This window comes from Natrinema sp. SYSU A 869 (assembly GCF_019879105.1).
Lineage (GTDB): Archaea > Halobacteriota > Halobacteria > Halobacteriales > Natrialbaceae > Natrinema.
The window spans coordinates 746,465-861,807 of sequence record NZ_CP082248.1; the positions used below are offsets into that span (position 1 = coordinate 746,465).

88 protein-coding genes and 20 pseudogenes (2 of these 108 running past the window's edge) are annotated in these 115,343 nt (G+C 55.6%); 55 read left to right on the forward strand and 53 right to left on the reverse strand.

Annotated elements, in window-relative coordinates:
- Both K6I40_RS28970 and K6I40_RS07470 read left to right on the forward strand, forming a co-directional pair.
- Positions 1-519: the 3' portion of a D-2-hydroxyacid dehydrogenase gene (locus K6I40_RS28970; RefSeq protein ID WP_345779383.1), read on the forward strand. Its footprint begins 66 nt before the window's first position; the window shows 519 of its 585 coding nt (coding positions 67-585); the start codon falls outside the window, past its left edge; it ends in the stop codon at positions 517-519.
- Positions 520-712: 193 nt separating this feature from the next.
- Complete coding sequence (locus tag K6I40_RS07470; protein ID WP_222914098.1) at positions 713-1,906, forward strand: CoA transferase; 1,194 nt, start codon at positions 713-715, stop codon at positions 1,904-1,906.
- Positions 1,907-1,924: 18 nt separating this feature from the next.
- Here the strand turns inward: K6I40_RS07470 and K6I40_RS07475 are convergent, their stop codons facing one another.
- Positions 1,925-2,608, reverse strand: coding sequence for an enoyl-CoA hydratase/isomerase family protein (locus tag K6I40_RS07475; protein WP_222914100.1), 684 nt, complete (start codon positions 2,606-2,608; stop codon positions 1,925-1,927).
- 93 nt (positions 2,609-2,701) lie between these two features.
- On the opposite strand from K6I40_RS07475, the gene K6I40_RS07480 reads away from it, so the two are divergent.
- Positions 2,702-3,994, forward strand: a complete 1,293-nt coding sequence (locus K6I40_RS07480; RefSeq protein ID WP_222914102.1) for an acyl-CoA dehydrogenase family protein — start codon at positions 2,702-2,704, stop codon at positions 3,992-3,994.
- 116 nt (positions 3,995-4,110) lie between these two features.
- Here the strand turns inward: K6I40_RS07480 and K6I40_RS07485 are convergent, their stop codons facing one another.
- Positions 4,111-5,304 (reverse strand): mandelate racemase/muconate lactonizing enzyme family protein, encoded by a 1,194-nt coding sequence (locus K6I40_RS07485; protein ID WP_222914104.1) that lies wholly within the window; start codon positions 5,302-5,304, stop codon positions 4,111-4,113.
- Positions 5,305-5,512: 208 nt separating this feature from the next.
- Between K6I40_RS07485 and K6I40_RS07490 the strand changes: the two genes are divergently transcribed.
- The 3 genes and pseudogenes from K6I40_RS07490 to K6I40_RS07500 form a co-directional block, all read left to right on the forward strand.
- Positions 5,513-5,761 carry a hypothetical protein gene (locus K6I40_RS07490; protein WP_222914106.1) on the forward strand — a complete coding sequence of 83 codons (249 nt, stop codon included), beginning with the start codon at positions 5,513-5,515 and terminating at the stop codon, positions 5,759-5,761.
- Between the two features lie 267 nt (positions 5,762-6,028).
- Complete coding sequence (locus K6I40_RS07495) at positions 6,029-8,119, forward strand: TRAP transporter fused permease subunit (RefSeq protein ID WP_222914107.1); 2,091 nt, start codon at positions 6,029-6,031, stop codon at positions 8,117-8,119.
- A 381-nt stretch (positions 8,120-8,500) separates the two neighbouring features.
- Positions 8,501-9,568: pseudogene (locus K6I40_RS07500) on the forward strand (IS4 family transposase); the annotation flags it as partial.
- Between the two features lie 316 nt (positions 9,569-9,884).
- Here the strand turns inward: K6I40_RS07500 and K6I40_RS07505 are convergent.
- The 4 genes from K6I40_RS07505 to K6I40_RS07515 form a co-directional block, all read right to left on the reverse strand.
- A complete protein-coding gene (locus K6I40_RS07505; protein WP_222914111.1) occupies positions 9,885-10,478 on the reverse strand; it encodes a MaoC/PaaZ C-terminal domain-containing protein in 594 nt (197 codons plus the stop codon).
- A 318-nt stretch (positions 10,479-10,796) separates the two neighbouring features.
- Positions 10,797-11,432, reverse strand: a complete 636-nt coding sequence (locus K6I40_RS07510; RefSeq protein ID WP_255681540.1) for a 3-hydroxyacyl-CoA dehydrogenase family protein — start codon at positions 11,430-11,432, stop codon at positions 10,797-10,799.
- Complete coding sequence (locus K6I40_RS28240) at positions 11,432-11,872, reverse strand: 3-hydroxyacyl-CoA dehydrogenase NAD-binding domain-containing protein (protein WP_255681542.1); 441 nt, start codon at positions 11,870-11,872, stop codon at positions 11,432-11,434. Before K6I40_RS28240 ends, K6I40_RS07510 begins: the two co-directional genes overlap by 1 nt.
- 233 nt (positions 11,873-12,105) lie before the next feature.
- On the reverse strand, positions 12,106-12,951 hold the full coding sequence (locus K6I40_RS07515) for a VOC family protein (RefSeq protein ID WP_222914115.1): 846 nt from the start codon (positions 12,949-12,951) through the stop codon (positions 12,106-12,108).
- Between the two features lie 172 nt (positions 12,952-13,123).
- Between K6I40_RS07515 and K6I40_RS07520 the strand changes: the two genes are divergently transcribed.
- The gene (locus K6I40_RS07520) at positions 13,124-13,840 is read left to right on the forward strand and encodes an enoyl-CoA hydratase/isomerase family protein (protein ID WP_222914117.1); all 717 of its coding nucleotides are present in this window, start codon (positions 13,124-13,126) and stop codon (positions 13,838-13,840) included.
- On the opposite strand, the gene K6I40_RS07525 is transcribed toward K6I40_RS07520, so the two are convergent.
- From K6I40_RS07525 to K6I40_RS07535, 3 genes and pseudogenes are all read right to left on the reverse strand, one after another.
- The gene (locus K6I40_RS07525) at positions 13,837-14,802 is read right to left on the reverse strand and encodes a D-2-hydroxyacid dehydrogenase (protein ID WP_222914120.1); all 966 of its coding nucleotides are present in this window, start codon (positions 14,800-14,802) and stop codon (positions 13,837-13,839) included. The genes K6I40_RS07520 and K6I40_RS07525 overlap by 4 nt on opposite strands.
- A gap of 146 nt (positions 14,803-14,948) precedes the next feature.
- A pseudogene (locus K6I40_RS07530) lies at positions 14,949-15,122 on the reverse strand (integrase core domain-containing protein); the annotation flags it as partial.
- A gap of 419 nt (positions 15,123-15,541) precedes the next feature.
- A pseudogene (locus tag K6I40_RS07535) lies at positions 15,542-16,049 on the reverse strand (IS6 family transposase); the annotation flags it as partial.
- A 398-nt stretch (positions 16,050-16,447) separates the two neighbouring features.
- Here K6I40_RS07535 and K6I40_RS07540 point away from each other — a divergent pair.
- A pseudogene (locus K6I40_RS07540) lies at positions 16,448-17,277 on the forward strand (IS5 family transposase).
- A 587-nt stretch (positions 17,278-17,864) separates the two neighbouring features.
- Here the strand turns inward: K6I40_RS07540 and aceB are convergent.
- On the reverse strand, positions 17,865-19,169 hold the full coding sequence (gene aceB / locus K6I40_RS07545; protein ID WP_222914122.1) for a malate synthase AceB: 1,305 nt from the start codon (positions 19,167-19,169) through the stop codon (positions 17,865-17,867).
- Positions 19,170-19,338: 169 nt separating this feature from the next.
- Positions 19,339-20,106: an IclR family transcriptional regulator gene (locus K6I40_RS07550; protein ID WP_222914125.1), complete on the reverse strand. Its 768-nt coding sequence runs from the start codon at positions 20,104-20,106 to the stop codon at positions 19,339-19,341.
- A gap of 142 nt (positions 20,107-20,248) precedes the next feature.
- Between K6I40_RS07550 and K6I40_RS07555 the strand changes: the two are divergent.
- Positions 20,249-20,984, forward strand: a pseudogene (locus K6I40_RS07555) (winged helix-turn-helix domain-containing protein).
- 370 nt (positions 20,985-21,354) lie between these two features.
- On the opposite strand, the gene K6I40_RS07560 reads toward K6I40_RS07555, so the two are convergent.
- The 3 genes and pseudogenes from K6I40_RS07560 to K6I40_RS07570 form a co-directional block, all read right to left on the reverse strand.
- Positions 21,355-21,723: a VOC family protein gene (locus tag K6I40_RS07560; protein WP_222914127.1), complete on the reverse strand. Its 369-nt coding sequence runs from the start codon at positions 21,721-21,723 to the stop codon at positions 21,355-21,357.
- Positions 21,724-21,836: 113 nt separating this feature from the next.
- A pseudogene (locus K6I40_RS07565) lies at positions 21,837-22,262 on the reverse strand (PPC domain-containing DNA-binding protein).
- Between the two features lie 67 nt (positions 22,263-22,329).
- Positions 22,330-23,458, reverse strand: a pseudogene (locus K6I40_RS07570) (phosphate acyltransferase).
- A gap of 185 nt (positions 23,459-23,643) precedes the next feature.
- Here K6I40_RS07570 and K6I40_RS07575 point away from each other — a divergent pair.
- Positions 23,644-26,634 (forward strand): FAD-binding and (Fe-S)-binding domain-containing protein, encoded by a 2,991-nt coding sequence (locus K6I40_RS07575; RefSeq protein WP_222914128.1) that lies wholly within the window; start codon positions 23,644-23,646, stop codon positions 26,632-26,634.
- A 105-nt stretch (positions 26,635-26,739) separates the two neighbouring features.
- Here K6I40_RS07575 and K6I40_RS07580 read toward each other — a convergent pair whose 3' ends face one another.
- Positions 26,740-29,481: an LUD domain-containing protein gene (locus K6I40_RS07580; protein ID WP_345779384.1), complete on the reverse strand. Its 2,742-nt coding sequence runs from the start codon at positions 29,479-29,481 to the stop codon at positions 26,740-26,742.
- Between the two features lie 587 nt (positions 29,482-30,068).
- On the opposite strand from K6I40_RS07580, the gene K6I40_RS07590 reads away from it, so the two are divergent.
- Positions 30,069-31,805 (forward strand): L-lactate permease, encoded by a 1,737-nt coding sequence (locus K6I40_RS07590; protein WP_222914133.1) that lies wholly within the window; start codon positions 30,069-30,071, stop codon positions 31,803-31,805.
- Between the two features lie 136 nt (positions 31,806-31,941).
- Here the strand turns inward: K6I40_RS07590 and K6I40_RS07595 are convergent, their stop codons facing one another.
- Complete coding sequence (locus tag K6I40_RS07595; RefSeq protein WP_222914135.1) at positions 31,942-32,535, reverse strand: helix-turn-helix domain-containing protein; 594 nt, start codon at positions 32,533-32,535, stop codon at positions 31,942-31,944.
- A 254-nt stretch (positions 32,536-32,789) separates the two neighbouring features.
- Between K6I40_RS07595 and K6I40_RS07600 the strand changes: the two are divergent.
- The 3 genes and pseudogenes from K6I40_RS07600 to K6I40_RS07610 all read left to right on the forward strand — a co-directional run bounded on the left by K6I40_RS07600 (position 32,790) and on the right by K6I40_RS07610 (position 37,063).
- Positions 32,790-34,467 (forward strand): annotated as a pseudogene (locus tag K6I40_RS07600) (L-lactate permease).
- 60 nt (positions 34,468-34,527) lie between these two features.
- Positions 34,528-36,030 carry an FAD-binding oxidoreductase gene (locus tag K6I40_RS07605; protein WP_255681549.1) on the forward strand — a complete coding sequence of 501 codons (1,503 nt, stop codon included), beginning with the start codon at positions 34,528-34,530 and terminating at the stop codon, positions 36,028-36,030.
- A gap of 32 nt (positions 36,031-36,062) precedes the next feature.
- Positions 36,063-37,063, forward strand: a protein-coding gene (locus K6I40_RS07610; RefSeq protein ID WP_222914137.1) for an IS630 family transposase whose coding sequence is annotated in 2 segments (ribosomal slippage) — positions 36,063-36,555 and positions 36,555-37,063 — 1,002 coding nt in all. Because the reading frame shifts where the segments join, the coding sequence is not laid out codon by codon here.
- 23 nt (positions 37,064-37,086) lie between these two features.
- Here K6I40_RS07610 and K6I40_RS28245 read toward each other — a convergent pair.
- The 5 genes from K6I40_RS28245 to K6I40_RS07630 are packed head-to-tail and all read right to left on the reverse strand — an operon-like array spanning position 37,087 to position 40,732.
- Positions 37,087-37,311, reverse strand: coding sequence for a helix-turn-helix domain-containing protein (locus K6I40_RS28245; protein WP_255681551.1), 225 nt, complete (start codon positions 37,309-37,311; stop codon positions 37,087-37,089).
- The gene (locus tag K6I40_RS07615; protein WP_255681554.1) at positions 37,263-37,784 is read right to left on the reverse strand and encodes a helix-turn-helix domain-containing protein; all 522 of its coding nucleotides are present in this window, start codon (positions 37,782-37,784) and stop codon (positions 37,263-37,265) included. Before K6I40_RS07615 ends, K6I40_RS28245 begins: the two co-directional genes overlap by 49 nt.
- Positions 37,785-37,843: 59 nt before the next feature.
- The gene (locus tag K6I40_RS07620; RefSeq protein WP_222914139.1) at positions 37,844-39,139 is read right to left on the reverse strand and encodes an MmgE/PrpD family protein; all 1,296 of its coding nucleotides are present in this window, start codon (positions 39,137-39,139) and stop codon (positions 37,844-37,846) included.
- Entirely contained in the window at positions 39,139-39,606 is a 468-nt protein-coding gene (locus K6I40_RS07625) for a Rieske (2Fe-2S) protein (RefSeq protein WP_222914141.1), read from the reverse strand. The genes K6I40_RS07620 and K6I40_RS07625 overlap by 1 nt, the downstream gene beginning before the upstream one ends.
- 4 nt (positions 39,607-39,610) lie before the next feature.
- Entirely contained in the window at positions 39,611-40,732 is a 1,122-nt protein-coding gene (locus tag K6I40_RS07630) for an amidohydrolase family protein (protein WP_222914143.1), read from the reverse strand.
- A gap of 415 nt (positions 40,733-41,147) precedes the next feature.
- Here K6I40_RS07630 and K6I40_RS07635 point away from each other — a divergent pair, with 415 nt between their 5' ends.
- From K6I40_RS07635 to K6I40_RS07660, 6 genes and pseudogenes are all read left to right on the forward strand, one after another.
- On the forward strand, positions 41,148-41,930 hold the full coding sequence (locus K6I40_RS07635) for a carbon-nitrogen hydrolase family protein (RefSeq protein WP_222914145.1): 783 nt from the start codon (positions 41,148-41,150) through the stop codon (positions 41,928-41,930).
- Between the two features lie 444 nt (positions 41,931-42,374).
- Positions 42,375-43,289 (forward strand): glycine betaine ABC transporter substrate-binding protein, encoded by a 915-nt coding sequence (locus tag K6I40_RS07640; RefSeq protein WP_255681558.1) that lies wholly within the window; start codon positions 42,375-42,377, stop codon positions 43,287-43,289.
- Positions 43,289-44,008: an ABC transporter permease gene (locus K6I40_RS07645; protein ID WP_222914147.1), complete on the forward strand. Its 720-nt coding sequence runs from the start codon at positions 43,289-43,291 to the stop codon at positions 44,006-44,008. Before K6I40_RS07640 ends, K6I40_RS07645 begins: the two co-directional genes overlap by 1 nt.
- Positions 44,001-45,059, forward strand: a complete 1,059-nt coding sequence (locus K6I40_RS07650; protein WP_255681561.1) for an ATP-binding cassette domain-containing protein — start codon at positions 44,001-44,003, stop codon at positions 45,057-45,059. The genes K6I40_RS07645 and K6I40_RS07650 overlap by 8 nt, the downstream gene beginning before the upstream one ends.
- Before the next feature lie 5 nt (positions 45,060-45,064).
- The gene (locus K6I40_RS07655) at positions 45,065-45,739 is read left to right on the forward strand and encodes an ABC transporter permease (RefSeq protein WP_222914994.1); all 675 of its coding nucleotides are present in this window, start codon (positions 45,065-45,067) and stop codon (positions 45,737-45,739) included.
- A gap of 131 nt (positions 45,740-45,870) precedes the next feature.
- Positions 45,871-46,077, forward strand: a pseudogene (locus K6I40_RS07660) (four-helix bundle copper-binding protein); the annotation flags it as partial.
- 48 nt (positions 46,078-46,125) lie between these two features.
- Here K6I40_RS07660 and K6I40_RS07665 read toward each other — a convergent pair.
- From K6I40_RS07665 to K6I40_RS07675, 3 genes are all read right to left on the reverse strand, one after another.
- Positions 46,126-47,382 (reverse strand): RNA-guided endonuclease TnpB family protein, encoded by a 1,257-nt coding sequence (locus K6I40_RS07665; protein ID WP_222914149.1) that lies wholly within the window; start codon positions 47,380-47,382, stop codon positions 46,126-46,128.
- A 249-nt stretch (positions 47,383-47,631) separates the two neighbouring features.
- The gene (locus K6I40_RS07670) at positions 47,632-48,747 is read right to left on the reverse strand and encodes a tyrosine-type recombinase/integrase (protein ID WP_222914151.1); all 1,116 of its coding nucleotides are present in this window, start codon (positions 48,745-48,747) and stop codon (positions 47,632-47,634) included.
- A 280-nt stretch (positions 48,748-49,027) separates the two neighbouring features.
- Complete coding sequence (locus tag K6I40_RS07675) at positions 49,028-49,564, reverse strand: hypothetical protein (RefSeq protein WP_222914152.1); 537 nt, start codon at positions 49,562-49,564, stop codon at positions 49,028-49,030.
- A gap of 1,249 nt (positions 49,565-50,813) precedes the next feature.
- On the opposite strand from K6I40_RS07675, the pseudogene K6I40_RS07680 reads away from it, so the two are divergent.
- From K6I40_RS07680 to K6I40_RS07700, 5 genes and pseudogenes are all read left to right on the forward strand, one after another.
- A pseudogene (locus K6I40_RS07680) lies at positions 50,814-51,191 on the forward strand (DDE-type integrase/transposase/recombinase); the annotation flags it as partial.
- Positions 51,192-51,324: 133 nt separating this feature from the next.
- The gene (locus K6I40_RS07685) at positions 51,325-52,152 is read left to right on the forward strand and encodes a hypothetical protein (protein WP_222914154.1); all 828 of its coding nucleotides are present in this window, start codon (positions 51,325-51,327) and stop codon (positions 52,150-52,152) included.
- 220 nt (positions 52,153-52,372) lie between these two features.
- Positions 52,373-52,738, forward strand: a complete 366-nt coding sequence (locus K6I40_RS07690) for a hypothetical protein (protein WP_222914156.1) — start codon at positions 52,373-52,375, stop codon at positions 52,736-52,738.
- Between the two features lie 422 nt (positions 52,739-53,160).
- The gene (locus K6I40_RS07695; protein WP_222914158.1) at positions 53,161-53,763 is read left to right on the forward strand and encodes a hypothetical protein; all 603 of its coding nucleotides are present in this window, start codon (positions 53,161-53,163) and stop codon (positions 53,761-53,763) included.
- A gap of 1 nt (position 53,764) precedes the next feature.
- Positions 53,765-54,454: a hypothetical protein gene (locus K6I40_RS07700; protein WP_222914161.1), complete on the forward strand. Its 690-nt coding sequence runs from the start codon at positions 53,765-53,767 to the stop codon at positions 54,452-54,454.
- A gap of 714 nt (positions 54,455-55,168) precedes the next feature.
- Here K6I40_RS07700 and K6I40_RS07705 read toward each other — a convergent pair.
- Positions 55,169-56,337: pseudogene (locus K6I40_RS07705) on the reverse strand (ISH3 family transposase).
- Positions 56,338-56,610: 273 nt separating this feature from the next.
- On the opposite strand from K6I40_RS07705, the gene K6I40_RS07710 reads away from it, so the two are divergent.
- The 9 genes and pseudogenes from K6I40_RS07710 to K6I40_RS07750 all read left to right on the forward strand — a co-directional run.
- On the forward strand, positions 56,611-57,171 hold the full coding sequence (locus tag K6I40_RS07710; RefSeq protein ID WP_222914162.1) for a hypothetical protein: 561 nt from the start codon (positions 56,611-56,613) through the stop codon (positions 57,169-57,171).
- A gap of 567 nt (positions 57,172-57,738) precedes the next feature.
- Positions 57,739-59,385, forward strand: coding sequence for an alkaline phosphatase PhoX (locus K6I40_RS07715; RefSeq protein ID WP_255681569.1), 1,647 nt, complete (start codon positions 57,739-57,741; stop codon positions 59,383-59,385).
- A 521-nt stretch (positions 59,386-59,906) separates the two neighbouring features.
- A complete protein-coding gene (locus tag K6I40_RS07720; protein ID WP_222914165.1) occupies positions 59,907-60,830 on the forward strand; it encodes a substrate-binding domain-containing protein in 924 nt (307 codons plus the stop codon).
- 39 nt (positions 60,831-60,869) lie between these two features.
- Positions 60,870-61,541, forward strand: coding sequence for an ABC transporter permease (locus tag K6I40_RS07725; RefSeq protein ID WP_222914167.1), 672 nt, complete (start codon positions 60,870-60,872; stop codon positions 61,539-61,541).
- Positions 61,542-61,575: 34 nt separating this feature from the next.
- Positions 61,576-62,379: a phosphate ABC transporter ATP-binding protein gene (locus K6I40_RS07730; RefSeq protein ID WP_222914169.1), complete on the forward strand. Its 804-nt coding sequence runs from the start codon at positions 61,576-61,578 to the stop codon at positions 62,377-62,379.
- Positions 62,380-62,448: 69 nt separating this feature from the next.
- Positions 62,449-63,195 (forward strand): TOBE domain-containing protein, encoded by a 747-nt coding sequence (locus K6I40_RS07735; RefSeq protein WP_222914996.1) that lies wholly within the window; start codon positions 62,449-62,451, stop codon positions 63,193-63,195.
- A gap of 409 nt (positions 63,196-63,604) precedes the next feature.
- Positions 63,605-63,880, forward strand: a complete 276-nt coding sequence (locus K6I40_RS07740; protein WP_222914171.1) for a PadR family transcriptional regulator — start codon at positions 63,605-63,607, stop codon at positions 63,878-63,880.
- Between the two features lie 93 nt (positions 63,881-63,973).
- Positions 63,974-64,279 carry a hypothetical protein gene (locus K6I40_RS07745; protein WP_222914172.1) on the forward strand — a complete coding sequence of 102 codons (306 nt, stop codon included), beginning with the start codon at positions 63,974-63,976 and terminating at the stop codon, positions 64,277-64,279.
- Between the two features lie 125 nt (positions 64,280-64,404).
- Positions 64,405-64,689 (forward strand): annotated as a pseudogene (locus K6I40_RS07750) (IS1595 family transposase); the annotation flags it as partial.
- 132 nt (positions 64,690-64,821) lie between these two features.
- Here the strand turns inward: K6I40_RS07750 and K6I40_RS07755 are convergent.
- From K6I40_RS07755 to K6I40_RS28250, 3 genes and pseudogenes are all read right to left on the reverse strand, one after another.
- Entirely contained in the window at positions 64,822-65,406 is a 585-nt protein-coding gene (locus K6I40_RS07755) for an HTH domain-containing protein (RefSeq protein WP_255681572.1), read from the reverse strand.
- Positions 65,407-65,569: 163 nt separating this feature from the next.
- Positions 65,570-66,218 (reverse strand): annotated as a pseudogene (locus K6I40_RS07760) (dihydrofolate reductase family protein).
- 209 nt (positions 66,219-66,427) lie between these two features.
- Positions 66,428-66,613, reverse strand: a pseudogene (locus tag K6I40_RS28250) (DUF955 domain-containing protein); the annotation flags it as partial.
- Positions 66,614-67,712: 1,099 nt separating this feature from the next.
- Here K6I40_RS28250 and K6I40_RS07770 point away from each other — a divergent pair.
- The gene (locus K6I40_RS07770; protein ID WP_222914176.1) at positions 67,713-67,865 is read left to right on the forward strand and encodes a hypothetical protein; all 153 of its coding nucleotides are present in this window, start codon (positions 67,713-67,715) and stop codon (positions 67,863-67,865) included.
- Between the two features lie 245 nt (positions 67,866-68,110).
- Here K6I40_RS07770 and K6I40_RS07775 read toward each other — a convergent pair.
- The 3 genes and pseudogenes from K6I40_RS07775 to K6I40_RS07785 all read right to left on the reverse strand — a co-directional run bounded on the left by K6I40_RS07775 (position 68,111) and on the right by K6I40_RS07785 (position 71,342).
- A pseudogene (locus tag K6I40_RS07775) lies at positions 68,111-69,468 on the reverse strand (DUF790 family protein).
- On the reverse strand, positions 69,455-70,867 hold the full coding sequence (locus tag K6I40_RS07780) for a DEAD/DEAH box helicase family protein (protein WP_222914178.1): 1,413 nt from the start codon (positions 70,865-70,867) through the stop codon (positions 69,455-69,457). The pseudogene K6I40_RS07775 and the gene K6I40_RS07780 overlap by 14 nt, the downstream one beginning before the upstream one ends.
- Before the next feature lie 119 nt (positions 70,868-70,986).
- Positions 70,987-71,342: pseudogene (locus K6I40_RS07785) on the reverse strand (calcium-binding protein).
- Between the two features lie 291 nt (positions 71,343-71,633).
- On the opposite strand from K6I40_RS07785, the pseudogene K6I40_RS07790 reads away from it, so the two are divergent.
- Positions 71,634-72,603: pseudogene (locus K6I40_RS07790) on the forward strand (hypothetical protein).
- A 65-nt stretch (positions 72,604-72,668) separates the two neighbouring features.
- Here K6I40_RS07790 and K6I40_RS28255 read toward each other — a convergent pair.
- Positions 72,669-73,286: an SWIM zinc finger family protein gene (locus K6I40_RS28255; RefSeq protein ID WP_255681574.1), complete on the reverse strand. Its 618-nt coding sequence runs from the start codon at positions 73,284-73,286 to the stop codon at positions 72,669-72,671.
- Between the two features lie 1,062 nt (positions 73,287-74,348).
- Positions 74,349-75,005 carry a TRIC cation channel family protein gene (locus K6I40_RS07800; protein ID WP_222914182.1) on the reverse strand — a complete coding sequence of 219 codons (657 nt, stop codon included), beginning with the start codon at positions 75,003-75,005 and terminating at the stop codon, positions 74,349-74,351.
- 158 nt (positions 75,006-75,163) lie between these two features.
- On the opposite strand from K6I40_RS07800, the gene K6I40_RS28260 reads away from it, so the two are divergent.
- Positions 75,164-75,298: a hypothetical protein gene (locus tag K6I40_RS28260; RefSeq protein WP_305082489.1), complete on the forward strand. Its 135-nt coding sequence runs from the start codon at positions 75,164-75,166 to the stop codon at positions 75,296-75,298.
- 28 nt (positions 75,299-75,326) lie between these two features.
- On the opposite strand, the gene K6I40_RS28265 is transcribed toward K6I40_RS28260, so the two are convergent.
- The 4 genes from K6I40_RS28265 to K6I40_RS07815 form a co-directional block, all read right to left on the reverse strand.
- On the reverse strand, positions 75,327-76,691 hold the full coding sequence (locus K6I40_RS28265) for an HTH domain-containing protein (protein WP_255681576.1): 1,365 nt from the start codon (positions 76,689-76,691) through the stop codon (positions 75,327-75,329).
- 392 nt (positions 76,692-77,083) lie between these two features.
- Positions 77,084-77,863 carry a hypothetical protein gene (locus tag K6I40_RS28270; protein WP_255681578.1) on the reverse strand — a complete coding sequence of 260 codons (780 nt, stop codon included), beginning with the start codon at positions 77,861-77,863 and terminating at the stop codon, positions 77,084-77,086.
- Between the two features lie 145 nt (positions 77,864-78,008).
- Entirely contained in the window at positions 78,009-78,377 is a 369-nt protein-coding gene (locus K6I40_RS07810; protein WP_222914184.1) for a hypothetical protein, read from the reverse strand.
- Positions 78,374-78,676, reverse strand: a complete 303-nt coding sequence (locus K6I40_RS07815; RefSeq protein WP_222914186.1) for a hypothetical protein — start codon at positions 78,674-78,676, stop codon at positions 78,374-78,376. The genes K6I40_RS07810 and K6I40_RS07815 overlap by 4 nt, the downstream gene beginning before the upstream one ends.
- Before the next feature lie 178 nt (positions 78,677-78,854).
- Here K6I40_RS07815 and K6I40_RS07820 point away from each other — a divergent pair, with 178 nt between their 5' ends.
- Both K6I40_RS07820 and K6I40_RS07825 read left to right on the forward strand, forming a co-directional pair.
- Complete coding sequence (locus K6I40_RS07820; protein ID WP_222914188.1) at positions 78,855-79,094, forward strand: MarR family transcriptional regulator; 240 nt, start codon at positions 78,855-78,857, stop codon at positions 79,092-79,094.
- A gap of 279 nt (positions 79,095-79,373) precedes the next feature.
- Positions 79,374-79,535: pseudogene (locus K6I40_RS07825) on the forward strand (IS4 family transposase); the annotation flags it as partial.
- Here the strand turns inward: K6I40_RS07825 and K6I40_RS07830 are convergent.
- The 4 genes from K6I40_RS07830 to K6I40_RS28280 all read right to left on the reverse strand — a co-directional run bounded on the left by K6I40_RS07830 (position 79,510) and on the right by K6I40_RS28280 (position 82,138).
- The gene (locus K6I40_RS07830; RefSeq protein WP_222914190.1) at positions 79,510-80,571 is read right to left on the reverse strand and encodes a hypothetical protein; all 1,062 of its coding nucleotides are present in this window, start codon (positions 80,569-80,571) and stop codon (positions 79,510-79,512) included. The pseudogene K6I40_RS07825 and the gene K6I40_RS07830 sit on opposite strands and share 26 nt — an antisense overlap.
- Positions 80,572-80,672: 101 nt before the next feature.
- Positions 80,673-81,308 carry a helix-turn-helix domain-containing protein gene (locus tag K6I40_RS07835; protein WP_222914193.1) on the reverse strand — a complete coding sequence of 212 codons (636 nt, stop codon included), beginning with the start codon at positions 81,306-81,308 and terminating at the stop codon, positions 80,673-80,675.
- 60 nt (positions 81,309-81,368) lie between these two features.
- Positions 81,369-81,776, reverse strand: a complete 408-nt coding sequence (locus K6I40_RS28275) for a hypothetical protein (protein WP_255681582.1) — start codon at positions 81,774-81,776, stop codon at positions 81,369-81,371.
- The gene (locus K6I40_RS28280) at positions 81,728-82,138 is read right to left on the reverse strand and encodes a hypothetical protein (protein WP_255681584.1); all 411 of its coding nucleotides are present in this window, start codon (positions 82,136-82,138) and stop codon (positions 81,728-81,730) included. Before K6I40_RS28280 ends, K6I40_RS28275 begins: the two co-directional genes overlap by 49 nt.
- Positions 82,139-82,494: 356 nt before the next feature.
- On the opposite strand from K6I40_RS28280, the gene K6I40_RS07845 reads away from it, so the two are divergent.
- From K6I40_RS07845 to K6I40_RS07875, 7 genes are all read left to right on the forward strand, one after another.
- Positions 82,495-82,719: a hypothetical protein gene (locus K6I40_RS07845; RefSeq protein ID WP_222914195.1), complete on the forward strand. Its 225-nt coding sequence runs from the start codon at positions 82,495-82,497 to the stop codon at positions 82,717-82,719.
- Positions 82,720-83,026: 307 nt separating this feature from the next.
- Entirely contained in the window at positions 83,027-84,241 is a 1,215-nt protein-coding gene (locus K6I40_RS07850; protein WP_222914197.1) for a PQQ-binding-like beta-propeller repeat protein, read from the forward strand.
- Positions 84,238-85,767 carry a PKD domain-containing protein gene (locus K6I40_RS07855; RefSeq protein WP_222914200.1) on the forward strand — a complete coding sequence of 510 codons (1,530 nt, stop codon included), beginning with the start codon at positions 84,238-84,240 and terminating at the stop codon, positions 85,765-85,767. Before K6I40_RS07850 ends, K6I40_RS07855 begins: the two co-directional genes overlap by 4 nt.
- Before the next feature lie 616 nt (positions 85,768-86,383).
- Positions 86,384-87,994, forward strand: a complete 1,611-nt coding sequence (locus K6I40_RS07860; protein WP_222914202.1) for a CARDB domain-containing protein — start codon at positions 86,384-86,386, stop codon at positions 87,992-87,994.
- 58 nt (positions 87,995-88,052) lie between these two features.
- The gene (locus K6I40_RS07865) at positions 88,053-89,024 is read left to right on the forward strand and encodes an amidohydrolase family protein (protein WP_222914205.1); all 972 of its coding nucleotides are present in this window, start codon (positions 88,053-88,055) and stop codon (positions 89,022-89,024) included.
- A gap of 72 nt (positions 89,025-89,096) precedes the next feature.
- Positions 89,097-89,774, forward strand: coding sequence for an IS6 family transposase (locus tag K6I40_RS07870; RefSeq protein ID WP_222914207.1), 678 nt, complete (start codon positions 89,097-89,099; stop codon positions 89,772-89,774).
- A gap of 226 nt (positions 89,775-90,000) precedes the next feature.
- Positions 90,001-92,031: a hypothetical protein gene (locus K6I40_RS07875; RefSeq protein WP_222914209.1), complete on the forward strand. Its 2,031-nt coding sequence runs from the start codon at positions 90,001-90,003 to the stop codon at positions 92,029-92,031.
- Positions 92,032-92,235: 204 nt separating this feature from the next.
- On the opposite strand, the pseudogene K6I40_RS07880 reads toward K6I40_RS07875, so the two are convergent.
- Positions 92,236-93,235 (reverse strand): annotated as a pseudogene (locus K6I40_RS07880) (IS630 family transposase).
- Between the two features lie 195 nt (positions 93,236-93,430).
- On the opposite strand from K6I40_RS07880, the gene K6I40_RS07885 reads away from it, so the two are divergent.
- The gene (locus K6I40_RS07885) at positions 93,431-93,769 is read left to right on the forward strand and encodes a hypothetical protein (protein ID WP_222914211.1); all 339 of its coding nucleotides are present in this window, start codon (positions 93,431-93,433) and stop codon (positions 93,767-93,769) included.
- Positions 93,770-93,927: 158 nt separating this feature from the next.
- Here the strand turns inward: K6I40_RS07885 and K6I40_RS07890 are convergent, their stop codons facing one another.
- Positions 93,928-95,100 (reverse strand): ISH3 family transposase, encoded by a 1,173-nt coding sequence (locus K6I40_RS07890; RefSeq protein WP_222913236.1) that lies wholly within the window; start codon positions 95,098-95,100, stop codon positions 93,928-93,930.
- A gap of 1,628 nt (positions 95,101-96,728) precedes the next feature.
- On the opposite strand from K6I40_RS07890, the gene K6I40_RS07895 reads away from it, so the two are divergent.
- Together K6I40_RS07895 and K6I40_RS07900 are read left to right on the forward strand one after the other, a co-directional pair.
- A complete protein-coding gene (locus tag K6I40_RS07895; RefSeq protein ID WP_222914213.1) occupies positions 96,729-97,115 on the forward strand; it encodes a hypothetical protein in 387 nt (128 codons plus the stop codon).
- Between the two features lie 205 nt (positions 97,116-97,320).
- A complete protein-coding gene (locus K6I40_RS07900; RefSeq protein ID WP_222914215.1) occupies positions 97,321-97,497 on the forward strand; it encodes a hypothetical protein in 177 nt (58 codons plus the stop codon).
- 988 nt (positions 97,498-98,485) lie between these two features.
- Here the strand turns inward: K6I40_RS07900 and K6I40_RS07905 are convergent.
- The 3 genes from K6I40_RS07905 to K6I40_RS07915 all read right to left on the reverse strand — a co-directional run bounded on the left by K6I40_RS07905 (position 98,486) and on the right by K6I40_RS07915 (position 101,342).
- Positions 98,486-98,890: a hypothetical protein gene (locus K6I40_RS07905; RefSeq protein ID WP_222914218.1), complete on the reverse strand. Its 405-nt coding sequence runs from the start codon at positions 98,888-98,890 to the stop codon at positions 98,486-98,488.
- Positions 98,887-99,558 (reverse strand): hypothetical protein, encoded by a 672-nt coding sequence (locus K6I40_RS07910; protein ID WP_222914220.1) that lies wholly within the window; start codon positions 99,556-99,558, stop codon positions 98,887-98,889. The genes K6I40_RS07905 and K6I40_RS07910 overlap by 4 nt, the downstream gene beginning before the upstream one ends.
- A 767-nt stretch (positions 99,559-100,325) precedes the next feature.
- Positions 100,326-101,342 carry a hypothetical protein gene (locus K6I40_RS07915; RefSeq protein ID WP_222914222.1) on the reverse strand — a complete coding sequence of 339 codons (1,017 nt, stop codon included), beginning with the start codon at positions 101,340-101,342 and terminating at the stop codon, positions 100,326-100,328.
- Between the two features lie 970 nt (positions 101,343-102,312).
- Between K6I40_RS07915 and K6I40_RS07920 the strand changes: the two genes are divergently transcribed.
- Positions 102,313-102,873 (forward strand): hypothetical protein, encoded by a 561-nt coding sequence (locus K6I40_RS07920; protein ID WP_222914224.1) that lies wholly within the window; start codon positions 102,313-102,315, stop codon positions 102,871-102,873.
- Between the two features lie 19 nt (positions 102,874-102,892).
- Here K6I40_RS07920 and K6I40_RS07925 read toward each other — a convergent pair whose 3' ends face one another.
- Positions 102,893-103,726 (reverse strand): hypothetical protein, encoded by an 834-nt coding sequence (locus K6I40_RS07925; RefSeq protein ID WP_222914226.1) that lies wholly within the window; start codon positions 103,724-103,726, stop codon positions 102,893-102,895.
- A 184-nt stretch (positions 103,727-103,910) separates the two neighbouring features.
- A protein-coding gene (locus K6I40_RS07930) for an IS630 family transposase (protein WP_222914228.1) occupies positions 103,911-104,911 on the reverse strand; the annotation gives its coding sequence in 2 pieces (ribosomal slippage) (positions 103,911-104,419 and positions 104,419-104,911; 1,002 coding nt in all).
- Positions 104,912-105,928: 1,017 nt separating this feature from the next.
- Between K6I40_RS07930 and K6I40_RS07940 the strand changes: the two genes are divergently transcribed.
- Positions 105,929-106,942, forward strand: a complete 1,014-nt coding sequence (locus tag K6I40_RS07940) for a hypothetical protein (RefSeq protein ID WP_222914232.1) — start codon at positions 105,929-105,931, stop codon at positions 106,940-106,942.
- A 605-nt stretch (positions 106,943-107,547) separates the two neighbouring features.
- Here the strand turns inward: K6I40_RS07940 and K6I40_RS07945 are convergent.
- Positions 107,548-107,994: a hypothetical protein gene (locus K6I40_RS07945; RefSeq protein ID WP_222914234.1), complete on the reverse strand. Its 447-nt coding sequence runs from the start codon at positions 107,992-107,994 to the stop codon at positions 107,548-107,550.
- A gap of 1,333 nt (positions 107,995-109,327) precedes the next feature.
- Here K6I40_RS07945 and K6I40_RS07950 point away from each other — a divergent pair.
- The 4 genes from K6I40_RS07950 (at position 109,328) to K6I40_RS07965 (ending at position 111,342) form a co-directional block, all read left to right on the forward strand.
- Positions 109,328-110,251, forward strand: a complete 924-nt coding sequence (locus tag K6I40_RS07950; protein WP_222914236.1) for a transcription initiation factor IIB family protein — start codon at positions 109,328-109,330, stop codon at positions 110,249-110,251.
- 123 nt (positions 110,252-110,374) lie between these two features.
- Positions 110,375-110,512, forward strand: coding sequence for a hypothetical protein (locus K6I40_RS07955; protein ID WP_222914238.1), 138 nt, complete (start codon positions 110,375-110,377; stop codon positions 110,510-110,512).
- A 112-nt stretch (positions 110,513-110,624) separates the two neighbouring features.
- The gene (locus K6I40_RS07960) at positions 110,625-110,813 is read left to right on the forward strand and encodes a hypothetical protein (RefSeq protein ID WP_222914240.1); all 189 of its coding nucleotides are present in this window, start codon (positions 110,625-110,627) and stop codon (positions 110,811-110,813) included.
- A gap of 238 nt (positions 110,814-111,051) precedes the next feature.
- Positions 111,052-111,342 carry a hypothetical protein gene (locus tag K6I40_RS07965; protein WP_222914242.1) on the forward strand — a complete coding sequence of 97 codons (291 nt, stop codon included), beginning with the start codon at positions 111,052-111,054 and terminating at the stop codon, positions 111,340-111,342.
- 149 nt (positions 111,343-111,491) lie between these two features.
- Here K6I40_RS07965 and K6I40_RS07970 read toward each other — a convergent pair whose 3' ends face one another.
- The 4 genes and pseudogenes from K6I40_RS07970 to K6I40_RS07985 form a co-directional block, all read right to left on the reverse strand.
- Positions 111,492-111,701, reverse strand: a complete 210-nt coding sequence (locus K6I40_RS07970) for a hypothetical protein (protein WP_222914244.1) — start codon at positions 111,699-111,701, stop codon at positions 111,492-111,494.
- Between the two features lie 243 nt (positions 111,702-111,944).
- A pseudogene (locus tag K6I40_RS07975) lies at positions 111,945-112,511 on the reverse strand (IS6 family transposase); the annotation flags it as partial.
- Positions 112,512-112,520: 9 nt separating this feature from the next.
- The gene (locus K6I40_RS07980) at positions 112,521-113,156 is read right to left on the reverse strand and encodes an IS6 family transposase (RefSeq protein ID WP_222914248.1); all 636 of its coding nucleotides are present in this window, start codon (positions 113,154-113,156) and stop codon (positions 112,521-112,523) included.
- 243 nt (positions 113,157-113,399) lie between these two features.
- Positions 113,400-115,343 carry the 3' portion of a VWA domain-containing protein gene (locus K6I40_RS07985; RefSeq protein WP_222914251.1) on the reverse strand. Its footprint extends 1,521 nt past the window's final position, so 1,944 of the gene's 3,465 nt are visible here — the last part of the coding sequence; the start codon falls outside the window, past its right edge; its stop codon occupies positions 113,400-113,402.

Below are 115,343 nucleotides of genomic sequence, written 5' to 3' on the forward strand. Positions count from 1 at the left end.
GTTATCGGGTACATGCTCATGTTCGCACGACTCCTGCATCGGTACCGCTGGAGTCAACGCGACCGTGTCTGGGATCGGCCGAACTGGAACGAACCGCACACGCTTGAGGGATCGTCGCTCTGCGTCGTTGGGCTCGGCACGCTCGGCGTCGCCGTAGCTGAACGTGCATCAGCCCTCGGAATGGACGTTTCGGGCGTAAAGCGAACGGTCGAACCCGTCAGATGCGTCGATCGAGTGTATCCGCCCGATGAACTCGAAACCGCGATCGCCGATAGCCATTTCGTGGCCCTCGCTGTTCCACTCATCGACGAGACGAGGCGGTTAATCGGGAAACGCGAACTGGAGACGATGCGTCAGGGCGCCTATCTCATCAACGTCTCTCGGGGTCGCGTCGTCGATCAGGATGCGCTTGTCGAGGCACTTCGAGAGGAGGACATCGCTGGCGCTGCGCTCGACGTCTTCGAGACCGAACCTCTCCCGTCCGAGTCGCCGCTCTGGGAGATGGAAACGTCATCGTAACCCCTCACACGGCAGCTCATACGCGCGATTACTACGTTCGAGTTGGGGAAGTACTCCGGGATAATCTCTCGCGCCTGCCGACAGAGCGGTCGTTGCGGAACAGAGTGGTCTAATATCGCCACCGGTAGCTGCCCCAACATACTTTTCCTGACAAATCCGAATTGTTTTGTACCATCGTGTGTGAGTGTTTCACATGCTAGATGGTGTAAAAGTACTCAGTACCAGTGTCTACCTTGCCGGCCCATTCGCAACTCGCATGCTCGCCGACCTCGGTGCAGACGTTATCAAGGTCGAACATGTCGATAAGGGTGACCAATATCGCTATCTGGGGCATTCCTACGACGAGGGGACACCCGACGATCTCACATACAGATTCATGCAGTACAATCGCGGGAAAGAGAGCATCGGACTGGACCTGAAATCGGAGCGGGGCAAGGAAATATTCAAGTCGCTCTCTGAGGAGAGCGACATCCTTCTCGAGAACCTCCGGCCGAAACAGATGCAGAAGTTCGGACTCGGCTACGAGACGATCAGCGCACTGAACGAGGACATCGTGTACTGTTCGCTGTCCGGGTACGGTGAGACGGGACCGTACAGCGATCGGGGCGGAGTCGACACGCTCATCCAAGCGATGAGCGGTGTCGTCCATCAGAACAGTGCCGACGCCGACCAACCCAGCCTGACCGGCATCTACATCGCCGACATTACGGGAAGTATGTACGCGACGATCTCGGTCCTGGCCGGATTGGTATCGAGATACAACGGGCACGGCGGCACGCACATCGATCTCTCGCTGATGGACGGGCTCGTCTCGCTTCTCAACCACGAGGCCGCCCAGTACTCTTCCGAGGGGAGTGCACCGCCGGAGATCAAGTCGAGCCTCGTCCCACAGGGAGTCTACGAGACCGAGGACGGTGCCGTCGCGTTGAACGTCCTCGACCAGCACTGGACCGCGTTCTGTGACATCCTCGGATTCGACGACTGGATCGAGTCCGGCGAACTCGACGATCCGTGGGCTCGCCAGGAGTCGAAGGAGCGGGTCGATAGCCGAGTCCAGTCTGTGATGAAGACTCGCCCGACGGACGCGTGGCTCGATGAGTTGCTAGAAGCAGACATTCTCGCTGCCCCGGTCAAAACGGTCGACGAGGCCTTTGCGAACGAGTCGATCCAACACCGCGATATCGTCCGAGAGGTTTCCGATGAGGCGATTGGGTCCTACACAGAACTCGACTTCCCGGCCCTCTTCTCGAACTACACGACCACTAGCGATGACGTCCCGCGGTTCGGAGAACATACGCCGTCGATTCTCGCCGAGTTGGGATACTCCGAAGACGAGATCGCAGAGCTGTACGTCGACGGCGTCGTCAGCGACTACACAGAAACCTGAGACCGTCGAACGCGATCGCTACGGGTAGTTCTCGAATTCGTCGCGCTCGATCCCGGATCGAAGCACTTCTTTCGTCTTCGCGTACGCCGACGGGTCGTAGTCGACCAGCTGGTCGAGCAGCTTCCTCGCCCGATCTTCGACGTTCGCTTCCGGGACGACGTCCGAGACGATACCCCACTCGAGGGCCCGTTCGGGCTGGATGGCGTCGCCTTTGAGCGCGATCTCTCGAGCGATGTTTCCGCCGACCGCTGTCTCTAACATCGCTGTCGAATAGCCGGACGTCACTCCGTACTTGATTTCCGGTTTGAGAAGTTTCGTCTCCTCGCCGGCGACGGTGAAATCGCACACCATCGCCAGTTGAAATCCCGCGCCGACTGCGCCGCCTTTGGCGGCCATGACCGTCGGTCTGGGGTAAGCCTCCAGCTGCTCGTATACTTCGTTTATACCCTCTATCAGCTCCCGTTTCCGTCTCTCGTCGTCTCCGCCGACAATCGCTGTATCCGCTCCGGCAGTCGTTACGGATCCGTTGCCCGTCAGCAGAATTCCGTGCTGCGGATCGTCGTTCAGTTCGGACAGGAGGTCACGCAGCGAAGTGATCAGTTCGACGTTCAGCGCATTTCGTTTGTCCGGTCTATCGAGTTCGATGACGAGGACGTCCTCGTCTTCCGTTACGGTCACTGATTCGACATCAGTCTCAACCATACCAGTACGGTATCACACCGGGAGTAATAAGATTCATGTAGAAATACTGGTATCTCGGAGGTTTTAATTCCTCGGGCATAGTTACCTTTTACCATGATAGGGAAAGATACGACTCTCTCGGACGGTGAACAACAGTACCTCTCGGACGCTATCGATACGCTCGAGAACGAGATCCTCGTCGGTCGGCTCGGCTCCGATCACTTCGAGGATCTCGACAATAACGAGGAGTCCCGTGGAGACTGGGCCGAGTACATGCGCCGGATGGGGGAGCACGATTTCCTCGGTATCGCAATCCCCGAATCCGAGGACGGCCCCGGCGGGACGTTCGTCGAAACGGTGCTGGCCGAACAGTCGATCGGATACGCCGGGACGATCGTCCACGCCTGTCAAGCGTCGCTGACCCAACACATCGGCCACACGCTGTACAACCACGGGAACGAACATCTCAGGGAGGCGTACCTCGAACCGATGCTCGACGGCGAACTGATCGTTTCGCAGGCGTACACGGAACCGTCGAGCGGAACTGATCTCGCACGCGTGGATACGACGGCTGAGAAGGTGGGCGACGAGTGGATCCTCGATGGTCAGAAGCGATTTATCGATTTCGCGAAGTACGGTGACCTCTACTTCCTGCCCGCTCGGACGAGTGGCGAAGACGGCGACCGCGAAGGGATTTCACTGTTCGTCATCGACGGCGACGCCGATGGCATCCAGCTTGTCGACGATCAGTCCGACTGGCACGGCTTCCGGGGGACGGGCGCAGCGTGGATGACGTTCGATAACGTCCACGTCCCCGAGGAGAACATAGTGGGAGAGGAAGGGAGTGCTTGGCCGTACATGACCAACGAACTCAACCTCGAACACCTTACCGTCGCCCGTTACTGTCTCGGTGCGAGTCAGAAGGCCCTCGAAGTCGCTGCGGACTACACCAGCAACCGCGAAGTCAACGAACGCCCCATTTCGGAGTACCAGGGAGTCAACCACAAGGTCGCTGAGATGGCAACGAAGCTCGATGCCGCGTACCTACTCAATACCCGGGCAGCGCGCATGCTCGATGAAGATGGTATTTCGGCCGGACGGATGGAGGGGGCGATGGCTAAGTGGTATGGAAACGACTTGGCCCACGAAATCGCTGACACCTGCATTCAGATCATGGGCGGGATCGCGACGACGGACAAGTATCCGATCGAACGGACCCAGCGCGACGTCCGGGCCGGCCGATTCCTCGGCGGTGCGAGTGAGGTGATGAAAAGTGTCGTCCAGCATTATGCGTACAAAGTGCTCGCGAGCGATGATTTCAACTCGGACTACGTCGGCAACGAACTCGACGAGGTACCGTGGAGCGACGAGGATCCGCCATCGAAACTCGCGCCGACTGATAACTGACGCGCTCATCGAGCGGGCGTTCCTCGTATCCGCGGACAGGAGCAACGAACGACAAGGTCCGAAGTATTTCCACTGCTATCGAACCAAGAGGTAGAGGCGGAGAGCCCCGTCGGTGATCAGTCGGTACCTTCGCGGTGAACGTACTGATCGGGCTCCGGGCGGTACGTATTGGCGTAGGACTCGAAGGCCGACTCGTCGAGTTCGACTCCGAGTCCCGGCTTCTCCGGTGGGATCAGATCACCATCTTCCCACTCGATACCGTCTTTCAGGATCCGGTTATGGAATCCGCCCCACGACTCGAGGCTCTCCTGCATGAGATAGTTCGGCGTACACGCACACAACTGGATGCTTGCCGCACCCGCGATCGGGCCGGCAAACATCCATGGAGCCATCTGCGCGTAGTTGGCTTGCGCGATCGCGGCCATTTTCCGAGCTTCGAGTATCCCCGTGAGCCCCACGTTCGGTTGCACGATTCGAACGCCGTTCTCGACAGCCTGGGACATCTGGTGGACGGTCAACAGTCGCTCGCCCGTCGCGACAGGAATGGTCGTCGACGATGCGACCTTCTGCAGTTCGCCGAAGTTTTCCGGCGGAACCGGTTCCTCGAACCACAGTGGATCGTACGGTTCGAGACGAGCAGCGAGCCGGCGGGCGATATTCGTGGGCAACTGTCCGTGTGTCCCAATCAGAATGTCCGCTTCGTCACCGATCTCTTCACGGACGGCTTCGACCGCCGACTCTGCGTACTCGAGTTCGTCGTACCGAACGTCTCTGGGGCCGTCGATCGGCCGGACGGGATCGAGCTTGATGGCAGTGAAACCCTGGTCGACGTAGTGCCGGGCTGCCTCGGCTGCCTCCTCTGGCGGCGCAGGTGGTTGCCATTTGTAGTGGATGTACGTGTATGACCGGATCCGATCGTTGACCTTCCCGCCCAGAAGATTGTATACCGGTTGTCCCGCCACTTTGCCCATGATATCCCAACAGGCCATCTCTATCGCACCAATGACCATCGCTTGAACAGGACCGGGAACGTGGAGGAAGTGGTAATCGTTGTACATACGCTGGCGTAACTTCTCTACGTGGAAGGGATTCATTCCGATGGCAAATCGCTCCAGGTCCTCTAGCGCCTGTACTGTGGTTCTGGCCCGGAATAGTGTCCAGTTGCATTCGCCCAGTCCGACGATCCCTTCGTCCGTCTCGACCTCGATAAATATCCAGTTCGTCTTGTTCCAGAAGTGTCCGTCCTCGACTACACCCTCACCGTCCGGTGGAATCGACACTATACGCGGCTCGATGCTAGTTATCTCCATGCGATGATGTGACATACTACCATGATATATATTAAACCTTTCCCGAGATGGGGTTTCGATCCACCGAAAATTACGGTGGCGTCTCGGGGCTCCCTGCGTTTGAGTCCGTAGATGTCTTCGGCGAACCCACAGCGGAATCAGCCTGAGCTAGCTCGGTGAGACTCGAATGGGGACCACCTTTTATTAGCTTTCATCTCGTTCTTGACGTATGGACTCTGATGGACACTCAGGTTCCTCTCCTGACGGTACGGACAGCGTTGAAGCGGATCCAGCACCTATTGATAGCATTGAGGATCGCGCGTTAGATATTCCCGTCTATAACCGCGTACACGAATTCCTCAAATCGGTCAAAGAATCGAAATATCAACCGATGAAGCTGGCGTTGATTCTCGTCTGGACAGTGGGGTTCGCGTACTGGCTACTCGTCTATCTCGGCGTCCTCTCGGTATCCTTTTAGACGCCGCCGCCCCTCCTCACTGGCGCTCAAGCGCGGCTCTTCTGCACGAGAATGAGGGGCCGGTTCCACACTGAACTGCCGGTGCGATCAGACAGGTGCCAGAGTCCATGACGGGTAAGAGAAACGATCCCGGTGAGAGGTCGGGATGGAATTCGCCATTTGTTCGGCTGGCCGAAAGCGATAGATTCCCTTACCCCTTCAGAGAGGGAGATTCCCGGCCAGAATCGGGATTTCAACGCGACCGTTATACTCGCGCGAACACTTAATATGATCGTCATCACCAACACAAATGACAGAAACCTTTATATAGTGACACAGGGATTTTCAGAGCATGCGAGCCACGGTATAACATCCCATAGAAAAATGACTACGAATTCAGCACACGAATCTCCGATGGACTGGGACAAAATTTTACAATCGATTCTCATAGCGGTCGCGATAATATACTGGGCTATCGTCATCCGCTATGCCTGGCAACAGACGATGCCGCGAGCGAAGTATTCGATCCTCTTCGTCGGCGGTTCGATTGTCATCTACGTGCTTGATGAAGCGTTGGCTGCCTACGAGGAAGAGAATACGTTAGATTACGTCGTACTCGGGTTAATAGCGCTCATCTCCGTGGTTTTCACGTACTACCTCTACACAAACTTCGAACTCCTCTACTACGAGCGAGTCGGCTACTCGCTTCCCCACGAGTACCTGCTGGGGGTGATCATGATATCTATATTCGCGTATCTTACGTATCGATCCTACGGGCTCGCCTTCTTGGGGGTGTTGCTAGGGGCGCTTTTCTACGGGTACTACGGCCAGTACTTCCCGGGATTGCTCAACCACAGCGGGTACAGTTGGACCCGGGTCGTGAGCATTCTCATCTGGGAATGGGAGGGGTTCTACGGAAGTATTACACGAATCGTTGCCGCATGGGTGGCGTTATTCATCCTCTATGCTGGACTTCTGACCGAGTACGGAGCTTTCGATCTCATCCTCCGAATCAGCTTTAAAACTGCCTCGTACATCCGTTCAGGTATCGCTCAGTCGGCCGTGATTGCGAGTATGATCATCGGATCGATTAACGGTGCACAGACGGCAAACGCCGCGCTGACCGGATCGGTCACGATTCCGATGATGAAAGAGAGCGGCATCAAACCGAAGACGGCCGCCGGAATCGAGGCCGTCGCATCGTCTGGCGGGCAGATTATGCCCCCAATCATGGGGGCAGCCGCGTTCCTGATGGCCTCGTTCTTAGGAATATCGTATTTCGACGTGATCGTCGCAGGACTTCTCCCTGCGACCATCTTTTTCATCTCCGTTGCTATCGGCGTGCATTTCACTGCGATTAATCAGATCGGGGGGAAGAGCATGGAGATTGAGGATTACGTCGACGAGACGCGGTCGTTTCGAGCTCTCGTTTTCGACGGACTCAAATTCGGGATCCCCTTCGTCGTCTTGATCTACCTGCTCGGCGTCGCACAGTGGACGATCATGACATCCGCGTTAGTGACGGTCGTGTCGATGGTCGCGACGGGGGTCTTCTTCCCGCTCCTGGAGAATGTCGTCGTCGACGACCGGGAACGGTTTAGTGCAGTGTTCCTCGATTCGCTCCGCAACACCGCCCAGGGAGCGAAATCGGGAGCGAATATCATGGCTCCGATCGCATTGATTATCGCGGCGATCAACGGAATCGTGGATATCCTCGTGTCGACTGGGATGCCGGGCATCTTTTCGCTAGCCCTCATGAACGTCTCCGGCGGTTCTCTGCTCATGGCGGCTATCTTGGCGATGTTCGTTTGCATCTTGCTCGGGATGGGAATGCCGACGGTCGCGGCCTATACGATCGTGGCGATTCTCATCGCCCCAACGCTCATCGAACAGTTCGCTCTCGCCGAGATCGCTGTCCATTACTTCGTGTTCTACTCGGCGATTCTCTCCGGATTGACACCGCCAATCGCGATCGCCGTCGTGATCACGACCGGAATCGCGGGATCCAACTTCTGGAGAACGTGCATCGAAGCGCTGAAACTGTCGTTCCCTCTGTTTATCCTGCCGTTCGTGTTCCTCTACCATCCGGAAATGGTCAGTGACGGGCTCACGCTCGTGTCGCTCGCATCCGCTGGTATCACCCTCTTCGGCGCGATGTCGATCAGCTTCGGACTGAACATCGTCAATCCCCCGTACTTCACGGCGGTCTCAGAGCCGTTCTCTCGCAGGGCCTTTCAGCTGATATTCGTTTCGTTAGGAGTCCTCGCAATGGCCCATCCCAGCAATTTCCTTCGTCTCGCGACGTTAGCCATTAATTTCTCACTCCTGGCCGCGTACTACGGACGGATGCCATCGATCTTTGACCGGCCGGTGTCGTAGTCAGTCTGCTTCTGCTACTCTCTGACTCGATTCGGCCCTCAGTTGGCTGTCGGAAGCCTGCTCGTTCGGTTCGGCGCTGATCAGTATCGCACTCAATGAGCGATCGAACGCGAAACTCAGCGTGCATCGTCGGCTAGGGCTGAGCGCCTATCCTCGAGACGAGTGACGGCCCGCCCTTTTGTTAATGGATTCGCCTGCGGCGTCTCGAACCGTCCGCAAAACACTGTTACCGTCATCCGTCTTTAGCTAAGCGAAGAACCGCAGTACAGCAGTAGCTTATCGAGGCTTCTTTTCGAGAGGAATGAGGAGGCAATAGCTGTGTCCAACAGCCCCTCCTCATCCAAGATTATGCGTCGGCTCACTACACTGTTTCCCTCCGAGTTCTATCACCGGTTGACGCCGTCTCTTGCAGAGTACTTCCGCGACCTCGTCGAGCACGGCCTCGACGAGGTCGCTGTCCCTGACACTGGTAACGCCGATATCGACCGATTCAGGGACGTGATGATCGCTGATGGAACCGTCCTGCGGTTGCACGAATTTCTCTCCGAGGAATACGAAGCCCGGAAAGAGGAGCAGGCTGGAGCAAGGCTCCACCTGCTCCACAATGCCACCGAGCAGACGATAGAACGGCTCGACGTTGCTAACGAGAAAACGCACGACAGCACGTTGTTTAACACAGGATCGTGGCTCGAAGACCGGCTTGTTCTTTTCGATCGTGCCTACTTCAAGTACCGCCACTTTGCGTTGATCGATGAGAACGACGGCTACTTTGTGAGTCGGCTGAAAGAGAGTGCAAACCCGGTCGTAACGGGGGAATTACGGGAATGGCGCGGCCGCGCCATTCCCTTAGAAGGTGAGCAGATCCACGATGTTGTGGATGATCTGCACCGCGAGTACATCGACGTGGAAGTTGAAGTAGCATTTGACCGAAGACCATACGGAGGAACGCAATCACGCGATACGAAGCGGTTCCGCGTCGTCGGCGCCCTCCTTGCGGACGCCGACGACTACCACCTATATATCACAAATCTCCCGAGAGACGAGTTCCTACCGTCAGATCTAGCCACGATCTATCGCTGTCGGTGGGAGGTAGAGTTGTTGTTCCGTGAGTTGAAGACGCAGTACGAACTGGACGAGTTCGACACGACGAAGAAGCATGTCGTCGAAATTCTGCTGTACGCGGCGTTGCTGTCACTGCTGGTAAGTCGGGATTTGCTCGATCTGGTCACCGAACAGGCGGACGATGAGATCGTGTTTCCGCCAGAACGCTGGGCGGCGACCTTCCGGTCGCACGCCCAGCTCATCCTTCACGAACTCGGCGAGTGTCTTGGCTACTCACCGCCACCGCTGCTCGATCGACTGATCGAAGACGCACAGAAGATCCACCAGCACCGACCAGTGTTACAAGAGACGCTCGCTACCGCCACACAACCGAGGTGTAAGTCTTAGCTAAAGACGAATGCTGTTACCGTTTTCCCGGCCTTCACGGGGCGCTCTGGGTCTCGTAGATCTGTGGAGTCTATTCTTTCCGACGCAGAAACCCGGCTGCCCCTACTCACCGACCGAGGGCGGAGACCGAAGTACAGTAGAGAGCGGGGTAGTTCACTTCGTTCGACTCCGTGTGAACCCGGTCACACGTCGGTGAACTACTCTCCACGGTGGTTGCTTTCGTTGTTCACGGCAGATCTTCTTCCGGCTCGCGGAACGTCGATCGACTCGTCACCGCTACACTCGCAATAACGGCTTTCCGTTCGAGGGATGCGTGTCACGATTCCGACTGGGATTCCACGAGAAGGAGATACTCGCCCTTCACAGCAAGGTCGTCGTTCTGTTTGAACAAGCGCTGTTCCATGGTAATAACGCCGCCGCTGTCGCGTCGTTCTTTGTCCACGATCTCCATCTCGAGATTGACCGTATCGTCGATGAAGACGGGGTTGATGAACCGCAAATTGTCTCGTCCGTATGCTGCAATTATCGCCGGTTCCCACTTGACCCGTTTGAACAGCCCTTCCATGATAACGATCAGTAGCGTGTTTTGAACTAACGGCTGACCGAACTCCGTCTTTTTCATGTACTCTTTGTTCGTATGGAGTTCTCCGTAGCTTCCCGACAAGCCGGCTACTTCGTAAACGTCCGATTCGCTGATCGTTCGGGCAACTTTGGACTCCGTACTGTCACCTACTTCGAACTCTTCGAAATAGCTTTCCGGCATCATCAGTCCGTTCACCGTCTTATTACTTAAATCTACGAGGTGGTAATACCAGGATTCATATGCGAGTTCAAGTAGCACGGGGGTTCCATGGTTCGCGATCATCAGCCCCGAAGCCAATCCCCGCGCAGTGGGTTCCTCGCTTAGCATCCGCTCGCAGAACTCTCCGGCCGCGCTCTGAAGTGTCGGTTAGCGTAATTCATGGCGATCGGCTTCTTTCCCGACGTGTGGCAGTTGACGAGTGACCGCATAGACAGTTCAGTGAGTTCTGTCTACGCCGATCGCTTCCCCCAGAGCCGGTGTTCTGGACCCTGTCTCTCCGAGGACGGTATGACGGTAGTTCCCTCTCAGAACGGTCTTGTGCCGTTCAGTAGAACGTCTCGCCGTTCTTCGCCTTTTCGACGAACAGATCGCAGGGGAGCGTCTTGGCGAGCTTGTCGGTGTCCTCGTGGCAGCTCGCCACCTCGATCAGTTTTTCGAGGGCGATGTCGGCACCGACCTCGTCGGCCTTCTCGAGGGGCCCATCGGCCAGTTACCGCCCAGCCGGGCACCGGTGTCGATATCCTCGACGCTGGCGACGTCGTTCTCGACCATCTTGGCGGCCTCGTTGACGATCGGGGCCCAGACCAACAGCGTGTCGAACTCCTGCCCGGCGTCGACTGAGATTTGCGGTTCGTCGCGCTCGTCGTATTCGTAGAACCCCGCGTCGGCTTTCCGACCGTACCGCTCCTTCTCGTAGAGCTGGTGGAGGAGCGGGCAGACCTCCGTGTCGTAGGACATCGGGCAGTCGTCCTCGAGGTGATCCTGCTCCCCCTCGACGCGGATCTGGATGCCGCCCGTGAAGTCGGCGAGTTCGAACGGTCCCATCGGGAATCCTTTCTTGTATTTCATCGCGGAGTCGATCTCTTCGAAGGAGTGTTCGCCTCGATAGGCCATCCAAGCGGGCCCCTCGCCGTAGGGCCGCATGAGCCAGTTGACGATGAACGAGGAGATGTCCATCTTACAGCGGATCGGTGTCTTCCCGAACGACTCGATGAGCGACTCCGCGGTGTCGGCCACGCTCTCTGGCGTGTGTTCGGTCATGATGACCTCGACGAGCTCCATCAGCATCGGGGGATTGAACCAGTGCGTCCCGACGACCCGTTGGGGTCGTCGGTCGACTTGGCAAGTTCGGTGATGTTGAGCCCAGTGGTGTTCGTCGCGAGGATGGCGTCTTCGGGCGCCGTCTCGTCGAGATCCGCGAAGATGTCCTGCGTGACCGACTGCTGTTCGACTGCCGCTTCGGTGACGAAGTCCGCGTCGACGACGGCGTCGTCGAACTCGGTGGTGAAGATGAGCCGGTCGAGCGCCGCCTCCGTCTCCGCCTCGGTGGCGTCGTCCTTCCCGTAGGACCACTCGATCTCCTCCGCCGCTTCCTCGAGTTGCGACTCGTCGATGTCGGTGATCGCCGTCTCGTAGCCGGCCAGCGCTGCGACGGCGCTGATTCCACGTCCCATCTGTCCTGCACCGATCACTGCCACGGTTTCGATGTCGTCGATACCCACGACAATACCTACGAATATTTCGATTACCTATAAATAGGTATGGCAATGCTACCGCTCTTTGTGACCACTCCAACGGCTCGTCTCGTTCCACTGGAGGATCGCCCCGTCAGTGATAGGTCGATGATTCCGACAGCGACCACCGGCGGCTGTCGGCAGAATACCCGCGATTGCAGGCGCTGTTCGCGTGTCTTCGGACGAATCGGATCGACCGTCCAGATCTCTCTATCGACGACTCAACCGTCGACGATCCCCACTCGTCCCTCTGGGAGATCGATCGGGAGCCATCCGACTCGGCGGTCGAACCACGTAGTCGTTGTCATCGGATCGAACCAGTCGAACGCCCGCTGGTCGGCGGCGAGGAGGACACAACATGGTAAGTCTCCGTACCGGGAGACCCGGTCGTCTAGCCATCCGCTGTCCAGTGGCGCCGCCAGGATCACCGCGCTACCCGGGAAGTAGGCGAGTTCAGCCCCGAGTCCCTCGTCTCGGTCTCGCTTCGGCTCGGAAAGTCCGAACGCGCGTCGATAGCGGTTAGAAGCCTCTCCGAGACTCTCGACTCCGATGACGGCCGCATCGATTCCGGTGACACCGATCTGGTCCGCGCTTTGACCTGGGGTGATTCGTCGATTTCGAGGGGTGAGGTTCTCGATGACGAACGGGAGCGACGTTCCGGGCTCGCCATCGCCGAGATACGCGAGCAGCCAGGCCGCTTGGTTCCCGTTCGGTGTTTCGCGCTCGTGACGATCGGTGACCGCTACCGGAACCTCGCGCGCTCGCATCTGCTCGGCTAGAGATTCTATGCCGGTCGTTTCCAGTGCCCATCCGCACGGCCCTACATCATTGCGGATGAAGTCGGTACGCCTGTCGGGGCAACCGGTCTCAGTCGCTGCGATCAGTTCGATGTAGGACCCGTCCTCGAACCCGATCAGAGAGTTGTGCGTCGCGTCGTGTTCGTGTTCGCCACCGTATTCGGGTACGAGGCCGACATCGGCAAACGCCGTCTCCAGCTCGTCCAGAACCGATCCACCGATCACTACATGATCGACGTAGTGATCACCTAAGCATGCTCGCTCGACCATAGCAAACCATCGACCTCAGTTATCATAAATACTGACCCGGGAACGAGCCGCTTCGTCGCAATTCCGAGCCGAAGCGACGGCTGCGGACTGAGGTTCCACGGCCCGACGGAGGAAACGCGCCGACCTAGATATGGCCCATAAAAATTAACTATCTCCTCGTCGGGAATCGCTTATGACCGTTCTCGAGCGCGAACCGGATGGCGAGATCCTCCGACTGACCCTGTCCCGACCTGAGAAGCTCAACGCGTTGAACGAGAGGTTGCTCTCCGAACTCGTCGAAGCACTCCGCGAGGCGAGTGGGGAGTACACAGTTGTCGTCATCGAGGGAGCCGGTGACGCCTTCACCGCTGGCGCTGACCTCGATGAAGACTCGGTCGGAACGGAACGCATCGGACTGTTCCAAAAAGTCACGCGCGCCGCTCGAGCGTTCGACGGCATCGTCATCGGGAAACTCCACGGATACGCTATCGGCGGCGGGTTCGAACTCACGTTCTCGTTTGACCTGCGGTACGCCCAGGAGAGGACGACATTCCGACTCACCGAGTCAGAGATCGGCGTGACCGTCTCGAATGCGACGTCTCGCCTACTGCCGCTACTGGTCGGCGACGGTCGGGCTCGAGAAATCGTCTTTACGGGCCGTCCGATCGAGGCCGCTGAAGCCGCAGACATCGGACTCGTTTCGGGAGTGTACTCCGAGGGACGACTCGAGGAGGCGGTCCACGATGTCGCCCACGATATCGTCGAGAACAAATCCAGAAAAGCATTGCGCTACAATAAGGATCTCTTCAATAGCGCCGTCACGGTGGACCGCGCTCTGGACTACGAAGAACTGCGAAATGCCAAGCTACGCGAGGAATCCGACGAGTTCTCACAGAGTTCGCCGGACTAGATGACGCGGTTTCGCATCTCGTCGAGGCGGCCCGCTGAGTAGTGGTCGTAGTTCTTTGCAAACAGAACACCACACCCCTGGAGGAACCGGTCGGTCGTTCCACCGGCGTGAGGGGTGACGATTATGTCTTTCGTGTTCCATATCGGCGAGTCGGGCGGGAGTGGCTCTTCCTCGAACACGTCGAGCGCCGCACCAGCGATATAGCCGCGCTGGACCGCGACCGAGACGTGTTGCTCCTCCACGATCTCCCCCCGTGCGACGTTGATCAGGACGGCCGACCGTTTCATCGACTCCGACAGTTCCTTGATCGATATCATCCCCTTCGTCTCGTCAGTCAGCGGACAGGCGATAACGACGTAGTCCGATTTGCCGAGCACAGTATGCAATTCGTCGGGCAGATAAATCTCGTCGACGGAATCGGGGACGTCGCTCAAATCGCGCTTTAGACCGACCACATCCATCCCGAACGCAGTACAGAGCTCTGCGACTCGCCGTCCGATCTGGCCCAGTCCAAGTATCCCGACGGTTTGTCCGTTAAGTTCGCCGCTGAACTGGAGCTGCCATTCCGTCCGCTCTTGGTTGCGAATCGCATGATTGAGATTGCGCTCGAACGCGAGCATGAGACTGAGGGTGTGTTCAGCGACTGCATTACTGTTGGCGCTCGACGCAGTCGTCACGACGACGTCCTCGCGCTGAAGACGATCGAGTGGAAAATGATCGACCCCGGCCGAGAGCGTGTGCATCCATTCCAAGCGCTCAGCGTTGTCGAGGTGGTCTGACGTTGGATGAAGAGCGATGACCGCGTTTGCCGTCCTGATCTTGTCGACACCGTCTGAATAGTTGCCCGCAACTGTCACATCGATATCCGGGTGCCGGTCGACGATCGGCTCGACTAGATCCGCTGTCGTCTCTGGTGTCTCCGAGGGCATACCTGACAGGATTAGCACGTCTATTGGTGACATCCTACATTCCTTTCCACTTAGAGAGTTAAAACTCTCATGTTGCGGAAAGATAGTCGCCTCGTTTGTAATCAGTTTCCGAGGGACGGAACAGCGTCTACTCCTGGAACGCGGTTTGTCCGTCCGCGGTGAGAGACAAGAGGCACTGTCTAGTTCTGAACCTCCTCAACTGGTGTTTTTCCATCGAGAGCTTGATGCGGTCTTTGCTGGTTGTAGTAATGTACGAACTGTTCAAGCCACTCGCGGACGCTAGCCCGACTTCCCACCCACGAGCTATGGAAGCAGTCGACACGCATTTTGAGGGTGTGAAACCACTTTTCGATCTGTCCCGTTTCGAGTATTTAAACTCTACCGATGTACTCTATGTTTAATCTATCAAATAGGGGGTGTATAGAGTCGTTCAGCGACTGCAAGCTCCGTAGAATCTGTTAGAGGGGTTCTTTCCGGCGACGGATAATCAGTTCACGGACCCGTGCTTCGTGGTCTGTACCGCCACGAAAGTAGGCGGTCAGGATCGCTTCAAGATTTCTGACCGGCTAGCTTGCAGATCAACACACTGTTCGGTCAACTCATCCAGTTCGTCTACGAGTTCCTCTGTGACCGCCACCCAAACTCTGTGTTGGGCATTACCTGATGCCTCCTAAGAACGCCTTGCAGCCGCTGCAAAATAATCCCAGCGCCTCAACCGGTTGACAGACTTGCTGTACGACACTACCATATATATACTCGAAACGGGACAGTTTTCGACGTGGTTTCGGTCGGTATAGTTGATCCAACCGCTCAGCCCTAACCGAGAGAGCAGTCCGATAGACGAATTGATCGACGAGAAACTCAGCCTTGGAGAGATCGTGTTTCTCGGTCAATTTATGCAGGAATGCAGCGGCTGGATCGGTTCCCCGCCGTCCAAACACTGCAACATCAAGAATAAGCCGTGAGTCTAGGTCGATTGCAGCGTACACCCAATACCAGTCGCCGTTACTCTTGACAGCGGTTTCATCAATAGCGACCCGCGACGGCGAAGCCAACGGCGGGTCTGGGACGCTGTCAGCCAGCCGATGCACCCAGTACCAGATTGCTTGATGAGTGCGTTCTACGCCAATCAAGCGAAGAATTGCTTGTGTCTCTCGAAGCGAACAACCGGTCGCGTGGAGTCGGACGGCGAACACCCTGACGGGCGTCGCCGTCCGCTCACGCTCTCAAGATCCATCAAATTCCGCTGCGTAGCACTCGCTGAGCAGGTCTGCGAGCATCATTCCAAACTAACTCCACGACCTGCTCGTTCCTCAAACTGGCCTAACTAGACACTGCCGTTATACGCTATATTTTGTTCTGAATAAAGATTTTTGCGCCACATAATACACAAAACAATTAAATCGAGAGTGTTCCAAGCACGTTCTTCAGAAATAGTACAAAAAATGCAATGTCAACAATACCTCATTTTCCGCCAGTGATAGAATATTATTAAACTATAGTTGTCGTCGAACGAACTTGAGCTCAGAAACCAACGGCATGGAAGTCGAGACACCATCGAACACATCTGGAAGAAAATAAGAAGCGAAATAGCTTCATTCGGCTGTGTTGAATCACTAGACAGCGGCGGAATGGTTCGCTAAATCGAAGGTCTTGAAGCGGGAGACTTCAGTTGTTCATGACCCAAATCTCCCGCTTCATTGGGGCAGTTGTGCCGATTGCTCAAACGTTACTGGCGATGGAGACGAATCCGCCGCCCCGAAAGGTGGCGGCGGATTCACCGACTATGCCCTCGTTTCCCTGCATTGTCTGCGGATTTACCTCGATACGTCCTATCGAATGACGATCGATCTGCTGAAGGAAATGCCGCAAATAACAGGGGAGATCGGCCTTGATACGGCCGATCTCCCCGCACCATCTACGCTGTGTAAGGCGTTTGATCGGATCGAGATGAGCGTTTGTCGAGTGTTGCTGTGCCAGTCGGCGCAGCTACACGACCTCTCTGAGCACGCTGCGATCGACGCTACGTTCTATGAGCGAGATCGTGCAAGCCGTCACTACTGTCAACGAACGAATTATCGCGTTCAGACGCTCAAAGTAACCAAACTCGTCGATACAGCAACGCAAGCTGTGCTTGATCTTCACTGCTCGACGACGTTAGAAGGCAGCGACGCAGATCTCTGTGAGCAGATCGCCCGCCGGAACGCGGGCGATCTGCGGTCTCTAGCCGCTGATAAGGGCTATGACAAGCAACAACTCCGCGAACGACTCCGTGAACTCGACATTCGCCCGCTGATCAAACACCGGATCTTCGCTCCGTACGATCACGCACACAACGCCCGTATTGATGAAGATCGGTACGCTCAGCGGTCAATGGCCGAAACCGTCAACTCAGCCGTCAAGCGCTCGCTCGGCTACGCCGTGCGAGCGCGTAGCTGGTATCGAGAGTTCCGTGAAATTTCTCTGATGTGTGTCGTCTACAACATCAAACGTGCCGTCAAACAGTGAAATCTACCGCCTTACAGCGATTCAACAGAGCCCTTCATTCACAAACTACATTGATGACGCTCATACAGAAACTGATGACTAGTGGCTCCGTCCTCACGGTCAGCTAACGGAGTGCTGGCAGTGATTGCGTCGGATAAGATAGATACGAATCGGACAAGAAGAGGTTGAGGACTGCGACGACGGTACCGGCAACTACCATCCAGACGTCGACGACGATCTAGTTCTATCTGTGGAATAACTTTGGTGAACCACCTCGGGGTTACGTGGTTCGAGAGATCAAAGGTCTCTCGTCATCACGAGATGGTTTCGCCGTCTCGGACGACCCCGAGGCACTCGGCTTGTTCCGCCTGTAGAGAAAGACCGGAAGATCAATCTGGGGAACCTCAAGTAGCAGTCATCCACGGTCCTGGCGGCTTCGAGTCTGCTAGCGGAGCAGGGCGAGTGCCCCAGATGGTCCGAGAATCAGAGATTTTCGGGATCTTCAAAAAGAGCACACCGTGTTCGTTTGGATCTCGCGAATCTCTGGTTCGCTTAGTGACGAGATACCAGAGATGTCTCGAATCACGTGACCCGGAAGCGGTTCACTGCTATCCGACGATCATCGCACGGTCGACGATGTCCTCACCGTACATCTCTTCGAGATCCTCGTGCTGGTCAGGACGGTTTTCGTAGACGTCCTGGAACAGGTTGATCGGCGTTTGAGCCGCCTGGTAGGTCGCTTCGTCCCACATGCGGTCGTTACTGATGCTGACCTCGATCCCGTCGATGAGCAGCGTCGCCGACTGCTCCATCGCGATGGCACCCCGGCCAGCCTCTTTGGCTGCCTCGAACTCCTCCATCGAGTCGACGATGTCGATCATGCTCGGGATGTAGTCGGCCAAGTCGAGCAGCTCCTGCTCCAGTTCGTCTGCATCGAGTTCGCGCTCGTCGCCATTGATACGGAGTCGGTACTGGTCGTCACCAGTCTCCTCGAGTTCGATATCGTCGCCGTGGTACACGTAGCGGCCGTCTTCCTCGTCGAGTTCGACCTCGCGGCCATCAACATCGAGGAGCCAGCTACCGGTTTTCGGCGGTAGCGGTGACTTGTTCGCTTCTTCGACCTGCCCGGGGGTCAGCGACCAGATGCCGAGCATCCCCTTCGCCTGATTGTCTATCATCCGCTCGTGGTAGCCCTCGACATCCCTGATGTCGTCGTATGGACCGTCGACCGCGATGAGACCGTTCGCACTCGCACCTCGAGAGGTGTTGTGGCGGAGCTCCGGCCACGGCGGCAGCTTACCGGTCGGTGTCATCGCACGCATGTCCTTCGTATAGTCGACTTCCCCGTCTACGAGGAGGAACATACGCTCAAGGTTGTTCGCGGGCTTGCCCATCTCGTCGCGGAGATCGCCCATCGCCAGCTCGGCCTCTCCGCTCTCGACGATGACCGACATGGCCAGAGTTCCCTCCTCGAGGCCATGTTCGTTCTCGACGATGGTCAGGAACTCGTCGGCCTTCTTCCAGTCGTCGATGTCACCGACTTCGGGAATGACGAAGCCGTCGATGTGTTCGACCGCTCCGTTCTCGGGGTCGGCGATTTCCAGAATGCGCTGGAAGCTCTGATATCGGGTACTGGGGCTTTCTCTGTGCCAGACGACGCGGGGATGAATCTCGCCCGGGAAATCGGCCCCGTGTTCCGAGACCACGTCGATGATGTTCTGGGCACCTTCGCCGCGCATCGACGGAGCCGTCGCGTCCTCGTTGTCAGGCACCCACACGTCAGGTGCCTGTATTCCGCGGAGCTGGACTGCACGCTCCAGCATCTTGGCCGAATTGTCTTCTCCTTCTACGGCAGTCGGAGTAGTAAAGAAGGTTCGCACGAACTCTCGATCATGCTGTCGTTGCATATTCATAAGTCCATCCGAGTATATTCATTTCCGATATTAAAGTGTTTGGTGAGGGGCTCGGCTACCGGCAAACCAGAACACGAACGGGGACAGCAAGAAGATGAGTGGAATCTCGCACAGGACCTCGAATGCGACACCACCTAAAGCGGTCAGCGGCCATTCCTGTGGTAACGAATCAGAGATTGTACTTGTTGAGTTCGATTACATTCGCTACTCGACAGAGCTGATCGACGAACTCGTTCGATTCCCAAGCATCGTCGATTCGAGCGGTCGGGCCCGAGATGCTGATCGCTCCAATGACATCGGAATCGAATCTGATCGGCGCGGCGATACAGCGAAGCCCCTCGAGGCGCTCTTCGTCGTCGACCGCGAAGCCACGGTCACGTGTTCGCTCTAATTCCTCGAAGAGTTCGTCGCGGGACGTTATCGTCTGCGGGGTAACCTCCGGCAATCCCTGCTGATCGATGATTTCCTCGACCCGGTCCGACGGAAGGTGAGAAAGAATCGCTTTGCCGAACGCCGTACTGTGCATATGGTGTCTACACCCTACGTACGTATCCAGTTCGACCGCGCGCTCACCCTTCGCCCGACAGAGATAGACCCCCTTCCCGTCCTCTTCGACGACGAGGTGCACTAACTCTCCCGAGACGTCCGCCAGTTCCTGGATCTTCGGTTCGGCAACTTTGTAGACGTCTATCTCGCTCCGTATCTGACCGCCGATGTCGAGGAATTTGAGACCGAGACGGTAGGCTTTGGTTTCGGAGTTCTTGACCACGTATCCGTGCTCCTCGAGCGTGGTCAGATGGTTGTGGATAGCACTCTTCCCCATCTCGAGTTCGCTGGCTAACGTCGTGACCCGTGCCTCGCCCAACCGATTGAGCTCACTAATAAGTCGCAACGATTTCTCGGTCGTCCGAACGGGGTTTTTGGCCCGATTTTCCATACACGATCGTATTCTAGCCGAATTCATAAGTCTTGTTCCCTCATAGAAAACGAAATCCGGGGAGGCAAGGATTCGTCTCCTAGGTGAGACGACCTGATACTATCAGCTGAAAATTTTTCAAAGAGGCGTACATTGTTCTGATATGGCCTCTCTCGACAACATCTCTACCGAAGACTCCGCCAAGTCTTGGCGGAAGTCGAGGAAAAGAAGCTGTCACAGCGGCTGATGGCGGCAATCAACTACATCGAAGAAGACGGTGCGACGCTAGAAGAGGTCGCTGAACGCTATGGATATACTGCTGGCTGGCTCTCGCGGTAGCTTGATCGACTCGAACGGCTCGTTGGTGAGCCGTTCGAGGAGGGCGTCTACGACGAACACCGTTCAGGAAGGCCCTCAGAACTCTCCGACGAAGAGTACGAACGGTTCGTTGAAGCACTCCACAAGTCTCCAGAAGAGGTTGGATTTGACGCGCCTGCATGGTCTGTTCCACTAGCTCGTCACTATCTCTCCGAGGAATTCGACGTTGACTACTGCGAGCGTCATGTTCGACGAGTGATGACCGAGGCCGGGCTGTCCTGGAAGACAGCTCGGCCGGAGTTTCACAAATCCGATGAGCGAGCACAGGAAGCGTGGCAGGACCATCCTTTTACTCAGCGAACGAGTGGATGAAGCCTTCATGAGGCGATCCAGTGCTTAACCGAACACCGATTCTTCCGCGGGGTTCAGCTCCGGTGAGCCCCGCGGAAGAGTGCTGGCGGCAACTCGATCAATCACTCGACAACCGCCTATTCGAAACGCTTGACGAACTTCGTGATGCTGCTCTCTGCGCACTCGATGACATCAACGTTCCAGATATCTTTACGTACTTATGTCCGTGAGTATGAGTACAGGTGGTTCCACATCGACCACAGTGCGAGTGCTACTTGGAATAGAGACCAGCTTATTCTGATATAGAGAACAGTAGCCCCCGTGCCGACTTTTCTTTTTCCGTTCACTGGTGAAAACCGCTCCAAGAATTACGTACATATGAGTGTAAAATTCGGGAGAGTATCCGGTGAGGTGAGGCTCGTTCTAACATAGAGAACAAATGTGTGGGTGAAAGTACCAACCTGACCGGATAGTGGATACCCGAGTCAACTTCGTCGGAAGAGTGGCGATCAAGCAGAACCCACGTTACAGCTGCTCGGTTTCCGCTGTCAGGCGAAATAGGCAGCGTTTCGAAAACCCGCGATTCGTGGTGGACCGGATCTACTCTAACAGTTCGACCAGTTCAACCTTCCGTCCGTCCGGATCGTAGACGAACGCCGTCCGGGCACCCGCTTCGGGCTGATCGCCCGGTTCCTCTATGACGCCGTAGTGGTCGATCGATTCGAAGACGTCATCGACGTCGTCAACGCCGATAGCGAGATGGTCCCACGCCGTCCCCTGCTCGAACTCCGCATCGTCCGTGGTATCCGAGAGCTGGAGTTCGGTCCCGGTTTCGTCCGCAATGTACCGGTTTTGCGTTTCCCCGTCCAGAGTTTCGAACTCCCAGCTCTCCTCAAAGCCAAATTGTTCGTAAAATTCGATGGTCTCGTCAGCATCGGCGACATTGATATTGATATGGATAAGCTCCATGTCCTACGTCCTGATACTCAACCTATTAAGTTCATTGGGTATCGGCCGTCCAAAGACCGGTCGGAGCAGTCGCCGGGCGACGAGTTCGAATCGGTAGTTCGGCTCTTCCGGCACTACTCATTGAGCCAGAGGTCCAGGCCCGTCGGTTCGTGCGGTGTCTGGACCAACGGCTCCTCGAACGCTCGGAGGTAGAGTTCGCCGGCGAAGACGGTCGCCGAATCGAGGTAGCCCACGAGCGTTTCGCCATCCCGCCGCGAAAGGACGACGTGAGTGTGCGCAAACACGTCGTCATTGAGTATCGATACGTTACCGACGCAGGCCGCAACTTCCAGCGGTTCGTCGAATGTTACTGGCCCGTACTCCTGTTAGTCCTGATCGTAGAACCAGATCTCGGCGTCTTGAACCGCACCCATCGCATTGAATCAGCCCGCTTCGATGTTCTCCTCGCGTGCCAAGTCCTCGATTTCGGTTCGCCAGTCGCTTCCTGTTTCGAGTCGTGCCATGTACTCTCGTATCGAATCGACTTGCTGGTACTCCATACCGTACTTCGTAGACAGTTCCGCAAAAAGATTGGGGTCGAACCGTTTCTAAAAACCGATTCTTCGATCAGGTCTCCGTTCGCTGGGCGTCCACGACGGCGACCGCAGCGAGATTGACGATATCTTTCACCTCGTCGCCGCGCTGCACGACGTGAACCGGCTTATCCATACCGACGAGAATCGGACCGATCGCTTCGGCTCCGCCCAGGCGCTGCAAGAGCTTGTAGCCGATGTTGCCGGATTCGAGATTCGGGAAGACGAGGACGTTCGCCAGTTTTTCGAGTTCGGAGAAGCCGTAGGCCCCGTTCAGCATCTCCTCGACGACGGCGGTGTCCGCCTGCAACTCGCCATCGCGAAAATGATTGGCTCCTCCGCCATCGATCGGACCATCTCTCGGGAAACGATTCCACCAGCCGAGAGCCCGACGAACACGTCTGCCCCTTCCATCGCATCGGCGAGCCCTCCTTCTGGAAGGTCGCGTGCGAACTGGCGCTTGTACTCGTTCACTTCGGCCCCACGAGATTCGGTGATGATCCCCGTAGAGTCACACATCGTGATGTTTTCCGGATCGACACCAAGCGAGACGTAAAATCGGGCCGTCGCGATAGCGCTTGCCTCCGCCCCCGAGAACACGACATCTAGCTCCTCGAAACTCTTTTCAGCGATCTCGACTGCGTTCAACAGTGCGACCCCGCTAATGATCGCGGTGCCGTGTTGGTCGTCGTGAAACACCGGAATCGACATCTCCTGCCGGAGTCGTTCCTCGATCTCGAAGCACTCCGGCGCTTTGATATCCTCGAGGTTGATACCGCCGAAGGTCGGTTCCATCGCTTTCGTCGAACTGATTATCGCCTCCAGATCATCGAGATCAAGTTCAATGTCGAAAACGTCGATATCAGCGAATCGCTTGAAAAGGACACCTTTTCCTTCCATGACCGGCTTCGAGGCCTGTGCACCGATATCACCGAGTCTGAGCACGGCCGAGCCGTCCGAAATTACGCCGACGAGATTCCCTTTTGCTGTGTAGGTGTAGGCATCGGTCGAATTCTCGTCGATCGCACGACACGGGCTGGCAACGCCGGGAGAGTACGCCAATGAAAGGTCTCACTGCGTATTGGTCGGTTTGGTAGTCGTGATCTCGGTTTTCCCGGTGGTTCCGACTCGTGGTAGTCGAATAATCCGTCTTCTAACGACATATTAATGTTTTTAACAAACACTATTTTAAAGATATTGTCGCCCGAGAATAGGTTGACTAGTGGTACTGAGTGAAGCGGATACCGACCAGAGCGTTTCGTTCGTCAAATTCTAATCTTTTACCATTAATACTAAATAGAGAATATAACGAGAGTATTTATAATGATCGATGTTGTAAATGTATACAATGGCCGTTGAAAAGCCGCTAGATGACCTGAGTAGTTACGAGGAGTTCCGAAACACGCTCGATCACGACTACAGCGACGTAAGCGAGTACACAGAACTCGCGGCGGATCTTCGGTCAGCCGTCGAGGGGGAGGTGCGCTTCAACGAATACGCACAGGTGTTGTATGCAACCGATGGCAGTATTTATCAAGCTCGACCTGCGGGCGCCGTTCTCCCTCGCAACGCTGAAGACGTACAGAACGCCGCTCGTGTTGCGGCCGAACACAACGTTCCGATCATGGCACGCGGGGCCGGTTCGTCGCTGGGCGGACAGACGGTCGGACCTGGCTGTGTCGTCCTCGACATGACCACGTATATGGACGATATTCTCGAGGTCGACGTCGACCGGCAACGTGCGCGCGTCCAACCGGGAGTCGTCCAAGACGACTTCGACGACCACGCCGAACAGTACGGGCTCAAGTTCGCCCCCGATCCCGCGTCGTCGAATCGCGCGACGATCGGAGGTGGAATCGGGAACAACTCGACCGGAGCCCACTCGGTTCGGTACGGCATCACCGACGCCTACACGGAGGAGCTAGAAGTCGTCCTCGCCGACGGCTCGCACATTCGTACTCGCGAGGTCGTACTCGACTCCGAGGAGTGGGACGAGATCGTCTCGACGGAGGATCAAGAGGCCGCGATTTACCGAACCGTTCGCTCGCTGGTCGAGGAGAACGCCGACGAAATCGAGGAGCGATACTCGGATCTCAAGCGTAACGTCTCGGGATACAATCTCGACAGGGTGATCTACGAAAACGAGGATGGCGAGGAGGTCATCAACCTCTCGAAGCTGTTCGTCGGCGCCGAATCCACCCTCGGCGTCGTCGTCGAAGCCGAGATCAGTCTCGTGTCGCTTCCCGAGGAGACGGCGCTCGTCCTCTACTGTTTCGAGGATCTCATCGACGCGCTCGAGGCGGTCCCCGAAGCCCTCGAGTTCGATCCCAGTGCGGTCGAGCTGATGGACAGCGAAGTGTTCAGGCTCGCACGGGGATCGGAGCAGTTCTCCCGCTACGAGGAGCCGATCCCCGACGGGACGAACGCGGCGCTGATGCTCGAGTTCGATTCCGAACTCTTCGACGACCTCGAGGAGCCGATCGGTCGGACGAACGCCCACTTCGTCGACGAGGGCGACGCCTTCGAAGCCCTCGAGGCGTACACAGAAGAGGATCAAACGAAGCTCTGGAAGCTCCGCAAGGCAGCCATTCCGCTGTTGATGAGCCTCGAAGGCGATCCGAAACCGTACCCGTTCATCGAGGACGCCACCGTTCCGCCGGAGGAGCTCGCCGAGTACGTCCAGAAGTTCATGGACGTCCTCGAGGACCACGATACCTCCGCCGCCTACTTCGCTCACGCGGGTAGCGGGACCCTGCACATCCGGCCCATCCTCAACCTGAAAGACGACGAGGGGATTCAGAAGATGCAGTCGATCACCGAGGACGTGACCGACCTCGTCCTCGAACACAACGGATCGTTCTCCGGCGAACACGGCGACGGGCTCGCGCGGACGGCGTTCAATCCGAAGATGTACGGCGACGACCTCTGGGAGGCGTTCAAGGAGGTCAAGTCCGTCTTCGACCCCGACTGGCGTATGAATCCGGGGAAGGTCGTCTACACCGACGAGAACCCGACAGATATGCGCGACAACCTGCGGTACGGGGACAGCTACTCGTCAATCGAGCCCCAGACGAAACTCGACTTCTCCGACGAGGGCGGGTTCTCGCAGTTGGTGGAACTGTGTAACGGCTGTGGGACCTGCCGACAGACCGACGACGTGATGTGCCCGACCTACCGCGGGATGAAAGACGAAATCGCGACGACACGCGGCCGTGCGAACATGCTCCGTGCGGCTATCTCGGGCGAGATCCCCGAGGAAGAGATGTACTCCGAGCGCTTCCAGGAGGAAGTGCTCGATCTCTGCGTCGGTTGCAAGGGGTGCAAGAGCGACTGTCCAACCGGCGTCGACCTGGCGAAGCTCAAAGCGGAAACCAAGCACCAGTACCACGACCGCGAGGGAATCGGGCTGCGAGAGCGACTGTTCGGCAACATCGATACCGTCTCGAAGATCGGGAGCAAACTCGCACCGCTCGCGAACGCTGGACAGAAGCTGCCGGGAAGCCGCGTCGTGATGGAAAAAGTCGCCGGCATCGCCCCCGAGCGGACGCTTCCCTCGTTCGAGAGCGAATCGCTTCAGGAGTGGTTCGCCCAGCGCGGATCGCGGGTGAGTCCGGAGGAGGCAGATCGGAAGGTGCTGCTGTTCCCCGACACCTACACGAACTACAACCACACTCGCCCTGGAAAAGCCGCCGTGCGCGTACTCGAGTCGGCGGGCGTCCACGTCGAGATCCCCGACGACGTCGCCCCGAGCGGCCGCGCAGCGTTCTCAGTGGGAATGCTCGACGAGGCTGAAGAGCGCGCGCAACGGAACATCGAGCTGTTCACCGAATACATCGAAGACGGCTACGAGATCATCGCCGTCGAACCGTCCGACGCGGTGGTGTTCCAGGACGAGTATCTCGACTTGGTGAACACGCCGGCGGCGGAAACGGTGGCAGCTCACGCCTATGGCGTCAGCGAGTACATGGACGCGTACCGACTCGTCGAACAGCTTCCCCTCGACGAGACGGACGAAACCCTCGCGTACCACGGCCACTGCCACCAGAAATCGACCGGCAAGGACCACCACGCCGTCGGCGTGCTCCGTCGCGCCGGCTACGCGGTCGACCCCATCGAGTCCACCTGCTGCGGGATGGCCGGCTCGTTCGGCTACGAGGCCGAGCACTACGATCTCTCGAAGTCGATCGGCGAGCGCCTTTACGAGAAGCTCGACGAGAGCGACGGGACGCCGGTCGCGCCCGGCGCGTCCTGCCGGAGTCAGATCAACGATCGCGAGACGCGAGACGAGAAGCCGCCGCACCTGATCGAGAAGGTGAACGAGCTGCTCACGTCCTCGTAGTCGCGTTCCCGATTCCGGAATCGATTCGGGTGATTGGGGTTTGGATGCGTGGTGGCGGAATTTTTCGGTAGAAAGCGTCGAAACCCGGAACGGCACTAGTCCTCGTTAGCGGTCGATCCGTCGCCGTGGGTCGAGTAGCTCCACCGGGTGAACCGCATCGCGGTCGAGCAGTGAACCGAGCTGGTCCTCACAGGAGGTCCCGCTGGCGACGACGATCCGGTCCTGCGCCTCGGGCTCGGTGAATTGCTCGCGGAGGCGGTCACCGACGTCCATGCTTAGCTCGTAGTATTCGGACTTGTACCCGAAGCTCCCGGCCATTCCACAGCACTCGACGTCGCTCTCGAGGACGTCGTATCCCACTTCCTCGAGCACGGTCGTCGTGTACGGTTCGAGTCCGAGGGTCCGCTGCTGGCAGTGGGAGTGATAGGCGATTTCTGCGTCGCCGGTCGGGAGCGTGTCCGCGTCTGCCCCGTTTTCGAGGCAGCCGTAGACGTACTCGAGTATCTCGTAGCTACCGTCGCGCAGGCGTTCGAACGACGCCTCCGGCAACAACTTCTCGTACTCCCGGTGGAACATCGCGAGGTCCGACGGCTCGATGACAACCACGTCGCGGTCCGCATCGAGGTGTTCGACGAAGGAAGCGTAGACCCGACTGGCTCGCTCGTCTGCAGTGTCGATCATCCCCTGTGAGAGCGGGGCTCGACCGCTCTCGGCCACGTCAGGGATACGAACGTGAACGTTCAGGCGCTCAAGGACGCGAACGGTTGCTTTGCCGCGGTCGACATCGATGTGGTTGGTGTAGGTGTCGGGGTAGAGGACAACCTCCCGATCCGCGTCGGCCGCGTCGATCCGCGGACCCCGCTCTTCGTACCAGTCTCGAAGCGTCTCGCGCTGGAACGTCGGAAGTTCGCGCCGGCCGTCGACGCCGGCGATTCGCTCGAGCATCTTTCTGGCTGGTCGAGAGGAGGCGAGCCAGTTGGAGACGGGTGCGGTGGCGCTCCCGAGTTTCGCGAGCGTCTCGTAGTTGCCGAACAGCCGTTTTTGGAGATCGATCCCGCCCGACTCTTCGTCCGGGACGAGTTCCTCATAGAGGAAATTGAACTGCCCTTCCTCGGCTTCGCCGTTGAGCCGGTCTCGAACGACGGTGTTGATCCAGGGAATGTCGATCTCGACTGGGCATGCATCGACACAGCGCGAACAGCCCGTACAGAAATCGTTGAATTCGGCTGCGCTGTCGTAGCCGTGGACGCCGGCTTCCCACCCCGTCGCGATGCCGCCGGAATAGGTTTCGCCGCCGAACGCGTGGCCCCCGACTGACTGGAAGTTTGCACACGAGTTCGCACACGCCGAACACCGGATGCAGTACAGCGTCTCCCGGAGCTGGTCGTCCTCGCGCATCTCCATCCGACCGTTATCGATCAACACGAGGTGGAACTCGCGGTCGTCGTCGCGGTCCGCGAAGGCGACGTCCGGTTCCTCGAAGTCCACGACGGGCGACTCGACGGGCGGTGTCAGCAGCGAAATGTAGGACGTGATGTCTTGGCCCGTTCCCGAGCGACCGATCAGTTCGATGAACGGCGAGAGATCCTCGACGCTAGGAACGATCTTCTCGACGCCCGCAACGGCGACGTGCGTGTCCGGGACGACGGCGGTCTTCCGGGCGTTGCCCTCGCTCGTGACGAGTGCCATCGTCCCCGAGTCCGCAGTGATGAAGTTCGCGCCTGTCATCCCAATGTCCGCCTCCCGGATGAGCCCACCTAACTCCTCGCGGGCGAACGCCGTCAGCTCCTCGGCGGTCTCGAGCGGTTCGTCCGGGTCGAACTGCTCGTTGAACAGCCGGGCGATGTCCGCCTCTGACCTGTGGATCGCGGGCGCGACGATGTGTGACGGTGCTTCGTCGGCTACCTGCAGTACCCACTCGCCGAGATCGGTCTCGACGACGTCGACGCCGTCCCCTTCGAGCGCCTCGTTGACCTCCAGTTCCTCGCTGGTCATCGACTTCGATTTGACGAGCCGGTTGGCGTCCCGCTCGCGCGCGACCTCCCTGATATACCGGTTGGCGTCGGCGGCATCGTCGGCGAGGTAGACCGTTCCCCCGTTCCCCTCGACAGTCGCGGTCAGTTCGTCGATCAGGTCCGGCAATCGCTCGATGGCTGTTTTCTTGATCGCGCGCGCCTCGGATTTGAGCGACTCGTAGTCCTCGAGGTCGGCCACCGACTCGTATCGTCCCTGATTGAATCCCAGCGTGTTCTCCTCGACTGCCTCCCCCTCCGTCTCGAGTAGATGACGAATGTGGGCTGCTTTCGAACGGCGAGTGTCTGAGTCACTCATCGGACTCACCGTCCGCGAGCAGGACGACGTGGACCGCTTTCGGACCGTGAGCGCCCCGAACGAGCGACCCATGTCGGCGGTGGCACTCGGTCCCGTCGCGACGATTGCACTTCCTCCGTCGCGCAACGCCGGGCCGAGTCGATTGATCGCCGTCGGCATATCCGAGACGAGATCCGATTCTCGAAGGATCGGAACGTGTAGATCCGGAAAGAGGCTGACCTGTTCGCTCCCGTCCGGCTTCGCGGGCAAGACGACGCTGCCGTACTCCGCGATACCGAGCGAGGCCGCCGTAACGCTCGTACTCGCCGCCTCGAGCGTTGCCGGCGTCGGCGAGTCATCGATCCAGTCGGGGAGGGACGCCTCCTCGAAGGGAAGCGACGTCCCGATGACCGGCTCGCTAACGATCGACTCGAGCGTGGACTCGAGGCCATCTGAGTCGCTGTGAGTCACAGGCACGTCGAGATCAGCGAGTGATACCTCGAATCGATCCCGGTTGATCACTGTGTCGGCGGTCATATTCGATGCTTCGAGGCCGGCCATTTCACTGTTCTGTTCGTTCACACGTCGTCCCGAGCGAACGTCGATGCTGCAATCAGGTCCGATCGGACTTCACCGGTACTGTATTGCACTGCCGATGGTCACCCTCCAATCAAACGCCCAGTGTACACGAATGAAAAAGGCCAATTCATACGTGTGTATTCGAAGTACAAACCGGTGTACTGCTGTCGATTGATACCGATATCGCCAGAATTCGGGCACTTTCTAGACACGATCCGACCGTGTGGAGGGACGGGCAACAGTGGGCACGATAGACGGCTGTTTTGTCTGCCAGAAGTGTCTACTAGTCAGACAGTGGAGAGAATTATGGGATTTATGTTTATTTTAGACCATTATCGCCATATCTGACCACTTAATAGCCATGAAGATAGAATTTTCCAATAATATCTAATCCCATCGGTGTCAATTGGCGAGCGATGTGTGTTAACGGTCGACAATTATAATACCAAATGATTGATTTCTTACCATGCCAGATTCGGTCCAATATGGCATCGGGATAGTGATCGGGTTGTCAACAATAGAACGTCACGCGGGAGGTGATCGGAATGGCGACTGCCGTTGAGCTCTTGTTCGCTGCGACACCACTCCTGCTCGCGGGTGTACTTCTCGTCGGGTTGTTATGGCCGGCAACACGAGCGATGCCGATCGCGTACGTTGCCGCGCTGGCCGTCGGCTATTTCGTCTGGGGCATGCCAACAGACTACCTTATCGCCGCATCGGCAGCCGGTGCGATGACGGCGATCCAGATCCTCTGGATCGTCTTCGGCGCGTTGCTCCTCCTGTATACACTAATGCAGGCCGGCGCGTTCGATCGGATCAACCAAGGGTTCGCGACGATCAGCGACGATCGCCGAGTACAGATCATCCTGCTCGGGTTCTTCCTCGCAGCGTTCATCGAGGGAGCGGCTGGCTTCGGAACGCCAGCTGCAGTCGTCGCACCGCTCCTGTTAGCACTCGGATTCCCGGCTCTTGCCGCCGTGATCGCTGGACTAGTCGGTCACGTCCTCGCCGTCACGTACGGTGCGGTCGGGACGCCGATCGTTATCGGCATCCAAGATCCACTCGGATCGACTGAGGCGACGAGTACGGCAATCACCGAGGGCGGATTCACCATCGAACAGTATTCCCTCGAGGTCGCGATCTGGGCGGCGACCTACCACACCCTTATCGGATTCGTCATGCCGCTGTTCGCGGTCGGGATGGTCGTCTACTTCTTCGGCGATACGGAAGAGCGAAGCCTCGAGCCGGCGTGGGAGGTCGCACCGCTGTGCCTGTTCTCCGGGATCTCGTTCGTCATCCCTTACTGGTTATCGGCACAGATTAGCGCCGAGTTCCCCAGCTTGATAGGCGCGATGGTCGGCGGTGCAATCGTCGTCACCGCGCTGAAGGCCGGATACTTCGTGCCGGACGAAGAATGGGACTTCCCGGACCGCGAGGAATGGCCCGCACACTGGGTCGGAACGATCGAGCCCGGTCAGGCCAACGCACCCGGCGTTGGCGGCAGCACTGGCGACCCAGCCGCGGCCGATGGCGGTGTCGCTTCGGAGAACATGTCCCTTCTCCGCGCCTGGGCGCCGTACATTTTGCTCGTCGTCTTGCTCGTCATCACGCGGGTCGTCGATCCGCTTCCCTCGGTCCTACAGCAGTTCGGTACTCAGTGGACCAATATCCTCGGAACAGGCCTTAGCGGAGGTGTCGACTGGCTGTACGTTCCGGGCTTCTGGCTGTTCGTCTGCGCGCTGATCGCGATTCCGCTGTACAACATGTCCGGTCAAGAGATCAAATCCGCGTGGTCGGAAGCGGGGCAGAAGCTCGTCGCCCCCCTGATCGCGCTCCTGTTCGTCATTGCGATGGTGCAGGTGATGCTCCAGTCCGGTGCTCACGCGGATGGCACTGAGAGTATGATCTTCGTATTGGCGCAGGCGACGGCTGACATCGTCGGCCCCGCTTACCCGTTCATCGCTCCGCTCATCGGTGCACTCGGCGCCGCTATGGCCGGCTCGAACACAGTGTCGAACATTACCTTCGGCGGGTTCCAGTTCGAGGCTGCATCACAGCTCGGACTGCCGACCCAACTCATCGTCGGCGCCCAAGCCGTGGGTGGTGCCATCGGAAACCTCGTGGCCATCCACAACGTGGTAGCCGCGCTGGCGACGGTCGGCCTCGTCGGCAGCGAGGGGCGAGTCATGCGGTTGAACCTGATCCCGCTCATCTACTACGCTGTCGGGGTCGGTCTCGTCGCAACCATCTTCAGCTACCTGGTCTTCCCGGGACTCTTCTAATCTAGTCTGAGCCGGGTTTTCCGTTCTCGAGTCGAGAATGGTTATTTCCGCGCGGATAGATCTGTTCTCACCCGAATGAGTCAACCGTTCCTCCGATCTCCCGTCGCAGGATTGGACTACGATGCTGCAGCTTGGCTCAGCCGAGGGTTGGTTTGAATCGATCGCTACCGAGGAAGGTCCAGATGTTACCCCGCTCTTCCAGTGGATCCACTCCCGGGAGGTCTTTCAGCGCAGGCTGGATCGCGTTCCACCATCCCTCTTCCGTCTCGAATTCGGCGGGGTAATCCGGGTACACGTTCTCGAGGAAGTCGGACTTGCGCGCACTGGGATTGGTGATGAGATAGTCGTACGCTGCGAGCAGTGCATCTCGCCTCGCTTCGAGAGTCGAACCCGATCCGGGCAGATCGATCTCATCCATCGCATCCTGTATCGGGTGCGGTGAAGCCTCCAGATCGCTTCTGCTCGACGCGGGTTCGGTTCCCGTTTCGATCGGCACCCACCAGACCCGTCCGCTCGCACCGATCTTTCGCGTCTCGAGGATTCCCTCGTCAACGAGTGTATTCAGCTTGTTGTGTGCCGTTCGGCGGGAACAGTCCAACGATTCTATGATGTCGTCTGCGGTGAGAGGGCGGCCGAAATCGTCCCGTTCTTCGAATACTTCTCGAGCGGCTTTCGCTGGGATACGATCGGCGTACTGACCGTGGCTGTTTCGCTCTCGGTCGTTCCCCATATGACATACCATTACACACAACTGCAAATACCTTTGCACTTGACTGTCTCCACTCCCGACGTAACCCTCTCGTTCTGAAAACGAATCTCCGAGCAGAACTCCGCCGAGCCTTCTGACGCAACAAAGCGTGTTAATTTCCAGAAATTATATTATACCAAATTAACCCAAATTATATCTGGGTTATTTTCCCAAGGTATAATATGGCATGATCGCACCAAGGGAGGAACAATGCGGAGGTCCCCGGGGAACAGTCAATGGCTGACACGATGCCGATCGCGTGGCTCTCCGCGCTGATCGTCGGATTCTTCGTCTGGGACATGCCGGTCGCGTGGCTGGTCGCTGTGACTATCGAAGGTGCGATCACGGCCATACAGATCCTGTTTATCGTCTTCGGTGCACTCGTACTGCTGTACACGATGTCGCGTTTAGGGACGTTCGACGCTCTCAATACCGGAGTCGCGGCGATCAGTGACGACCGACGCGTCCAGATCGTACTCATCGGATTTTTCCTCTCGACGTTCCTCGAGGGAGCAGCCGGGTTCGGAACGCCTGCCGCGGTCGTCGCACCGCTGTTGCTCGGGCTCGGGTTTCCCGCGCTGATCGGCCACATCATCGCCGTCACCTACGGTGCGGTTGGGACGCCGATCATCGTCGGGATCAGAGAGCCGATGGCGGGCGTCGCCAGTATCCAAAGCGTACTCGACGCAGAGAGGATGACTGCGACGGAGTTCGCCGTCAACGTCGCTGCGTGGGCTGCGCGACGTACCATCTGCTGGTCGGGTTTCTGATGCCGCTGGTCGCCGTCGGAATGGTCGTCTACTTTTTCGGCGATCCCGACGATCGGTCGCTCGAACCGGCACTCGAAGTGTGGCCGCTGTGTCTCTTCGCTGGGTTCGCTTTCGCGATTCCCTACTGGCTGTCAGCGTGATTTATCAGTGCGGAGTTCCCGGCGCTAGCTGGCTCGATAATTGGCGGCGTGATCGTTATTAGCGTCCTTCGGGCTGGCTACCTTCTTCCGGACGAAGAGTGGGAGTTCCCCGAGCAATCGAAGTGGCCGGATCACTGGCTCGGTTCGATCGAGCCCGGAAACGCGAGACCCGTACTGAACAGTAACCACGACATCCCGCTGCTGCGGGCGTGGTCTCCGTATCTGCTGTTGCTGTCGATGTTGTTCCTGACTCGCGTCGTCGACCCGATCCGAAAAGTACTCCTGGGGGAACAAGTATCGCTGTTCGGTACTCAGGTTTCGATGACGGTCGGAACGATCGGAACACCGATGGGAGAATTCACCGTCGGTTTCCTCCTGTTCGAGTGGTCGAACATCCTCGGAACGACCCTCGGTAACGGCATCAATTTCGCCTACATTCCCGGTGCGTGGTTACTGTCAGCTCGATCATCGCGATCCCGACGTTCGACATGTCACGCGATCAGGTCTCCGAGGCCTGGCTCGAGGCGACGACGAAACTAATCTCGCCGTTGGTGGCGCTCGTGTTCGTCCTCGCGATGGCACATATCATGCTACAGTCGAGCGCCCATACGGACATCGACAGCATGATCCTGGTACTGGCGACCGCAGCGGCGGACCTGTTCGGTCCGGCCTACCCGACAGTCGCCGCCCTCATCGGTGCACTCGGCGCGGCGCTCGTCGGGTCGAACACCGTGAGCAATATCACGTTCGGTCCGTTCCAATTCTTCGCAGCCGAAGGGCTCAGGTTCTCGCGAGAACTCATCGTCGGGGCACAGGCTGTCGGCGGTGCCATCGGGAACCTCGTGGCGATTCACAACGTCGTCGCAGCGCTCGCGACCGTCGGCCTGATCGGGCAGGAAGGGCGCGTAATCCGATTGAATAGCATTCCGCTCCTCTATTACACCCTTTTCGTCGGCTTCTGGGTCGCTCTGTTCACGTATTTCCTCTTTCCAGAGACGTTTTGATAGCGGCAGGTAGGGCGTTTCAACAGAAATCAACAGTTACGAAACATGAAAATCGAACCTATGGCAAGCAACTCACCAGATCCGAGCAAACTCGATCCGTCGGCCGACCCGCGCGCCAACTACGACTACGCTAGCGACAGCGTCGATCGTCCCGCACTCGTCGGTGATCTCGAAGAGTTCGTCGACTGCGAGATCCGAGCCGATTCCTACTCCCGCGAGCTGTACGCGACCGACGCGAGTCCCTACGAGACGACGCCGATCGCCGTCGCGTTCCCCGAATCGACGGCGGACGTCGCCGATCTTCTCGAGTACTGTGGTGAACGCGAGATCTCGGTTCTCCCGCGAGGCGGCGGGACGAGTCTCGCCGGACAAACGGTCAACCGGGCCGTCGTACTGGATTTCACGCGGCACATGGGCGAGATCCTTGAGATCGATCCCGAGGGCCGCGCTGCAACAGTCCAGCCCGGAACGATCCTCGGGACGCTGAACGAAGCCCTCGAGCCCCACGACCTCAAGTTCTCCCCTGACCCCGCGTGGGGCGACAAGAGCGCCATCGGCGGCGCGATCGGGAACAACTCCAACGGCGACCTCGAGGGCCGGATTTACGCCGAGATCGAACGGATTCTCGCGGAAGACGCGGATCGCATCGATCAAGCCTATCCCGATCTCAAGCGTAACGTCTCGGGCTACAATCTCGACCGGCTGGTTGCCGAAGCTCGTGGTGACGAGTTGCCGGGCGGTGAGGAAACCGGTGAACCAGGCACCGTCAACATCGCCCGATTGCTGGCCGGCAGCGAAGGGACCCTCGCGGTCGTCACCGAGTCGACCGTCTCACTCGAGACGGTTCCGGAAACGAAGGCTGTCTCCTTGCTCTGTTATCCCGGTCTCCACGAGGCCATGCGAGACGTCGTTCCGATTCTCGAACACGATCCCGCGGCGGTAGAAGTCCTCGACGATGTCTTGATCGATCTGGCGAGCGACACCGCGGAGTTCGGTCCGGTCATCGAAACACTACCCGAGGGAACAAACGCCGTCCTCCTGGTCGAGTTTTACGCCGAGAACGTCGATTACGGTAAAGAACAGATCTCCGGCCTGCTCGCCGACCGTGTGCCGTCGGCGACACCTGTCGGAAAGCCCGCCGATAGTGCACCGATGAGCGATTCCGAGACGTTCGCGATCGAAGCCCTCGAGGCCTACGACGACGCCGAGCGGGCCAAGCTCTGGAAGCTCCGCAAGTCCGGACTGCCGATCCTGCTCTCGCGGACGACCGACGAAAAGCACATCTCCTTCATCGAGGACACCGCGATCCCGCCGGCGCGACTCCCCAAGTTCGTCGAGGGGTTCGAAGAAATCCTCGAGAAACACGACACGTACGCCAGCTTCTACGCCCACGCCGGTCCCGGCGTGCTCCATGTCCGGCCGCTCGTGAATACGAAGACCGAGATCGGACTGGAACAACTCCACGGGATCGCGGACGACATGACGGATCTCGTCGTCGACCTCGGCGGCTCGGTCTCGGGCGAACACGGCGACGGCCGCGTCCGGACCTATAGTAGCCATTAGAACTTTCTACTCAGAAGTTGTTGCTAAACGTAGTGGATCATCTCGACAAGATCTCTGTCAAGGAATTGCAAGATGCCCTCGACAACGTGGAGGGAAAGAAGCCGACGCAACGACTCTTAGCGGCAATAGCGTACAAAAATGGCGTCACACAGACTGAACTAGCCGAGTGGTACGACGTTCAGCGACGGACAATCTATAGCTGGCTCAAGCGACTCGACACCGACGAGTCGCTTGAGCGTGCCGTAACTGATGCTCATCGATCTGGGAGAAAACGGAAACTCTCAGAAGAAGAGCAAGAGACGTTCGAAGAAACTGTCCATGAATCGCCCGAAGAAGTTGGTATCGACGCGCCGGCATGGACGCCGGCGCTCGTCCAGCAGTATCTCGACGAAACGTACGATGTCGAATACTCACTCCCGAGTTGCCGGCGGTTGCTCAAAGAAGCGGGATTGAGCTATCAAAAACCACGCCGCACAGCCGCTGAAGCTGAGGCTGACGAACAAGAGACGTTCCACGAAGAACTGAAAAAAAGCGGCGGGAGATGGACGCCACAGTAGTCTGTCTCGATCAAACCAAGAAATCCGTGCAAGTTGAGCCGCGTGCCGCGTGGTTTCCGCGCGGCACGCGGCCGGCCGTCGAATTGTCCGGACAACGTGACTGGACGTGTCTCTTGGGCGCGATCACCGAGGACGGTGATCGCTTTTTCTCTCGATTCGAAGAGTACGTAACCGCCGCACATGCGAAAAATTTCATTCTCGCGTTATGCAACGAATTCCAAGATAACTTGATCGTCGTGTTGGATGGAGCGCCGTATTTCCAGGCGTCGGCCGTCACGGACCTGGCGGCCCGTGACGACCTCGCCTTCGTCACGTTACCAGCGTATTCACCGGAACTCAATCCAGTCGAAGAGTGCTGGAGACAGCTGAAATCAGCTCTTAGCAACCGGTTCTTTGACTCACTTTCTGAGCTCACAACAGCGATCGATACCGCTCTTGATCAACTCTCCATTCCCAAAGTGAGCAATTATTTCTAACTTCTACTATAGATAGTGCCGAATCACTCCTCTTCTCGCACTGCTAAGTTGATATACGGAAGAACGAACTCGACAAGCTGTTGCTCTACCTTTCGCAAGTGATTCGATGCGGTCGTCTTTGTAATATCCATCTTTTCTGCGATCTCTTCGAGCGTTACCTGCCGGGGGATCTCGAAGTATCCGTGTTCGACGGCCGTGTTCAGGAACTCACGCTGTCGGGGGGGATCGACGAAAGCAACTCCTGCCACTCGGAGCGACTGGGGATAATCTCGCGTCTGAAATCCTGTGTGATCCGTTCGACCGTCACGTTGCCGAACTCCGAGAGCAAGTCGATAGCCTCTGACAGTTCGCTCCGGTCGTTCAACAGCAGGTCAAAGCATTCACGGCCATTGACCAACTGGGTTGGGCCGAGTGGGAGATAGCCGTCGTACATCAGTGCCTGCAGTGGTGTGACTTCGGTCAGTCGCCCACGAAGCAACATCGTCGCAGCACATCGCCCTTCGCTCGTCTCGTACTGTTCGACGAGATCAACGGTCTCCACTGTCTCGTGTGCACGGATGATTTCGTGGATAGCATCGCAGTCGCGGGACTCAACTGCGAGCATCCCAATATAGCGATTGTTCCGGAACGTGGACGCGACGAACTCGCCGAACACGTCATGCTTCGCGAGTTCTGCCGTCCAGTCACCGTCGTACTGCACGCATACCTTCGCCGTGAGCATGGGTAGCAAGTAGAAGTGGCGGATGGATAACCCCTCTGTGTCGTGATGAACGACTCGACTCACTGCCAGGGCGCAAGCAACCTCGTCACTGACGCGGATTCACGCTCAAGAGTGTCGGCAAGGCGCTCGACTACAGCCTCCGAGAATGTCGGCGAAATGAGGCGGCGTGCCTTCTGCAGTCGCACGTCGACAGAGAGTGGTGCGTCCCGCGCACCGCGGCTCCGCGTCACGTCGGATCGGTACGTCTCCTCGGACGTTTCCACAGTCACGCGAGCAAGACACTCACCTGGGAACTGCTCGTCCAACGCGTCGTCGACGACGAACTCAACCCGCTCGGTAGCTGCCAGAATCTCCGGGTCTGTCCGTGCCGATTCGGCGTGTTCGGCCTGTGTGAAGCGTTCTCGAGTGAGCGCAGCGGCGACCGGATACGCATAAGAATACTGGGCGTCCTCCGGCGTTGCTGGCTGGCGAGTCTGCAGATGGGTCGCCTTCTCGAAAGTTGCGATCCGCACTGACTCGACACTCTCCGGGTCGATGTCGTATCGAGAGACCAACGTCAAGACGGCTTCGACACCGGGTTGTGCCCACCGACAGCACGGGTATGGTTTGAGATACCCCTTCGTCACGTGGAACACCTCACCCAGCGTATCGCCTACCGATGCCTCATCGAAGACAGTCCCTGATCCCGTGAACCCAGCCCCAGCGAGTTGGGCGGAGACGACGCCGGTGTACGCACCCCAGCCGATGCCGTCTTTCGTCATCCCTGGGTTCTCGACACCGCGCATGATTGGTGTCCGGGGCGCGTGATATTCGGCGACACCGAGAGCGTGTGCCATCTGCTCTGGCGAGAACGCAAACAGCCGCGCCGTTGCGGCGGCGGCACCGAGTGCGCCCCATGATCCAGTGCCCGTGTAGATGTCGTCGACCGCGTGAATCGCCAACCCAATGCGGACGGCGAGTTCGTAGCCGACGAAGACAGCATTGAGGAACTCCTGTATCGATGCATCGACGTTCTCGGCGGCCGCCAACGCGGGTGGGACGACCACTGCAGCCGGGTGGCCTTTGACCTCGCGGTGCCCATCGTCGATATCGAGTGCGTTCGCAGCGACTCCGTTGGCAAGTGCCGCCCCTTCAACAGCCACTGTGTCGCCCGACGCATCAAGCAGCGTCGTCTTACCCCCGTCGAGATGAGCCCGCGCGTACTGACGAACGATATCGACACCCGCCTGCCGATAGCCGGCGGTGATGGCTGCGAGCGTATCGAGCACGCGCGCTTTCACGTGAGCTTCGACGTCGTCCGGCGCGTCTGCGATCGTCGCCGACTGCGCGAATTCAACGGCTCGACCTGTATTCATCAGAGGTAGACAACGATCTGCTTGTCTTCGACATCCACCGCATACGTGTCGACTGGCGACTGCTCACCCTCGAGGTTAGCGCCACAGTCACAGCCACCATCGGGAGCACTCTCTTCGGCGGGCTCGCCATCGGCGGATTCCACAGCAGTATCGAACGACCGTGCGCGAACCTTGTGGGGGTTGAAGACGGACTCGCCCGTCGCGATGTCGAACTCCCAGCCGTGCCACGGACAGCGCAAGATCTGACCGTCGTCTTTCCACTCTACGTTCTCGGGGTCCGTCGCCGACGTCGTCCCTGTCACCTTTCCCATACAGAGCGGGGCTCGCTGATGCGGACAGTCGTTCTTGAGTGCGTAGTACTCGCCGTCGACGTTGAACACGCCGATCGAATGGCCGTTCAGTTCGACAATCGTGCGGTCACCTGGCGGCAGTTCGTCAGTTGAACAGATCTCGAAGCGTTTCTCCATCAAATCACTCTCCGTTAGTTGGAAGACTCGTCGGGTCGTTTGGAAGTCCGTACAGCTCCTGTGCGTTGCCTGCCATCACGGCGTGCTCCATCTCATCGGGCATTGGTGGGAGCGCGTATAGCGGTGAGTCCGTATCCCAGTGGGGGTAGTCACTGGCAAACATCACTGTCTCTTCGGCGTGCATCATTTCCAGAATTTGGAGGAGATGTTCGGGATTAGCCGGCTCTTCGATGGGCTGAGTGGTGAAACGCACTTGGTCACGAACGTATTCACTCGGTGGCTTCTGAAGATACGGGACCTGCGCGCGGAGCGCTTTCCAGTTTTTATCCATCCGCCAGAGGAAATGTGGCACCCAGCTCAGTCCGCCCTCAATAACGACAAAGCTGAGATCGGGGAACTTCGCGAGGACGCCCTCGGCGACGAGACTCACGAGTTGTCCCATCGCGTATGTCCCGAGGAGCGTATGCCACTCGAAGTAGGTGTTTGGATGCCCCGCACCCGTCGGCGGCTGCGTCACACCGTGGCCCTCCGTGTAGGGATGCATAGCGATGGGCAGCCCCATCTCCTCGGCGGCTTCGTACATCGGCCAGTAGTACTCGTGACCGTAGGGGAGCTGTGAGGCCATCGGCATCACCACCTGGACGACACGCGGATGGTCGCCAAGTTCGCGAATCATCTCGGCCATCCGGTCGGGTTTCTGTGGTGCGGCAAGCAGCGACCCAACAAACGGACCGCCCTCCACAAGCCAGTTGTCGATGACCCACTTGTTGTTCGCGACCGCGAGTTCGGCAGCGTAGTCCCGGTTCGGAAGAGCCGTGAGGTTGAGATAAGAGTTCCCCGTCAGAACCGCATAGTCGACGCCGAATTCGTCGAAGTGGTGGTCTTTCATCTTCTCGATGCTGGACCCCGCAGGACCGCCATCATCCGGTACCGCGTCGCGACGAGAGAATTCCGCGACGTTCTCATAGAGGATACGTGGTGACTGCACACCACGGTCTTTGTACTGGTCAGGGAGGTAGGCGATGACCGCTTCGGGATCCGTCCATTTTTGGTGGATATCACAATCAATGAGCGTCGGCGCCCCCTGCTGTGACCCGGTCGATTGTTCGGGGTGTCGTCCTGTCATCGTATGAGAGAACCAAACAGAGAGATCACCCTAAGCCACAGGGCAAACTTGTAGCAGATATATATACTAGTCGTGACAGGCGCCTGGTTTCGGGCTACTGTTCGTCCGTCGTCTCTGAACCGCGGCCCCACAGTGGCAACAGAATCCTCACTGGTGGTTTCATCGCGGTCATTGGGACCCTCCCCCAGACGACCGAACCCGTAGGACCTCGTCGTGAGAGACAGGCTGGTCCTGAGTTCCTCGAGGCAGCCTACTTGCGCCTATGCGGGTCTCAGCTGTGGGCTTTGCGCTGTGTGTCGGGACGCCAGATCCGGGTGGAAGTCATTTAAGTAGTGGAGATGTAGGTGTCAAGGATTACGCCACTCACGACTCGAGTCATCTGCATGCGGTATCAACCGAGGCAATTCAGTCAGTCATGAGCAACGCACGTATCGCTGCTTGCCAGTTCGAACCACATATCGGTGACGTCGACGCCAATCTCGACCGTATCGAACGGCTCACCGAACGACTACCGCCGGCGACGGTGTTCGCCGTCTTCCCAGAACTCTGTGTCACCGGCTACGACCTCGACAGCGCCCTGCCGGCGCAAACAGCGGTACCCGGGCCCGTGACGGACCGCATACAGACGATTGCCCAGAAGACCGGTGTCGACCTACTGATTGGACTGCCCGAAGCTGCCGGCGACGACGTTTACAACTCGCTCGTGTACGTCTCCGACCACGGTGTCAAGGCAATTTACCGGAAACAACAGCTGTGGGGAGACGAAGCAGCGCCGGTTACGGCCGGAACTGAACCAACGGTCGTCGAGACGCCGGCTGGACGGGTCGGAATGCTGCTCTGTTACGACCTGAACTTCCCTGAGCTCGCGCTCGAGTATGCCAAGGCTGGGTGTGACCTCCTTGCCGTCAGTGCAGCGTGGCGCCAGTCATTTGACCATGATTGGCGACTTCTCTGTTGTGCCCGTGCGCTCGACCAGACCTGCTATATCGTTGGCTCGAACCACTCCGGCACCCAATCCGGACGGCATCACGCAGGCGAGAGCCTGATCGCCGGGCCACGCGGTGAGATCATCACGAAAGCCACGGACAACAGGCCGACGATCTCGGCCGAAATCGACCCTGATGCGATCGAAACTGCTCGTCGCAAGAACCCGGTCCAGAAGTCCCGTCGCAATGAGGGCGACTCGGCTCGGCGGTAGCGCCTGTCGTTTACGAGCGCAAGTTGGGGTATCCTTTCTGTCGAGCGAACACACTTAGGACGTCACAAAGCAGTGAGTGAGGACGTCTGCTTGCGGTGAACCGCGCAAGCAACAGGATCGGGTCCACCGCTCACACGGTCCGCGTTCGCCGTCCTGACCGGTGGCAACGCCATCGCAATCGGCGGCAGCTCGCCGCCGACCGACGGCTTCCCGTCTCTTGTCGGTGTGACTGACCCGCGGAGTACGAGTTCGGCTCTGGTTCGTCGCCAAAGTCACGCGTCAGTGGCAGTTTACCGGGGAGATTTTGTGACGTCCAGGCACGATTTTCGGTACTATCATGTACTTTTCTTATAAAGGATTGATTAGTATGGGTCAATACTTAGGGTTTTTATCCCAGAAAGATCTAGCGTGCCAATTCAAAACACACGGCGTGGCCTACTCAGGATGGGAGGTGGGCTCGCCGTCACAGCGACTAGCGGGGTGACAGCCGGGTGTCTCACCCTCGCGTCAGAGTTCCGGAATGATTCGATCAAGGTTGGTTCGAAGCGGTTCACTGAGCAAGAAGTTCTCGGCTATCTCGCGTACGAGGCACTCGCTGCGAACACTGATCTCAATATCGGCGATCAGGTCGGTCTTGGCGGCACCACGACGAACTTTCGGGCAGTAGACTCCAGTGAGATCCAGTTGTACTGGGAATATACCGGGACGGCTTGGCAAACCCTTCCACCGAAACACGAGGAGGTCATTTCCGACCCCAAGGAGCTCTACGAGATGATAAAACAGGAGTTTGAAACGGAACACGATCTCACGTTCTTGCAACGGGCACCGCTCGACAACACCTACGTTCTCATGGCGAATCCCGAGTGGGCGAAACAGACCGGTGTGAAGTCGCTATCGGGACTCGCGTCGCATCTTACCGACACGGACACGCAGCTTACAGTCGCGTTGAACGCAGAGTTCCAAGATCGGGCAGATGGCTGGCCGGGGCTCATCGAGCACTATGGGTTTGCCGACAACACGCAACTGGAGATCAAGAACATTGACTCCGGACTCTTATACCAAGTCGTCGGTGAGGGGGAAGCCGATATCGGTGTTGGATTCAACACCGACCCGCGCATCCTGCAGTTCGACTTACAGGTGCTCGAGGACGATAAGCAGTTCTTCCCGAGCTATCACGCGGTGCCTATGGTACGCGTGTCGACGCTCGAGTCCAATCCATCGATTCGCGAACCACTGAACGCGACGAGCAAGAACCTCACCACTGACCAGATTCGAAAGCTCAACAAGCGGGTCGCGCTCGACAGGGTAAATCCACAGACGGTAGCCAAGGAGTATCTACGCGAGACGGGGGTGCTGTAATGTCCGCTCTCGTCGATTCGCTACCGCTGTTCGCGGATGGGTACATCGAGTACTTCCTCAACAATAAGACACTCCTGTGGGAGCTGCTTGTCAATCACATCATTGTCGTCATTGACTCGGTATGGCTCGCACTCGTCTTCGGTGTCCCGCTCGGCGTGCTCGCCACCTATAACGACCGCCTTGGAAAGGGCATCCTCTGGAGTGCAAGTATGCTGATGACGGTTCCGAGTATCGCCCTCTTCGGGCTGTTGATTCCGCTCGTCGGGATTGGAGAAATTCCAGTTATCATTGCACTTGTACTCTACGCCCAGTTGCCCATCATCAGAAATACCTACTTGGGTCTCACGCAGGTTGACCAGGCGACTATCGAGGCCGGGCGTGGAATGGGGATGACGAAGACACAGCGGCTCTGGCGACTCCAACTCCCCCAGGCGATTCCAGTTATCATGGCGGGCGTGCGCAACGCCGTCGTCATCCTTGTCGGCATCGCGGCCATCGGAGCGTTCATCGGAGCGAATAACCTCGGTGACCCCATCTTCAACGGCATCAGCGAGGCCTATCCAGCGGCCATCGTTGTCTCGACGATTCTGGTGTCGCTGCTTGCGCTGGCCTTCGACTACACCTTTCGCGTCCTCGAACAGGTGTTCAGACTCCGGAACGGCGAAGACGTCGAACTGACGATTGGAACACGGCTCATCCAGAGGTCAATACATGACTGAGACGAACCCGAGAGACACGACAGAAACATCGGACACGATGATCGAATTCGATAGCGTCACCAAGATCTACTCGGACCAGACCGTCGCTATCGAAGATATCAGCTTCGAGGTCGAACGGGGGACGACAACGGTCTTCGTCGGTCCCTCCGGCTGTGGCAAGACTACGTCGATGACGCTCGTCAACCGAATGCAAGATTCAACGGAGGGGACGGTCTACTACGACGGCACTGACGTGCAGGACCTCGACAAGGTCGACCTCCGCAGAGAGATTGGCTACGTAATTCAGGAGATCGGTCTCTTCGAGCATATGACGGTCAGCGAAAACATCGCAACGGTCCCCGAACTCAAGGGCTGGGCCCAGTCGCGTATCGACGACCGCGTCGACGAACTGCTCGAGTTGATGGACCTCCCACCGGCGACTTATCGCGACCAGTATCCCACCGCTCTCTCCGGCGGCCAACAACAGCGAGTCGGGGTCGCTCGCGCACTCGCTGCGGATCCCGATGTCCTCTTGATGGACGAACCGTTCGGTGCGCTGGACCCCCTCACCCGTGAGGAACTGCAAAACGAATTCCTCGAGATCCAAGAACGAATTGACACAACGATCCTCTTTGTCACACATGACATCAATGAGGCGTTGAAAATGGGTGATAAGATTGCGATCTTCGATGTCGGTGAGCTCGTGCAGTACGGCTCGCCACAGGAAATCCTTCATAACCCGGCCAACACCTTCGTGAAGGAGTTCATCGGTGCCGACCGAACACTCAAAGAACTTCAGATCACCCCCGTCCGAGATGTCATGTCGGAGCAGGAACCTACGGCCGAGCAGACAGCGCCCCCATCTGTCACCGACACCGAAGGCGAGTCGACTGCGGCGCTCGCTGATGGAACCGGGTACCAGTACATCGCCCCGACTGATACGGTCGACATCGCACTCTCGCGGATGATCGAAGTCGACACACAATCGCTCCCGGTCGTCAAAGACGACGATGTCGTGGGCGTCATCACGGAATCAGCGATTCGCGCGCATCAATCGAACGGAGGCGTGTGACGATCATGGGATTGATTGCCGAACTCGCAGCAGCGTACACCTACCTCGTGACGAACTTTGACGAGTTCCTCAAACTCTTAGCGGAGCATCTCACGCTCGTCCTCGTGTCGGTCGCGTTAGCGATCGTCGTCGCCGTCCCGATGGGTATCCTCGCGACACGAAACGAGCGCGCGCGAGCTATCGTCATGAGTTTCGGAAACGTCTCGCAGACGATACCAACACTCGCGATCATTGCGTTGGTCTTCCCCCTGCTCGGTCTGGGCTTCCTCCCTGCACTGGTCGGGCTGTTTACCTATGCACTTCTGCCCATCTTGACCAATACCGTCGCCGGCCTCGAAAACGTCGATGAGAGTTCTGTTGAGGCAGCACGTGGAATGGGAATGACGGAGAATCAGATCCTGCGGAGGATCAAACTCCCGCTGGCTGTCCCCGTTATCTTCGCCGGCATCCGGACGAGTGCCGTCCTTAACGTGGGTACTGCTTATCTCGCGTTCTTCATCGGTGGCGGCGGCCTCGGTGTTTGGGTCATTACCGGCATCTCACTGTTCGATACCTCTCAACTGCTCGCAGGTGCGATTCCTGGATCGCTACTGGCGATTGGCCTCGACTCGCTGTTTGCACACGTCGAAGGACGGCTCAGCGGTGAGAACGAGGCTGAACAGTCGCCGGCGGCTGGATGAGTGGTGCTGTTTCGTTACGCGTGAAACGTGAGGCGACACGATTCCCGTGAGTATGCCTTGTTGCTCAACTTGAGAGCGGGCGTATCCGAGGTGCCAGATAGCAGCCAGTACGACGAATGCCGCTGCCAACTCGGGATGTGGCCAATCTCGCCAGCGATCACGCCCGCTTCATGGCTCGGAACTCCAACTACGCTAACGAACTTACCGAAGCAACTGCTGGGGCCGCAGAGGAGTGTGCCGAGGAGTGTCGGCGTCACGACCACGACCACTGTCAGGTCTGTGCCGACGTCGTCGAGGAGTGCGCCGAGTCCTGCCGCGTGATGTTGCAAGCGTCGTAATACGCTCGTTCGGTTTTATCCACTGTCAACTATCCCACCCTACTTCGCTCACCCTGACGGGTTCGCTTGTTGAGGGTGGGGCTTGTCCATGAACTCGGCCTCGAACCCATCCGGGTGGGCGGTAAATCCGCCGCTCGGCGTCACCGTTCCAGACTTTAGGGCAAGCTGACTATTGCCCGTCCGCCGAGACGACTGTTGGCCCCGACGGACATACCGCATTCCGATGTTCTTCGCTGCATTATAGTCCGCGTTCGCTTCCGACTCACATTTCTGACACCGGAAGCCGTTACGAGTCGGGCGATTCTCGTCTGCCGTGAACCCACACTCGGCGCACCGCTTCGATGTGTACGCCGATCCGACTTGCTTCACCGAGATGCCGACTGCTTCGGCTTTGTATTCCACCTGTTCATATAGCGTTCTGAACGCCCATTTGTGCCCCCACGACGCACCTGTTCGGTCGCGGATGTGTGTCAAGTCCTCGAACGCGATGACGTCGCACTCATACCGGAGTGTTTCCGCAACGATGGCGTTCGACACCCGGTGAAGAACATCGCGGACGTAGCGAAGTTCGCGGCCACTCGACTGGTCAAGCGTTCGGTGAGCGCTTCGCGTCCCGGTCTGTTGGAGTCCGGCGCGTATCTTCTCAAACTCGCGGAGGTCGTGGGTTAACTCCCGCCCGCTGAAGAAGTAGGCGGTACTTGTGACGGCGAGGTTTTCGATGCCGAGGTCAACCCCGAGGACCGTTCCGTCCTCAGCGGTGTTCCTCTCAGCATCGTTCTTGGGTCGGCGGAAGCCGATATGCAAGAAGTAGTCGCCGTCACGGGCGGTGAGCGTACTTTCCGTGACGCTCCATATGTCTAAATCGAGGTACTGCCGTTGGTAGCCATCGTCGGCGTCGGGCAGAGCAAGTTCACATCGGACGCGACTTTCCGTTGTGGTGAGCGACACCGTATCGTCGTCAAACAACGTCATCGTCCGGGTGTCGTACTTCACCGTGGGTGCGGTAAAGGTCGGCTTGCTCTCCTTCTTGCCTTTGGACCGGCGTTCGATACAGCCGGTGATGTCTTGGGCGGCCTGGTGGGTGGCGAGAATCGCGTGCTGACTACCGAGGTCAGTCTGTTCGCGTACGTCGTCGTAGGCGAGGGGCTGTATGTCACTTTTGGTGTTACACTTGCCCCACGCCATGTCGGTGGCGATTTGGCAACCACACTTCCACTCGGAGATAGTATCTTCGAGAAGGCCGTGTTGCTCGTCCGTGACTTCGAGACGAGTGATTGCCGTCCGACGCACGTAGTCGTCTGCCACAGGTACCGGTGGAAAAGTGGATGTCAAAATTTCGATAGCGCCGCCATCTTGCGTTCAACACTGCAAGAATTGTAAAGCGTGTTCGGGGTTGGCGAAGAGATGGCTGGACTGTGTTAGGGAAGATGCACGGTTAACTGACCACATCTGTCGTGATGTGAACGAGGCAACCAATTGGTTGGTCAACGTCTGTGTTTATATTCCCAGAACGAATTATATATGGTGATTTGATGAATCAGACATCGAAATGGCTCACTCCCCGTTGAACACTTCCGTATTGTCTTCGGCCAGCTCACTCGCTTCGATGTGCGAGTACATTTCTGAGGTCATCTGTGGGTCGGCGTGGCGCAACGTTCGTTGTGCAGCGGCGGCCCCTCGCTCACGATAGAGTTTTTCGCCGACGCCGCGGCGTGCTCCGTGTAGCGTAAGGTAGTCATCCTGGTCGAGGCTTGGTACGTCAGCCTCGTCCGATAGTCTCTTCAACAGCGTGCGAGCACCGGACGTGCTCATTGATGGCGGTTCGATTCCTGTCTCAAGGACGTATCCCCACGGGTTGCCGTCGGGTTTGTCGTGTCCGGCGTCGTCGATCGCCGCGTACAGCGACGGCGGGTGCCGGGACGGAAAGACCGGCCAGCCGTCGGCGGGTGGGTCGAGTAGCGTCTTGAGCCGTCGAAGTGGTTCGACCGCCTGTTCGGGAAGTGCCGTCTCCTCTTTCTGCTGGCTCTTCCCGAGGACGGTTATCACACCGTTCTCGAGGTCAACGCTGTGCCACCGAAGGCCATTGCGGCGATCGTCACGAGAGTCCGCGAGCACTTCGGCCCCACGGACGCCGGAGTAGGCAAGCATCGTCACGAGCGCTCGATCACGGACTTCCTCGAATGCATCCATGCCGTCAGCGTCGATCGCCTCGCGTGCTCGCTCGTCGACGTAGGTCACGATCGCCCGGCGCTGTTCGGGCTGCCAGAACTGTTGCTCACCGCTGGTACTTGAGGAGCGATCGGGGAGTTCGTCTTTCGCGGCAGCTTTCTCCGCAGGATTCTCTGCGAGATAGTCCCACTTGACGGCCCACGAGAGGAACGCCGAGACTTGATTGTAATATGTCCATGCGGTCGACGCGGCGATCCCGCCGTCGACGTCGTCGGACTGGCCGGCGTCGACGCGCCGTGAGAGGTGGGCGGCGTACTGTCCCATCGTTCGTTTCGATACGTCCTCGAGCGTGCGTACGTCCCGATCGGCATAGTAGGAGATCCACTGGCCGACGACGCGCTCTAAGTTCTCGGCGTAGTTGCCTGACTTTGACTCGAGGCATTCCGCGAGGGCGTTTTCGAGGGCTTTTCCCCCTGAAGCGCCGGAATTGCTGGTTTCCATCGACTTGTCTTACCAGAGGGAGCGGACCCTAGTAAATCCACCGTACATTATTAGTCTAATGTACTGTGGACTATTGTGGTTGCTTCGATTGTAGTTTCAGACTATGTGAGTGCAGATATCAGGAGAATAGTGCGTTACGAGAGTGTCGTGAACTGAATAACGCTATACAGAATATCGGCGGTCCGCTAGAAACGAATCAGCCGAAAATAAACGTCAGACACACTCTAGAGCGCGTACAGGAAAAGGTGGTGAGTAGATGGACATCAACGCCGCCACTGTGCTATCGTCTCCAAGGCCTTTGGGCGAGATTCGATAGTTTATCTCGGAATTGAATTATTAGCGTCGGTCGTGGATTCTCATTAGCAACTTCGTCAAGTTTCTTGGCGGCTGAGACAACGCCACTTGCATCTCTCCGAGCAGCCACAGGACTGTTTATAATTTCTGCATCAGGATGGTACTCTTTCCGATGATCGAATAATAACTCTAGTGCGTCAAAAACTGCCGTAGGGCAATCATCAGGTGCATCGGCAATATGGTCTTCCAATAGTGGGTATATCTCAAGATATCGTCGAGAATGGTCATCTATTTTGGAGATGTCTTCCCCACATCTCTGTTTCAATTTGTCATCGGTTGGTACCTCAATGATGAGTCGGTTAGCAAGTCGGCCCAGACGATCATACCACGCTCGTTTCGCATAGTGGTGTTTGACTGTCGTGATATATTCTTGAGTAACTATCCCTGTAATACCAGCTACGAGCGCCCCTACGGTCACACCAGCCCCCGGCTCTAGAAGCTCTATAATATCCGCAATATCCATACTCGGCGAAGGAAACCGAGTAAGAAGAATCACTTGGTTTTGCTTATGCAAACGCCTCGAGTCCCGGCTAATACTCGATTCGGCAATTCGTCGTCGCTCGTAGGCTAGAGTTCTTTACGCTCATCAGCGGAACTCTCCTCACTATTGCGGTTATTGTCCAGAGCCTCGTTCGCCAAAGCGGTCACCGTGGAATCCTCGTCAAATATATGATCGATTTGTTAATTGATCGCAGAATCGATCGGGATTTGGAGACCTTCTGTAACAGAGTTCGGCTGATTAGTGCGCACACGTACTTAACTCCTGACGATGTCGTCGACACTGATGCCGGGACGATGCTCTGAGTCTGGCACGGGAAAGGCGACAAGTTCCGCGAGACGCCAGTCCCACGAGATCTTGCAACGACTATCGACACGATCGACGACTATCGCGACGCGAGAGCGAGGTCGCCGCTCGTCGAGATCACAAGCACACGCTCGCTTCGACGCTGGGTTCGATCGGTAGCTGACGAGTTGTACAAAGAGACCGGCGACGCTGGCTGGGACCACCTCGGGTTCCACGATCTCCGCCGGACCTGGGCAACTGCGCTCGCTTCGGAGGATGTGGACCGCTCCTGGTATGTGACTGGGGCGGGTGGAACGACCTCGAGACGTTCCTCGAGCACTACCGAGGGACGTTCAGTCCGGAAGCTCAGCAGCGAGAACGTGGGAAGATGAACTAGCCATAACTGATATAGAACCGTTGAGCCTTGTTTAGACGCTTCCGGATGAGCAGGTCAGGAGTCATTTTGACTGAACAGAATCCGGTGGTAAGCACCTCACAGTATGGTTCCATACTTTGAGAACGAAGCGTTAGCGCCGATCTCAGTTGCGTCTAAACAAGGCCGAACCGTTGTAGATGCAGCAGACCGTCACTACATATGTGATGAAATAATATTCCTTGAGATCACTATCGAGACAGAAGCAGCATCCCACTGTTTATCGAATTTAATGCCATCGAAGAAGGATGGATGCACGAGCACTGTCTAGTTACGAAATTCTGGCATAGAGCGGCGTTTTAGCGGCTGTTATGGCTTCAGTGCTGATCCCAGTAATTGTTTCACCTCGTGAGATATGTGCTGAGGTAGCCGAATTTCGGCCGTTTGTAGAACAGAGTCTCGTTGTATCAGGTTCTCTATGGTGGTTTTACAGTCGACATCGAAACGTCACCGTCTTCGAGCCTTGCGGTTTTTCGTATCTAGACAGTGCCCGGCGTTGCATTGTTTAGTCGACATGTAACTAATCCGGCGGCTGCGTTTCTGCAGAAATTCCGCGAGAAACACGATCTCTCCGAGGCTGAGTTTCTCGTTGATCAATTTGGCTATCGGACTGCCCTCTCCCGAGTCGGACTGAGCGGTCGGGTCACCTATGCCGATCGAAACCTCATCGAAAAGTGGTTTTATACACTCAAAATGCATATCGACCGCTTCCATAATTCATGGGTGGGCAGTCGGGCGAGCATCCGAGAATGGATTGAACAGATTGTGCATTACTACAACCACCAAAGACCGCATCACGCTCTCGACGGAAACGCGCCAGTCGAGGAGGTGCAGAACTCTCCAGTAGATGTCAGCAGTTGCATGTGGATATAGAAGATATATTTAATAGCTAGAATGGGTTCTTAATTCATTCACTTATATGTCCAAATGTCTACATGGATAATGTACTGATGTAGACGTTTTAATGAATAAAATATTTACCACTCCTCGACACGGTCTGTAAGGCATGACATCAGCCAGTGCAACCAGTCCTGAATCGAAACTTCGTGCTCTTTTTCAGCACCATCTCAATCATACTGAAACAACTGCATTCATCGATATCCATCTCAATGACATACATGTCTTCCAATTTGCCGTAGATATTGATGAGCCTAGTAGAGAACGGTTTACTGTTACGCAAGACGGTCTTGACCTCCGGAACGAAGATATTGAGCTTAACCAGCATGAGACTGGTGTGCCGCCAAACCAGCCAAAAGACTGGACGGTCGATAGCGTTATTAATTACCTTGAAACCGAACTCAAAGCGTTTAATGCCACGATTGGCGATGTAACCTACGCTGTTGAGCAAGAATGTCCCAACAAAGGCATTCAGCACGTTGAATGGGACGACCGCACCGATGAAGCAGATATGCCAACAGACACTAGTGAAGAGATTGATCCCCGCGAACGACTACTTTCCGCCTACGAATACCTCCAAAAGCTATCCGATGAAGCAGAGGGCGCTGTCCCCGAACCCTTCCCCCTTGTTGAATTATACGTTGATGGCGATAAGCTCCCGTACGTAGTGGGCCCGAATGTTCATTCCCTTGACTACCATACTGATGATGAGCGTGCTACGTTCGATGCCTACTGTGACGATCATCCGAATATTGAGAGTACCGCTGCAGAAGATGATTCAATAAGCGTTACCCATTATACATGGGCCCCTGAGACGGCTCTTGATGTGACTGAGGACTTACTTGACGAACTCTATAACTACTCTCTTGACGACATCACGCACGCCAAAATCACCTCAGCAGGCCCAGATAGTGATCTATCTTGGACGGAAGTGTGACAATAGCATCAGCAGTTCTTCAATCAAACCAATGCCGTACATTCATTGTAGTACTAATGTGAGGAGCGACCCCGATGGCGAGTGACGACTATGAGAGTACTCTCACGGAGTCACGGAATTGGAAACCTATTATGACACCATAGACATTAATATAAGTATGAAACGTCGTCAAGTGCTTCTCACAGTTGGCTCTGTGAATATCCTCTGTAGTTCCGGATGTATGACCCTTTTCAACAATGAGGCAGAAGAAATCGATATTGAATTATTGAATTTCACGAATTATGATATAGGGTTAAAAGTGGTTGTTTCTGAGGATAATGAAACTATAATGGATGAAACGTATGATATTAATGGAAGATCTAGTAGTCAGAGATCAATACCAAATATCAAAGTAGAAGGATTTACAGAAGCAACTAATGGAGATGAGTTTGATGTTCATGTTGAAATTGTGGGAACAAACCGAGAAGAAACGGGTGTGTTTAGAATAAATTGTATTGGAGAAAAAGACACTAGGTCTGTATTCTTTATAGAAATTCGACAAAGGGGTGAATCAAAGTATATCGAATTTAATCAATCAACCTGCTAATCAGAGAATCTAACTCCCTGTATTACTTATTAGGATAGAAAATAATATTTTATAATATATAATCAATACACTGTTTGTGATATCTGTATTGTCAGTCCCACTCAAGACTACGTAGGTCCTCACTGTCGTGGCCGGCAATTCGTACTTCTTGGTGCCGAGTGAGGTCCCCGAAACGCCTTGAATCGCTGTGATTGAGCCGCGAACGCCAGCAAGCGCCTCCTTATAACACAGAGATCAAATGCCCTTCCATATCGTTACTCAGAATTAGAATCACTGTTTAAATTTCTTCTTGGGAACGTTCGGAATTTATATGTCTGTTTTACACTTCCCTTGCCAATGATTCCATATAGCTATTAATTTATAAACGTATGAATTTCCTCATCCATTAATTATATGCAGTTTGGATCATAATCAATGGTTGTATGCCTTGGAATGGTAATCGCCGAAGGCTGTTGCAGTCAGTTGCAGTTGGATCGGCAGCAACTATCGGAGTAGGTCCAGCGAACGCTACTTTCAATAAAAATCAAGCACACAAATATGAAGGTATCGTGTATGACCCGGTGACGAGAGAGGTTACAGGAAATGCAAAAATGACTCGAGATCGTGGAAAAGATGGTTTGAAGGGCACTCTCAAAATTTCTGGTACAGAGATTGCGTCTGACACTGTCAATATCAAACTTGATGAACCTAATCCGAGCTCGGTAAAGTCCAACAAGGGCGTGGCAAAGGCCAATAATGGTGTCAGACACAATGAGTATCTAATAGAAGAGCACGAGAATGATCTAGATAGAAAAGGTGGTATTACAGTAAATGAGGCAGGTAATATTAATATAGACAAGGATGACCGATTAAAGATGGATATAACATCAACAACGGATATTAGTCTAAGTGGAATGATTAAATCAAAGTGGGGTTCTAAAAAAGATGCATTTATTCTAAGTCCTAGGAATTCTGACCTAGAACTTGATAAAGATGCGTCAAAATTGAGTGAGGCTATGAAATTCGGCAACAGAGGTGATGAATAATATGCCTGTATGGGATGTTGGTGAAGCTACGTATGATCCGGTTGATTTCACTTATCAAGATCCGAATCCAAATTCACTAAATGAGATTGAAAACGAATACACTGTTTCAATATTAGGATTTGATGAAGAAGAGGGCTATAATGTCGAGCCTCATGAGGTCCATCGAGACTATGATAACAGGTTTATTGGTGTGTCACATTTTGAACACAGTAATGAATATGAGTGTGAATACTCTGGGATAACATATACAGGGACACCAAACCCACGTGAGGTACATTACGACTTTGTTGTAGAAGAAGACAACCAACGTCACACCACTTTCAGTCAGTACCATCCTAATGACACTGATAAAGAATCTCTAGAACAAGATTATAATGTTACGTTCGGTGCATCGATCGGGTACGAGGGGTTCTCTATTGGGGTTAGTATTTCCAATAATGACGATAATGTTAATTTCACTCCCTACGATTCATTGAATTACGCGTTGCCAGCAAATGATAAGGGGAATCTCCCTACCGGAAGTGACAAACTATATGGATTCGAAACCGATATTGACAGTGATCTATCTGGAGGAGAAAGTGTTCAGGTCTCATTATCATCAGAATTTGACTATTCAGTTGGGTGTCATTCAAGAACTTACCTTACGACTCCTGAGGCTACTGCGTACGTGACCTTATCGGTAGTCGAATGAAGAAGATAATAGATCTAAGTTTGCTACTCAGACTGGTCATTTTTAGACCAATTCGTTGAAATAACACAGCGACTCGAAAACAACCCGAACGCGGCTACGGTATCGTCATGCTCTTGAGCGGGATTGACTGCTACCAAGACCGCCGTACCGCCCGATCACTCGTGGTCAGAACCTGAGAGCAGCGACGATCGTGACGTCGACGACCTCGATAGCGTGGGCGATCTCGTGCTAGCGGTCGAGTACCTCAAGGCGATCGGCAAGCACGACCAGTTCCGGCTTGAGCTACGTTTGCGAATGAACGTCGTGATTTGGCCTGAAGTAGGACGTTAAACAAAAGGAGTAACACAATGGACTAGTGTATAGACTCATTCGCCTCTAGCCAAATCTTAGCTACCAGTATTGATCTACGTTGAAGACGGTCGCCCACTATGACTTCGTGTACCTACGGTACTCTTCTACATATACCCTCCAGTTGGCTCTCATATGAGCCACAGCGTCATCAAAACCGTCGACGCTAGGGAGGTAGATTCAGTACCTCACAAAGCATCCTCAGCAAATTGACGCTGGAACGTGAGTTACCAGCGAACCAGAGCTCGGAATTGTGCTCTGAAGATCTACTCCACGACGAGAGATGGGAAGTCGTCGCAGTCGGCGGCGTTCAGCCGCCGACGCGACAGCGTTGCCACTGATCGGCAGGACGGGCTCGGTCACCAGTTACCGGTGGAACCGGTCATCCGGTGGCCGATTCGCGGGGACGGCCCGACGCACCGCGAGGGCCGTCCACGCTGCCCGAGTTACCATGTCGAGAACTCCTCGAAGGGCCACCACCAGAGGCGACGCCCGCCACGGCGGGGCGTCGCCACATACTCCCAGTGCAGGAACCGCCAAACGTTCTGGAGCAAGAGACTCAACACAACGAACAACAGCCGTCTCGTGGGATCTTGCGTCGTCGTCGAGATGATCGTTGACTCGGAGAGACGGTAGCTTGCTTCGATCCCGAAGCGTTTGCTGTAGTGGGATCGAGTCTGTCGAGGTTCATCGATGAACGGCGCGTCGACGGCGTAGCCGTGACGCGCCACCCCGTGCTCATCGTACCGCCTGTTCTTGTAGGTACAATCGATCATCACCGGGAATTCGACGGTCCACTCGTGCTCGCCGTAGGACGTCGTGAGATCGTGAGAGATCTCACGACTCCAGCCCTGACTGAGTTCGGTCTTAATCTTGTTTCCCCACTTGATAACCGGGACGATGTACGCGAAATTGTGCGCCTGAAGCAACGTAAGGCACTTGCCGTCGTAGAAGCCGCTGTCAAGATAGACCGCTTTGACGCCGAACTCGAAGTTGTCGAGGAGTCCAAGGAACGCAGCAAGGACGTCGCTGGCGGTGTCGCCGTCGGTGAGACGGCGCACCGCCAAGGTGTACCGCTTGTTGTTCACGCGTGCGTAGAGCGTGGCGTAGGCGTGGAACGCAGTCGTTCCTGCTTTGGCCTCGTTGTAGTAGAGGCCATCTGTCTCGTCTTCGTCACCGTAGTAGGGGCGCAGGTGGAGGTCTGTGACGACCTCCACCTGCTCAGGGAGGGTTTCGAGAACATCCTGTTGGAGGAGCGTGTTCCCGGTAGATTCGACGGTTTCGGGGTCAAACTTGGTCCGGAGATGATGAAGAACGCCGTTGCCAGAGGGAGCGTCTTCACTCTTCTCGCAGAGGGTGGATATCGAGGTCCCGTCGGCGGTCGCGCCGACGAGGACCTCGAAGATGTCCTCTGGGTCGATTTCTGCGTTCTCACCAAGGTCTAGCGTGAATGCGCCGGTGAGAACGTTGACGAGAAAGTTAAGGAGCTGGTCTTCGTGGATTTCACTGTCCGCTTGTTGCTGATTGTTGGACACAACTCAGCAAGCGGACTTCTCAACTAACGGCTTTGTGAAGTACTGAGTCTGCATAGTGGTGTATGGAATATAATGTGCGAATGTGGTGTGATATTCTATAGTAGTATCATAGCGCTCAGTTCGCAGACCCACATATCGTCTTATTCACCGACGTAATGGGTGAAAAAATCCTTGGGAAGAGTTCTATGACACCTGTAGAGTGGCAGGGAAGACGTCAGGCTAGACGATCGTGACAGCGGTGTTGTTCGCCCACCTGAGAGGGGTGAGCGGGATATGAGCTGGACAGATCAACACCAGACGGAAGACACAGAGAACGACGACCAGATCCTGAGCGAGGAATTCGACGACTGGGTTCAAGAAGGAACAGCGCAAGGCGAGGAAGACGCAGAAGACGGCGGCCAGGCTGATACCACAGCAGCGGACGAAGCCGAGAGTTCAGCCGAGGATGGTGAGGAGAGCAGTGAGGATGAGCAGGCCAGGGTTGTATCGACGAGTTCGGGTACTGTCTCGAGGCAAGGGGCAGACAAGCCGTTGATGATGGACCGGTGTCCGCAGTGTGACGGTCGCGAGTTCGTCTCGAAGAAGCTCGTGTACGAGGAGTTCCACTACAGCGAAGCGGGTGAACTCGAGGGGCACCAGAACAGAGTGCGGGCAGAGTTCGAGTACACATGCCTCGAGTGTCAGGAACGGTTCCACGAATTGCCGAGGGGTGCGCGATCGTACTACTCGGAAGTGGCGGTGCTGGGGCAGGATCTGCGGCGAGCGATCCGAGTACAGCTGCGAGCATGGGGGAGTTCGATGAAGTCGTGGATGCGGAAGCCGTACAGAAGGTAGGGAATCGGTGCGGTTTGAGTGAGTGGGAGGACGGGAGTGGTGAGATGAGGTAGGTGAGTATGGAGAGCGGGACGACAGGCGGACCGCATAGTACCGCCCTCCCACGATCACCCGCCCACCTCCAGGTTCCGGGCTGCTCGCTCGCTCTCCTCGAGCTCGCTGTGCTGTCGGGCTTTCCCCAGTGCAGGGTGTCAGAGGTTCTTCTCAAAAATGGATTTCATCTCATACCCCAGTAAATCAGCTTATATGTACGTAGGATTCCATTTCGAGCAATAACAGACTACCTGAAAGAATCCAATTAAGGCAGATAATTCCTCTCGAGTGGACTGTGCAGAACAACAGACTACTATATATTTGTCATATCAAGATTAACATAAATGAATTACAATCGGCTATTTGATGGCGACATACTATAGCCGGCGTGGTGCACTGTCACTTCTTACCGCACTCGGTCTCGGAGCTGGGGCTTCGGCAGGGAGTGCCAGCGCTACGTCCGATAGCCACACCGAAGAAGGGCCGACCTTAAACCGGTTTGCGACAACCGTCCGCGGTGCGGAGATCACCGGAATGTTCTTGACTGACAATGGTCGCTTCTTCTTCAATATCCAACACCCGAGCGGATCGAACGAGGAGCCGTTTGACAAGGGGACCCTGGGTGCGCTCACGGGCGTTGATCTCCACGATCTTCCAAGCGACTTTGGGAGCGTCCCGGTTCCCGATGACGGCGAGATGACGACAGTTCACACAGCAGCGGGAGAGTACCAGCCGCTCGCAAACGGCGGCGACGAGACCGACGACGGGGAGGAACTCGGGGTCCCCTATAGCCCGGACGGCAACCCGCTGACGAGCGCGAATAACCCGGATTTCAATGGGTTCGTCCCAGCTGAGCATCCGAACGAGGGATATCTATTCAGCAACTGGGAAGCTCGGCCAGGAATGGTGAGTCGGCTCCACCTCCGGATGAAGGGCCAACGTGGAAACAGTCAGAACCACCAATGGGAGGTCCTCGGGAGCGAGAACGTCGACTTCCGGGATGTCGAAGGGACGTGGACCAATTGTTTCGGTACTGTAAGTCCGTGGGGCGCACCCCTCACTTCCGAGGAGTATGAACCCAATGCGAGAAACTGGTTCCGCAGCGGGAGCGGCGCAGGTACGATGACGTCGTATCTCGGGCGGTTCGCAAACGCCTACCGGTACGGTTATATTGTTGAGATCGAAGAGCCAACCGGCGACCCCGAGCCAGTGAAACACTTTGCGATGGGTCGGTTCTCCCACGAGAATGCCGTCGTGATGCCCGACGAGAAAACCGCCTACATGAGCGACGATGGGACCGGCACCGTCTTCTTCAAGTTCGTCGCCGACGAGGCAGGCGACCTCTCGGCAGGGACGCTGTATGCAGCACAAGCGACACAGGACGACAGTACCGACGTGGCCGCAGCAGGGTTCGATCTTGAATGGATCGAACTCGCCCACGGTACTGATGAGCAGATCGAAAGCTGGATCGCCGAATACGACGATCAGAAGCCGGGTCCGAATGCCGACTACGTCACCGACGCCGAGATCGAAGCGTGGGCGAATGGGAATGCCGAGGACGACCGCGCAGCGTTTCTTGAATCCCGTGCGGCCGCGGCAGCCGTCGGTGCAACCGATGAATTCCGCAAAATGGAGGGCGTCAACATCCGTCGGGATGCGGTCCCGGGCGATTACCTCTATATGGCTATGTCGAACACGAATGCGACGATGGCCGATGGGAAGGGCGATATCGCCATCGAGGGTGACAGTTGGGGTGCGATCTATCGCATGGAACTCGACGAGGACTTCGGTGTCAGTCGCATGGAACCAGTGATCACGGGCGGGCCCGACGCGAACATTTGTGGGGGTTGTCCCTATGATGCACGTCCGGACTCTGCGAGTACAGTCTGCCAAGACTGTGCGTTTAATCCTACCCCGGATGATGAGGACGAGGAGAAGAGTACCGTCGGCCGTGGCCTCGAGCGAATGAGTGAGTCGTTCGCCTCTGCACAGCCGTTCGACCCTGAGAAGACGATCTCGGAACCAGACAACATCGTTATCATGGACGACGGGCGTGTCGTGATCGGTGAGGATACAGGCAACGAAGGGCACGACCCACCGAACATGATTTGGATTTACGATCCTGGCGACGGCGAGCGGGGGCCGGCGAAGAACCCTGGTCGCGGTCGTGGTCAGTCATAATCGGAGACTCGTCGCTCCTAATCTCCTTACGATTGGATCAGATGGCGAGATCGATCCGAGTGGTGGGCAGCTAGACTGGCCAATGGTTGTGGGTCTCGATCGAGACGGAGACCAGGTGGTGGACGGAATACTTGTCGACGGGAGCCCGAATGTTGGACAGTGGACGATTCTGATAGAGGAAGCGGTGTGGACGTTCAACGGGTTCGATTTTGGAGGTGAACGAACCACTCGAGAAGGCAGTACATGTGGGATCACGAGTGTCATAGAAAAGTTCCACACTCTCTGTAACTATCCGACAAACGGTAAGTACAGGTGTGCCACACATCATTCGATACAGAACATTCTGGTAGCGGTATCGAAAACTGAATGATACTGCTAGTGTTTTCGTCGAATGAAACGTTCAACAGAAACCAAATACGGTTACGTCCTATCATATAGAGCTCCCTCGGGGTGAATCCGTAACCAAAATTTGGCACCGAAGCGATAGATTTATACTACCACTTTCCATCGTTGTTCTTTGTATGGAATATCGACGTCGAGAGGTACTCGGAGCGAGTGCGGCCGGGATCGCCGCAGCAGTCGCAGGGTGTCTTGGACAGGGTGGCGACGATAGCGGGGGGTCGATCGAGGGTGAAGAGCTCGCGCTCGCGACAACGACGAGCACGTACGATACGGGACTGCTCGACGAGATCAACGCAGCGTTCCAGGAGCGGTTCGGCACGCCCGTTGCGGCCAACGCCCAAGGGACGGGCGCCGCGATCGAGTCCGCTCGCAACGGCAACGCAGACGTTATTCTGGTCCACGCGCGCTCGCTCGAGGACGAATTCATGCGAGAGGGACACGGGGTCAACCGGCGGAGCCTGATGTTCAACGACTTCGTGATCGTCGGGCCGAGCGACGACCCAGCGGGCGTCGGCGACACCGAGCAGGCGATTGCGGCCTTCGAGGCCATCGCGAGCGCGCAAGCGCAGTTTGTTTCGCGCGGCGACGACTCGGGCACGCACACGAAAGAGTTAGCTATCTGGGACGAATCGGGTGCCGAGCCCGGCGGCGAGTGGTACCAGGAGCTCGGGAGCGGCATGGGAGAGACGCTGAACAACGCGAGCGAGTCGGGCTCGTACACGCTCGCCGATCGGGGGACGTTCCTCTCGATGCAGGATAACGTCGATCTCGAGATCCTGCTGCAGGGGCCGATCGAGGGCGGACCGGAGCTGCTCGCGAACCCGTACGGAATCATGGCGGCCAATCCGGAAATCCACTCGAACGTGAACTACGACCTCGCGATGGCCTACATCGGCTTTTTCACGAGTCCGGAGGGGCAGGAACTCGTCGGGGACTACACGGCGAACGGCGAACAGCTGTTCTACCCCGAGGCCCTGTCGGAGGACCCAAACTTCCAACAGTACGTTCCGGAGGGATGGCAACCGGACTCGAGCGAGGAGTGATCGGCAGGTCCACTACTCAGACGAAACGACCCACTACTGATGCCATTCGAGTCCCTCGCCGAACCGAACTATCTCCGGAGCATCATCCAGGTCTCGCTGACGGTCAGTCTGACCGCCATCCTGTTGAGTACCCTCCTCAGTCTGCCGATCGCCTTCATCGTCGGCTTCGCGGACTTCCGCGGGAAGCGGCTGATCACGGCCGTCATCAACACGGGGATGGGCTTTCCGAGCGTCGTCGTCGGACTGCTCGTCCTGATGGCCCTCTCGAACAGCGCCCCGCTCGGCGCGCTCGAACTCGTTTACACGCCCGAAGCCATGATCATCTCCCAGTGTGTCCTCGCTGCTCCAGTGATCACCGGCGTCGCCCTGTCGGCCATCGAGAGCGTCGACAACTCCGTCCGGGACGCGGCTTACGGTGTCGGCGGGACTCGAGCCGACGTTGCGCTGATCACTCTCAAGGAGGCGCGCTACGGCGTCGTGACCGGAATTCTCGCCGGCTTCGGCCGCGCGATCAGCGAGGTCGGCTCGGTCCTGATCGTCGGCGGCAACATCGCCTACGCCGACGGGACGTCGAAAACGCGGACGATCACAACCGCGATCACGCTCGAGACGCGCCGCGGCGAGTTCGAGACGGCGCTGGTGCTCGGTGCCGTGTTGCTGGTGCTCGTCTTGCTCGTCAACGGAATCGTCCTGCGGCTCGGAGGTCGATAATGACTCGAACGACTGCAATGAAGGCGGATCAGAGATGAATCTCGAACTCGAGCACGCGTCCTACGGCGTCGACGAGACGGAGATCCTGACTGACGTCTCACTCGCGGTCGAGTCGGGCGAGATCGTGACGATCATCGGCCCCTCGGGGGCCGGCAAGACGACGCTGTTGCGGCTGGCCGCGCTGTTCGAGCGGCCGACCGACGGTGTCGTTCGCTCCGACGGAACGGATCCGTGGTCGCTGTCGCGGGACGATCGACTCGAGTTCCGTCGACGGATCGGCATGGTCTTTCAGCAAGCGAGCCTGTTCGAGACGTCGGTGGCGCGCAACGTCGATATCGGACAACGGGTTCGCCGGTCGTGGCCCCAGCGAGTGGGAGACTTCCTCGAGCGGCTCACGGCCCGCTGGATTCGCGCCTCGCCGACGGTCGACGACCGAACGCTCGAGGCCCTCGAACTCGTCGGCCTTCGGGACGCGTGGGACCGCGACGCGGGGTCGCTGTCTGGCGGCGAGGCCCAGCGCGTTTCCTTCGCCCGCGCGCTCGCCGCCGAACCGGACCTGCTGGTGCTCGACGAGCCCACTTCGGACCTCGATCCGCGGAACACGGCCATCCTTGAGCGGGCAACCGAGCGCGCTCGTGAGCGCGATCACGGCGTGTTGCTCGCGACTCACGACATGCACCAGGCCGAGCGAATCTCCGACCGGGTGGCCTTCCTGCTCGAGGGCGAACTGGTCGAGGTCGGTCCGCCGGAACGGATCTTCGACGATCCTCGCGACGAGCGAACTGCACGGTTCGTCAACGGAGACCTGTTGTACGATGAAAACGAACTTCCCGCCTGAACGTGAATCAAGGCTCAAGCGTCCCCCGAACCCGTCCAGTCGGGACGACAATACGAATTAACGATGACCATGGAGAAAGAGTTCGATCCCTACCTGCGCATCGACGACGTCGCCGTCGATCGCAGCGACGTCGAGATGCTGTGCGCGATTGACGACTGTGGCTCGCTGTCCGGTGCAGCAGAGGCTCTCGAGCGGTCCTACCCCCGCCTCCAGCAGCGCGTGGTCGAACTCGAGGCGGCGATCGGCCCGCTGGTCGAGCGCACCCGCGGCGGAGCCGACGGCGGCGGTAGTTCACTGACGGAAGCGGCCAGAGACCTGCTGGTGCGGTTCGACCGGTTGGTCGCGGCCTACGAGGGCGTCGCCCGCGTCGACGAGACGGTGCTGTCGGGGCCGGTGGTCGACCGCGACGGCGAACTCGCAACCGTCGAGACGGCGGTAGGTGAGATGCTGGCAGTCGTTCCCGCAGACGTCGACACCGCTGCCGTGACGATCCGCTCCGACGCGGTCAGCGTCAACGTGCCCAGCGACACCCCGCCGGCCGAGGGGACTAGTGTCCGGAACCGCTTTCAAGGAATGGTCTCCTGGCTCGAGTCCGGAGACGCTGTTGCTCGCGTCGGAATCGAACTCGAGGCCGACTCGACAGTCGACGGTGACGACTCCATCGAACTGATGGCGCTGGTCACACGACAGAGCGTCGATGCACTCGGTCTCGAGCCCGGCCGGGCGATCGTCGCGTCGGTGAAGGCGATGGCTGTGCACGGTGTTTCGATGGATGATTATAACGGAGGATCGGCAACCTATTCATCATCTGGATAGTGACATCCTCGCCCGCCGTGAACGGCGGGATTTTCTCGCTGCTCAAAGATAGAAACGCGTTTGCCGGTGGATCAACGATGCTACCGGAGCAGAGCGTTCTGCACGTGTACGTGTTGTTGAGCAGGGAGCTGTACCGAATACGTTCCTGAATTTTGCGGTATACGACTCGGTTGACCTCTGTTGCTCAGTTCGCAAGTGTAGTGAACGGATAGTTCGCTCCAGATTCGGTGAAAAGAACGTCATGCGGATCGTTCGATGATACCCTCAAACCGGCCTCTGCTTCAGTTTTCGCCATTTAATTGAGTGAAAAGATATCAAACAGAGAGCAATATTCTACTTTCATAGCGCGAAAACATACAATTCTCTGTGAAAAAAAGTCAAATGCAGCATCGTTGAATACTCACGTGAGATGGATGACCTCACCGGCTTCCAACGAGACCTCCTGTACGTGATCGCAGGTGCCGACCGTCCATCCGGCCAAGATGTCAAGGAGGAGATAGAGGAGTACTATGAGAGCGAAATCAATCACGGCCGGCTGTACCCAAACCTCGACACGCTTGTCAACAAGGAGTTGGTCGAAAAGGGCGAACTCGATCGACGGACGAACTATTACGCGATCAGCGACGCAGGAGAGCAAGCGATCCAGGATAGACGAGAGTGGGAAGATCAGTACGTCGAGTTGTAGTGCATCCCATATTCATTTGTTCGATACCGTTGAAAATTCCGACCGTTTTGCCAACGAGAAGGCTTATACTGGCAAAGTTGAGTCTACCACTGTATGCCAAGTGAGAGAACGATGACAAATATCGTTACAGTAATCGGTCGTGGAGTGCCATCCAACTACGAAATTAGCGTCGATGGTGATATCGAACCAATTGAGGCTGACTCGCTTGAGAAACCCACAGTGGTCTCGGAACATGCTGTCGAGGGGACGATCGAAACCGGAGTCCAGCGGTTCCGGTTTTCTGGAGAACTGGCGAACGTGCATGTTCTCGATTGGAACGGAACCGCTGCATCAGAATCACCGAGCACACCGGAAGTTCACATCGATTACGGCGTCCCCGGCCGGAAGAACAACAGCTAGACTGGCAACGCGATCTCGCTTCACTAAATTTCTACAATCGCGGTCGTAGGTCAGCTGTTATCGTTGGTTTCGAGCTTGAGCTGGTCGTCTTCAGCGACAGCGTTGAGAACGAGACTCGTATTTGATTGGTTGATGTCTGGACTGACGGATTGCCAGCCTACCGAGGCATGGAGCACGATCACCGGTACGTTGTCCACAACGAGGGATATGTCTCCGAAGACAGCGTCCATACGAACCAAGCGGGGTATCTCTGGTCGCTGCTCTAGCCGTGGTTAGCGAAGTTCCGTGGTCTCTCCAAGCAGGGCTTGGAGCAGGCCGCTCGCACCTACGGATTCCTCCGCTCACACACCCTTTCTGGGGAACCGATTCACGGACTCGTCGATTGCATCGCCGTCAATGTATTCCGCTAGACTACCGAAGAGCGACTCTCGAAGACCATCTTAGAAGAACGCACACATGAGGAGATAGTCCAGCACCTAATATCTCAGCACAAGGAAACTGACATTCAAACTATTTCATGACTTCCTCGGTCGGATGTCGGCTCAGCTTCCGTTCTCATCTCCGTTTTCCATCGTATCCTCGATTATCGGCTCGAGATGCTCCTGAAACGCAAATGGGTCAGTAAGCCCAGCCTCGAGCGCGGCGAGACACATCTCAACGGAATATATCCGATCACCATCTGAGCATGGAGCAACACAACGGAGTTCGTCATCCTCATATACAGCCAGACAGACGATCGGTACCTGAATCTCCACGGCTGGGTGAGAACTGATCAGGGACGTAGTTTCACGCTGTGTAAATGCTGGACGAAGCGTGTATCCCTCGCGATCAGCCCATGCCTGAAACGATTTGACTGTGAGTGAAACTGATGGCCCGGAATCGGTGAGTTCTTCGAGAGCAGGGTTTACAGTTGTCCAGCTTTTGATTTCCACGTTGGCAATCCTATCTGCCTCTAACCGACGCACGCGAGTGACGGTCTTTCTGAGTTGCTGTATGATTTCCGAAGAAGTGCGTTGGCGAAGATACAGTTGAGCTCGTATTGTTTCAGCCTGTTCTGATGATTTTGTCATTATTATGAAGAGGAGCCGGGTATTATCTTCCGTATTCCCCTCCCATTTCTGGCTCAATAAAGTAACCACAAGTTATAGATTTCTATATCTAATAATCTTCATAATTTGAACCATGTTTTATCCGGTGTTGTGAGGGTGTCATAGAACTATTCACGAGGAATTGCTTTCACCCGACATGCAGTGAGCCGGCTGCTCCGTAGGTATGCGAAAGTTCCACTACTCACTCCGCCACATCTTCCAATTCGAACGAGCCGTGGTCAATCTCGCCCGCCCGCTCGTATCGGAGCATTTGGACCCCCGTGCTCGACGTCTCGGCAGTTGTCAGTTCGAGGGCCGCAGGAATCGTCCCGTCGCCGAACAACCGCTTCCCGTCCCCCAGGATTAGGGGAAGGTCCAGAGCCAGAACTCGTCGACGAGGTCGTGTGCGAGCAGCGTTTGGATCAGGTCGCTGCTCCCCTGCATCACGATCACGTCCCCACCCTTTTGAGGTTCTCGACGGCCTCCACAACGTCGCCTGAGAGGAGTGTCGAGTTGTTCCACTCCACCGCGTCGAGGGTTCTGGAAGCGACGTACTTGGGCATGCTGTTCAGTTTCGTCGCCATGGGATCGTCTTCCTCGACGTTGGGCCAGTATGAAGCGAAGATCTCGTAGGTTTTTCGGCCGAGCAGCAGCGCGTCCGCCTCGGCGAACTGGCCGTCCATGACCTCGCTCATCTCCTCATCCCAGTAGTTCATCGACCACCCACCCTGATCGAAGCCACCGTCTCGGTCCTCGTCAGGTCCCCCCGGTGCTTGCATCACGCCATCGAGGCTGAGTTGTGTTCCAACGACGAGCGTTCCAGTCGTGTCGTCCGTATGATTATCGTTCATACATCTTGATTACGTGAAAGCAGACGATAACGCTATCTCTGTACTAAACGATCCAGTGGTAGCGCACCAAAGGTGTGCGAACTGTTCTATGACACCCTCGTAGCACAATAATCGCTATGCACGAGTCGCACTCGAGTGCATTGATGATCTCGAGCAGAAGCGGTCGATCACTCACCGTCTGTCTCCTTGCTGACGATGTCGATGGTCTCTTAGGCGGTCGAATTGATTCGTTCAAGCTGATCGAGAATCATCTCTGGTTCATCATCGTGCCACGGGGCAAGGTAGAACGCTGACCTACTGGTATCCAACTCGAAGTACCGCTCAACGATGTAGCCGACCGCTTCGGCCTCGAGCTCACGCTTCGATCGCTCAGCCTTGTCATCGGCACCACTGTGTACTCTTCGATCCGTTTTCCCACTCTCGATCTGGTGATCTCAGATTCCCAACACGGGTGGCTGCAAGACGATGACAGCGCTGTCTCTCCGCCCTCACGGACGGGGCTTTAGCGCCTCCAATTCAGATAAAGGAACCGTGCTACCATCGACTGTTCAGGCGCGAGAGGGTGTCAAGCGCAAAGCGCTTGCTGCTTAAGCGGTGGGCCCATTTGAACAGCGCGGCAGTTCCCGGGAGTTTCTGCTACTGTGAGCGCAGCTGCTATTTGCAGCCACAGACCAATCGTCGAATGCTCGAGTAGGCGTAGCGGATCCGGCGGCCAAAAGAGAACACTCCCCAGTGGATCGTTTGGGTCGCCGTACCGATCTGGTTGGCAAGATCGTCTCGAGAAACGCATCAGCAGCGTCGAGGAGCGTCTGGTTCTCCTCGAGGACAGTTGGAACAACCGAATCGCGGCGTTCGGAAGTAGTCTGGAACGATAGTGCTAGGCGGTATCCGTTCTCGTCAACCCGGATGAGATCGAACGCCTCGAACCGGTTGCGATAGTTCCGGATGCTCCGTGCTGAGACGCCCGCTCGGTCAGCGAGGTCACGCTGCGACAGGCGGTTTTCGGCTGTGAGAAGCACCTGAACGATTCGGCCAACTGTCGGTGGAAGATCGGAGAGCAACTGGTCGGCTTGAGCGTTCCCAACACATAGCGGAGTTCGTCCGGCCGGAGCTCGCGACACTCCTCTTCATCGGCGAGTTGGTACAGTGCTTGGGCAGTGGCGTGTGGTGAGCCAGTCAGTGCGTGGAGCAGTGAGACAGCGTCTCGAGTCAGTCGCAGGTTTTTCTGCCCTGTTGAATAGCTTTTCTGAATCCCGAGAGGGAGAGAAACTACAGCAGAGACGGTTCGTTTAGTGGTCATCGGTAGCGTACTTTTCTGACCTGGTAGCAAGAATGAAGATTGGTTTCTGAGATTTTACTCTTCAACCGCTGATTCGTAACCATAACACACCCACCCCGACGCCGTACCCCTATTCAACAGAGCAGGTTTTTCGACTGCAGGATCCGCGTCGCAGTTGCTGCATAGGACGTCCGATCGACCGTCGAGAGGGAGACATGGACAGCGAATTCGGGAGCATCATCAGCGACCGCTGCTGGCGTCTCGAGCGATTGCTCAAGCTGGGGGCGGAGTCGGTGGATATCCTCTCCGCGAACGACCAAAGAGCCAATGAGTGTCCCCAGCGGATCGTCGGCATCGACGGTCGGTGAGAGTGCACTCTGACGCTTCTCCTCCCGAGACTCGAAGAGCTGGCGATAGCAGGCGAACGCACCGTATTTCTACTGGAATGCTGTTAAGATATTGACCGACGTCGCGAGCTCGTTCAGCGCGCTGTATCAAGTCCGGTCGGTACTCGGAGTTCGCGAGTGGTATCTACCTCGAGAGCGTCAAACAGATGAATGTGCGACCCTGCAAGGTCGTGAGTCGACCGCATAATCGAGCCACAGAAGCGGTCTCACTCCGGAGCAGGAGTCGTGTGGTTTGATATGGCAACTGTTTCAGCCCGCTCGACCATATCATAAACGTGGATTCCGGTTTTGAACCATAACACGCGATCCGCAGCCTCCCCGAAGTCCTCGTCGGCACAATCTAGTCGCTCTGAGACAGCCAGTATAAATTGTCAGCCTCTACCTGGCGGATTTTTGCCAGTTTTGACTCAAGATATTCAGGCGTCCAGAAACCGACAATTTCGAGGATTGCCCGTCGACCGTCCGGATGTTCGATTGCAAAGTCGGGGATCATCACTTCGGCACCGAGGTCAAAGACATCGTCCTCTCGCACGAGTTCCCACTCTGTATTCGCTCGCTCCCATTTCTGGGCGAGTGTCCGCTCGACATCACTATCGAACTGATTACCAGCGCTGTAATGCGAATCGAGTTTTTCAGTATAATCGAGCGAGAACTGCCGCGTCTCGCCTGACGTCTCGTCGGCGAGTACCTCGGCAGTCATTTCCCAGCGATCACAGAGTGGTAACGCCGGTAGGAAGTTCGCCATGCGGATGCCATACTTCTGCGATTGGGAGAACAGTGATGCTGGCCCGTCCAAAACCGCTTCATAGCCTGCAGCCAGGTCCGTACTCGCGACGCGTTCGCCGTCGGCGTCGATCGGGTAAATTCGGTGCATCAATCCAAACAGCTTGACATAGCTGAATACCGTCCCGAAGTGGTCCCATACGCGAATCCGCATCTCGGTCGCGTCGTAGAGGACTGCCTGGGCGAGCGCGAGGTTGTACCGGGTTAACAGCCAATCTACAGTGAGGTTGGTGTGTTCATAGTCCTCGTCGCTGCTGCCGGTCAGCGTCGTTGTAGATGACTGTATATCGTCATCAGTGGCGTACTGGTTGGCCGTCCGCGTGCCGATCCGGATGAGTCGCTTGTTGTCTTCCAAGTCGGCGTACATCCCTCGATAGCACTCCTCGAGTGAGATGCCTATTTTGTCGGCGACTGCGCTATACACCTCTAGTTTCTGGGTGTCTTCGCCGAGCGTTGGTTGACGAACAACGGGGTACCGCTCGTTGGCTTTCTCGAACAGCCGCCGACGGATTTCGCGGGGCTCGACTGAGGCCACGACCTCGAACTCACACTCGTCTGTGAGGAGTTTCGCAAGGCCTTGGATGATCTTGTAGTCGGTATCTGCGATAGTCAATTCGTCAATCGCGTCTTCGAGATCGCCTTTCGGCTCACCAAGGTGAGCATCGAACAGCTCGATGAGTTCACGGGCGGCCTCTCGATATTTCTCATCAGCTGGATCGATGAACAGCGGCCTGATTGCGTCGCTGGTGGTGCGAGACCGCGCAAGATCAGCCGTCAGCATTTGTTGTCACCCCTTTTCGACGCTGCTGGGAAACATACGTTTCCATCGTGTCTGCCGTAATGATCTCGTAGAGTCGCGCGGGCTGGCGCTCATCTGTCGGGCGGAGGATCCGCCCGAGCCGTTGGGCATACTGTCGTTTCGAGGCACTCCCTGAAAGGATGATCCCAACGTTCGCAGCGGGAACGTCGATCCCCTCGTCGAGAACTTGTGATGTTGCCAGCATCGAGTACTCGCCGGTACGGAACCGTTCGAGAATCTCGGTGCGCTCGTCGGTCTTCGTCTGGTGGGTGATACAGGGGATGATGAATTCCTGAGAAATCTCGTAGGCGAAGTCGTTGTTTGCAGTGAAGATAATCGCGCGGTCATCATGGTGGCGTTTGATCAGATTGTCGAGCGTCTCGAGTTTCTTCTGTGCCGTCCGGGCGAGTCGCTCGGCTCGCTGCTTGGCAATGAGTGCCCGCCGTCCCTTCGGATCATAGGATGTTCGCTTGAGGAACTCTTGGTGACCCCGCTCTTTCCACAGATCAAACTCGTGGCTATCGACGTAGTCGCGATAAATCTGGTACTCTTCGTCGTATGTTTCGCGCTCGTCAGCAGTGAGTTCGACCGACATGTGGATGGTTTCGTACTTGCTGAGGTACTCGCCAGCGAGTTCGTCGACATCTTTCTGATAAACAACCGGGCCGATGAGATCCTCGAGGAGTTCGTGCTTGCCATCAGGCCGTTCATAGGTGGCAGTCAGCCCAAGGCGATACGGCGCGATGGTCATCTCGGGAATCTGCTGGTAGGTCGGAGCTGGCAGATGGTGTTCCTCGTCGACGATGAGTAGGCCGAACTGATCACCATACTTGTTGATGTAACGGTAGGCGCTATCGTAGGTAGTGACCGTGATCGGGGTGACGTTGTGGCTGCCGCCACCGAGGACGCCGACCGGCTCAGATAGTTGGTCACTAAAGGCATTGGTGAGCGTGGCGTGCCACTGGTTCATCAGATCGATCGTTGGTGTGACGACGAGTGTGCTGACGCCGGCGTCGGCGATAGCCTGTAGTCCGAGGAACGTCTTCCCGCTGCCCGTGGGAAGCACGACGCTCCCTTGTCGTTCGTGGTCGATCCACGCGTCGAGAGCGGCCTGTTGATAGTCACGCGGTTCGATGTGGAGAGCTGGTGTGAGGGCGAGATCGGGATAGGCTCGCGCGGTGTCTTCGAGAGCGTGAGTGAAGCCGTCCTGAAGCGTTGCCTGCTCGTTTCCGTCCGCCCAAGTACCCGCCCATTCGAGGAGAGATCGATATCGATACGCTTGCGTTCGGTACTCATCAACGCGGTCGTCCCACTCCGCATAGGGGACATCGTCGGGGGCATCACGGAGCAGGAGCGTCCCGTCGTCGAATTCGACTCGCATTCAGTGTAGCGATGGAGGTTCCCGAGTGAATTCAATATGTTGGTTCTTCGAGTTCTGCTGAGGCGTGTCGTTGTCCTTCTGTGGCTAAGGGAGAATTCTATTATACGGAGCCGCAGTTGTCAGCGTTCGAGCCAGTAGTGCCAGTCTGCGATTGCTTGGTCTGTGTCACAACTGGCGTCGTCAGGCTCCAGTTGTTTCAGTGGCACGCCAAGTTCCCTGTCCATCCACTCTACCGTCACAACATCTGGTTGGGGGTTGGCTCGGTCGGGGACATTCCAACAATCCGCACCGTTTCGCCTACCTCTAAGGGCGACTCTTCTCGCTCAGTGATACAGCATGCTTCAAAGGGGAAGTCCAACGTGTCGTCCAGATAAGCATACCACCCCATCGCTTGCTCTTTTGAACCATAGGTGTCGACGATGATCTCCATCTTAATGCGTTCCTCCCGTTTTTCGTCTTTCTCGGTTCGTGGCATACCCTCAGTACTCATCCTGAGCGTGAAGTGTTTGGGACGGTCGAAATTACCCACCGACCTGTACGGGAGTGTCCCAATCTTGACCGCAGAAGTACAGATCTGATTCGCTGGCACTATTGACCAACAGATGTGGGACAAAGCTGTTTATTTCCAAGAACAGCAGCTCGAGGATGTTCTATAGTGAGAGCGTACGTAACTCAGCTATTCATGTGATTCCAGAGGAAACGAGTGACTTGGAAATCGTCTCGTGAGGAGAGGGTTTTTCCTTCTTGTTCCGCTATTTCATCCATAATGCCGTTCCAGTCGACCTGGAGTAACTTGCTTGAAGAGTGTGACGCATTGGGAGAGGAGGCCACACTGACGACACCAGTATCGAACACACCATTCAGATCACAGATGTCCAGGAGCATCGGATCGTCATCGAATTTCTCGACTCTGGGGAGAAGCAGCCACTCCAACGCGAGCAGTTCGAGACGCTTGCCCGCCGAATCGGCGATGCAACCAATACGTTCGACCTCGAGCGCTTACCGTCCGACGCTGACCCCTATCCAGCAGTCCTGAGTCTGCATCCCCGCTTTGAGATCGATGAGCGCGAGGGGTTGATCCGCGAGAGTGACGAACCGGGCCCTTCTCAGCTCGTCCAAGCGCCCGAGACTGAGACTGAACATGAACGGACTGAACCAGACCTTGCTGTCTATGCTGATGCTTTGCTCCTCACTGATGCGCTCGAGCGCCACGATGTGACCGATCTCAGTGGACTCGAGACGTCCACACTGGTGAATCTCTATACGCTGCTCTCTGACGTGCAACGCAATGCCGACGATCTCCGACAGGACGTGGCCGACATTTACTCGAGCGGATCCACCACGATCAGCCCATTCACGCCCAGTTCGGCTCGGTACAGCGGACCAGCCGTGAATATCGATCGTTGCAGGATGAAGAGGATGTGCTCACTACCCTCGAGGACGCTGGCATTCCTCGCGAGCGCGTTACCAGTGTTGATTCCAGTAAGGTCGACGAGGCCCTCGAGGTCACAGAACTCAGACCAAGTGACGTCTATAAGATCGAAAACCGCGAGTACGTCCGGAAAGCGGATGTCAACGAAGAGCACAAGGAAACACGATTGCAGGGACTCAAGGATCAATTGGCGGCCAGTGACGACCCTGAAGCTGCTGAACTACGCGAGGAAATTGATGAACTCGAGGCTCGTATTGAGGATCTTACCGAGTTCAGTCCTGCCCAAGAGTTCCACGCCGAGTAGTCTGTGGACTGTTCTGAATTGGGCTCGAGAACGTGGAGAACAACTCCGCTGTTCTGGTACTGCACTCAGTCTTCGCCAAGCACCTCATAGAGGTGTTTCCGGAGTCTCAGGTCTTCGTTCGCGAACTCAGCAAGCACGGTCCGAAGCTCTTCAACGGACGCCGTTTCAAGGAGGGTATCTAGCGACTGATCATCGTCGACAGCTTCAACGTCACCGCTAGCCAACACGGCGGCAACGATATGCTTACAGGGCGCTGCATCATCGGGGCAGCTACACTGGCCGCTGACATAGCTTCCTTGTGAGAGTGTAACTCGGACATCGTATGGACGGCTCCCTTGGACTGTCGCCTGGAGGGAATCGTCGATGTACTCGATATCCGTCACCGACCCACGTTCGTAGTAGCGGGTTCCTCGGTCATAGCGGCCTGGCTCGGTTATCTGTCGAAGCGTCTCGAGGTCAACTGAGTTAGCTGGTGTCTGTGTCTGAAGCCGAGGAAATGCGTCTACAACGGGCTCGTCTCCAGGGATAAAGGGATCAGCTGACCGACGGTGAATCCATCCCTGCTCTGGCCACCCGATCGGGAACCACTTGGTCGGATCGCTCACGATGTCCCAACACGTTCCGATCACTGACGAACTATCCTCGGGGAATATCCCCTCGATCGTTACCGTACGTGAAGTCATACCGATCTCGAGCGTGACATCCGTCTGGTGGGTATCGTTGTCAGCAACTTGGTCGGCGTAGTTCGAGCGACTCTGTTCAAGTGCAGCGATCCCCTCGGCTGAGAACGCGTGGCCAGTCCGCTCGAGTTCGAATACCAGCTCAGCATATTTGTGCTTATCGCGGTATTTGATCAGCGGCCGATTGCTCCCGACCAGCTCGGTGGGATCGTAATCTGGAAGTGATGTTCCGAATACGATCGGTTCAACCGGCTCAGTTGGAGTATCCGGTAAGCGGGTAGCTTCTGGCCGATTCTCGGCAGTTGGCTCACCAAGTGGTGTCTCGAAGAGTCGGCCACAGGCTGGACAGACTGTACAGCTGAGCTCATCACTGTGCCAGGTGGTGAATTCATGGGAGCGACACCAATCACAGGGGCGTCTGGTATCTTGCTCGACTGTGTTCCAGCCACCGTCGCGAATCGGCGTTACTCGCTTGAGTTGAGTGATGACTCGTGATCGCCGTTTCTGATGGTGGTCTAGTTGTAAGCGGCATGAACGACACATTTCAGAACTGCTCTCGCGAACGTCACTCGGGAAGACGAGTCGTTGATTATCGTTCTGGCTCTGTAGAAGAGAGTCTCTTCCCGAAGAGTGCGATCTCGAACGAGATTGACTGTTATCTGGTGGTTCGGGTGGCTCGTATGCGACAATATCTGTTGCTGTGACTGACTTGTCTGGCGCGTCCTCGGTCTCGTCAGTAAACGCTCGCCCATACCGGCACCCATCAGGACCGACGATGTGCCACTTCCCAGATTCTGTTCGGCCAAACGTTGGCACGGTTGTTCGAGAGAACGAGACGACTCCCTATAGAGTCTTCCAAGTACCCTTAACAATGAGCAGAAGGTGTCATAGAATGATCCGCATGACGATCTTTTCACCCAATTTGGAGTGAACTATCCGTTCACTACAGTTGCGAACTGAACGCGAGAGTCTTCTTCGATCCGGTTGAAAATAGGGCGCGTTGGTCAGCGCTGTGGCCCGGAATCGTTTCCCTCGTGACGAGTTCGTCTCACATCGGATACCGATTTACTGTTCAAGGAGTCCTAATCCCTGTACTGTCGGAAGGTTCCAGTCACGAGTGACCGCAGCTAACCGTGTTAGCACGGTAACGACCGCGCATATTCCGGCAGCGGTACTCCCAGAGACGCCGACGACTCCCGCTAGAAAGTATGTACTTCCGCCCAGCACCGCACAACTCGCGTAGAAATCGTCGAAGAGGATAAACGGGGATCGATCCAGAAGAATATCGGCGAACGCACCACCACCGACTGCATTGATCGTTGCAATAACGACGACACCAAATGCTGAAACGCCCACTTCGGTGGCGATGATGGCACCGGTTGTCGTAAACGCGGCGAGCCCGATAGCGTCCGCGACGAGCGTGATCGGATGCGTATCTGGAGACGAAAGGACAACACTCAGTGCGATCGCTAAGCCGATTCCGAGCAGTCCCAGAGCGATTTCGATCGGGGACTGAAGCGCTAACGGAACTCGCGCCACAAGGAGATCGCGCGTCGCTCCGCCAGCGAATGCCATCGCCAGTCCGACGACAGTAATTCCGAGCAGGTCGAACTCCTCACGAATCGCCTTCGATGATCCGACGAGAGCGAACGCGAGTAAACCGATCGTGTTCATCACCGCGAACGGATCGCCGAACAATACTCCGAGGAGGTCCTGCCCCATTGGCCGCTCCTATGAGAACGAGTCCCTTGAGTCCTCTGAGACACCGGTCCCGTCTCGATCCACAGCCTGTCACGTGTGTTATCAGTACAATCTGTACTTACCGTTTGTTAGGTAGTCACAGAGGTGGGATGGGAATTTTTCTATGACACCCTGTATAGATGTCAATCCTGCTCTCGGAGATGCGTTCGTCGACTGCAGCCGAGCTTGACGCAACGCTGATCGTCGGTGGTGATGACGACTACGACGATGTCGAGGACGTCTCTCTACACGGATTCAGAGACGGTAGTTCGTGAACGACCCCAGAGAGATAGGGTAGTCAGCTCATGTCAGGGATTCCGGAAGGGCTTGCTGCTCGAGCGGTGGGCCCATCTGCACCACCCGGTTGTTCCCGGTAGATCCTATTGCTGTGAGCGCAGCTGCTAGTCGCAGCCACGGACCAACTCGGTGGTGATCGAGTAATCGCGACGGATCCGGTGGCCAAAACAGCACACCACCGAGTGAGTCGTCAGGATCACCGTATCGATTTGGCGGCAGGATCGTCTCGAGAAAGGTGTCGGCGGCGTCGAGGAGCGTCTGGTTCTCCTCGAGGACAGTTGGAACAACCGAATCACGGCGTTCGGAAGCGGTTTGGAACGATAGCGTTAGGCGGTACCCGCTCTCGTCGACGCGAATGAGATCGAACGTCTCGAGTCGGTTGCGATACTTCCGAATTGTCCGTGCTGAGACATCTGCTTGGTCGGCAAGCTCGCGCTGTGACAGGCGGTTTTCGGCTGTGAGAAGCGTATGGATTATTCGACCGACTGTCGGTGGGAGATCGGAGAGCAACTGGTCGGGCTTGAGCGTTCCCAACACATAGCGGAGTTCGTCCGGCCGGAGCTCGCGACATTCCTCTTCGTCGGCTAGTTGCTGCAGTGCTTGGGCAGTGGCGTACGGTGAGTCAGTTAGTGCGTGGAGCAGCGAGACAGCGTCTCGAGTCGGTCGCAGGTTTTTCGGCTGCAGGATCCGCGTCGCAGTCGCCGCGTAGGCGGCCCGATCGACCGTCGAGAGGGAGACGTAGACCGCGAACTCGGGAGCGTCATCAGCGATCGCTGCTGGTGTCTCGAGCGATTGCTCGAGGTACGGGCGGAGTCGGTGGACATCCTCTCCGCGAACGACCAAAGAGCCAATGAGCGTACCCAGCGGATCGTCTGCATCGACGGTCGGTGAGAGTGCGGTGCGACGCTTCTCTTCTCGAGCTTCGAACAGCTGCCGATAGCAGGCGAACGCACCGTATTTCGACTGAATTGCCGTCGAAATACTGATCGACGTTGCGAGTTCGTTCAGCGCGTCGGTATCGAGCCCAGCCGGTACTCGGAGTTCCCGAGTAATGCCGATCCCGAGAGCGTCGAACAAGTGCACGATCGAGCCAGCAAGCCCGTGAGCGGAGCGCATAATCTCGCTGCGGAAGCGGTTGCGATCCTCGTACTCACCGGCGGAGAGTTTCGCGGTGAGGTCCTCGAGGTCAGTGCCCCACTCGATGAACGCCTCACGAATCGTTTTGGGATCCTCGAGTGCTTCATCCGAGAGCGCACCGATACAACGAGCGTCTCGCAAGATTGGCGGCGGGTCTTCCAGTGACTCGAGACGGTTGTCGGTGAGCGCTCGGTTGAGCAATCGCGGCGAGGCTAACGCTGTCGCGAGACTCACCACATACTGCAGGGGCCCACTTGCCCGAACGGCAACGACGGCTTCCTCGCGATCACCGTCGAAGCTGACGTATCGAGTATGGTCAGGGCCGCCCGTACGGTCCTCGAACGGGGCCTCTATAAGGGAGATCCCGCCGTCCTCTCCACAGCCAGCGGCGGCAACATGCCCTGGACGGTCGAGGTAGGCCGTCCGGTAGGGGTTGCTGTCCTCACTTCCGCCGTTATCCCCTCCCTCGTGTGCGCGGGGTTACACGGCACTGTTGGGAGGCTGTTCCGGTGTCGCTCACGGCCTCCGACAGTTCCTGCTGACGACCGTGTTGGGCGTCCAATGTGGCGAGTAGCTGTCGGCCGGCCTCGAGCAACTCGACAGTCCGATCATCGGCAGGGCCGAACTCAGCGACCAGTCCAAGTTCGGTGAGCGAGTTCGTTTCGGAGACGAGCAGTTGCGAGATCCGGCTGCGATCGACGTCGTGCATCGCCCGCAACGCGTGTCGAGACGAGTGTCTGGGCGGGTTCATCAGCGAGCTGCCGGAGGAGTTCGACCTTTCGGCCGTCCGGATCCAGCGCCTCGAGGGCGTCGTCGACGCGGTCCCTACTTGGGTGGTGTGTCTCTCGCCATTCGCTCACACCAGGGAGGTCTTCGCGGTGGTGCTGGGCAAGCCAGTGCTGGGTCCGTCCGGTTGCGATGACACGGACATCGAAGCCGGTTGCGAGGACGGCGAGCAGTCGACAGATCGTCTCTCGTTTTCTTCGGGGTGCCGTTTCGAACGCACGGTCGATGGTGACCGCGAGTGTCGGTGGCTGATCGTCGGGCACATGATCGGCGAAGAACTGCGCGGTCGCGAACAGGTCCTCGAGACTCGCATGGCCCTGCCCGAGCTTTGGCACGAGATCGGCGGCGAGTCGCCACGCGTCGCGACGGTTCCCGCGTGCGACCTCGAGGATCCGGGAGCGAAACCAGTAGGGAACGTTCTGCTCCTCAAGCGCGTCGTAACACTCCGGCACAGTCCGACCGTCGGCGAACCGTCGGACGGCACGGATAAATTGGTCTCGGATCGACTGATGGGCGAACAGCTGGTCCCACAGCGCCGAGACGGGATCGGTAGCGATCGCGAGGCTGGCCTGTGGGGACAGCGGTGGCTGCTGTGTTGGTGTGAGTCCCACGTCGGTCACGGTGGACTCACCTCGAGTGGGAGCTGGGGGCGTGCTGACTGGCGAGTGGAGTGGCGTGCCATCGAGTCCTGGAGTCGAGTGCGGAGAATGCAGACAGCCGAGCGCAGTGGCTCACCGGCTGTCGGCGCGAGTGCGTGTTAGGGGCTCACCGGTTTGGAGCGGGGATCGCCTCTGGTTCGGCAGCCCTGTTGGAGGGCGGACTCGAGTCCTGGATCTCGGGCTCGAGAGCGACTAATCGTGTCTGCTGGGTGGGCAGATCAGCGCGGGTGCCGAGCCTGCACTCGGCGAGGAGTTCCGTACAGCCAAGTGTTGGCTCTTTGATGGTGTCGGGACTGCAGGCTACGCAGTAGGGTCGGTGGATCGCCCAGCGGTCAGTGTCGGCTGGGCGTGAGGCAAGGACGGTCACACAGTCGCCTTCGTACAGTCGGTACTCACAGTGTTGGCACTTGGTAGTACCGTGGGGACCGACCGGGAACCCCTCGAGGAGTTGCGTAGGGGTGGTGACGACCTTCATTGGTCGTCACCTTCGAGTGCATCGAGGAATGAGTTCGTGAGGCTCGAGTAGAGATGTTGGCTTGTGAAGCCCCGTTCGGTTTTGACGTACTCGATCCAGTCGTTGATGCACTGGTCGACGGCCTCGAGGTCGTAGCGGTAGGTACGCTCGGCGTTGTGGATGACGTAGACAGTTTCGTCAGTGGTTCGGTAGACGTGATGTGCGTCCTCGGTGTCGATGCCGACGAGGATGTAGTCTGGTCGATGGTCGGTGCGGCTGCGAGCCGAAACCGTTTCGGTCGTGCGCGGTTGAATTGACATTGGTCTTGTGCTCCAAGACCGAGGTCGGCTGCTGGAACAGCCGGCCAAGATTTTCCCGGCCACCTTCGGTCTCTACTCTATAGTATGGGTCAATTCTACTTATAGTTAACGTATTGTAGCCTATAATAGGACGCAACTTTAGACAAGTTATAATACATTTCCGATATATTGTTGCTCCATGGCGATAAAAAACGCAATAGTGCTCACACCGGATAAGCTAAATAGTACAGATGAACGGTTGCTTGATGTACTCAGTGACGGGCGAGTGACCCCGCAATACGCTGCAGATCAACTCGATGTTTCACGGACATACGCTAGCGAACGGCTGAAGCGACTCGTTGAGCATGGCCATGTCGAGAAACTCGCACCTGGCCTCTATGAACTTGTCGACGATCCTCGTCAAATAACTGATTCATAGGCTGGCTTCAGTGCCAGCCGAAATATACAGAGTGTATAGAAGGGGAAATAAGACCAAATCCCTCGAAGCGTCACGAAATGTAGCGTCACTTTTATGTGCTCGTTCTCGGAGATCAGAGGTGCGTTCGCGGGTGTGACGGACTACTGAAAGTCCGAAGGCAGATGTAAGCACATTCGCCAAGTCGAGTTCGCCAAGGGCATTCACCCAATCCCGACCGACACCGGAATCGATGTCGACCCAGACCTCAGTGAGTATGTTGAGCCTATCGATATAGACGAGTCCGACGCGACCGTGGACATTCACGAATTTGGCGAGTACCTCGGCTACTCCCTACAACCGTTGTTGGATCGGCTGATCAAAGACGCACAGAAGATTCACCAGCAACGACCGGTGTTACAAGAGACACTCGCTACCCCTACACAATCGAGGATTGAAGCTTAGCTAAAGACGAATGAGCCCGTTTGATACTCTCGGACGCCTGTTCTGGGTCTACCAGTGCTGTTACTGAGCCTTGATAGTGGTCCTCCAGACCAACTGTGGGTTCGCCTGTCTCAGCGTTACAGAGGAGTTTCAGACGGCACATCCCGGTATCGACCTTCCAGACTGTGACCCAGTTGCCAGCCTGACGATTTGACGTTCTAGTCGCCCAATCTTGCCTCTGCTCCGCATTCCACTCCGACAGGATGTTAGCTAGCTGTTTCAAGTCCTGAGACCGCCTTCTCAGGTTGGGGTCATCCTCATACTCAATAACAGAGCCGTTACGTATTTTCCTCAAGAAGACTCGGAGATGACCCATCCCATCAACTGCTAACCCTATCTCGCTCCTTGTTCGGCCGCTATCGTAGAGTGGGGCACTGAATATCGTCTGTTCTCCGCCCTCGTCTGAATAGGTGTTATACAGGCTTCTCGCCCAGAGTGTCGAATGTTCGGGCGCAAACAACCCGTCTGGAAACGGTATGGTTCGCTCAACTGATGGGCGGTGGTGTTGTCGTAGCCACTTGATAATATTGTGATACCCGGACCATTCGTCTGGATGCGGTATCTGCGCTGCCCACCACTTCGAGAGGTCACCAGCTCCGAGGTCTACGTCGTGGTCGTCGAAATGCGTAGAATTGAGCCATAGAACACTGTACTCGTTCGAGCGAAACGTCGCTTGGACGGCTTCTTTATCCTTCGTATGGTGTTTATGTTGAACCTCAATTGCAATCCCTTCTCCGAGTGATTCGTGGTGACGGTCGAACTCGACCAGAACGTCTGCACGCCGGTCTCCAATTGGTGTTTCAATCGAGACTGTTGAATTGGAGAACGTGATCTCGGCTTTGGAGGCGGCGATAGATTTCAGTCGTTTGTGTTCCGCTGATTCCCGCCTGCGCCCCCTGAACAGCCACTTGGTGGTTGCGTAGGGTGTATGAAATGGCGAGCCACGAACGACCCCTTTCGACGATGAGAGTCCCGAATTGCGAGTTCGTTCCCGCATCCGGGGCACTCTGGAGAATCACTGGTATCTGCTTCGTGTGGGGTACAGAGTTCCCCGTCGATTCGCGCGGTGAACGGCATGTTGATGGACTCCTAAGAGGACTATTTGCTTATGTTCAATACCTCTGAGTAATCCCCGCTCCAGAGCGGGTCTCGTGACATCTGCCTGAGGATGTGCCGTAGCGAGGGCTCAATTGTCTCCAACTGGTCGTCGGGGATGTCGGGGATAAGGTCGGTGTACCCGAGTTCTGTCTGACCGCCAGCCTTCGCTCTGTAGAACAGAAGTGCCTCCCAGACGGCGTCGTGTCCGTGTTCGTCGAGGAATTCCTCAACCTCCTCATCGGCGTATGCTTGCCCGACCAGTCCAATCAGCAGAGGGTTGACAATTGCATCTTCTTCATCGATTTCCTCGACGATGGTCCCTTCTGCTTCAAGGAAATTGGCCTTGTATCCCTTTGGTTGGGAGTCTGAGGCTACTTCTACTGCGCCTATGTCGACGAGTTCCTCGATGTCGTTGTATAGTGTCGACTGCGGGACCTCCAAGTGTTCTTCTAGCTCGGGAACAGTTAGCCCATCCCCGAGGAACGGATTGTCACCCTCTTCAACGATGTTCCCCTCTACGTAGAGGGTATACCAAATGTGTGCGAGTCGAGATTGATTGAGCAGTTGGCCGATAGCAGCGAGTTCATCCGCACTCGTTCCAAGTGTATCTAGCCCCTCACCGTCTATATCATACATACTCACCACTTTCCAGAGAACATAGAAAGTCTCTTTGGTTAAATCAGCACTCAAACACGTTTATTCGGTTGACTTTCGCTGGTTCTCCGACACGCCCCTCAAATCTCGATGGAATTCCTCGAAGTCCTTGTAAATCTCCAACTCAGCGTCCGTGTCGAGCTTATCCGTCACGGCTTCTACGAGCCCTAAATTCGCCCATTTCGCTTCTATAAGGAGCATATCGCAGTCTGAGAGGATTGCTTGCGTACAAACAAGCATATCAGCAACATCGTTCTCCTTGACGGTCTCGTTCGGGTCCATCATCGAGACTCGATGGAGGTATATTTCCTTTTTGACGTACGAAACTATGTCGACCTCGTGTTCGTGGAGGACGTACTGGTCTCCGCTCTGTTGTAGGTACTCCTCGAAGGCCAGTCCTTTCAGGTTATCGTGGCCCCATTCTTCGTGAAGGTCTCGTAGCTGCTCCATCCCTTCAAATAGTCTTCTGTTGCACTCCAGGTAGAGTCTCGAAACACCCGCTGAAGGATTTCTACTAAAGATAAATCACTAATCTCCCTTCTGACGTAGCGCCGATATTCTTCGTCCGGTAGGATACCGAGAGGGTGGCTACTGACGTAGAATTCACTCCCCTCTTCAGGAGTTGGTGGCAGGACTTTGTCTGTAATAGCTACGATTATCTTGGACATCATGTCCTGCTCTTCTGCCTTAACGAGGTCGAGGAAGTTCCCCGTACTGAGGTACACCTGAACGTCATCCACTGAAACAGTCTCATAGAAGTTTTTGAATCGCTGTGGGTCCTCCCTCAGAGAAATCCAGTAGTTCGTATCCATCACTACACGCTTCATCGTTAACACTCATCGTCGCCAATCGGTTATAAAATCCAATACTTCCTCCAACTGAATGGCGTGTCACCGACCCAAGCTGGCTCAGTAGATTTAACAAGGAGAAGAATTCCAGCTATATAAACAGTGTAAGTGTATTTGGCGTGATTACGGCGTAACGGGTGGGTTGAGGTAGAAGTCATAGTCACGGATGAGAGAGTGAGCAGAAGGGAGAAGTGAGTTGTGGGCGGAAGTCACTATCGACGGCAGTACCTGATCTGAGTTAAAGGTATGCGACAACCACCGTCGAAGGTGACCAGAATGCTGGCGGTCTTACCGGTTATAACGAGGGCCCCGAGGGAGTTGTGAGCGAGTCGTACTGGGACATTGAGGCCACAGGACATACGGACGGAATCGGTAACAATGTAGGTTACACAACTGACCTCGCTGGACTGTCCACCGATGAAATGCAAGGCGGAGTAGCTGAAGAGAACATACCCGCGCTTGATTTCGAGGATACATGGACGGTCGTCACAGACCCAGACGACTATCCGATCTTGCGGTGGCAGGTAGCGGTCGATGCTGATTAATCGACGATGCTCACGACGCCAGATCACTGATGAGGTATTGGTAGGTCACGGGCACTCGGTGTAGGGTTTGAACGTTCAGTTATCACTAACTGTGATCCGTTACAAACGTATAATCCCTTATGACAAAGTACTAAATAGTTTAGTGATGGCGGTAATGGACATATGCGTCGAAGTCCCACACCCATACGGTATCCCAAATCCGGATACCACAGCGATACGGCTTATAGGCTGAAAATAACTCGCGCGACTGCTTTGACCGTGACTACCGTCCCCGATTGAATGCGAAGCACAAACGAGGTGACAAAGAATGTCCAACACACACTTCACGCGCCGTCACCTCCTGCAACTAACCGCCGGATATGGGACTACATCCGTCTGGCCCACCGATCACGCACAGCAAACTACGAGCCGTGATGATAGTACTCCCGAACGGTGGCGATTTGAAACTGGTGGGTTCATTTCCGCATCGCCGACGATCGTTGATGGCATTCTGTATATCGGAAGCCATGACAGTCAGATCTATGCAATTGACGTAAGCACTGGTCAAGCAGTGTGGACTGTCTCGACCGAGGGTGAGGTGGGATCATCGGTAACAGTGGTTGATGAAACCGTCTACGTGGGCAGTCGCGATGAGAACGTCTACGCGCTCGATGCTGAGACAGGAGAGAAACGCTGGGTCTCCAACATCGGATCAAGTATTCTGATGTCATCACCGACTGCTGGTGATGATTCCGTGTATGTCGGGGATTTCAGTGGGGATGTCCATGCACTAGATATGGTGACCGGTCGCGAAACCTGGACGTACGAGACCGGTGGAAGTATTCAACGATCGTCGCCAACAGTAGTTGCTGACACCGTCTATATCGGGAGTGCCGATAACCACCTCTACGCGCTCGATGCCACAAATGGTAATGAACAGTGGGCGTTCGAAACTGGTGGCGAGGTACGTTCGTCACCAACAGTCGTGAAGGGGAATGTCTACGTCGGGAGTTTCGATGACTCAATTTACGCAGTCGATGTCGCAACGGGGGAGGAAATCTGGAGCGTTGACACTGACGGCCACATCGGGACCTCATCACCGACGGTCGCGGACCACACCGTGTATATCGGCGGGTATAATGCCGATGTGTACGCACTTGATGCCAGTACTGGCGAGCAGCAGTGGACGTTCACAACCAGTACGACTGTGGATTCATCGCCAACTGTCGTTGATGGCATCGTCTACGTCGGGGATTCGTCACCGCATGGTGCCCCAAATCTGTATGCGATCGACGCGGTACGCGGCCATCTCATCTGGCAGTACAAAACTGACGGCCCTGTCTCCTCGTCCCCAACAGCGGTTGATGGAACCGTCTACATTGGGAGTTACGACTCGTTGGTGTACGCGTTCCCGACAGACGTTGATGGATCAAGTGAAGGATCACGAGTGTTACTCGGTACACTCGGCCATCACGATAGTCTCCGCCGTGGTGGTCCCGTCACCCTCCCACATATGATCACTCGCTACTGGCGGATTTCGTGATCGACACGGACAAACCAACGGTCAACGAGCCGGTCGCCTTTGATGCGTCAGCGTCAACGGTGGAAGACGGTAAGATCGTAGCGTACAAGTGGGATTTCACCGGTGATGGGACCGCTGATCGCACCGGGCAAAGTGTTGAACATGCGTTTTCTGACAGAGGATTACACCCTATTTCGCTTACTGTGGTTGACGAAACGGGAGCCAAAGATACTGTCCAACGGGCTCTCTCCGTCACGCCTCGCGAGAGCGACCTCTCGATAGCAATTGTTGACACAAACAGCCCGGTTGAAGGCGGTGACAGATTGATGATCACAGTCGAAGTCACGAATACTGGTGAAATAGCACATCGACCAGAGATTACAGCCATCTTTAACGAAGAAAAGAGAGGCGGGATCAAAACGACCGTCGAACCGGGGAAAACAGAGACCCACTCATTCGGCTATCGAACCTACCCCGTGAAAGACGAGGTGGATATCCCGATCCATGCTGAGATTGAAACGGACACAGCCACCAAAACAGTCACCGTTCGTGCTGTCGACGAGTTGGAGTCCACGTATACATCTCCGTCCTCCGAACTCACTATCCAGCCTGCTACACAGGTTATGTTCGAGATTGACACCACGGTGATGAAACCAGAGGGAACCATCCAATGGTATGTTGATGGTAGCCACCATCCGACTCAGGGTGCAGTGTGGCCGTTCATGTATGCCGATAAAGTTGGACGTGAATTCTTCTCGTATCTGTTTGAGTCTCCCGGCACCCACGAAATTACCGCAGCTGTTGTCAGAGACGATAGGAATCGTGCAATGCGGTGGACCATTACTGTGACCGACTCAGGGGCTATACCACCCAGAATTGATGCCGCTCGCCCAGTCACCAGCGAACTCGCAGCAGACGGACAGTATACACTCGAACTCGATATCTCGAGTCCGACAACCGATCTTGACCGGGTTGTGTGGTGGATGACACAGGCGGATACGATCATCGGTATCACCGAGGTCAGTAGTCGGAATGACACGGCGTCGCTCGAGATCGATGGTGGCTGTCTATCGTGCCAGATTGAAGCATGGGCAATTACTGAGAATAACACGTACACGTCGATCATTCCATGGCAGTTCAAAGACGGTGAAGACTCAGCGAGAAATCTCGATAAGAGAAGGGGCATCGACGTACTAGTTCTCGAGACGAACAGTCCAATTGTTGAGGGCGAGGCAGTGAAGGTAAGAGCAATGCTCGAAAACACCGAATCGACGCAAGTGACACGAGAGGTTGAACTTACGCTCGGTGAGAAGCCAACGGTCGTAGAGAGTCAGACAGTGACGATGGCGGCTGGCACGACAGATGAGATCGTACTCACGTCCACGGTGCCATCCGCGCTAAAAGGGGAATGGATTTCGTTTCGCGTTCAATCAGATACACATCAAAATGATGGAGTAATCCACGTAGAACAGAAGAATACCGAGACCCACGACAGAATCACGTCGTTCACCGGCGACCGCGATATAAGCAATCCGTGGCCCGACTGAGACAGAGGTGATCAACAAGGCCGAGTACATACGCGATTACCACGGATTCCGCGACCCGAGCGAGTTTGTGATTCTTGAATCCGCTCACAACGAGTTGCTGCGGCGCTCAAACTCCGAGCGGCCCAATTACTAACACTGCATCGTCACTCGACGCGTGGGCGACACCACCGTCCACATGGTCGCTGACGGTACGATAGGAGGCGCACGTCCCGGGTCCGCGGTGCCGCAGTTCAACGGCCGAGAAGACGAGCTCCGAGAACGAGCCTGTGCCCTCTGACTCGATTAGGTGGCACTCATCACCGACTCTGTAATTAGCTAGTATACCGTATATGTTCATCGCGGAAATCTTGTGTCGAAGTAGGCCATGGTAAGGATCCAAATCCACCACGCGACCTTATTTCCATTTTGACTAGACCAGGTACACTTTATGTAGCGACCCGATCAGAGTTGCCAATCGAGTACTGGAATGCTTATATGTGGAGAGTTTTATAGTGTGTTAATACATAGCACATCATAACAGGGGTGAGGCTACAAGGACCCAATGACCAACACAGCAAGGGGTAGTAACAAAACGGAATTATCGACAATACCTACGTAGAAGTGGGTTAATAAGATAATGAACAGGAGGAAAGGCAGAGCGATAAGTACAAGCAGAGAGGAGGGAAATGAAAACAACAAAGAGAGGACTTGTATTGCGGAAAATATTTCGCGTCGGTCATTTCTCGGCAGTACTACACTGCTTGTCGGCACTAGTACCGTTACAGCGAGACAACAGGAACAAGATGATTCGGGAGAAGGGACCGAATTAGGAACTCTCTCATTTGATGAACAATTAAGTTCTAAGGATTCTCACACTGGAACGTACCCAGCAGATATACCTCGGGTAGCAACTAATGTAGAATTAGAAAATCGAGTGACGATTGATCCAGCGAAACAAACAGGGAATATTGAATTAGGCACAACCGTTGAGGGGGAGTTTGGAGATATTGGTGCCGGTGGCGGATATGTTAGCGCAGGCCGCCACCTGTTTTCGGCAGAATGGGAGGCTCCACGTGATGAGACATTTACTGTCTCATCGGAGTACGCGTATGAGGGAAATGTCTTCCAGTACCGAGAGTCTAGTAGATACCAGAATGCGGTTAATCGGGTCGGTGTACAAGGGCGATTAGTTATTCGAGACGCTGCGACAGGGGACATAATAGCCGAGTCACAACCAGTTGTCGAGTGGGACCTTGTAATACCCCATCTGGATACCCTTGATAATGAATGGATGATATCTGCATTCGAGGCCTTAATTGATGAAGTTATACCTATTGTCGGCGGACAAATTGCAGAGGAAGTAACCGAACGACCAGATGAAAATGTACATGCCCCTGGAGATCCAAATCAACCAAAGCCAATTAGCGGCGAAAGTTCGGCCTCGGTCTCGTTCACCGCGAGTCAGGGGAAAACATACGAAATACAGAAATTGTTTGAAGGGGTGACACTGGCCGTTAGTATTTTCGGAGCTCCTTCTGAAGCAGAACTGTCCTTCAGTCCAACCGTCCATGATCTGCGTGTCGCCGTAACAGAGGGTCAAGAGCAAGGTCCGTCGCTTGAGGTGATGATTAGTGAGACAAATGCACCGGTCAATGCAAGTGAATTTCTTGAAGTGACTGCCCAGATCAAAAACACTGGCGAGGCGTCCACAAGGCAGACTATTGATCTTATTGTCGGACATAGCCCTGAACAAGTGGATACTAAGACGGTCACGCTTGGGCCCGGTGAAACCCAGACGATTACGCTTGGATATGAGACGTATCCTGCAAAACAAACCACTAAATTTCCAGTTCGGGTCCAGAGCGAGGACGACACGGCTGAACGATCCGTCACGGTATATGGAACAGAAGATGAAAGTCGGGCAGAAGACAATAGGCCGACTGGTTCATCGTTCGTTGTAGACATCACCAAAACGAATACCCCACTTGATGCCGGAAAGTTCCTCCAAGTGACCGCCGTTGTCAAGAACACAGGGCCAACAGAGGCAACACAGACTATCCGCCTTATTGTCGGACATAGTCCCGAGCAAGTAGATACCGAGACAGTCACGCTTGGGCCCGGAAGTAGCAAGACGATTACGCTAGGGTACTCGACCTATCCTGCGAAACAGACCACAGAGTTCCCTGTGCGAATTGAAACTGAGAAGGATGCGGACGAACAGTCTGTCCGTGTCTACGGCACTGGCTAATCATCGATCTCACTTTCTCCACCCCTACGACTATTCCGTTGCTTGGTGATCAGACCGTATGGGATCCAATACCATTCCACGGGGAGAGCCCGAAGGCGTCACGCGGCGACAGTTGCTACAGCACACCAGTGTGACAGCCGCTGCTGGTGTTACCGTGCCGAAAGGAGGAAGGGCTGCTACCATCCAAGATATCGGTGACATGCCTCTTCTCGATACACACCTCCATGTTACTCCAATTGATGGAACGACACGACAGGCGTTCTCTACCGAACAGGCTGTTAACTGGATGGATGACCATAGTGTTGATCAGGCTGTCTTACTCCCACTCGAGTCACCGACAAGTTGGTTTTATCCTGTTCCGACATGGTGGACTTTACGCGAAGAGAGCAAATTTCCAGATCGATTCATTCCCTTCTGTACAGTTGCGCCGCTTGTCGCAGAGCAGTTCGGTGAGGATACCATTAGAGAACGACTTGAAACGTATGTCTCCATGGGGGCACGAGGTGTTGGGGAGTTGAAAGCACCGGTGCCGTTCGATGATAACCGGGTCCAAACCGTCTATGAGACGTGTGCAGAACTCGATCTGCCAGTCCTCTTCCATATGGACGGTGTAAATCTAACTGACGAGGTCGGCTTGCCGCGTACTGAAGCGATGCTCCAAGCCTATCCCAACGTTGATTTCATCGGGCATGGGGCTGGCTGGTGGGCCTCGATTTCTGGCGATCTTGATTCGGTAGCGACGGTGTGGCCAGAAGGGCCAGTTACATCAGGTGGGGCTATTCCGCGATTATTAGCGGAGTATGATAACCTCTCTGGCGATCTGTCCGGCGGGTCTGGATGGAACGCGCTTACTCGTGATCTCGCGTTTGGGCAAGAGTTTCTAAACGAATACGCTGACAGCCTCCTCTTTGGCACAGATAAGCTCGCGCCTGAGCAAAATGTCGGTCAGTTCAATATTTTTCGTGAATTTGACCTCGCTCCCGACCAGTGGGCACAGATCAGATATCAAAATCTCCAAGACCTACTGTAATATCCCCCACGGAGGCACTGTCTAGTTGAGCCAGTTTGAGAAGTGAGCAGGTCGTTGAGTTTCTTGGGCAAGATGTTCGCAGACCTGCTCAGCGAGAGCTATGCAGCGGATTTAGAAGAATCTTGGGAGAATGAGCGGACGGCGACGCCCGTCAGGGCGTTCGCCGTCCACCTCCATCAGACCGGTTGTTCTCTTCGGGAGACAACAACAATTCTCGCTGAATTAGGCATTGAACGCTCACATGGAGCGGTCTGGAATTGGGTACATCGGTTAGCTGACAGCGGCTGCGACCCGCCGACGGCGAAGCCGTCAAGGGTCGCGGTTGACGAGACCGCTGTCAAAATCAACGCCGAATGGTCTTGGTTGTATGCTGCAATAGACATCGAGACAAAGTTGATTCTCGATGTCGCGCTGTTTGGTCGGCACGGCACTGATCCAGCAGCTGCGTTTCTGCATAGACTCACCGAGAAACACGATCTCTCAGAGGCTGAGTTTCTCGTCGATCAGTTCGGCTATCGGACTGCCCTCTCCCGATTAGGACTGAGCGGTCAGATTGACTATACCGACCGAAACCTGATCGAAAAGTGGTTTCATACCCTCAAAATGCGGATCGACCGTTTCCATAACTCGTGGGTTGGCAGTCGGGCGAGCGTCCGCGAGTGGCTTGAACAGTTTATGCACTACTACAACTGTCAGAGACCGCACCAAGCTCTCGATGGAAAGACGCCGGTCGAGGAAGTGCAGAACTAGACAGTGCCGACACTCCTTGTTCATCAAACCAAGGATGTTCTGCGTCCACTGAAACAATTATGGTGGGCGTTAACAGAGTCCATATTATGCGTATACGAAGGCGAAGTTCCTCGCTCTGGGTGGTTGGACTGACAGGAATGATCGGCGAGGGAATAAGGGGGACTACTGGGCGTGAATGGTTCATTCACGAATTAGACTCACCCGATAAAAACAAATTTGAGTACCAATGGCTGAAAACACTGGAATGAGTCGGCGGCGATTCGTTCGGAACGGTGCAGTCCTTAGTATGGCGGGCGTGTCCCGGGAGCAAGACATCGAGCTCGGGGTAACGGTGATTCCCGAATCCATCGTTGGTCTCTTCTCTCAAGTCCAGGATAATACAGAGTCGACAATTACCGTTGTGTTTAGCGATCCTATCACAGAGAGCGATGCGGACGATCTAACCGACGATCCCGAGGAGGTGCTGTCATTTCAGGATCGGCCAAATGACACCATAAATATTCGGTTCACTGCGAACGAAATCAATTACGATGTCGATGCGGCGCCGGTTAACATTGATCCCGACTACGCGATGAGTTCCGACCTGAGAGTGCCTCTCAGCTTCGAATGGGCTGGAGGAACATGGTTCGACATTCGACCACTGCTTGTTGAACGGCCCGTCGAGGGCGGTGCGCCAGCAGTAGAGGGGGAGTTTGATAATCGCCAGCGATTCTGGGTGACGTTCCCGACTGGATATACGTACCGGCTGCCCAAGGCTCAGCGACAGGCCAACTACTATGACGGCGCGTTCTTCGAATATGCGGGCAGCACTGATCGTTCAATTCCACGGTTGCCGCACTTCGATCATCCATCTGTAACCGCACTCGCAGCCAGCGCCGAGTTTCGTCATAATCTACTGGGCGAGGCCGCCGTCGACGGCGTTCGATTAACCCGTGCGCTCGATCCCGACTGGTACATTGAAACAGCGCTAGAGGAACTAGTCGATGGACTCAACGACATATATGCATGGCTCGTCGGCGCCAGCGTCAGTCAGTTCGTTCCGATGGAGAAACTTCTCGGGCCGGAGGTAGCGGCAGCATTGAATCTAAAAGATATTCTGGATACCCTCGATACCGATCTTGAGAACTTCGAGGCAGGATTGGAAGGACTCTCGGGTGCAACGGAAGTGATTGTGGGTTTTGATCGGCGCCAGTGGATGGAGGTCGCAAACGAGACACTCATTGATCTTGGCTGGCTGAGCGATGAGGAGCTCCACCACCGCAATCCTGCGTTGGCACTGGCGCACGCCCCTGAAGATGTGTCCCCCAACGATGTCGTGTATCCTGATGATTCGATGGTAAAACGGGTTGATGAATATCGCGAAATTCTCGAAAAACAGCGTTCAGTGCTTACCGATCTCCTTGATCCCAGGAGTGACTTCAAAGCAACGAGGGACGCATTTGTAGACGTGGGGGACGAACATGATGACGATGAGTTGGGCCAAGATGACTATTGGGGAGCCCTCCATTCGTTTACTGAGACGCTTTTCACCCAGTACCTTGACCGGGTTAACAAGGACCTCGAGTTGCTCGCCGACCTTGAGACAGCGCTGGAAGAGGCCGAGGAAGCGATTCGCGCAAAAGTCACTGATCGCGAACGCACCATTCAACCGGGAACGCGACTCCTATTCGAGGCTGACATCGAAGACGTGGATAGCGACTGGGCTGTAGAGTGGAAGATTGATGGAGAACAAGTATCTTATACCGCTCATTGGCATGCCTTGACGGCAGATTATTACCAGTATGTTGAGAAGTATGAGGCTGATTACTTCTATCACACATTTGACTCAATTGGGGTATACGAAGTCACAGCATCCGTCTTTTATGATGTTGATGTTGGTCGCCAATCTCCTAACCACAACCCGGCCGACACAGAGCGGTGGACGGTCAATATCACCCCTGACGGCAAGACTCAACCATCTGTGGTGGCTGCTGATCCGGATCCCAATGAACCAATCATAGTCGGCCGCAGTGAGCCCTTTGAGGTCAGTTTAGATATTACCTCACCGGATAGTAATCTGGATCGCGCCGTTTGGTGGCTCAGTCAGGCGGATATCATTCTTGGATTCCACGATCTTGAAGGTAATGAAGATACAGTAACGCTATCGATTGATGAAGGGGAAGGATGCCATACCTGCAGGATTAGTCCGTGGATTATTACCGAGGACGGCCTGCTCATGTGGCCAGATTCTTGGGAAATCGACCACATGGCTGATTGAACAATAGAGCTGACGATCACCGACACGAACACGCCGATTGATGCAGGCGAATTCCTGGAAGTGACGGCCGAGATCGAGAACACCGGCAATGAGACCACTTCTCAGGAAATCGACTTTATCGTTGGACACGATCCCGAACGACTTGACTCTGAGATCGTCTCAGTTGACCCTGGTGACACTGAAACGATTACTCTATAGTAGGAGTTAGAAATAACTGCTCATCTTTGGTACAGAGAGCTGATTAAGTGCGGTATCGATCGCCGTTGTTAACTCGCCAAGTGAGTCAAAAACCGATTGCTGAGAGCCGTTTGGAGCTGTCGCCAGCACTCTTCGACCGGATTGAGTTCAGGAGAGTACGCCGGTAACGTGACGAAGGCGAGGTCGTCACGGGCCGCCAGGTCCGTGACGGCCGATGCCTGGAAATACGGCGCTCCATCGAGCACGATGATTAGATCTTCTTCGAATTCTTTGCATAACGCGAGAATGAAATGTTTCGCGTGATCGGCAGTGACGTACTCGGTGAATCGTGAGAAGAAGCACTCGCCGTCTTCGGTGATCGCGCCGAGCAGACACGTCCAGTCGCGTTGGCCAGAAAGTTCGACGCTCGGCCGCGTGCCGCGCGGAAACCACGCGGCACGCGGCTCAACCTGGACGGATTTCTTGGTCTGATCGATGCAGACTACTGTGGCGTCCATCTCCGCTCGCTTTTTTTGAGTTCGTCACGGAACTCTTCTGTGTCGGATTCCTCGGCTTCGTCGGCTGTGCGGCGCGGTTTTTGGTAACTCAATCCAGCTTCTTTGAGCAACCGCCGGCAACTCGGATAGGAGTACTCGACGCCGTAGGTTTCTTCAAGAAACTCCTGGACGAGCGCCGGCGTCCATGCCGGCGCGTCGATCCCGACTTCCTCGGGAGGTTCGTGAACGGTTTGTTCAAACTCTTCTTGCTGTGTTTCTGAGAGCTTTCGTTTTCTCCCGGATCGGTGAGCATCAGAGACAGCTTGCTCAAGCGGTTCGTCCGTATCGAGTCGCATGAGCCAACTGTAGATCGTCCTTCGACCAGTGTCGTGCCACTCTGCAAGTTCGGTCTGTGTCACGCCGTTCTTGTACGCAATCGCCGCTAACAACCGTTGTGTCGGCTTGTTTCCCTCAACCTTGTCAAGGGCGTCTTGGAGTTCTTCAACGGAAATCTCGTCGAGATGGTCCATTGTCTACAGTAACAATCTACGGGCGAAAATTCTAACGGTTACTATAGACGGTGCCCCCACGGAATACTTGTCCAATGGATGTCTTGTGTACTTTGATCCCATCCCCATATTTTTATTTCCGCTACTATCGTTCTCATATACTAACACCCTGGTTTTATCCTCAAGATCGGGGTAGCCAATCATGGAGGTATGACAATGAGGGGCACACGACTGATCATCGGAGTCCTGTGCGTTGGGCTCCTTGCGGCCGCATCGGGTACAGCAACCACGCAACACCCTACCCAGCAACCGACACTGCAAACCGGAGACTTGGCAGATACCTGTGAGAACGCAACAGTGATAGAATCAGGAGTGTACAATGGGACGCTCTCACCGGGTGACACTGATGTGTTCCGTGTCGAGGCAATTGGTGAAGGCAGCTATATCGCGTTCAACCTCTCGTTCGAAGGTGGTGCAGACGCGATCGAGATGGAAGCATACGAAAACGAAGACGAATATGCCGCCGCGATATTCGGTAGTTCCCATCGATCCTGATTGCTGACTCGATTTTTAGAAGGACTGAAAGAGATCAGACCGAGTGATTCCCTGCGGCACGCTCAGACGGCGATCTCACGACAGTGAGAGAGCCGTCGCGCCAGACACGATGCGAGGCCGTCGCTCCGGTATAGGGTTGCCGCTGGACGCGGGCGATCTCAGCCCGCGTCCAGCTGGCTATAGGTCGCCGGAATCCCGGTACAGTTCGTCGGTGCTTCCCATTTCCGCCGTAACGTGTCGTCGAGTGCGTGATCAATCCACTCGCGGAAGACCTCGAACCGGAACCAGACAGGCAGTGCTCGCCCGCCGCGCTGCGGCGTGGCGAGCACGCCCCACCGAACGATCACCCAGAGATTCCGCAACAGGAAGCTCACCAGAACGAACAACAGCCGCACGACTGGATCAGTCGTGCTGGTTCGTGCACGCGCTTCACGTATCGTTCGGAAAGCTGTCTCGATCGCTGAGCGCTTCTGGTAGAGTGCTTCGACATCTTTCGGCGTGCGATCGGTCAGATCGCACGCCACGTACGCCCGAACGAGCAAGCCGTGTTTACCTCGATTGCCCTGCTGGTAGGAGACACAGACCGCGAGCGGGAAGCGTAGTTCCCGCTCGCTCCCCTCGTACATCACGTACTCCGTCCAGTAGGACACCGTCGTGTCGAGTTTCTCTGCCATCTGTTTTCCGCGCCGCACGACTGGAAGAGCGACTGATGCGACTGCATTCAGTCGCTCGATCGACGTTCCGTCGTAGAACCCACGGTCGGCAAGAACGCCAGCGACATCAAAGGGGAGGGCCGCGACGTGGTCGAGCACTCGCTCGACCGCGTCGCTCTTCGGTTCATCACCACGAACGGGTGTGACTGCGACGACCAGTGGTTTGGCCCGACAAAGAACAAATCCAGCAAGGTAGCGATGGCACTGGGAGGTGCCATCGCGAGGCTTCGTGTGACAGATTACACCAGGTTCAGCGTGTGGACAGCCATGATAATGGATATCGACGAAGTCGAGGCAGATGATCCTCGGCCCAGCGCCGAGGATCATCGCCGCCTGCTGACAGAGAAGGCGGTTAGCGATTGCTTCGAGTTCAGCAGGCGGGACCGTGTGAAGTTGGGCAAGCGTGTAGTCATCGGAGTACGTTCCACGAGTGGTGTCAGTGACAGCCTTGATGGATTTCTGATCGACAGCGGCCTGGAGGAGCGTCTGTCGGATAATCCCGGAGTCGAAGCCGCAGCCTTCGACTCCGGGGATCGGGATCTCAGAGAGGAGATCAAGCGCTAAGGTTTCAAGGTCAGAGGCCGTAAGAACGGTGTCTGGATGGTAGAGGCACTTCATACACCCATTCAGACGCTTCCTGAGAATCTAACCTCATCAGTCTCGACTAACTTCTGATTCGATGGGAACTACCGATATTCACCGGACCAGATGGGAGCAATTTCGAAGAAAACGTTGGTGAGGCACACTTCGCTGAAGACGAATACGACGATGATATTACAAGGAAAATAATCCTTCCGCAACAAGAAGACGATTCAGCAGTCTACAGCTTCCGCCTGTATGCAGAAGACAATCAGCCGCTCTGCATCGGTTTCCACACGCGCGGCCCAGAAGCATCCGGATGGCAACTTGGGATGACAACGCAAGACCCAGAAGCACCACCAATCGCCTGTTCAGAATCCCAAGACGCTGAACTCACAACAAACGGCTAGTGCACCGTCACAGACATCATCCCGCTCTTCTAGTAACTAGAGGGGCTATTTTTCCCGGCCATAGCATCTATCTCAACCATATATATCTAGCTTATACCATAGCCAAGCGCACGGGATCCTCGAGTGCATCGATTAGTTCGCCGATTGCATCGCAGAGCCGTCCTGGGTCCTCGAAACCACTGGGGGAAACTCAGTACCGGACATACATGGCTGTGTACGGCAATGCTTTTCACGGACTGGCGGACGGACACGTGAGCGACCCCAACAAGCCAGTGGTTGCCGCTCGGATAGCGCGACATAGCGGTTGTGATGACAGTTAGTTACATCACCACAATCCCCACACTCAATTGGCAGCGGATTCAAACGGCTCGCAGCCATACGGCCATCTGTCGCGTACTCCGCGGCACGACACACCCCCGAGCTCCACCCACATTCCCGCGAGCGGGCGTTTTCTACTCTCCCGTGCCGCTCGCGGTGTTTCAGCACACCTCGTTTCGAGTGAGTTGGAGGCACGGCCACGAAGCCTATACCGTATAGGACCACTATCGAAACTGTCGCGTTCTGCCACGGCGCGACAGTCTGATCCGATCATCCCGCTGAATCAGTCGTCGTCCGGCGTCGGTCGTTGCCCGCTCCTCGCCGGACGCTGTTTCCTCGTGCCACTCCCGGCACTTCATCCGGGGTTTTGACGGTTCTCGCGAGACACACCGTGTACCGAGTGAAACACGAAATTGATGCTCGGGAGAGCCCACGTCTTGAGTATCGCGTTGCCACGGCGCGGTATGTTGGATATCATCAGTATCTCAGTTACCCCGTGAGCATCTCGCTTTCTCGTGAACCACATTCGACGCTATGCTCACAAGGGTCAACTATCGAGACGACAGTCGTGAGTGATAGGAGGGCGGCATAGAGGGGATTGCCGCCCCAGTCTCACGAGCAGAGCACCGTTTACCGAACGTGGCGGAAACATTCGTGGACTCACAATTGCTCTTGAGATTCTGGCGGTAGAATGCACTGGTTGTTCCTCCAGGAACCAACGCCACGACACTCCTGAATTCGTAGCTCAGTTCTCAGCAGCCCTACGCACAGATCCATTTGTATGACGAAATGAAATATACCCTGTGACGGGACAGCTAGCCATACTAGAGAATCGAACCGTTTGCTGTCTCAGCAGCCGCAGTGACAGTATCACTGCGGTCGTTGAGACGTCCATGAATTGCCACAACGACACCGCTGACTCTCATCGCACATATCACCATGGGATTAGATAACTACTGGACACCAAATGGTGCCGCCTGGGACAGCGAGCCAACCATCGCTATCGACTTTGAGCCACCGCTTCAGCTCGGTCCCTCCGGAGACCTCTTCGATGACGGCTGGTTCCGCGGCAAGAGATACAATCCGCTCGTAGAGACACTGACCGGGATATCGCTTTACACCAAGATAATCCATAATCACACCGTGCACGAGATGGCGGACACGCTGGCCGCCGTGACCTACAAGGAAGCTATAGATCAGTATCAGAGGGCGCCGGTGGCCACAGGCACCCCCAATCCCGACATCACCCGAAGAGAATACACGGATCTCCAGCGTATGTTCTGCGCCTATGCTGACGCAGGCGCCCAACTCGAGGCGTGGTACTAACGGTCCCAAAACTCACAGATATATTAGATAGAACAGTTTAATTATCTTCTTGGAGCGATGGTCGTTTTGACACTCCGAAACGCCGTCTTCGCACCTGTTGATCGTCCAGTTGGCACGGACGTTCGGTCGGCCACTCTGTCGGAGTCGGAGACACCGACTGTCACTGGCCCTATCTTTGTACTGTTTCCCGTCGAACGAGCGTTCAATGCCGATCACACCAACGTGGGCCGTTCTAGCCGTGACGGTGCTCGTCGTGCTAGGAGTCGTCTGGCACACAGAGGGACGGGAGCGCTGGCGATCGCTCGTCGCGGACCGATTCGTCTACGGCGTGCCGTGGGAAACTATCGTTACAGTCGCGTCATCGTCGCATTCTACGTGCTGATCCAAAGTAATGTCCATCACATGAGTGAGCCTGTGGCGGTGTCGTTCATTACGTGGTAGTACTTTTATCTGCGAGGGTTACTCATAGCAGAAATCGCCCACAGTTCGCTCAACCACTCGTAGCAAACATGGCCGGAACGCTCGCGTTCGCGCCGACCGCCGAGTATGCGCGGAACCATTATCCGCCATCGGACCGCTCCAGCGATGGCGGTACGGCCCTAAGGGAGACCGACTTTCCACTAGATGCTACTCCACGATCGGCTGTCCGACTCTACTCTGTTTCTCGGGCACACACTCGCGCTCAGGTCTGTGCTTATCAAACGGGGGCGGATAGCTGAATGGAAATCATTTCTATATGTACTTCGTCTCGTTCACTCTACCCACGATGGATGATCGGGAGAGTACAGAGGATGTGTCCATCCGCTGTACCGAATGCGGTGCTGTCTATCCGGCGTTTCGACTTCCAGATGGGACACTGACACGGGCCAGCAACAGGCCATCTTGCCGATGCGGAAGCAACTCATTTGTCGAACTAACGAAGGAGGACTGAACAGTATAGCAGTAGCGATGGTGTTCAGATAAGGTTGAAGGAGTGAGGTGTGGTGTTTTCAAAGTAATTCATGCCCGAAAAAGCATGCCTCAGTTCGGGGGATGTTTTCGAAGTCACAGCTGACGTGCAGAATGTTTGGGCCACGGAAGCGACGCAAGAGGTGAGTTTCGAGGTACAACATGAGGGAACCACGGTCAACACGGACTCTCGCTCGGTAACGCTCAACGGGGGAGAGATGACGACTGTCATGTTCACGTCTGAACTCCCGTCAGACAGTCCGACTGGCGACTTTCTTGTCTTCGTTGAAACAGACGATGAGGGAAGCGGGGGAGAAGTGACTGTGGCCGCACGTGATGACTGAGGACATCACCAATTCAACTCGAGAGTGGAGTCGTGTTCGGGAAAGGATAGCCCACTGATTCGTCACAAGAACCGTGCATCAACAGGTATCGGATGCATGAATGCCTCGGACAGTGTGATCACATACAGGTCGGATCGTATGGTACGTAGGATCACCCGACGAGCTCTCGACTTCCCAGAGGATGGCTGACGTGACTGCCCCAGTCGTGTTCACGGCAAGCACTTCGAACGCCCCGTAATACAGTTCGAGGTCGATATCGTGGAGCAGTGCTACATCGTGAACGCCTGTAATTTTTGAGTCGCCGAGGTAGACATCACCGAACCGATACCGCCAGTACACCCGTGCGAGTTCTCCATCCCAGTCAAGTACGTTCGCTTCGAGCGAGAACAGGTCGTCGCCAATCGTCATGGGTGCGACGGGGGAGTGGGGCCCAACTTGCGGTGCTCGATTCCCGTCATCGCGAACGGTTACGTTCCATGTCACTCGGTTCTCCACGGGATATCAGGCGTGTCACGGGTATTCTTTTGTGCCGGAAGCAAGGCTCCTTCCACAGTATACGTGCCCGGTTCCTCGAACGTGTGATGGAAATAATCACGGTTGGCTGGGAACATTGATCGTTCGATCGGGTCTGGATCAAAGAAACTGTCCGTGATGAGTGTGCCGTCAACCCACCATTCAGACCTGAGTGAGCGTGTCTGATCATACATTGAATCATCGAGTTCAAAGTGAACCGTCGTTCCGGGCGTAACGGTCGGGTTGTACATCTCTGGGAAGACGCGCCTGAACGGAGGGCCAGTAATCTCGGTTCTGGGGATCGGCTTACCGTTCCGTTTGAAAATTGCGGGTCCGAGTGTCAAGATGGTCTCGAGTTCGCCTGTGTACCGGTATGTATCCGTGTCGGGGGTTATCCCGACCGCGTCGAGGGCAGTCGTGCCATCACTGACAGCCTCGGTATCAGTGGTTGGGACGATTGTGCCCGTTGTTGTGACGGTGTAGGGAGCCCACTCGAATGTCTTTTCTTTCTTCGTGACGGTGAGCGTGTGGTCAAACGACTCTGGTCGGTCGTCGATTGAAGACTGGCCATCAACTGCGAGAATCGTGTCTGGGGTTGTTGACTGTGCATCGACCGAGATGGATGCGTCGCCGTCCACCAGTACACGCACCAAGGTGCCTGTATATGTGAGTGTCACTGAGTCACCCGGACTGAGTATCCCAAGAACTGTCAAATCAGTCGTAAGCGTTTGGGAGCCGAGTGGCGGACGAATTGACCCGGTCACCGATGCCGTATAAGCTGCTCGTCCAAATTCATCCTCTCTCAATTCGATGACGAGTGTCGACGACGATTCTTGGGTGACTGCTGACGCGATCTGTCTGATTACTCCAAGTGAGAAGGCGGCGCTCGTTGTACTGAGGAATGTTCGCCGAGAGAAATGGTTGGAACGCACATGTCTCACTGGAGTGTCTGGCTGGGTGGTGTCAATTGTGTGCCGTTGACCCATATGAGGCACACATTGATCACTGACTAAAATGGTACCACGTGCCAGCCTGTGACTACTTCTCTCTCGTCTTTATTTCTATTTCCAGTACCAACTAGATTGTACTAGCGTTCGATCCACGTCGATGTTTCCAAACAACCGGGATTACTTCCGCTACAAATTTGAGAATCCAGGTACGTATACCGCCCCGGGCGCTCTCACCCATAGCTCCGAGAATATGACTACTGGGAGAGAACGTCCTCCGTCGCGATGATGGAACCGGCCAATTTTAAAAATCGGATGACGACCATCGATAATGTTCCGTACCAGTACCGAGCTATTAGAGAAGTTCATGAAACGGTAACGCGTGAGAATCCTGTCTCCTTTGTCTTCGCCGAAGATGTGCATAGCCGCACTCTCACCCTCGAATTCCTGTCCTGTACTTAGTGGATATCACGCCGCCTTTCGTGACTGTGGATTCCCGAGATGGCCGCAGTGAGATGAGCCAGTGCGGACTGAGTAGCTGACTCGTTCGAGTCCGTCTCATTCGCGTCGGACTCGTGTGTCTCTGGTGGACCGATATCAGGCGGTCCGCCGTCCTCTGGGTCGGGGAACGAAATATCGTCACCGGGAACCTGTTCGACCGTAACTATCCTTCCAGACTCAGTAATCTGGACATCTGGACAGTTCGGATCTTCCGGTAGCTGGATCTGTGATTGGAGATACTCGCGGATATCACGATAGATGTATATACGCTCATCGTCAGTACTCGTTTCGAGAGCAGTAAAGAATTCAGTCACCTTCTCCGCAGGAACAGTCGCTGTCACGGTCGTTTCACCGTGATCATGAAGTTCGACATCAATACGTCCGAGGTGGTGGTGGAAGCGTTCGTAGAAGGATGCACAACCATCGTCATCGCGTTGTTTGCGGGCTGCTGGCACAGCGATAATTGCTGAGACGAGTGTTTCCATGGCAAACGCGAGGACGAGCTCAAGTTCGTACTCGGTGAGCGTTCCCAATGGCCAGTTCTCGTACTGGGCTGCGATCATGTCTGGATGACAGATGAAATACCGGATGCGGTCATAGACGCCGTCTTCTGCTAACTCCATGTCACAGTGGATTGGATACTGTTTCTCAGGATGTCGAGAGAGTGGTCGTCGAGTCGAGGACTGATTTGTAGTATTAGTAGTCGCAGTATTGTTGGTTGTTGAATTATTCACTGTCGTGTTTGGAGTTGCATTCGGAGACAGATTCATGGACGTTGATTCTCTGATTGTCTCCGGCAGTCGGAACTCTGTCTGAATACTCTTCGGATCGTAGATTGGACTGGGGTAGAGGCCGTCCTCAACGAACCCCTCGTTGATGGCCTCGATCCAGTCCTGTTGGACTTCGTGAATAGTCTCAATGAGATCCGGTAGTGTTTCGGTACACCCGCTCTCCCACTCGGTTTCTGTCCGCATACAGCCTGCAAAGGGAACGGTAAGGACACTGAGTTTGCTCAGGAGGACGCGGCGAGACTGCGGTCGTGAGTGCACGTGTATCGATGTTGATTTGGTAGACAGCAGATTCGGTACTCCTGTGGCAGTCTGTTTTCGTCTCTCACTGATGCACTCGACCGGATGGTGGACTGATTCGAGAGGCGAGGGAATCGGAGAGGAACGATGATTGTGTGATATATGTGGTAGTCCACCAATCACCATCTTAGTTCTCCGGACACGTCTCTTAATGGAATTATATACTTGAACACTAGTTTTCTCTCGTTTACATTACCACAAGAATATCGCTGTAAAACTCTGTACCGGACCGGGGAGTGGGAAATAAATAATTTCTGTGTCGGTCGCAACACGGCACCGGTAACAGCGGTCGTAGACTACGGTTCCTTCATCGGCTTCGATCGTGATTGTGCCCATGTTCTGTGGGGTGGTGGCTCTGTCACACCCCGGACGGGGTGATGTTTCTTGTTCTATGTCCTGTCTGTTATCGTGCGTACCTCATGTTCGTCTAAGACCTCACGCAATAAATGGGTTGGAGGGGACCGCTGCTAATGCCATACGATTCGTCTTACCGAGTTCTATCGGTGGTATTGGTTGCAATCCAAGAATATGATAGAGAGATCGCGTATCACGATGGGACGGACGGCACGAACACGAATAGCGCGGAGCTAGCGCAGTGGGTCGCATCATCGTCCGAGTAGCACGGCCTATATACCGGCACCACAATCGACTAAACCGGCGAACTGGGACGCGGCATTCGTCCGGTGTTCGGGTTTCTTCACCGAACGTAGTATATTTATTTCTTAAACTATATTGGTCAGTTTCACACCTGCTTCACAACCTGTCTCGTTTCCTTCTGGAGGTACTTTTACTTTTGCCGCGGACGGGCAGCCCTTTTTGATGACCATGTGGACGACCCACATGCGGAGGGGATGACATGGCGACAACGAACGACGAAGACCAGAGCAAAGACACGATCAGAGATAACACCACGATCCACGACAGAATCGCACGCTACACGGGCGGCAGAGACACGGCCACCGAGATCTGGCCGATGACGGAGACGTGGGTGATCAGCAAGGCCGGGTACATCCGCTATCACAAGCAGTTCAGAGACGCGAAGACCAAATACAGAACCGATGTCGAGATCAAAGGCGCGTCCATCTGTACGCGACATGGACCCGGCGAATTCGTCATCCACAAATCCAGTCACGACGAACTGCTCAGGCAGTCCGATCCTGATCTGCCGAATCACTACCACTACGTCGTGACCCGCCGGGTGGACGGTGAGACCGCGCACATGATCGCGGACACCACCATTCCAGTGACCGAGATGGACCGATTGATCGGCCTCGACGGTGAGTACCAGTGGTCCCGGTACCAGAAATCCGGGCCAGTCCGATGGGCGGCGCACATCCCATGGACCTCGATCCCAGAATTCAGCGAGCGTGAGGAGGAGATCCGGGAGCGTGCCAGCGCCTTCCGCATCGACGTATAGGGGCGCTTACCACCCGTTTTTAGTGGCGACGACCGATGATCTGACGGACTATATGGCCACCATCCACGGTGTCGTCTGACTCTTGCGCCGCCTCGTACGCTTCCACGACCGGCGTGATACGTCGTATCCCCGGGAGGAGCGTCCCCCGAATCCATTGATCCGTCTCAGTCGTCCACTCGTCGATCTCATCTACTCTCTCCTCGAGCACATCGACAGTCGATTCGACGTCTCCGACGCGTGCCTGCACATCGTTGATCCGCGTGCCCATATCCGCTCGAACCATATCCATCTCGTCACGCATCTCCCCCTTTGCTTGCTCCAGATCGTCATGTGTCGCTAGCTGGCTGATCGACGTTTCGAGGTCGGTGACGCGAGTCTCGATCTGCTCGAAGTCGGACTGGACGTGCGGTGTTTCATTCTGGGCGTCAATGTCGTCCAGACGTGACTTCATTCTGTCCTGCTGTTCCTCGAGCGATTCACGCACATCGCTTAATTCCTGACGTAACTGATGCACTTCCTCGCGCAAATCGTCGGTATCCATCTCGGCCGTCGCGAGCGCTGCTTCATGCTCGGCGACAAATTCCTCCCCGTCGGATGTGAGCATCGCGACCCGCGGCGGCTTCCGCGCCGAGCCATCCGGATCCACCTTGTCGATACGGGTCTGAATCAGCCCCTTATCCTCAAGCGAGTCGAATACGCGGAGTACCTTGCGTTGATAGCCGATGCTGTCACATGCTTGTCTGACAGTGGTGCTTTTCGCCAAATCACCGCCCTCATGGAGGTAGAGCAGTGCTTCTCGCTCTGCATCACTGAGTTCTATCTCACCTCCGTCAAACGCAAATCTATTACTCATCTTATATTAAGATCATCAGTAGTAGCGTATAATCCCCACGACAGACCGCCTCGACACTGTCGCGCGACACATCCCACGCACCCCATGCGCCGTCAATATCTAGACCCACCAACCCCCTGGTAACGTCGATCTGAGCTGAATGCCACGTCTCGATTTCAAAACCTAACACTGGCTATAGTAGGAGTTAGAAATAACTGCTCATCTTTGGTACAGAGAGCTGATTAAGTGCGGTATCGATCGCCGTTGTTAACTCGCCAAGTGAGTCAAAAAACCGATTGCTGAGAGCCGTTTGGAGCTGTCGCCAGCACTCTTCGACCGGATTGAGTTCAGGAGAGTACGCCGGTAACGTGACGAAGGCGAGGTCGTCACGGGCCGCCAGGTCCGTGACGGCCGATGCCTGGAAATACGGCGCTCCATCGAGTACGATGATTAGATCTTCTTCGAATTCTTTGCATAACGCGAGAATGAAATGTTTCGTGTGATCGGCAGTGACGTACTCGGTGAATCGTGAGAAGAAGCACTCGCCGTCTTCGGTGATCGCGCCGAGCAGACACGTCCAGTCGCGTTGGCCAGAAAGTTCGACGCTCGGCCGCGTGCCGCGCGGAAACCACGCGGCACGCGGCTCAACCTGGACGGATTTCTTGGTCTGATCGATGCAGACTACTGTAGCGTCCATCTCCGCTCGCTTTTTTTGAGTTCGTCACGGAACTCTTCTGTGTCGGATCCCTCGGCTTCGGCGGCTGTGCGGCGCGGTTTTTGGTAACTCAATCCAGCTTCTTTGAGCAACCGCCGGCAACTCGGATAGGAGTACTCGACGCCGTAGGTTTCTTCAAGAAACTCCTGGACGAGCGCCGGCGTCCATGCCGGCGCGTCGATCCCGACTTCCTCGGGAGGTTCGTGAACGGTTTGTTCAAACTCTTCTTGCTGTGTTTCTGAGAGCTTTCGTTTTCTCCCGGATCGGTGAGCATCAGAGACGGCTTGCTCAAGCGGTTCGTCCGTATTGAGTCGCATGAGCCAACTGTAGATCGTCCTTCGACCAGTGTCGTGCCACTCTGCAAGTTCGGTCTGTGTCACGCCGTTCTTGTACGCAATCGCCGCTAACAACCGTTGTGTCGGCTTGTTTCCCTTAACCTTGTCAAGGGCGTCTTGGAGTTCTTCAACGGAAATCTCGTCGAGATGGTCCATTGTCTACAGTAACAATCTACGGGCGAAAAATTCTAACGGTTACTATAGCCGTGCGACGGCAGAACCCGCTCTACGTTAGCGACCGTCGGCTCGAATAGCATTTTCTTGTCCCCATTCACACACATCTATCAATAGCACATCACTTAAATCCCCAAACTAAGCTGTATTTCCAAGGGAAGTCAATTTCTGGTGAATTACACCAGTGACTACATATGTCACTCCACAATATCCGATCATTCTCCGCCATTCTATTCAACTGTGGTAATAGTGAAAATTTCACGAATGTGAGGTTTTGAAACACGAAAGGGTGGTGTGGATTCCGTTCGATGGACTAGATATGACGCGAGCGGAACGGGTGGTTGACCGACTTGGGATGCTTTACGAGGACGGGCTTGACGCAGATGATTTCATGCTATTCGCGCCGGATGTAGCGTCTTTACAGGGTGTAGATCAGACTAATATGTACTGGCGAAAACCATCCACGATGGAAAGGGGGCTATAAACGATATTATGGGCCAAACTGGCGGAAACAGCGAAAGAGAGCCTTGGAACGCGATGAATTCGAGTGCCGAATCTGCTTACTTGATAGACAGGGCCACAACCAAAAGTACGGATCTGACCCAGTAGTTCATCATATAACCCGATTCGGTGATTTTGAAAGCTATGAGGAAGCGAACATATTAGACAACCTCATCACTCTTTGCAAACGCTGTCACGGCCTTATAGAAGGTGGGCGAATCGAGTTGCCTGATGAATAGCCCGGACAACTGTTACAGAGGATAAGACCGCGGCTGACCGTTCTCACAGCACTATTATTAATACAGTTGAAGCGTCACTTTAGATGTATCCATGCCCTTCCGGGCCATCTACGATGGGGAGATCGTCGCACCTGCATCGGTCCCGGACCACGAGTCCGTCAAATGTCCCGAATGCGGATACTCGATGCACACTCGGAATCCGGACGGGGTAGCACGGCATTTCGTTCACTCTAACTCCGGGTCGGGAGGGGGCTGCTCGATGGCCGGGACCGGTGAGTCGGACACCCACGCTCGTTGCGTCGCCCTTGCTGCCGAAGCCCTTGCCGACCGGTTCGGCTCACAGCCAACCCAGTGCGGGATTGAAAAGCGAGTCGAGCTCGAGGACAGCTATCTCGGCCACGACTATCGGCGTGCAGACGCACTACTCGAGTTCGAATCTGAAAATCCCTACTTCGGGCACGGGATCGTGATTGAGGTTCAGCACAAGAATCACGAGAAGAACATCGATGCGGCAACGTACGACTATCTCAAAGCGGGCTACTCGATCGCGTGGCTATCGACGAGTGACTTCGGGACGGAGTCCTTAGATTGCGATATCGTCGGAGAGACGTTCCAATCCACTGGTGGGGGCTGCTATAGTCCGCGTGAGAAAAACCCTCTATATCTGGTAAAGTGTGAACAATACCGGTATGAGGGAGAGCATATCTGGATCGAGATTCCCACGTCTGTCTTGGACGACACCGACGAGTACGAACTGTGCGTCAGTCGGGGGTGTGACCTTCGACGGCGATATGACGAGGAGACAGACAGCTACGAATACGATATCAACTCTGGTCTGCCGTCGTATTTCCGACCGAAACTGCTCCGGAAAGCCATCATCAGGGAAAGTTCGTTTGAAGACCTCGATGATTGGCTTAGCCAAATGTACCACATCTCCCCGATAGAGAAAATTATCGCTTTCCGTCCAGAGATAGAGTACTGCCGCGGCCCGAAAGGGTTCCACGAGTGGAAGACTCCGGAGACGGTACGGTCGAACAGAATTGGTGATCCGACGATCGAACTCAGAGAGTGCCGGTACTGTCCAGTGCATCTCTTGACAGACTTTCGTGGACGGCGTCAAGATCGAACGCATATCTTCTTTGGTGGCCCGCCTGATCCGGACGTGAATCTGAGTGAAATTGAGAAGAACCCTGAGAGGTGCAACCATCGCAGTCACAATCCGGAAATGTGGGTTGAGTACTGCCCCGAATGCGGCGATACGGATCCGTCGTAGAGACTATCGGTCGTCTACAGCCAGCCACTCGAGTGCTGCACTGAGCGCTTGTCCGTTCGTTGCGACGCGGTCGACCTCCGAGATGATCTGGAAGCCGTTGATCGGCCCGGCCCAGAGGACGAACTCGAGGGAGCGATAGAACCGCTGATACAGCAGTGAGTGCGCGAAAATTTGGGCGTTTCAGCGGTTGGCGCGGGTAACGGGGTTGCCGGGTACCCTACGGTAGGTGCCCCTAAGGGGGCAGGGCAATCGCGCGGCGCGCAGAGCGCGCGCCGCGCTCGCGAAAATTGAGTCGACCGATACAAGACGCCACAGCGGCGCTCCCCCTCTGGTAGGGTGTAGTAGGACCTCGCTAACTGTGATTAACAGATATGCCTACGAGGGTTTATCAGTGAAGCCACAGCCAAACGTGAGCGTCATGCGACACTCACAAGACGACCTACTGATCGTTTACGCACTGTCGTTACTTGCGCACGAGCACAAAGGAACTCAGAAAGAAGACTGGGACTGAACCTTGCAGCCGAGATCGCGAATCAGCAGGGGCTCGTAGTAAGCGAAGCAATTCGCCAACTTGAGTGAGCTACCACCTGATGTCATTGAGTTGGTTAGCAGAGAATATAAGTGTCTGACAGAAACCTATCTTCGGGATGTTCTGTGTCTTCAGCAGCCTTTTCTTCTGGATATTTTACTACTTTAAACCGATTGGGCTGCTTCTCGAGCAAGTATCCCTCGTCGACGAAATTTCGGACTTTAGTTTTCGTTTCAAATTTCAACAAACCTTCTTCTTGTGCAACTTGCTTTATTTCATCCATATGGGCTCCTTCTTCGTTTGTTTGTAGGTCTTCTACTATTGGAATAACATGATGTTCGGAATCGGGATTAGAGTATACTTCAAGAGGAGAACCCTCTCCACTCCGTGCGGTCATATCCCTGAGCTGATCTAGAATTTGTTTCTGCATTTTTTCGCACTTTGAGAGTCGCCGATCCATTACGTTCATTCGTCGTTCAAACTCGTTTTCTGTAACGAAATCGTCCTCGTTGCTGCCACTCATATTGAAAAGATTGATACTCAGGATATATTATTGTCTGGTGCGGTTGAGGGATCAGATAAGGGCCATTCGCAGTTGTCGCGGTCGCCGTTCTGTTTGCTCTGTGGCTAAGGCCAAGGTCCCAAACTAACCGCCCCGCTTCAGCACAGCTTCAGCGGAAGCGAGAGAGAAGATGTTGATCGACCCGATCACAGCCAGGGCAGAGGAAAGATATAGCTCGCCAATTTAGTCCAATACCTTTGGTATTATAGTGGAATAGAGGAGTGGTAATATCAGAATGAATGTCTCAGATATTTCTACAGTACTAGAAAAGGAGACAGAAGTTGGGTTGCTAATAGTCCCTGCAACATTATTTTACATATTCCACTTGGTTGGTTCCCAAATCCATTTGTTGTTAGGCTTTGCTTCTATGTTTCTTCCTTCAATAGCGATGGTTTTACAATATCATGATGATGGAGAAGCGGCGAATCAATTTGATGAAGAACTATCTACATTAGAAAAATTCACCGCAATAGTATCTATAAGTTATGGAGTTACTTACGCCTTTAGCATGTACTCACTATATCGAAATCCCAATCATAATGATTTACTTGGTGTATTATTATTTTCAATTCTTGTCTACCTGTCTGTATTTGCCATTTCATTCCTGATTTGTAGATGGTGTATTGAAAAGACGGATAGTGAAGGGAGACAGAGGGGAAGGAGAAAGAGGATAAGAAATAGAACTATACCCGTGGGGTTGCACGTCGACAAATCCCGTTCCTCGAATATGCACACGAGACGCGAACTCTCGTGTGCAGATCTCAAGTCGATCAATCGTTCGAACCACTGTTCGTTTCTGGATAGCCAACACGTTCCGCCGATTTTAGACCGAAATGGGCTATTCAGTGAGTCGAAAAACGAGGATTTCGGGGCTCGTGTGTACGACCATGCAGATCGGAACCGACGGCGACTACGCATATCTATGAGATGCGATCGACTGTGGAACTGACTTCTACGGCTGCAACAAGACGAAAGTCGTGGTGAGTGCCTGCGACGGCGTCCCGAAGTTTGTTCAGGCTCTCGCCAAGTCCTCAAGCGCGACGACCTCACACTCGAGCAGCGCCGGGAGATCGCTGAGAGCTGTCGACACGAGCGGTGACCGTCGAGGCAATACCGAGATCGCACCGAGACTGAGTGAGAGCTTCCTCTCAGCACTGGCTGCGGGATCTGAGTAAGTGTCGTGCAAAGAGATCCGATGTCTCGAGAAACACCGGTCTCTGACCGGTGTTAGAGTGGTGTTTATCACCCCAGAAGCGGTGAAGGGGCTGATCAGTTGTCCTCTTCGGAGTTATCGATGGCAACGAGAGACATTTACACGACTACGATTGACGAAGGCGTCCAGACGGCTACGACGAACTGTCCAGACTGTGGCGGCAGCGTTCGAACGACTGACCGCGAGACAATTTGTGAGGACTGTGGACGTATCCTTGAGGACACCCACTTAGACCGAGGACCAGACTGGGGTCGACATGACGAGCAAGGGTCCAAGAGGCGGACTGGCGCACCACTGACACCGACGCGTCATGATCGAGGCCTATCCACCGAAATTGGCTACAAGACGGATGGAAACGGAAACACCCTCTCGAGCACAAAGCGACGACAACTGAATCGACTGCGTCGCGAACAGTCCCGTGCACAGTGGCAATCGAAAGCAGACCGGAACCTCGCCTATGGACTCAGTGAAGTGCGGCGGATCGTCGCGAGTCTCGGTCTCGCATCGAGTATCCATGATCAGGCGTGTGCGCTCTTCCGACGTGCCCAATCCGAACAACTCTGCCGGGGGCGCTCGCTTGAGGCGGTGGCCGCAGCTAGCGTCTACGCAACGTCTCGATGTAACGGACTCGGGCGATCACGAACAGAGGTCGCAGCCAGTGCACGCTGTGACCAGGAGAGACTCACTACCGCCTACAACGCGATGAACGTCGAACTCGAGTTACCGACACAGCCGATTGCAGCAACAGATCGTATTCCGAGGCTTGCGACAGAACTTGAGGTCCCAGATCATGTTCGTCGACTAGCGCTCGAGCTCGCACAGAGAGCGAGGGAAACTGGGCTCACGATCGGCTGCCGGCCGAGTGGTGTCGCAGCGGGTTGTCTCTATCTCGCTACCCAGCGAGTCGGATTGTGCCTTTCTCAGCAGCGAATCGCCGATATCGCAGGGATATCACCGAACACGCTCCGCAGTCGTCGAGACGAGTTACTCGAGATCGAAGCCTAAGCTGGTAGCAGAGAACCAGATAAGGCACTTGTAGCGGAGCCGCTCGAACGCTGACTCGAGTTCGTTTTTTCTCCCCTGAGGGGTGAGGGGCGTTCCAAAGTTGAGCGTCCGTCATCAAGAACAATGACTACGAACGACTGTTCGCCGGTGTCCTTCAATGACTCGGACACCAGACGTGACGAGATGCACAGTACGATGGAAGCCTGGGTCGAAGACCTCGTCGACGAGGCGGTTGCTGCCCTCGCCAAGGAACTCCAGTAGTGGCTTGTCCGGCATTTTGTTTAAGTTGGAATCCAGTAAAATCGTCGGTAAGTACGAGTTCGGACTTATCGAAATAGATTTCTAACCAGTGTTAATCTAAACACGTGCCTCCATGGAAAACTCGGACCTTATCCAGGCTCTGATCCTCTGGTACGTTGTTATGATCGCTCTTGAGACGACCGACCTCTCTGGGAGTATCGGAATACTGTCCGGTTTAGTCGGTCTCGCACTCTTATTCCTGCTCCCACTCTACATCATCAGAGGTGTAGTAGTGATGATTGCAGAGCCAACAGGAACGTGAATTGATACAGGAATACCTTGTATTGAACGAAGTTGCTGTCCAACTTCAGGGAGATTCTCGGACATGACCCAAGCGGTAAGTACACACGCGAATCTAACACAGCACAGCACAAAACGTCCCATGGCGACGAGGAAATTCACGACTGGGGGCATTTCTGGCTACTGCGTGGTCGTCCGTGAACCTTTTATAAATCTATATCAAAGTAATTAATAACTCTATGTCCCGATTCAAACTCTTGATGAACCGTGAGAATGTTCAGATAATTGTAGAGTTGCTTCTATTGTGGGGACTGGTCACACTGGGATACCTGTATTTTTTGGAACCGTTGCTTCAGTCGGTAGCACCGAACGTATACGTCGAGTCGGGGTTGGACTTTGGTCGGTACGAGGCCCCGGACACGCCGACAGAACTCACTCATGTTACGCTTACCGTGATAATCGGCCTTTCATTTTACTACTGGAGGCTTAATTACACCACTCTTGGAGCGAAAGCTCAGGAGGCGATGGACAAGTTCGAAAGGGCAGAATAGCCGAACCAAACATATTGGCGAAGCTCCATCGACTTTGACCGCTTCGCCGTCGCGGTCAGACAGAGCCACCGTGATCCTATATATTCCCTGCTAGGTCAGTGCGCGGGTTCTCTCGAAGACGGACTCACCGGGACTCTGGTCGTGACTCGCTATGGAGTCTCGTCCGTAGTCGCAGATGTGACCTCGGCGGGATCGAAATTATCGACGTGCTGTTCGACGACCCCGGAGTTTACGCCCTGGGCCACCAGCTCTGGGACGTAGGGGTCGTGGTCCCAGAGTAGAAAGCGAATTACCGCGCCAACGAGACCGAGCCCCAGGCCGATTCCGAGAGACCCTATGAAATTCTCGAAGAATACCATCCCGAAATCATCGCGAGGACTGGAACGGAGATTCCGATGGTGAGGGTCGCTATCAACCGACGCTTGCGAGCCAGTCGCTCGTGGGCTCGGATTACCGGTTCACCGTCACCCGCTGGACAAACTTCCTGTTCACCATCTTTGTGCTGGAGTACGTCGTACCGCTCCCATTCGTCTGGTGCCTCCTGAGTCATATTCTCGGTTGGAAGTAGATTAAAATAATTCTGTTGGATCTTCCGGTCGTGTTTAGTTTGTAGCATTGTGCCAGGGCAGCGAAGGCTTGAAGCCACGATTCGGCTGTTGACGATTTTGCGTGACTAAAACAGTTTAAAACGAGGAGGTACATCATTTTATCTCACAAAAGATACGTTCAGCAGCGTTCCGATTTTCATGTTTTTCGTATCGAAATCGGAGCCCAGATAGACGGAGTGCAGTCTGGAGATGTTTTGCTCCATCAACGAAAACACAGCGTTCTCGACGTCGTGTTTCTCGGTCAGTTCATGTAAAAACAGCTCTGTGAGAGCAGCCGTAGTTGTCGAAAACAGCCGTATATGAAGTGGTTCGTTCGATTTGGGATCGACGGCAGCATACAGTCAGTACTGTTGATCGTCGATCCGAATCACCGTCTCGTCGAGCGCAACGTGATTTGGACGCATCGGTGGCGGGTTGTAGATCACACTTGTGTACCCAATCGTGAACGGCTTTCCGTGATCGTTGGACACCGAACTTCTCCAATTCTCGAACGGTATTCGAAAGCGATAGTCCAGACAGATGCAGCCGAATATCTAACTCCATCAGCTGACGCGGTGTCCGCGGCATTGTTCAGATTAGCTGGTTCCAGCAGTATGCGTAGCTCTGCAACCATGTTTCAGCGGTTTCTAGATCGGCATTTCTAAAACAGTTTCCAAACTGGGAGGTACGTCGTTTTATCTCTTGAAAGAGACGTTCAACGGCGTTCCGATTTCCATGTGTTTCGTATCGAAATCGGAGCCCGTGACCATGAAGCGCAGCTTTGAGCCACGGTGCTGAATCGACGAGAAACACAGCATCATCGACGTCGTGTTTCTCCCGAAGTTCAGTGAGAAATATCGAGGTAAGTGCTGTTGTTCGTGTTGAATAGAGCTTAACGTGGAGGAATTCGTTGGTTTCGGAATCGACAGCGGCGTACAGCCAATAGCGCTGATCGTCAAGTTGGATCACTGTTTCGTCGAGCGCGATGTGATCCGGTTGCTTTCCGTCTGTTGGCTGTAGCTCGGCTTTCTGAACCCAATTATGAACGGTCGATCGCGCCGGTTCGACACCGAATTTCTCTAAGATAGAAACAGTATCCGAAAGTGATAATCCAGACAGGTGGAGCTGGATACTCAATCGCATCAGCTCACGCGGTGTCGCTTCTCGCTCCACAAAATCTAATTGAGCGCCGCTACTAGAACCGGTAAGGCGGCTGAATTCGGGCATGGATACCTAGAATTCTGACCGCCTCACTTTTCAGACCTTATCTGAACAGCGCCTCGCGCTCCACAAAACCCAAATCAATCCAGCCGCTACTACCACTGAGGCGTGCGATTTCTGCTATGAACCAGCTGAAAATCAGCACGCCTCACTTTTCACGCTTAACTAAACACAACCGATACCTCATGTGAAAGATAAAAATTAGAAGGTTTAAATGAAAGAGATGAGCCTGATAATTCGAGTCCGTTCTCAGATTTCGGCGGTCTGTGCTTCCTCGTAGATCTCGGTGAACAAATCGGCGTCCCGGAGCAACTGCGGCACCGAGTCTTCGTCCAGCCCCTTGCCGGACTGCGCAGAGATCTGATTCTGCAGCGCCGATATCTGGTTGATGACCGACCCGATCTTGTTGTTGACTGCCTTCGCGGGTAAAGTGGTCTCGGAGTCAGCCAGGCCAGCGACCTCGTCGATGAGGTCGACAGTCCGAAGAGCGATTTGTTCGGTCTTATTGTCGATTCCGTTCGGCACGACAGAATCGTTTCCATTGCCACCACCTTTGCCGTTGCCACCGCCTTTGGCACTGGATTGCTCAGCTCGGGCAGCGGCGATAGCACCGTCTTCGAACCAATCTACGAGTTCGTTAAGTGCACGCTCAAGATACGTTTGCTTGTTCTGGACAAGAATATAGCTCGACACGGACTCGGTCCGTCCGTCGATAGTAGCATTGAACTTTGGCTGGTACTTCCCGGCCGCTGGCGTGCCGGCGAGCGAGACAGTTGCCGTCTCCCCAGCGGCGATCTGGTCGACCCTGTTCGATGCGAGACTCACTGATGCGTCTGAGTCTATCGAGAGGACCACGTCTTCCGCTGCCGTCGTCGTATCGTTCCGAAGAGTCAGCTCACCGTCTACGTCCGACCCCTCGGGAACGATGAACTGCTTCGGTGCGACAGGTGTGACGAACACCGGCGACTGTATGTCCGTCTCTGTACTCTCGAGTTCCGCTTTCAGTGCACCCACCTCTTCGTCGAACTGGTCATGAGTCTCGATGGCACTGTTCAGTTTGTCGAGTACCTTCTCCTCAGACTTCCCACGGAGGTATCCGACTAGCGCCGTGTTTACTTCGATCTTCGCCTGGCCGACCCGTGCGCCGGTTTCGTACACATCCGATGCGACCGGTACCGTCCCGCCTACCGACGCACGGGCAGCCCGTGACAGACTCATAAGCGCCTGCACTCGGGCACGGTCCCTCTCGGACGTGTCCAGAAGTTCGGCTGTCGCATCGACAGTTCGCTCGCGGTCGCCGGCCTGAATACTTGCGCGTAACTCGCGGAAGATTTCTTGAGTCATTTTAGTTCCTCCTCCAACCTGCGTGAGGTCAGTGTATGTTAGCAACGCCCCGGTTGCACTGTGGGTCCCACCGATAATCTGGACCGATTTCTCGGCGAAGAAAAACCGTCCGCGGTCGACGAGTACCTGCAGTCCCAGCAGAACCAACGAGGCCGTCCCGAGCGTTGACAGCGATATAATCGACCCCGCCCCACCGGTCGCAGCGAGACCGATTAGTGCAGAGATGATGGTCAGATAGGCGAGATATTTCGAGGCCTCCGAGAACACATCTGAGAGTGTTTCCAGTTGGTTCAGCGCGAAATCGACCCCATCAGTGGTTGATTTGAGCACAGTGTTGGCGATTTCCAGCAACGTCTCCCGGTCCGACTCTGACTGCAACGACAGCTCTCCATTCTCTGCGTCTTCAACAATGCGTTCGACCAGCTGGTCGATACTCGGGTTGATGGAGGTGTCCGGAATTGCCGACACCTCGGCAACCAGGTCGGAGAGATTCTGAATCGTCTCCACGCCCGCTATCTCCCCGAGGTCGATCTCGTCCGGAATCTCCTCGAGGAAGTCGAACGTGATCTCGTCCGGAATGTTTCCGAACTCTGCCTCCCCGTCCTGATTGTAGACGTTGAGGTCGTCCTCTCCACTGATGTTCGCTGCAGAATCGAATCCAGAATCGATTGCTCCTGAGAGTGCGTTCGACGCGTCCTCTGCGCCTTCGAGGCCATCGTTGGCCAGGTCGGACCCGGGAACGTTGATATCGACGCTATCCGGAATGTCGAATTCGTAGGACGGCGGTTCGAAATCCCCCAAGTCATCGAGCAAGTCGATGGCGGACCCGCTCGCCCCACCGTCGAGATA

What these genes read in the sequence shown, in the direction of transcription:
- K6I40_RS07525 (WP_222914120.1), bottom strand. Translation starts at nt 14,802, where the DNA reads ATGTCACCAATAGACGTGCTAATCCTGTCAGGTATGCCCTCGGAGACA.
- K6I40_RS07685 (WP_222914154.1), top strand. Translation starts at nt 51,325, where the DNA reads ATGACATCAGCCAGTGCAACCAGTCCTGAATCGAAACTTCGTGCTCTT.
- K6I40_RS07730 (WP_222914169.1), top strand. Translation starts at nt 61,576, where the DNA reads ATGAATCTCGAACTCGAGCACGCGTCCTACGGCGTCGACGAGACGGAG.
- K6I40_RS07515 (WP_222914115.1), bottom strand. Translation starts at nt 12,951, where the DNA reads ATGGTCGAGCGAGCATGCTTAGGTGATCACTACGTCGATCATGTAGTG.
- K6I40_RS07670 (WP_222914151.1), bottom strand. Translation starts at nt 48,747, where the DNA reads ATGGAAACCAGCAATTCCGGCGCTTCAGGGGGAAAAGCCCTCGAAAAC.
- K6I40_RS07505 (WP_222914111.1), bottom strand. Translation starts at nt 10,478, where the DNA reads ATGCTAAGCGAGGAACCCACTGCGCGGGGATTGGCTTCGGGGCTGATG.
- K6I40_RS07640 (WP_255681558.1), top strand. Translation starts at nt 42,375, where the DNA reads ATGGGAGGTGGGCTCGCCGTCACAGCGACTAGCGGGGTGACAGCCGGG.
- K6I40_RS07940 (WP_222914232.1), top strand. Translation starts at nt 105,929, where the DNA reads ATGGCCGGGACCGGTGAGTCGGACACCCACGCTCGTTGCGTCGCCCTT.
- K6I40_RS07925 (WP_222914226.1), bottom strand. Translation starts at nt 103,726, where the DNA reads ATGAGTAATAGATTTGCGTTTGACGGAGGTGAGATAGAACTCAGTGAT.
- K6I40_RS07635 (WP_222914145.1), top strand. Translation starts at nt 41,148, where the DNA reads ATGAGCAACGCACGTATCGCTGCTTGCCAGTTCGAACCACATATCGGT.
- K6I40_RS07710 (WP_222914162.1), top strand. Translation starts at nt 56,611, where the DNA reads ATGAGCTGGACAGATCAACACCAGACGGAAGACACAGAGAACGACGAC.
- K6I40_RS07770 (WP_222914176.1), top strand. Translation starts at nt 67,713, where the DNA reads ATGGACAGCGAATTCGGGAGCATCATCAGCGACCGCTGCTGGCGTCTC.
- K6I40_RS07950 (WP_222914236.1), top strand. Translation starts at nt 109,328, where the DNA reads ATGGCAACGAGAGACATTTACACGACTACGATTGACGAAGGCGTCCAG.
- K6I40_RS07715 (WP_255681569.1), top strand. Translation starts at nt 57,739, where the DNA reads ATGTTCTTGACTGACAATGGTCGCTTCTTCTTCAATATCCAACACCCG.
- K6I40_RS07735 (WP_222914996.1), top strand. Translation starts at nt 62,449, where the DNA reads ATGGAGAAAGAGTTCGATCCCTACCTGCGCATCGACGACGTCGCCGTC.
- K6I40_RS07495 (WP_222914107.1), top strand. Translation starts at nt 6,029, where the DNA reads ATGATCGTCATCACCAACACAAATGACAGAAACCTTTATATAGTGACA.
- K6I40_RS07865 (WP_222914205.1), top strand. Translation starts at nt 88,053, where the DNA reads ATGGGATCCAATACCATTCCACGGGGAGAGCCCGAAGGCGTCACGCGG.
- K6I40_RS07560 (WP_222914127.1), bottom strand. Translation starts at nt 21,723, where the DNA reads ATGGAGCTTATCCATATCAATATCAATGTCGCCGATGCTGACGAGACC.
- K6I40_RS07605 (WP_255681549.1), top strand. Translation starts at nt 34,528, where the DNA reads ATGGCAAGCAACTCACCAGATCCGAGCAAACTCGATCCGTCGGCCGAC.
- K6I40_RS07615 (WP_255681554.1), bottom strand. Translation starts at nt 37,784, where the DNA reads ATGCTCACGGCGAAGGTATGCGTGCAGTACGACGGTGACTGGACGGCA.
- K6I40_RS07980 (WP_222914248.1), bottom strand. Translation starts at nt 113,156, where the DNA reads ATGCCCGAATTCAGCCGCCTTACCGGTTCTAGTAGCGGCGCTCAATTA.
- K6I40_RS07510 (WP_255681540.1), bottom strand. Translation starts at nt 11,432, where the DNA reads ATGGAGCTCGTCGAGGTCATCATGACCGAACACACGCCAGAGAGCGTG.
- K6I40_RS07695 (WP_222914158.1), top strand. Translation starts at nt 53,161, where the DNA reads ATGCCTTGGAATGGTAATCGCCGAAGGCTGTTGCAGTCAGTTGCAGTT.
- K6I40_RS07800 (WP_222914182.1), bottom strand. Translation starts at nt 75,005, where the DNA reads ATGGGGCAGGACCTCCTCGGAGTATTGTTCGGCGATCCGTTCGCGGTG.
- K6I40_RS07780 (WP_222914178.1), bottom strand. Translation starts at nt 70,867, where the DNA reads ATGCGAGTCGAATTCGACGACGGGACGCTCCTGCTCCGTGATGCCCCC.
- K6I40_RS07740 (WP_222914171.1), top strand. Translation starts at nt 63,605, where the DNA reads ATGGATGACCTCACCGGCTTCCAACGAGACCTCCTGTACGTGATCGCA.
- K6I40_RS07915 (WP_222914222.1), bottom strand. Translation starts at nt 101,342, where the DNA reads ATGCGGACAGAAACCGAGTGGGAGAGCGGGTGTACCGAAACACTACCG.
- K6I40_RS07885 (WP_222914211.1), top strand. Translation starts at nt 93,431, where the DNA reads ATGAGGGGCACACGACTGATCATCGGAGTCCTGTGCGTTGGGCTCCTT.
- K6I40_RS07580 (WP_345779384.1), bottom strand. Translation starts at nt 29,481, where the DNA reads ATGACCGCCGACACAGTGATCAACCGGGATCGATTCGAGGTATCACTC.
- aceB (WP_222914122.1), bottom strand. Translation starts at nt 19,169, where the DNA reads ATGAATATGCAACGACAGCATGATCGAGAGTTCGTGCGAACCTTCTTT.
- K6I40_RS07575 (WP_222914128.1), top strand. Translation starts at nt 23,644, where the DNA reads ATGGCCGTTGAAAAGCCGCTAGATGACCTGAGTAGTTACGAGGAGTTC.
- K6I40_RS07690 (WP_222914156.1), top strand. Translation starts at nt 52,373, where the DNA reads ATGACCCTTTTCAACAATGAGGCAGAAGAAATCGATATTGAATTATTG.
- K6I40_RS07850 (WP_222914197.1), top strand. Translation starts at nt 83,027, where the DNA reads ATGTCCAACACACACTTCACGCGCCGTCACCTCCTGCAACTAACCGCC.
- K6I40_RS07835 (WP_222914193.1), bottom strand. Translation starts at nt 81,308, where the DNA reads ATGTATGATATAGACGGTGAGGGGCTAGATACACTTGGAACGAGTGCG.
- K6I40_RS07965 (WP_222914242.1), top strand. Translation starts at nt 111,052, where the DNA reads ATGAACCGTGAGAATGTTCAGATAATTGTAGAGTTGCTTCTATTGTGG.
- K6I40_RS07470 (WP_222914098.1), top strand. Translation starts at nt 713, where the DNA reads ATGCTAGATGGTGTAAAAGTACTCAGTACCAGTGTCTACCTTGCCGGC.
- K6I40_RS07875 (WP_222914209.1), top strand. Translation starts at nt 90,001, where the DNA reads ATGGCTGAAAACACTGGAATGAGTCGGCGGCGATTCGTTCGGAACGGT.
- K6I40_RS07645 (WP_222914147.1), top strand. Translation starts at nt 43,289, where the DNA reads ATGTCCGCTCTCGTCGATTCGCTACCGCTGTTCGCGGATGGGTACATC.
- K6I40_RS07830 (WP_222914190.1), bottom strand. Translation starts at nt 80,571, where the DNA reads ATGCGGGAACGAACTCGCAATTCGGGACTCTCATCGTCGAAAGGGGTC.
- K6I40_RS28255 (WP_255681574.1), bottom strand. Translation starts at nt 73,286, where the DNA reads ATGACTTCACGTACGGTAACGATCGAGGGGATATTCCCCGAGGATAGT.
- K6I40_RS07720 (WP_222914165.1), top strand. Translation starts at nt 59,907, where the DNA reads ATGGAATATCGACGTCGAGAGGTACTCGGAGCGAGTGCGGCCGGGATC.
- K6I40_RS07490 (WP_222914106.1), top strand. Translation starts at nt 5,513, where the DNA reads ATGGACTCTGATGGACACTCAGGTTCCTCTCCTGACGGTACGGACAGC.
- K6I40_RS07675 (WP_222914152.1), bottom strand. Translation starts at nt 49,564, where the DNA reads ATGGATATTGCGGATATTATAGAGCTTCTAGAGCCGGGGGCTGGTGTG.
- K6I40_RS07810 (WP_222914184.1), bottom strand. Translation starts at nt 78,377, where the DNA reads ATGAAGGTCGTCACCACCCCTACGCAACTCCTCGAGGGGTTCCCGGTC.
- K6I40_RS07590 (WP_222914133.1), top strand. Translation starts at nt 30,069, where the DNA reads ATGGCGACTGCCGTTGAGCTCTTGTTCGCTGCGACACCACTCCTGCTC.
- K6I40_RS07700 (WP_222914161.1), top strand. Translation starts at nt 53,765, where the DNA reads ATGCCTGTATGGGATGTTGGTGAAGCTACGTATGATCCGGTTGATTTC.
- K6I40_RS07895 (WP_222914213.1), top strand. Translation starts at nt 96,729, where the DNA reads ATGGGATTAGATAACTACTGGACACCAAATGGTGCCGCCTGGGACAGC.
- K6I40_RS07870 (WP_222914207.1), top strand. Translation starts at nt 89,097, where the DNA reads ATGTTCGCAGACCTGCTCAGCGAGAGCTATGCAGCGGATTTAGAAGAA.
- K6I40_RS28260 (WP_305082489.1), top strand. Translation starts at nt 75,164, where the DNA reads ATGTCAATCCTGCTCTCGGAGATGCGTTCGTCGACTGCAGCCGAGCTT.
- K6I40_RS07900 (WP_222914215.1), top strand. Translation starts at nt 97,321, where the DNA reads ATGCCGATCACACCAACGTGGGCCGTTCTAGCCGTGACGGTGCTCGTC.
- K6I40_RS07550 (WP_222914125.1), bottom strand. Translation starts at nt 20,106, where the DNA reads ATGGAAAATCGGGCCAAAAACCCCGTTCGGACGACCGAGAAATCGTTG.
- K6I40_RS07890 (WP_222913236.1), bottom strand. Translation starts at nt 95,100, where the DNA reads ATGAAGTGCCTCTACCATCCAGACACCGTTCTTACGGCCTCTGACCTT.
- K6I40_RS07630 (WP_222914143.1), bottom strand. Translation starts at nt 40,732, where the DNA reads ATGACAGGACGACACCCCGAACAATCGACCGGGTCACAGCAGGGGGCG.
- K6I40_RS07960 (WP_222914240.1), top strand. Translation starts at nt 110,625, where the DNA reads ATGGAAAACTCGGACCTTATCCAGGCTCTGATCCTCTGGTACGTTGTT.
- K6I40_RS07860 (WP_222914202.1), top strand. Translation starts at nt 86,384, where the DNA reads ATGAACAGGAGGAAAGGCAGAGCGATAAGTACAAGCAGAGAGGAGGGA.
- K6I40_RS07655 (WP_222914994.1), top strand. Translation starts at nt 45,065, where the DNA reads ATGGGATTGATTGCCGAACTCGCAGCAGCGTACACCTACCTCGTGACG.
- K6I40_RS07945 (WP_222914234.1), bottom strand. Translation starts at nt 107,994, where the DNA reads ATGAGTGGCAGCAACGAGGACGATTTCGTTACAGAAAACGAGTTTGAA.
- K6I40_RS28280 (WP_255681584.1), bottom strand. Translation starts at nt 82,138, where the DNA reads ATGGATACGAACTACTGGATTTCTCTGAGGGAGGACCCACAGCGATTC.
- K6I40_RS07485 (WP_222914104.1), bottom strand. Translation starts at nt 5,304, where the DNA reads ATGGAGATAACTAGCATCGAGCCGCGTATAGTGTCGATTCCACCGGAC.
- K6I40_RS07820 (WP_222914188.1), top strand. Translation starts at nt 78,855, where the DNA reads ATGGCGATAAAAAACGCAATAGTGCTCACACCGGATAAGCTAAATAGT.
- K6I40_RS07520 (WP_222914117.1), top strand. Translation starts at nt 13,124, where the DNA reads ATGACCGTTCTCGAGCGCGAACCGGATGGCGAGATCCTCCGACTGACC.
- K6I40_RS07625 (WP_222914141.1), bottom strand. Translation starts at nt 39,606, where the DNA reads ATGGAGAAACGCTTCGAGATCTGTTCAACTGACGAACTGCCGCCAGGT.
- K6I40_RS07480 (WP_222914102.1), top strand. Translation starts at nt 2,702, where the DNA reads ATGATAGGGAAAGATACGACTCTCTCGGACGGTGAACAACAGTACCTC.
- K6I40_RS07920 (WP_222914224.1), top strand. Translation starts at nt 102,313, where the DNA reads ATGGCGACAACGAACGACGAAGACCAGAGCAAAGACACGATCAGAGAT.
- K6I40_RS07650 (WP_255681561.1), top strand. Translation starts at nt 44,001, where the DNA reads ATGACTGAGACGAACCCGAGAGACACGACAGAAACATCGGACACGATG.
- K6I40_RS07745 (WP_222914172.1), top strand. Translation starts at nt 63,974, where the DNA reads ATGCCAAGTGAGAGAACGATGACAAATATCGTTACAGTAATCGGTCGT.
- K6I40_RS07955 (WP_222914238.1), top strand. Translation starts at nt 110,375, where the DNA reads ATGACTACGAACGACTGTTCGCCGGTGTCCTTCAATGACTCGGACACC.
- K6I40_RS28275 (WP_255681582.1), bottom strand. Translation starts at nt 81,776, where the DNA reads ATGGAGCAGCTACGAGACCTTCACGAAGAATGGGGCCACGATAACCTG.
- K6I40_RS07475 (WP_222914100.1), bottom strand. Translation starts at nt 2,608, where the DNA reads ATGGTTGAGACTGATGTCGAATCAGTGACCGTAACGGAAGACGAGGAC.
- K6I40_RS07815 (WP_222914186.1), bottom strand. Translation starts at nt 78,676, where the DNA reads ATGTCAATTCAACCGCGCACGACCGAAACGGTTTCGGCTCGCAGCCGC.
- K6I40_RS07620 (WP_222914139.1), bottom strand. Translation starts at nt 39,139, where the DNA reads ATGAATACAGGTCGAGCCGTTGAATTCGCGCAGTCGGCGACGATCGCA.
- K6I40_RS07725 (WP_222914167.1), top strand. Translation starts at nt 60,870, where the DNA reads ATGCCATTCGAGTCCCTCGCCGAACCGAACTATCTCCGGAGCATCATC.
- K6I40_RS07595 (WP_222914135.1), bottom strand. Translation starts at nt 32,535, where the DNA reads ATGGGGAACGACCGAGAGCGAAACAGCCACGGTCAGTACGCCGATCGT.
- K6I40_RS07970 (WP_222914244.1), bottom strand. Translation starts at nt 111,701, where the DNA reads ATGGTATTCTTCGAGAATTTCATAGGGTCTCTCGGAATCGGCCTGGGG.